The organism is Pseudomonas sp. R1-43-08 (genome assembly GCF_003852255.1).
GTDB lineage: Bacteria > Pseudomonadota > Gammaproteobacteria > Pseudomonadales > Pseudomonadaceae > Aquipseudomonas.
The window spans coordinates 4,235,164-4,346,642 of record NZ_CP027734.1 but is presented as its reverse complement, the minus strand read 5'-3'; the positions used below and the strand labels follow the sequence as shown (position 1 = coordinate 4,346,642).

At 60.3% G+C, this 111,479-nt stretch carries 110 protein-coding genes, 2 pseudogenes and 1 riboswitch (2 of these 113 only partly in view); of the genes and pseudogenes, 59 read left to right on the top strand and 53 right to left on the bottom strand.

What is annotated here, in order from left to right:
- The 5 genes from C4J87_RS19930 to rluB all read left to right on the top strand — a co-directional run.
- Positions 1-83: the 3' portion of an L-threonylcarbamoyladenylate synthase gene (locus C4J87_RS19930; RefSeq protein WP_124364147.1), read on the top strand. It extends 547 nt beyond the left edge of the window; the window shows 83 of its 630 coding nt (coding positions 548-630); its start codon lies beyond the left edge, outside the window; its stop codon occupies positions 81-83.
- 120 nt (positions 84-203) lie between these two features.
- Positions 204-902, top strand: coding sequence for a ScpA family protein (locus C4J87_RS19925; RefSeq protein WP_177412781.1), 699 nt, complete (start codon positions 204-206; stop codon positions 900-902).
- A 12-nt stretch (positions 903-914) separates the two neighbouring features.
- Positions 915-1,829, top strand: coding sequence for an SMC-Scp complex subunit ScpB (gene scpB, locus C4J87_RS19920; protein ID WP_124368137.1), 915 nt, complete (start codon positions 915-917; stop codon positions 1,827-1,829).
- Between the two features lie 119 nt (positions 1,830-1,948).
- The gene (locus C4J87_RS19915) at positions 1,949-2,140 is read left to right on the top strand and encodes a DUF1289 domain-containing protein (protein WP_124368136.1); all 192 of its coding nucleotides are present in this window, start codon (positions 1,949-1,951) and stop codon (positions 2,138-2,140) included.
- 144 nt (positions 2,141-2,284) lie between these two features.
- Positions 2,285-3,496: a 23S rRNA pseudouridine(2605) synthase RluB gene (gene rluB / locus C4J87_RS19910; RefSeq protein ID WP_124368135.1), complete on the top strand. Its 1,212-nt coding sequence runs from the start codon at positions 2,285-2,287 to the stop codon at positions 3,494-3,496.
- Between the two features lie 199 nt (positions 3,497-3,695).
- Here the strand turns inward: rluB and C4J87_RS19905 are convergent, their stop codons facing one another.
- Together C4J87_RS19905 and C4J87_RS26175 are read right to left on the bottom strand one after the other, a co-directional pair.
- The gene (locus C4J87_RS19905; protein ID WP_124368134.1) at positions 3,696-4,655 is read right to left on the bottom strand and encodes a leucyl aminopeptidase; all 960 of its coding nucleotides are present in this window, start codon (positions 4,653-4,655) and stop codon (positions 3,696-3,698) included.
- 73 nt (positions 4,656-4,728) lie between these two features.
- On the bottom strand, positions 4,729-4,866 hold the full coding sequence (locus tag C4J87_RS26175) for a hypothetical protein (protein WP_003237751.1): 138 nt from the start codon (positions 4,864-4,866) through the stop codon (positions 4,729-4,731).
- Between the two features lie 646 nt (positions 4,867-5,512).
- On the opposite strand from C4J87_RS26175, the gene C4J87_RS19900 reads away from it, so the two are divergent.
- Together C4J87_RS19900 and arfB are read left to right on the top strand one after the other, a co-directional pair.
- On the top strand, positions 5,513-6,934 hold the full coding sequence (locus C4J87_RS19900; protein ID WP_124368133.1) for an amino acid permease: 1,422 nt from the start codon (positions 5,513-5,515) through the stop codon (positions 6,932-6,934).
- Between the two features lie 102 nt (positions 6,935-7,036).
- Positions 7,037-7,450 (top strand): alternative ribosome rescue aminoacyl-tRNA hydrolase ArfB, encoded by a 414-nt coding sequence (gene arfB, locus C4J87_RS19895; protein WP_016975416.1) that lies wholly within the window; start codon positions 7,037-7,039, stop codon positions 7,448-7,450.
- Here arfB and C4J87_RS19890 read toward each other — a convergent pair.
- From C4J87_RS19890 to C4J87_RS19880, 3 genes are all read right to left on the bottom strand, one after another.
- Complete coding sequence (locus C4J87_RS19890) at positions 7,447-8,643, bottom strand: MFS transporter (RefSeq protein WP_124368132.1); 1,197 nt, start codon at positions 8,641-8,643, stop codon at positions 7,447-7,449. The two genes, arfB and C4J87_RS19890, sit on opposite strands and share 4 nt — an antisense overlap.
- A gap of 104 nt (positions 8,644-8,747) precedes the next feature.
- A complete protein-coding gene (locus C4J87_RS19885; RefSeq protein WP_124368131.1) occupies positions 8,748-8,930 on the bottom strand; it encodes a hypothetical protein in 183 nt (60 codons plus the stop codon).
- Positions 8,931-9,244: 314 nt separating this feature from the next.
- On the bottom strand, positions 9,245-9,556 hold the full coding sequence (locus C4J87_RS19880) for a DUF962 domain-containing protein (protein WP_124368130.1): 312 nt from the start codon (positions 9,554-9,556) through the stop codon (positions 9,245-9,247).
- A 162-nt stretch (positions 9,557-9,718) separates the two neighbouring features.
- Between C4J87_RS19880 and C4J87_RS19875 the strand changes: the two genes are divergently transcribed.
- Positions 9,719-10,777, top strand: coding sequence for an AraC family transcriptional regulator (locus C4J87_RS19875; protein ID WP_124368129.1), 1,059 nt, complete (start codon positions 9,719-9,721; stop codon positions 10,775-10,777).
- On the opposite strand, the gene C4J87_RS19870 is transcribed toward C4J87_RS19875, so the two are convergent.
- The 7 genes from C4J87_RS19870 to C4J87_RS19840 form a co-directional block, all read right to left on the bottom strand.
- Positions 10,734-12,188 (bottom strand): TrkH family potassium uptake protein, encoded by a 1,455-nt coding sequence (locus C4J87_RS19870; protein WP_124368128.1) that lies wholly within the window; start codon positions 12,186-12,188, stop codon positions 10,734-10,736. The two genes, C4J87_RS19875 and C4J87_RS19870, sit on opposite strands and share 44 nt — an antisense overlap.
- A 246-nt stretch (positions 12,189-12,434) precedes the next feature.
- On the bottom strand, positions 12,435-13,775 hold the full coding sequence (locus C4J87_RS19865; protein WP_124368127.1) for an imelysin family protein: 1,341 nt from the start codon (positions 13,773-13,775) through the stop codon (positions 12,435-12,437).
- Positions 13,776-13,902: 127 nt separating this feature from the next.
- Positions 13,903-15,954, bottom strand: coding sequence for a bifunctional diguanylate cyclase/phosphodiesterase (locus tag C4J87_RS19860; protein WP_124368126.1), 2,052 nt, complete (start codon positions 15,952-15,954; stop codon positions 13,903-13,905).
- A 210-nt stretch (positions 15,955-16,164) separates the two neighbouring features.
- Positions 16,165-16,344: a hypothetical protein gene (locus tag C4J87_RS19855; protein WP_104504514.1), complete on the bottom strand. Its 180-nt coding sequence runs from the start codon at positions 16,342-16,344 to the stop codon at positions 16,165-16,167.
- A 155-nt stretch (positions 16,345-16,499) separates the two neighbouring features.
- A complete protein-coding gene (locus tag C4J87_RS19850; RefSeq protein ID WP_065949384.1) occupies positions 16,500-17,096 on the bottom strand; it encodes a superoxide dismutase in 597 nt (198 codons plus the stop codon).
- A 177-nt stretch (positions 17,097-17,273) separates the two neighbouring features.
- Entirely contained in the window at positions 17,274-17,876 is a 603-nt protein-coding gene (locus C4J87_RS19845) for a LysE/ArgO family amino acid transporter (protein ID WP_124368125.1), read from the bottom strand.
- On the bottom strand, positions 17,858-18,274 hold the full coding sequence (locus C4J87_RS19840) for an ACT domain-containing protein (protein WP_124368124.1): 417 nt from the start codon (positions 18,272-18,274) through the stop codon (positions 17,858-17,860). The genes C4J87_RS19845 and C4J87_RS19840 overlap by 19 nt, the downstream gene beginning before the upstream one ends.
- A gap of 98 nt (positions 18,275-18,372) precedes the next feature.
- On the opposite strand from C4J87_RS19840, the gene C4J87_RS19835 reads away from it, so the two are divergent.
- From C4J87_RS19835 to C4J87_RS19790, 10 genes are all read left to right on the top strand, one after another.
- Positions 18,373-19,266, top strand: a complete 894-nt coding sequence (locus C4J87_RS19835) for a LysR family transcriptional regulator ArgP (RefSeq protein ID WP_124368123.1) — start codon at positions 18,373-18,375, stop codon at positions 19,264-19,266.
- Between the two features lie 52 nt (positions 19,267-19,318).
- Positions 19,319-20,317 (top strand): NAD(P)-dependent oxidoreductase, encoded by a 999-nt coding sequence (locus C4J87_RS19830; protein WP_124368122.1) that lies wholly within the window; start codon positions 19,319-19,321, stop codon positions 20,315-20,317.
- Between the two features lie 127 nt (positions 20,318-20,444).
- Positions 20,445-21,269 carry an ATPase gene (locus C4J87_RS19825; protein ID WP_124368121.1) on the top strand — a complete coding sequence of 275 codons (825 nt, stop codon included), beginning with the start codon at positions 20,445-20,447 and terminating at the stop codon, positions 21,267-21,269.
- 202 nt (positions 21,270-21,471) lie between these two features.
- Positions 21,472-22,731: an AGE family epimerase/isomerase gene (locus tag C4J87_RS19820; RefSeq protein WP_124368120.1), complete on the top strand. Its 1,260-nt coding sequence runs from the start codon at positions 21,472-21,474 to the stop codon at positions 22,729-22,731.
- Positions 22,732-22,835: 104 nt separating this feature from the next.
- Positions 22,836-24,122, top strand: coding sequence for an ABC transporter substrate-binding protein (locus C4J87_RS19815; RefSeq protein WP_124368119.1), 1,287 nt, complete (start codon positions 22,836-22,838; stop codon positions 24,120-24,122).
- Between the two features lie 174 nt (positions 24,123-24,296).
- Complete coding sequence (locus C4J87_RS19810) at positions 24,297-25,205, top strand: carbohydrate ABC transporter permease (protein WP_124364123.1); 909 nt, start codon at positions 24,297-24,299, stop codon at positions 25,203-25,205.
- The gene (locus C4J87_RS19805; RefSeq protein ID WP_034115702.1) at positions 25,198-26,043 is read left to right on the top strand and encodes a carbohydrate ABC transporter permease; all 846 of its coding nucleotides are present in this window, start codon (positions 25,198-25,200) and stop codon (positions 26,041-26,043) included. Before C4J87_RS19810 ends, C4J87_RS19805 begins: the two co-directional genes overlap by 8 nt.
- 2 nt (positions 26,044-26,045) lie before the next feature.
- On the top strand, positions 26,046-27,206 hold the full coding sequence (locus tag C4J87_RS19800) for an ABC transporter ATP-binding protein (protein WP_124368118.1): 1,161 nt from the start codon (positions 26,046-26,048) through the stop codon (positions 27,204-27,206).
- A gap of 85 nt (positions 27,207-27,291) precedes the next feature.
- On the top strand, positions 27,292-28,638 hold the full coding sequence (locus C4J87_RS19795; protein WP_124368117.1) for a carbohydrate porin: 1,347 nt from the start codon (positions 27,292-27,294) through the stop codon (positions 28,636-28,638).
- Between the two features lie 100 nt (positions 28,639-28,738).
- Positions 28,739-29,584, top strand: a complete 846-nt coding sequence (locus C4J87_RS19790) for a D-hexose-6-phosphate mutarotase (RefSeq protein WP_124368116.1) — start codon at positions 28,739-28,741, stop codon at positions 29,582-29,584.
- Between the two features lie 129 nt (positions 29,585-29,713).
- On the opposite strand, the gene C4J87_RS19785 is transcribed toward C4J87_RS19790, so the two are convergent.
- Positions 29,714-30,574 (bottom strand): MurR/RpiR family transcriptional regulator, encoded by an 861-nt coding sequence (locus C4J87_RS19785; RefSeq protein ID WP_170039859.1) that lies wholly within the window; start codon positions 30,572-30,574, stop codon positions 29,714-29,716.
- 220 nt (positions 30,575-30,794) lie between these two features.
- On the opposite strand from C4J87_RS19785, the gene zwf reads away from it, so the two are divergent.
- The 3 genes from zwf to C4J87_RS19770 are packed head-to-tail and all read left to right on the top strand — an operon-like array spanning position 30,795 to position 33,644.
- Positions 30,795-32,261, top strand: a complete 1,467-nt coding sequence (gene zwf, locus C4J87_RS19780) for a glucose-6-phosphate dehydrogenase (protein ID WP_124364119.1) — start codon at positions 30,795-30,797, stop codon at positions 32,259-32,261.
- Positions 32,248-32,961 carry a 6-phosphogluconolactonase gene (gene pgl / locus C4J87_RS19775; protein WP_124368115.1) on the top strand — a complete coding sequence of 238 codons (714 nt, stop codon included), beginning with the start codon at positions 32,248-32,250 and terminating at the stop codon, positions 32,959-32,961. Before zwf ends, pgl begins: the two co-directional genes overlap by 14 nt.
- 17 nt (positions 32,962-32,978) lie before the next feature.
- Complete coding sequence (locus tag C4J87_RS19770; RefSeq protein ID WP_069076884.1) at positions 32,979-33,644, top strand: bifunctional 4-hydroxy-2-oxoglutarate aldolase/2-dehydro-3-deoxy-phosphogluconate aldolase; 666 nt, start codon at positions 32,979-32,981, stop codon at positions 33,642-33,644.
- A 202-nt stretch (positions 33,645-33,846) separates the two neighbouring features.
- Here C4J87_RS19770 and C4J87_RS19765 read toward each other — a convergent pair whose 3' ends face one another.
- Complete coding sequence (locus tag C4J87_RS19765; RefSeq protein ID WP_124368114.1) at positions 33,847-35,022, bottom strand: aminotransferase class V-fold PLP-dependent enzyme; 1,176 nt, start codon at positions 35,020-35,022, stop codon at positions 33,847-33,849.
- Positions 35,023-35,036: 14 nt separating this feature from the next.
- Positions 35,037-35,273, bottom strand: a complete 237-nt coding sequence (locus C4J87_RS19760; RefSeq protein ID WP_104505342.1) for a DUF3820 family protein — start codon at positions 35,271-35,273, stop codon at positions 35,037-35,039.
- Between the two features lie 205 nt (positions 35,274-35,478).
- Here C4J87_RS19760 and C4J87_RS19755 point away from each other — a divergent pair, with 205 nt between their 5' ends.
- The gene (locus C4J87_RS19755) at positions 35,479-35,946 is read left to right on the top strand and encodes a PA2169 family four-helix-bundle protein (RefSeq protein ID WP_124368113.1); all 468 of its coding nucleotides are present in this window, start codon (positions 35,479-35,481) and stop codon (positions 35,944-35,946) included.
- Between the two features lie 134 nt (positions 35,947-36,080).
- Here C4J87_RS19755 and C4J87_RS19750 read toward each other — a convergent pair whose 3' ends face one another.
- Both C4J87_RS19750 and C4J87_RS19745 read right to left on the bottom strand, forming a co-directional pair.
- Positions 36,081-36,551 carry a MaoC family dehydratase gene (locus tag C4J87_RS19750; RefSeq protein WP_034115694.1) on the bottom strand — a complete coding sequence of 157 codons (471 nt, stop codon included), beginning with the start codon at positions 36,549-36,551 and terminating at the stop codon, positions 36,081-36,083.
- A 57-nt stretch (positions 36,552-36,608) separates the two neighbouring features.
- Positions 36,609-37,553, bottom strand: a complete 945-nt coding sequence (locus C4J87_RS19745; RefSeq protein ID WP_124368112.1) for an alpha/beta hydrolase — start codon at positions 37,551-37,553, stop codon at positions 36,609-36,611.
- A gap of 212 nt (positions 37,554-37,765) precedes the next feature.
- On the opposite strand from C4J87_RS19745, the gene fadD2 reads away from it, so the two are divergent.
- Positions 37,766-39,454, top strand: coding sequence for a long-chain-fatty-acid--CoA ligase FadD2 (gene fadD2, locus C4J87_RS19740; RefSeq protein WP_124368111.1), 1,689 nt, complete (start codon positions 37,766-37,768; stop codon positions 39,452-39,454).
- A 380-nt stretch (positions 39,455-39,834) separates the two neighbouring features.
- On the top strand, positions 39,835-41,526 hold the full coding sequence (fadD1, locus tag C4J87_RS19735) for a long-chain-fatty-acid--CoA ligase FadD1 (protein ID WP_124368110.1): 1,692 nt from the start codon (positions 39,835-39,837) through the stop codon (positions 41,524-41,526).
- 115 nt (positions 41,527-41,641) lie between these two features.
- Here fadD1 and C4J87_RS19730 read toward each other — a convergent pair whose 3' ends face one another.
- On the bottom strand, positions 41,642-42,019 hold the full coding sequence (locus C4J87_RS19730; RefSeq protein ID WP_124368109.1) for a hypothetical protein: 378 nt from the start codon (positions 42,017-42,019) through the stop codon (positions 41,642-41,644).
- A gap of 201 nt (positions 42,020-42,220) precedes the next feature.
- On the opposite strand from C4J87_RS19730, the gene C4J87_RS19725 reads away from it, so the two are divergent.
- The 3 genes from C4J87_RS19725 to def all read left to right on the top strand — a co-directional run bounded on the left by C4J87_RS19725 (position 42,221) and on the right by def (position 44,079).
- Complete coding sequence (locus C4J87_RS19725; RefSeq protein ID WP_124368108.1) at positions 42,221-42,406, top strand: CsbD family protein; 186 nt, start codon at positions 42,221-42,223, stop codon at positions 42,404-42,406.
- A gap of 180 nt (positions 42,407-42,586) precedes the next feature.
- Positions 42,587-43,543 (top strand): YihY/virulence factor BrkB family protein, encoded by a 957-nt coding sequence (locus C4J87_RS19720; RefSeq protein ID WP_124368107.1) that lies wholly within the window; start codon positions 42,587-42,589, stop codon positions 43,541-43,543.
- Entirely contained in the window at positions 43,540-44,079 is a 540-nt protein-coding gene (gene def / locus C4J87_RS19715) for a peptide deformylase (protein WP_124368106.1), read from the top strand. The genes C4J87_RS19720 and def overlap by 4 nt, the downstream gene beginning before the upstream one ends.
- Before the next feature lie 172 nt (positions 44,080-44,251).
- Here def and C4J87_RS19710 read toward each other — a convergent pair whose 3' ends face one another.
- Positions 44,252-44,650 (bottom strand): GNAT family N-acetyltransferase, encoded by a 399-nt coding sequence (locus C4J87_RS19710; RefSeq protein ID WP_124368105.1) that lies wholly within the window; start codon positions 44,648-44,650, stop codon positions 44,252-44,254.
- Positions 44,651-44,856: 206 nt separating this feature from the next.
- On the opposite strand from C4J87_RS19710, the gene C4J87_RS19705 reads away from it, so the two are divergent.
- Positions 44,857-45,783 (top strand): aliphatic sulfonate ABC transporter substrate-binding protein, encoded by a 927-nt coding sequence (locus tag C4J87_RS19705; RefSeq protein WP_124368104.1) that lies wholly within the window; start codon positions 44,857-44,859, stop codon positions 45,781-45,783.
- A gap of 51 nt (positions 45,784-45,834) precedes the next feature.
- Here the strand turns inward: C4J87_RS19705 and gstA are convergent, their stop codons facing one another.
- Positions 45,835-46,437 carry a glutathione transferase GstA gene (gstA, locus tag C4J87_RS19700; RefSeq protein WP_124368103.1) on the bottom strand — a complete coding sequence of 201 codons (603 nt, stop codon included), beginning with the start codon at positions 46,435-46,437 and terminating at the stop codon, positions 45,835-45,837.
- Positions 46,438-46,533: 96 nt separating this feature from the next.
- On the opposite strand from gstA, the gene C4J87_RS19695 reads away from it, so the two are divergent.
- Positions 46,534-47,397 carry a LysR family transcriptional regulator gene (locus tag C4J87_RS19695; RefSeq protein WP_124368102.1) on the top strand — a complete coding sequence of 288 codons (864 nt, stop codon included), beginning with the start codon at positions 46,534-46,536 and terminating at the stop codon, positions 47,395-47,397.
- Positions 47,398-47,542: 145 nt separating this feature from the next.
- On the opposite strand, the gene C4J87_RS19690 is transcribed toward C4J87_RS19695, so the two are convergent.
- From C4J87_RS19690 to C4J87_RS19660, 7 genes are all read right to left on the bottom strand, one after another.
- Positions 47,543-48,013, bottom strand: a complete 471-nt coding sequence (locus tag C4J87_RS19690; RefSeq protein ID WP_124368101.1) for a hypothetical protein — start codon at positions 48,011-48,013, stop codon at positions 47,543-47,545.
- Between the two features lie 133 nt (positions 48,014-48,146).
- The gene (locus C4J87_RS19685) at positions 48,147-49,556 is read right to left on the bottom strand and encodes an MFS transporter (RefSeq protein WP_124368100.1); all 1,410 of its coding nucleotides are present in this window, start codon (positions 49,554-49,556) and stop codon (positions 48,147-48,149) included.
- 12 nt (positions 49,557-49,568) lie between these two features.
- Positions 49,569-50,306 carry an NAD(P)-dependent oxidoreductase gene (locus C4J87_RS19680; RefSeq protein WP_124368099.1) on the bottom strand — a complete coding sequence of 246 codons (738 nt, stop codon included), beginning with the start codon at positions 50,304-50,306 and terminating at the stop codon, positions 49,569-49,571.
- 13 nt (positions 50,307-50,319) lie between these two features.
- The gene (locus C4J87_RS19675; RefSeq protein ID WP_124368098.1) at positions 50,320-50,955 is read right to left on the bottom strand and encodes a glutathione S-transferase family protein; all 636 of its coding nucleotides are present in this window, start codon (positions 50,953-50,955) and stop codon (positions 50,320-50,322) included.
- A 140-nt stretch (positions 50,956-51,095) separates the two neighbouring features.
- The gene (locus C4J87_RS19670) at positions 51,096-51,521 is read right to left on the bottom strand and encodes a DUF6252 family protein (RefSeq protein WP_124368097.1); all 426 of its coding nucleotides are present in this window, start codon (positions 51,519-51,521) and stop codon (positions 51,096-51,098) included.
- Between the two features lie 170 nt (positions 51,522-51,691).
- Positions 51,692-51,931, bottom strand: coding sequence for a DUF6124 family protein (locus tag C4J87_RS19665; RefSeq protein ID WP_124368096.1), 240 nt, complete (start codon positions 51,929-51,931; stop codon positions 51,692-51,694).
- 220 nt (positions 51,932-52,151) lie between these two features.
- The gene (locus tag C4J87_RS19660; RefSeq protein ID WP_124368095.1) at positions 52,152-53,069 is read right to left on the bottom strand and encodes a hypothetical protein; all 918 of its coding nucleotides are present in this window, start codon (positions 53,067-53,069) and stop codon (positions 52,152-52,154) included.
- A gap of 433 nt (positions 53,070-53,502) precedes the next feature.
- Here C4J87_RS19660 and C4J87_RS19655 point away from each other — a divergent pair, with 433 nt between their 5' ends.
- Complete coding sequence (locus tag C4J87_RS19655; RefSeq protein WP_124368094.1) at positions 53,503-54,648, top strand: hypothetical protein; 1,146 nt, start codon at positions 53,503-53,505, stop codon at positions 54,646-54,648.
- A 10-nt stretch (positions 54,649-54,658) separates the two neighbouring features.
- Here C4J87_RS19655 and C4J87_RS19650 read toward each other — a convergent pair whose 3' ends face one another.
- On the bottom strand, positions 54,659-55,690 hold the full coding sequence (locus tag C4J87_RS19650; RefSeq protein WP_164487690.1) for a LacI family DNA-binding transcriptional regulator: 1,032 nt from the start codon (positions 55,688-55,690) through the stop codon (positions 54,659-54,661).
- A gap of 212 nt (positions 55,691-55,902) precedes the next feature.
- Between C4J87_RS19650 and C4J87_RS19645 the strand changes: the two genes are divergently transcribed.
- Positions 55,903-56,436: a gluconokinase gene (locus C4J87_RS19645; protein ID WP_124368092.1), complete on the top strand. Its 534-nt coding sequence runs from the start codon at positions 55,903-55,905 to the stop codon at positions 56,434-56,436.
- A gap of 83 nt (positions 56,437-56,519) precedes the next feature.
- Positions 56,520-57,872, top strand: a complete 1,353-nt coding sequence (locus C4J87_RS19640; RefSeq protein WP_124368091.1) for a GntP family permease — start codon at positions 56,520-56,522, stop codon at positions 57,870-57,872.
- A gap of 138 nt (positions 57,873-58,010) precedes the next feature.
- Here C4J87_RS19640 and alaC read toward each other — a convergent pair whose 3' ends face one another.
- The gene (gene alaC, locus C4J87_RS19635) at positions 58,011-59,228 is read right to left on the bottom strand and encodes an alanine transaminase (protein ID WP_124364091.1); all 1,218 of its coding nucleotides are present in this window, start codon (positions 59,226-59,228) and stop codon (positions 58,011-58,013) included.
- A 194-nt stretch (positions 59,229-59,422) separates the two neighbouring features.
- On the opposite strand from alaC, the gene C4J87_RS19630 reads away from it, so the two are divergent.
- The gene (locus C4J87_RS19630) at positions 59,423-59,905 is read left to right on the top strand and encodes a GyrI-like domain-containing protein (RefSeq protein WP_124364090.1); all 483 of its coding nucleotides are present in this window, start codon (positions 59,423-59,425) and stop codon (positions 59,903-59,905) included.
- Between the two features lie 20 nt (positions 59,906-59,925).
- Here C4J87_RS19630 and C4J87_RS19625 read toward each other — a convergent pair whose 3' ends face one another.
- From C4J87_RS19625 to C4J87_RS19615, 3 genes are read right to left on the bottom strand one after another with little or no spacing between them, the layout of a single operon-like run.
- Positions 59,926-61,134, bottom strand: coding sequence for a type II toxin-antitoxin system HipA family toxin (locus tag C4J87_RS19625; protein ID WP_124368090.1), 1,209 nt, complete (start codon positions 61,132-61,134; stop codon positions 59,926-59,928).
- Entirely contained in the window at positions 61,127-61,381 is a 255-nt protein-coding gene (locus tag C4J87_RS19620) for a helix-turn-helix domain-containing protein (protein ID WP_124368089.1), read from the bottom strand. Before C4J87_RS19620 ends, C4J87_RS19625 begins: the two co-directional genes overlap by 8 nt.
- Before the next feature lie 42 nt (positions 61,382-61,423).
- Positions 61,424-61,942 (bottom strand): N-acetyltransferase, encoded by a 519-nt coding sequence (locus C4J87_RS19615; protein ID WP_124368088.1) that lies wholly within the window; start codon positions 61,940-61,942, stop codon positions 61,424-61,426.
- Between the two features lie 148 nt (positions 61,943-62,090).
- On the opposite strand from C4J87_RS19615, the gene C4J87_RS19610 reads away from it, so the two are divergent.
- Genes C4J87_RS19610 through C4J87_RS19600 form a run of 3 tightly spaced genes read left to right on the top strand, consistent with a single transcriptional unit; the run spans position 62,091 to position 64,129 of the window.
- On the top strand, positions 62,091-62,510 hold the full coding sequence (locus C4J87_RS19610) for a nuclear transport factor 2 family protein (protein ID WP_124368087.1): 420 nt from the start codon (positions 62,091-62,093) through the stop codon (positions 62,508-62,510).
- 42 nt (positions 62,511-62,552) lie between these two features.
- Positions 62,553-62,903, top strand: a complete 351-nt coding sequence (locus C4J87_RS19605; RefSeq protein WP_124368086.1) for a YciI family protein — start codon at positions 62,553-62,555, stop codon at positions 62,901-62,903.
- The gene (locus tag C4J87_RS19600) at positions 62,900-64,129 is read left to right on the top strand and encodes an RNA polymerase sigma factor (RefSeq protein WP_124368085.1); all 1,230 of its coding nucleotides are present in this window, start codon (positions 62,900-62,902) and stop codon (positions 64,127-64,129) included. The genes C4J87_RS19605 and C4J87_RS19600 overlap by 4 nt, the downstream gene beginning before the upstream one ends.
- Position 64,130: 1 nt before the next feature.
- Here C4J87_RS19600 and C4J87_RS19595 read toward each other — a convergent pair whose 3' ends face one another.
- The gene (locus tag C4J87_RS19595; RefSeq protein ID WP_124368084.1) at positions 64,131-64,985 is read right to left on the bottom strand and encodes a LysR family transcriptional regulator; all 855 of its coding nucleotides are present in this window, start codon (positions 64,983-64,985) and stop codon (positions 64,131-64,133) included.
- 88 nt (positions 64,986-65,073) lie between these two features.
- Between C4J87_RS19595 and C4J87_RS19590 the strand changes: the two genes are divergently transcribed.
- The gene (locus tag C4J87_RS19590; protein WP_124368083.1) at positions 65,074-65,511 is read left to right on the top strand and encodes a multidrug/biocide efflux PACE transporter; all 438 of its coding nucleotides are present in this window, start codon (positions 65,074-65,076) and stop codon (positions 65,509-65,511) included.
- Between the two features lie 11 nt (positions 65,512-65,522).
- On the opposite strand, the gene C4J87_RS19585 is transcribed toward C4J87_RS19590, so the two are convergent.
- Entirely contained in the window at positions 65,523-66,284 is a 762-nt protein-coding gene (locus C4J87_RS19585) for an SDR family NAD(P)-dependent oxidoreductase (protein WP_124368082.1), read from the bottom strand.
- Between the two features lie 105 nt (positions 66,285-66,389).
- Here C4J87_RS19585 and C4J87_RS19580 point away from each other — a divergent pair, with 105 nt between their 5' ends.
- Positions 66,390-67,286: a LysR family transcriptional regulator gene (locus C4J87_RS19580; RefSeq protein WP_124364083.1), complete on the top strand. Its 897-nt coding sequence runs from the start codon at positions 66,390-66,392 to the stop codon at positions 67,284-67,286.
- Between the two features lie 13 nt (positions 67,287-67,299).
- Here C4J87_RS19580 and C4J87_RS19575 read toward each other — a convergent pair whose 3' ends face one another.
- The 4 genes from C4J87_RS19575 to C4J87_RS19560 all read right to left on the bottom strand — a co-directional run bounded on the left by C4J87_RS19575 (position 67,300) and on the right by C4J87_RS19560 (position 71,836).
- A complete protein-coding gene (locus C4J87_RS19575) occupies positions 67,300-68,916 on the bottom strand; it encodes an inorganic phosphate transporter (protein WP_124368081.1) in 1,617 nt (538 codons plus the stop codon).
- A 198-nt stretch (positions 68,917-69,114) separates the two neighbouring features.
- Entirely contained in the window at positions 69,115-70,137 is a 1,023-nt protein-coding gene (locus C4J87_RS19570) for a transporter (protein WP_124364081.1), read from the bottom strand.
- 150 nt (positions 70,138-70,287) lie between these two features.
- Positions 70,288-70,593, bottom strand: coding sequence for a PepSY domain-containing protein (locus C4J87_RS19565; protein ID WP_124368080.1), 306 nt, complete (start codon positions 70,591-70,593; stop codon positions 70,288-70,290).
- A 91-nt stretch (positions 70,594-70,684) separates the two neighbouring features.
- On the bottom strand, positions 70,685-71,836 hold the full coding sequence (locus tag C4J87_RS19560; RefSeq protein WP_124368079.1) for a glycerophosphodiester phosphodiesterase family protein: 1,152 nt from the start codon (positions 71,834-71,836) through the stop codon (positions 70,685-70,687).
- A gap of 232 nt (positions 71,837-72,068) precedes the next feature.
- Between C4J87_RS19560 and C4J87_RS19555 the strand changes: the two genes are divergently transcribed.
- Entirely contained in the window at positions 72,069-72,392 is a 324-nt protein-coding gene (locus C4J87_RS19555) for a DUF2025 family protein (RefSeq protein WP_124368078.1), read from the top strand.
- Between the two features lie 569 nt (positions 72,393-72,961).
- On the opposite strand, the gene C4J87_RS19550 is transcribed toward C4J87_RS19555, so the two are convergent.
- Both C4J87_RS19550 and C4J87_RS19545 read right to left on the bottom strand, forming a co-directional pair.
- Positions 72,962-73,285: an antibiotic biosynthesis monooxygenase gene (locus C4J87_RS19550; RefSeq protein WP_124368077.1), complete on the bottom strand. Its 324-nt coding sequence runs from the start codon at positions 73,283-73,285 to the stop codon at positions 72,962-72,964.
- On the bottom strand, positions 73,282-73,989 hold the full coding sequence (locus C4J87_RS19545; protein WP_124368076.1) for a CTP synthase: 708 nt from the start codon (positions 73,987-73,989) through the stop codon (positions 73,282-73,284). The genes C4J87_RS19550 and C4J87_RS19545 overlap by 4 nt, the downstream gene beginning before the upstream one ends.
- A gap of 79 nt (positions 73,990-74,068) precedes the next feature.
- Here C4J87_RS19545 and C4J87_RS19540 point away from each other — a divergent pair, with 79 nt between their 5' ends.
- Positions 74,069-74,953, top strand: coding sequence for a LysR family transcriptional regulator (locus C4J87_RS19540; protein WP_124368075.1), 885 nt, complete (start codon positions 74,069-74,071; stop codon positions 74,951-74,953).
- On the opposite strand, the gene C4J87_RS19535 is transcribed toward C4J87_RS19540, so the two are convergent.
- The 3 genes from C4J87_RS19535 to C4J87_RS19525 form a co-directional block, all read right to left on the bottom strand.
- Positions 74,950-75,468, bottom strand: coding sequence for a DUF1003 domain-containing protein (locus C4J87_RS19535; RefSeq protein ID WP_124368074.1), 519 nt, complete (start codon positions 75,466-75,468; stop codon positions 74,950-74,952). The two genes, C4J87_RS19540 and C4J87_RS19535, sit on opposite strands and share 4 nt — an antisense overlap.
- A 73-nt stretch (positions 75,469-75,541) precedes the next feature.
- On the bottom strand, positions 75,542-76,861 hold the full coding sequence (locus C4J87_RS19530; RefSeq protein WP_124369014.1) for a PAS domain-containing methyl-accepting chemotaxis protein: 1,320 nt from the start codon (positions 76,859-76,861) through the stop codon (positions 75,542-75,544).
- Between the two features lie 211 nt (positions 76,862-77,072).
- Positions 77,073-77,693, bottom strand: coding sequence for a TetR/AcrR family transcriptional regulator (locus tag C4J87_RS19525; protein WP_124368073.1), 621 nt, complete (start codon positions 77,691-77,693; stop codon positions 77,073-77,075).
- Positions 77,694-77,814: 121 nt separating this feature from the next.
- Between C4J87_RS19525 and C4J87_RS19520 the strand changes: the two genes are divergently transcribed.
- From C4J87_RS19520 to C4J87_RS19510, 3 genes are all read left to right on the top strand, one after another.
- Complete coding sequence (locus C4J87_RS19520; RefSeq protein ID WP_124368072.1) at positions 77,815-78,873, top strand: MBL fold metallo-hydrolase; 1,059 nt, start codon at positions 77,815-77,817, stop codon at positions 78,871-78,873.
- A 107-nt stretch (positions 78,874-78,980) separates the two neighbouring features.
- Positions 78,981-79,718: a hypothetical protein gene (locus C4J87_RS19515; RefSeq protein WP_177412801.1), complete on the top strand. Its 738-nt coding sequence runs from the start codon at positions 78,981-78,983 to the stop codon at positions 79,716-79,718.
- A 198-nt stretch (positions 79,719-79,916) separates the two neighbouring features.
- Positions 79,917-81,368, top strand: a complete 1,452-nt coding sequence (locus tag C4J87_RS19510) for an amidase family protein (protein ID WP_124369012.1) — start codon at positions 79,917-79,919, stop codon at positions 81,366-81,368.
- Positions 81,369-81,443: 75 nt separating this feature from the next.
- On the opposite strand, the gene C4J87_RS19505 is transcribed toward C4J87_RS19510, so the two are convergent.
- The 7 genes and pseudogenes from C4J87_RS19505 to C4J87_RS19475 all read right to left on the bottom strand — a co-directional run bounded on the left by C4J87_RS19505 (position 81,444) and on the right by C4J87_RS19475 (position 86,111).
- Positions 81,444-81,824 carry a helix-turn-helix transcriptional regulator gene (locus tag C4J87_RS19505; protein ID WP_124368071.1) on the bottom strand — a complete coding sequence of 127 codons (381 nt, stop codon included), beginning with the start codon at positions 81,822-81,824 and terminating at the stop codon, positions 81,444-81,446.
- A gap of 109 nt (positions 81,825-81,933) precedes the next feature.
- Positions 81,934-82,881 carry a hypothetical protein gene (locus C4J87_RS19500; RefSeq protein WP_124368070.1) on the bottom strand — a complete coding sequence of 316 codons (948 nt, stop codon included), beginning with the start codon at positions 82,879-82,881 and terminating at the stop codon, positions 81,934-81,936.
- A gap of 54 nt (positions 82,882-82,935) precedes the next feature.
- A pseudogene (locus tag C4J87_RS26545) lies at positions 82,936-83,070 on the bottom strand (MFS transporter); the annotation flags it as partial.
- A gap of 82 nt (positions 83,071-83,152) precedes the next feature.
- Positions 83,153-83,800, bottom strand: coding sequence for an HAD-IB family hydrolase (locus C4J87_RS19490; protein ID WP_124365199.1), 648 nt, complete (start codon positions 83,798-83,800; stop codon positions 83,153-83,155).
- Between the two features lie 73 nt (positions 83,801-83,873).
- A pseudogene (locus C4J87_RS19485) lies at positions 83,874-84,044 on the bottom strand (HNH endonuclease); the annotation flags it as partial.
- A gap of 65 nt (positions 84,045-84,109) precedes the next feature.
- Positions 84,110-85,360 (bottom strand): ribonucleotide-diphosphate reductase subunit beta, encoded by a 1,251-nt coding sequence (locus C4J87_RS19480; protein WP_124364060.1) that lies wholly within the window; start codon positions 85,358-85,360, stop codon positions 84,110-84,112.
- 481 nt (positions 85,361-85,841) lie between these two features.
- Positions 85,842-86,111, bottom strand: a complete 270-nt coding sequence (locus tag C4J87_RS19475; RefSeq protein ID WP_124364059.1) for a DUF2790 domain-containing protein — start codon at positions 86,109-86,111, stop codon at positions 85,842-85,844.
- A gap of 398 nt (positions 86,112-86,509) precedes the next feature.
- Here C4J87_RS19475 and acs point away from each other — a divergent pair, with 398 nt between their 5' ends.
- Positions 86,510-88,465, top strand: coding sequence for an acetate--CoA ligase (gene acs / locus C4J87_RS19470; RefSeq protein WP_124368069.1), 1,956 nt, complete (start codon positions 86,510-86,512; stop codon positions 88,463-88,465).
- A gap of 324 nt (positions 88,466-88,789) precedes the next feature.
- Here acs and C4J87_RS19465 read toward each other — a convergent pair whose 3' ends face one another.
- Complete coding sequence (locus C4J87_RS19465) at positions 88,790-89,047, bottom strand: hypothetical protein (RefSeq protein ID WP_124368068.1); 258 nt, start codon at positions 89,045-89,047, stop codon at positions 88,790-88,792.
- A 42-nt stretch (positions 89,048-89,089) separates the two neighbouring features.
- On the opposite strand from C4J87_RS19465, the gene C4J87_RS19460 reads away from it, so the two are divergent.
- The 6 genes from C4J87_RS19460 (at position 89,090) to C4J87_RS19435 (ending at position 94,446) form a co-directional block, all read left to right on the top strand.
- The gene (locus C4J87_RS19460) at positions 89,090-89,875 is read left to right on the top strand and encodes an ABC transporter substrate-binding protein (RefSeq protein WP_124368067.1); all 786 of its coding nucleotides are present in this window, start codon (positions 89,090-89,092) and stop codon (positions 89,873-89,875) included.
- Between the two features lie 92 nt (positions 89,876-89,967).
- Positions 89,968-90,657, top strand: coding sequence for an ABC transporter permease (locus C4J87_RS19455; protein ID WP_078738713.1), 690 nt, complete (start codon positions 89,968-89,970; stop codon positions 90,655-90,657).
- Positions 90,654-91,352, top strand: a complete 699-nt coding sequence (locus C4J87_RS19450; RefSeq protein ID WP_124368066.1) for an ABC transporter permease — start codon at positions 90,654-90,656, stop codon at positions 91,350-91,352. Before C4J87_RS19455 ends, C4J87_RS19450 begins: the two co-directional genes overlap by 4 nt.
- A 1-nt stretch (position 91,353) precedes the next feature.
- Complete coding sequence (locus C4J87_RS19445; protein ID WP_124368065.1) at positions 91,354-92,466, top strand: succinylglutamate desuccinylase/aspartoacylase family protein; 1,113 nt, start codon at positions 91,354-91,356, stop codon at positions 92,464-92,466.
- Positions 92,467-92,493: 27 nt separating this feature from the next.
- Positions 92,494-93,258 carry an ABC transporter ATP-binding protein gene (locus C4J87_RS19440; protein ID WP_124368064.1) on the top strand — a complete coding sequence of 255 codons (765 nt, stop codon included), beginning with the start codon at positions 92,494-92,496 and terminating at the stop codon, positions 93,256-93,258.
- 207 nt (positions 93,259-93,465) lie between these two features.
- Positions 93,466-94,446 (top strand): GlxA family transcriptional regulator, encoded by a 981-nt coding sequence (locus C4J87_RS19435; RefSeq protein WP_124368063.1) that lies wholly within the window; start codon positions 93,466-93,468, stop codon positions 94,444-94,446.
- Positions 94,447-94,455: 9 nt separating this feature from the next.
- Here C4J87_RS19435 and C4J87_RS19430 read toward each other — a convergent pair whose 3' ends face one another.
- On the bottom strand, positions 94,456-100,368 hold the full coding sequence (locus tag C4J87_RS19430) for a dermonecrotic toxin domain-containing protein (protein ID WP_124368062.1): 5,913 nt from the start codon (positions 100,366-100,368) through the stop codon (positions 94,456-94,458).
- A 303-nt stretch (positions 100,369-100,671) separates the two neighbouring features.
- Between C4J87_RS19430 and C4J87_RS19425 the strand changes: the two genes are divergently transcribed.
- The 7 genes from C4J87_RS19425 (at position 100,672) to astE (ending at position 108,477) form a co-directional block, all read left to right on the top strand.
- Entirely contained in the window at positions 100,672-101,892 is a 1,221-nt protein-coding gene (locus C4J87_RS19425) for an aspartate aminotransferase family protein (protein ID WP_124364051.1), read from the top strand.
- Positions 101,893-102,081: 189 nt separating this feature from the next.
- Positions 102,082-103,101 (top strand): arginine/ornithine succinyltransferase subunit alpha, encoded by a 1,020-nt coding sequence (aruF, locus tag C4J87_RS19420; protein ID WP_124368061.1) that lies wholly within the window; start codon positions 102,082-102,084, stop codon positions 103,099-103,101.
- Between the two features lie 60 nt (positions 103,102-103,161).
- The gene (gene astA, locus C4J87_RS19415) at positions 103,162-104,187 is read left to right on the top strand and encodes an arginine N-succinyltransferase (RefSeq protein ID WP_124368060.1); all 1,026 of its coding nucleotides are present in this window, start codon (positions 103,162-103,164) and stop codon (positions 104,185-104,187) included.
- Positions 104,184-105,653, top strand: coding sequence for a succinylglutamate-semialdehyde dehydrogenase (gene astD, locus C4J87_RS19410; RefSeq protein ID WP_164487689.1), 1,470 nt, complete (start codon positions 104,184-104,186; stop codon positions 105,651-105,653). The genes astA and astD overlap by 4 nt, the downstream gene beginning before the upstream one ends.
- A 150-nt stretch (positions 105,654-105,803) precedes the next feature.
- On the top strand, positions 105,804-107,150 hold the full coding sequence (astB, locus tag C4J87_RS19405) for an N-succinylarginine dihydrolase (RefSeq protein WP_124368058.1): 1,347 nt from the start codon (positions 105,804-105,806) through the stop codon (positions 107,148-107,150).
- Between the two features lie 26 nt (positions 107,151-107,176).
- On the top strand, positions 107,177-107,461 hold the full coding sequence (locus C4J87_RS19400) for a topoisomerase II (protein ID WP_124364046.1): 285 nt from the start codon (positions 107,177-107,179) through the stop codon (positions 107,459-107,461).
- Positions 107,462-107,472: 11 nt separating this feature from the next.
- Positions 107,473-108,477 carry a succinylglutamate desuccinylase gene (gene astE / locus C4J87_RS19395; RefSeq protein ID WP_124368057.1) on the top strand — a complete coding sequence of 335 codons (1,005 nt, stop codon included), beginning with the start codon at positions 107,473-107,475 and terminating at the stop codon, positions 108,475-108,477.
- 132 nt (positions 108,478-108,609) lie between these two features.
- Here astE and C4J87_RS19390 read toward each other — a convergent pair whose 3' ends face one another.
- Positions 108,610-109,119, bottom strand: a complete 510-nt coding sequence (locus C4J87_RS19390) for a 6,7-dimethyl-8-ribityllumazine synthase (RefSeq protein WP_057723717.1) — start codon at positions 109,117-109,119, stop codon at positions 108,610-108,612.
- Between the two features lie 114 nt (positions 109,120-109,233).
- Positions 109,234-109,403, bottom strand: a riboswitch (FMN riboswitch).
- Positions 109,404-109,593: 190 nt separating this feature from the next.
- Here C4J87_RS19390 and ltaE point away from each other — a divergent pair.
- Both ltaE and alaS read left to right on the top strand, forming a co-directional pair.
- Positions 109,594-110,598: a low-specificity L-threonine aldolase gene (ltaE, locus tag C4J87_RS19385; protein ID WP_124368056.1), complete on the top strand. Its 1,005-nt coding sequence runs from the start codon at positions 109,594-109,596 to the stop codon at positions 110,596-110,598.
- 146 nt (positions 110,599-110,744) lie between these two features.
- Positions 110,745-111,479, top strand: partial view of an alanine--tRNA ligase gene (gene alaS, locus C4J87_RS19380; protein WP_124368055.1) — the beginning only. 1,884 nt of this gene lie beyond the right edge of the window; the window shows 735 of its 2,619 coding nt (coding positions 1-735); its start codon is at positions 110,745-110,747; its stop codon lies beyond the right edge, outside the window.

Genomic DNA, 111,479 nt, shown 5'->3' with positions numbered 1-111,479 from the left:
CCGTGATCAACCTGGCCGATGGCGAGCCGCAAGTGGTGCGTGTAGGGTGCGGCGACCCGACGCCGTTCATGGTCGAGGCCTGAATGTCGGTCGTGGAAACCGTCGATTCCCAGGCGGGGGCCCAGCAGGAACTGCCCTTCGCGATGGTCTATGGCCAGGCGGTCCTGGAAATGCCCCTGGACCTGTACATCCCGCCGGACGCCCTGGAAGTCTTCCTTGAAGCCTTCGAAGGCCCGCTGGACCTGCTGCTGTACCTGATCCGCAAACAGAACATCAACATCCTCGATATTCCCGTGGCGGAAATCACCCGGCAGTACATGGGCTATGTCGAATTGATGCAGTCGGTGCGCCTGGAGCTGGCCGCCGAGTATCTGGTGATGGCCGCCATGCTCGCCGAGATCAAGTCGCGCATGCTGCTGCCGCGCGCGGAGACGGTCGAGGCCGAAGAAGATGACCCGCGCGCCGAACTGATCCGGCGCCTGCAGGAATACGAGCGCTTCAAGGCGGCCGCCGAAGGGATCGACGGTTTGAGCCGCGTAGGGCGCGATGTGGTGGTGCCCAAGCTGGATGCCCCGGAAGCCCGCGCGCGCAAACTGTTGCCCGATGTGAGCCTGGAAGAATTGCTGATGTCCATGGCCGAGGTGCTGCGCCGTGGCGATATGTTCGAAAGCCACCAGGTCAGCCGCGAAGCCCTGTCCACCCGCGAGCGCATGAGTGATGTGCTGGAGCGTCTCAAGGGCGGCGGGTTTGTGCCGTTTGTCGAGCTGTTCACCGCAGAGGAAGGGCGCCTGGGCGTGGTGGTGACCTTCATGGCGATCCTGGAGCTGGTCAAGGAGTCCTTGGTCGAGCTGGTCCAGAATGAGCCGTTTGCGGCTATCCATGTGCGGGCGCGAGCCGAATAACGAGCTGAATCGATGAATCTGACTGAACCCCGCGAACTGGCACCCTTGCTGGAAGCCTTTCTCCTGGCCTCGGGCAAGCCGCAATCCTTGGAGCGCCTGTTCGAACTCTTTGAAGAGGCCGAACGTCCCGAACCGCCGGTGTTCAAGAAGGCGCTGGAAATCCTGCGCAAGTCCTGTGACGGTCGCGCCTTTGAATTGCGTGAAGTGGCGTCGGGTTATCGCCTGCAGATCCGCGAGAAATTTTCCCCTTGGGTGGGGCGCTTGTGGGAAGAACGCCCGCAGCGTTATTCACGGGCGATGCTGGAGACCATGGCGTTGATCGCCTATCGCCAGCCGATCACTCGGGGCGAGATCGAAGATGTGCGGGGCGTGGCGGTCAACAGCCATATCGTCAAGACGTTGCTGGAGCGCGAGTGGATCCGCATCGTTGGCTACCGTGACGTGCCGGGCAAACCGGCGATGTTCGCCACCACCAAGGTGTTCCTCGACCACTTCAACCTGAAGAACCTCGACGACCTGCCACCGCTGGCCGAACTGCGCGAGATGGAAGCCGAACCGGTGCTAGACTTCGACGACGCGCCGGTGCCGGCCAGCTTGCAGGAACTGGCCGACGCCAGCGCCGAGCCGGAAGAGCCGAAAGACGAAACCAGTTTCCATACGTTGCTGTTGGAACTGGACGACATGGAGCAGGGCATCAAGACCGATTTTGATGATGTGCTGCGCGATGGTGCCGTTGAGGCTGAGATTCAGGTGAACGTTGAACCGCAGCCTGACGTCGAAGCTGACATCCTTGGCGTTGCCGATGCCCGGGAAAAACTGCTGGCCGCCGTCGCCGCCCTCGAACAGCCGCCGTTGAGCGATGAGGAAGACGAAGCCCGGGCGCTGGCCGAAGCCATAGAAGCCGAACGCCGCCAATTCGAAGACTGACGCAATGATCGTTCCCGCGCTCCGCGTGGGAATGTCGCCTTGGACGCTCCGCGTCCGCTGTGACGCGGAGCGTCACGGGATGCATTACCACGCGAAGCGTGGGAACGAGAGCCCTAGCGATGACTTCCACCAAAAACCCCTGCATCAGCATCTGCAAGTTCAATGACGACATCTGCGTCGGCTGTGGCCGCAGCAAGCGCGAAATCCGTGCCTGGAAGAAACTCGACAAAGTCGACAAGCGCACGGTGCTGGCCGAAGCCGAGCTGCGCCTGCTGGCCCTGGGTGCCACCGGCCGGCGGAAAAGCAAATGATTGTGCCTGGATCGGCTAGTCTCTGATGCGCAACGCGCAGCATGCGCGTATGATTCGCGACCCTTTGCCGAGCTATTCGGCCAAAGCCCCGCTTTCAACACTCTTCAGGCCACGCCTGAATCGACCCACCGGGAGGTGCTTAAGATGAACGACAAAGACCAGAACGACAGCCAGGAAATCGGCCCAGCAGGCGAAAAACTGCAAAAGGTGCTGGCGCGTATCGGCGTGGGCTCGCGCCGCGACGTCGAAGCCTGGATCACCCAGAAGCGCATCAAGGTCAACGGCGTCGAGGCTACCCTTGGCCAGCGCGTCGACCTGCACGATGCAATCACCATCGATGGCAAGGTCATCAAGCGTGAAGAGGCGGCCGAATCGGTACGCCGCGTGATCATGTACAACAAGCCCGATGGCGAGATCTGCACCCGTGACGACCCGGAAGGCCGTCCGACCGTGTTCGACAAGATGCCCAAGCCCAAAGAGGGCCGCTGGATCAACATCGGTCGCCTCGACATCAACACCACGGGCCTGCTGATGTTCACCACCGACGGTGAGTTGGCCAACCGCCTGATGCACCCGTCCTACGAGATGGACCGTGAATACGCCGTGCGTGTACGCGGTGAAGTCGATGACGAGATGATCGAACGCCTCAAGGCCGGCGTGGTGCTGGAAGACGGCCCGGCCAAGTTCACCGACATCAAGCAGGCGCCAGGTGGCGAAGGGTTCAACCACTGGTACCACTGCGTGGTGATGGAAGGCCGTAACCGCGAAGTGCGTCGCCTGTGGGAATCCCAGGGCCTGGTGGTCAGCCGCCTGAAGCGCGTGCGTTTCGGCCCGGTGTTCCTGAACTCCGACCTGCCGATGGGCCGCTGGCGCGAAATGAGCCAGTACGAAGTCGACATCCTCAGTGCCGAAGTTGGCCTGACGCCGGTGGCCATGCCGCAGATGAACGCCAAGAGCAAAGACAAGCTTGAGCGTATGCAGCGTAAGTCGTCGCGCCCGGTGGCCCGTACCGAACGTGTTGCGCGCACCGTGCGCCCGGCGTTGAACGCTCCGGCCACTGGTGGTCGCATCTCGCGTGAGCCGCAGATCGAAGGTGAGCGTCGTCCAACCGCGCCATCGCGTCAGGAAGGTGACCGCGCGCCACGTACGCCGCGCCCAGCGCCGACGGGTGGCCGCAGCAACCGTGGTGAAGCGGAGCGCCCCGCTGACAACGCCAGCACCAAGCGTCCAGCCAAGCCTGCGGCTAACAAGCGCCCTGGCCCGAAACTGGTAGCGGACGAGCCGTCGGGCAAGCGCCGTGGCGCGCCGGCCGGTTCCGGTCAGCGTCCTGGGTTTGGTCGCAAGAAGCCGCAGTGATGTCTTAAGCGCTGCACAAAAAAACGCCAACCTTCGGGTTGGCGTTTTTTTTTGATTCAAATTTGAAATGCGCTCAATTGTGGGAGGGGGCTTGCTCCCGATAGCGGTGTATCAGCTTGCATAAGCATCGGCTGAACCACCGCAATCGGGAGCAAGCCCCCTCCCACATTTGGGTCTCCAGTGTTTTCGAGACCGGTGTTCAGAACGCAAACGTTCCATCAAACACCGGCTTGTCATCCAGCGCCAACACGCCGCTGGCAAAGATCAAGTCCAGGTGATGGCTGCCTTTCTGCCCGCCACCCAACCCCAGGTGCAAGCCGCAATGGCGCTCTTCAAAGCCTGCGTTGCGCGCATACAAATCCTTCACGCCTTCATTGGTGCCAATCCCCAATTCCTCCACACGGCGGTTGGACGGGTTGGCATTCAGGTACTTGTTGAAGTCATCCGCCAGCCCCGGCACGTCGCTGGCCACGCTGCAGATGGTGGAGTTCTCGATCCACAGTTCCAGGGGTGACTCCAGCACGCCGTATTTGCGCGCAAAAGGGATGGTGCTGAGAAAGGTGCCGACAAACCGCACTTGCCCGTTGATGGCTTCGCTGTGGGTGGCAATCTCGCCAGGGGCCAGGTCGTGGTTGCCGACGCCGTTGATATTGGTCCACTTCTTGATGCTGCTCATCGGTGCTTCAAGGCGTGAGCCGTGCTTGTCGGTGAAGCTCAGCACGCTGGCCTCGGACATGCGCCGGATCAACGTGGCGTTGAGGTCGGCGATGCGTTGCGGTTCGACGCTGAAGGTGTCGTAGAAATAGTCGCCGTAGTCCTTGAACAGCAGCGACTTTTTCCAATGTTCGGCCATGACGCCGTGCAACGCGCGGATGAAGTCCGGGCCTTCGGCACGCGGGTTGGGCAGGGTCGAGGAATCGTAGAGAAACAGGTACAGGTCGCAGGCTTCGATGGCCTGGGCCAGGGTTTCGCTGGCGCTCAGGTCCAGGCGCTGCACCTGGAAATTGAAACGGGCGGCGCTGCCCTGGGTGATTGCCTGGGCGATGGCGTCGTAGCGTTCGGTATGGCCCAGCAGCACGGTAGGGCGGTTCACGCCCTGAAGGGCCGGGTGGTGAGCGAGATAGTAGAGAAAATGTTCGACAGCGCGGGCCTTGTCCATGACGAGTGTCCTTCTGTGCCTTGGGTAAGGGGGCAGGTGCCGTGCACGACACCTGCCGGATGCCTGCCGGGTGTTAGAAAGGCCACATCGCGGTGCCAAATGGCACAACGGCATCAGCTTGCATCATTTCAACGGCGGCCTCATGGGTCGGCGCTTCAAACCAATCGTCAAGTTGCAGTTCAGTTTCCAGGTCTTTTTCCAGTGCTTGCATGGTGTATCTCCTAGAGGACGTTGTTTGAGAACGGCTTGCCAGCGGCTCGCAGGCAAGTGAAGAGAACCTAGGAGAGAGTGTTTCAAAATGCAAAATATTTATTGACACGGTTTCATTTGGATTTTTTCTTCCGTTTTTTTGACGCTATTTTTTATCCAGGTAAAACAGCGGATTGGCTGAACCGATTCTTCAGACGAGTCTGACTGACAATTTTCCGTAAACCGTCATTTGAGCCTGACCGTAAAGCCAGTTTTCCGCTGCGTAACGTTAAGTTTACGTTATCGTCCTGCCCGCTTTGGGTGCAAATCCCCTGTAAGGAATACCTGACAGATTGTCGGGTGCACGTTCGTGGTGCGTGCCGAAGCTGTCGAGCGGTGTACAATGCGCCGCGTTTTACTGTGACCCCCTGTTGCGTACCCACGCAAAGGCCAAGACCCAGGGTGTATCCGCCCTGATCACTCCGTCCGGCCACGAGCCAGACGGGTTCGATTTCGTCACAGATAAAAACAAACAGGTGACGCATGACCGCTAGAAAGACGCTGTACTCCTGGTGCCTGCGCTGGGGTTTGAGCGGCGCTGCTTGAGTCGGTAATTCAAGGCAGCAACCTGCATTCAACCTCTTCAAACCTTGCGTGAGACCTTTTTCATGAGTGGACCCCATTCCTCTTCAGGCGAGCTGAAACGCGGCCTGAAAAATCGGCATATCCAGTTGATCGCCCTCGGTGGCGCCATCGGCACCGGCCTGTTCCTCGGCTCGGCCGGGGTACTCAAGTCCGCCGGCCCATCGATGATCCTGGGCTATGCCATCTGCGGCTTTATCGCCTTCATGATCATGCGCCAGCTCGGCGAAATGATTGTCGAAGAGCCGGTTGCCGGTTCCTTCAGCCATTTTGCCCACAAGTATTGGGGCGGTTTCGCCGGTTTCCTGTCGGGCTGGAACTGCTGGATTTTGTACATCCTGGTGGGGATGTCGGAGCTGACCGCAGTCGGCAAATACGTGCACTACTGGTGGCCGGAGATTCCGACCTGGGTCTCGGCGGCGGCGTTCTTCGTGCTGATCAACCTGATCAACCTGGCCAACGTCAAAGTCTTCGGTGAAGCCGAGTTCTGGTTCGCGATCATCAAGGTAGTGGCCATCGTCGGCATGATTGCCCTGGGCAGCTACCTGCTGGTCAGTGGCAGCGGTGGTCCGCAAGCTTCGGTGAGCAACCTGTGGGACCACGGCGGCTTCTTTCCCCATGGCGTGGGCGGATTGGTGATGGCCATGGCGATCATCATGTTTTCCTTCGGTGGCCTGGAAATGCTCGGGTTTACCGCCGCCGAAGCGGACCAGCCACGCACCGTGATCCCCAAGGCGATCAATCAGGTGATCTACCGCATCCTGATTTTCTACATCGGCGCGTTGGTGGTGCTGTTGTCGCTGACGCCGTGGGACAGCCTGCTGGCCACCCTTAATGCGTCGGGCGATGCCTACAGCGGCAGCCCTTTCGTGCAAGTGTTCTCGATGCTGGGCAGCAACACCGCCGCGCATATTCTCAACTTTGTGGTATTGACGGCGGCGCTGTCGGTTTACAACAGCGGCACCTACTGCAACAGCCGCATGCTGTTGGGCATGGCCGAGCAGGGTAACGCGCCGAAAGCGCTGGCCAAGATCGACAAGCGTGGGGTGCCGGTGCGTTCGATCCTGGCGTCGGCGGCGGTTACGCTGGTAGCGGTGTTGATGAACTACTTCATCCCGCAGCATGCGCTGGAGTTGCTGATGTCGCTGGTAGTGGCCACGTTGGTGATCAACTGGGCGATGATCAGCTTCTCCCACTTCAAATTCCGTCAGCACATGGACCGCACCGGCCAGGTGCCGCTATTCAAGGCGCTGTGGTACCCCTATGGCAACTGCGTCTGTCTGGCGTTCGTGGTGTTTATCCTGGTGATCATGCTGATGATTCCGGGTATCCAGGTGTCGGTGTATGCGATCCCGGTGTGGGTGGCGTTTATGGCTCTGTGCTATTGGTTGAAAAACAAGCGTAAGGCACAAACCGCCCTGGTCACGCCACAGACGGTGCTTGAGTAACCTCGTTTACCCTGAATAAAGAACCCGGCGTATCGCCGGGTTTTTTTGGACTGGCGGGACGCGTGGCGTATGCTGGTCAGCCTGAATCACGGACCCGTTCCAATGCTGGTAATTTCCAACAACGTGCACCTGCCCGACGCCGAAATCGAGCTGACCGCCATTCGCGCCCAGGGCGCCGGGGGGCAGAACGTCAACAAGGTGTCGAGTGCGGTGCACCTGCGTTTTGATATTCCGGCCTCGTCGCTGCCAGAGTTTTACAAGGAGCGGCTGTTGGCATTACGCGACAGCCGCATCACCAGTGAAGGCGTGCTGGTGCTCAAGGCCCAGCAATATCGCACCCAGGAACAGAATCGCGCCGATGCGCTGGAGCGCCTGGTGGAGTTGATCCTCAGCGCCACCAAGGTCGAGAAGAAACGCCGCCCGACCAAGCCGACCCTGGGCTCGAAAAAGCGTCGCCTCGAATCCAAGACCAAGCGCGGCAGCATCAAGGCCGGGCGCGGCAAGGTCGACTTCTAGGCTTCGCGTGCTTCGCGGGCCTTGGGCGCCTGGCGGTACAGGTACACACTCAGCAGCAAGCCACCCAGGGCGGCGAGGGCGGCGAACAGGAAGATCGACGCAAAGCCGAAGCCTGCCGCCACAGCCCCGGCCAATGGCCCGGTGATACCCAGCGATAAGTCGATGAACAACGAATAAGCCCCCACCGCCGAACCGCGACTTGAGGCGGGCACCAGGTTGACCGCTTCCACCCCCAGCGCCGGAAATACCAGGGAAAAGCCAAACCCGCTCAACGCCGCGCCCGCCAGGGCCAGGTTGGCGTCCGGCGCCAGCCACAGCAACAACAGCCCAAGGATCTCCACCGACAGGCAGGCAATCGCCACGCGAAACCCGCCGATACGGTTGATCAGGTTGCCGAACAGCAGGCGCGCACCGATAAAGCTGGCGCCAAACAAGCTCAAGGCCCACACCGCGTTATCCCAATGCTGGGTGGTGTAATACAAGGTGATAAAGGTCGCGATGGTGCCAAAGCCGATGGAGCCCAACGCCAGCGCGCAGCCGTGCGGTAACACCCGCCCTAGCACGTTCATGAACGGCAGACGCACGCCGGTTACGATGGGCGCGGCGACCTTGTTCCAGGCCAGCAACAGGCCGACTGCCGCCAGCAGGAGGATGCTCACGCCCATGCTCCACAGTCCGAAATTTCTTACCAGTAATACGCCCAACGGCGCACCGACCGCCAAGGCGCCATAACTGGCGATGCCATTCCAGGAGATGACCTTGGCGGTGTTCGCCGCACCGACCCGGCCGATGCCCCACCCGATGGCGCCCGAGCCCACCAGGCTTTCAGCACTGCCCAACACCAGGCGGCCGATCAGCAGGCTGGCGAGGCTCAAGGCCGGCAGGCTTGAAAACCACGCCGCGAGCAGCATGAACACTCCGCTCACGCCACACCCCGCCAGGCCGATCAACACCGCGCGCTTGCTGCCCAGATTGTCGATGATTTTGCCCGCATACGGGCGGCTCAGCAGGGTGGCCAGGTACTGCACGCTGATCACCAGGCCGGCAATCACCGCGCCATAGCCCAGTTCGCTATGCACATAGCCCGGCAAAACGGCCAGGGGGATGCCGATGTTCAGGTAACCGATAAAGGTGAACAGCACGATGGAAACGACTTGCAGCGTGACCGCCATGGGGCGCTGGGTATCTGGCATGGGAGAGGTCCACTGTCGCAGCAGGTAAAGATAGGCTGCTAATGATACCGGTGGTTTGGCTCGCGTAGGGCGCTAAAGCGCAAAAACCTCAGACCGGCAAGACCTCAGGGTTGCGCAGGGGCCAGCAATTGGGTAGTGACCAGGGCGGCCAAGGCGTTTTCCTGGGTACCGAAGCGCTTGAGCAACGTGGCTTGTTTGTCCGCGCTGAGGCGGTTCCACACCTCGATCATTTGCAAGGCTGCGTCGAGGACGGCGGTGTCCGGGGAATCGGGAAGGGTGTCGGTCATGGCGGGTATCCCAGGGTTCAGGCAGTGTGGAAAACGCTTGAAGTGGCGCTTTCCACACGGTCTGGTACGGCGTCAGTCCTGGCGTTTGCTGTCGACTGGTTTGGCTTGTTTGGCTTCAGGCTGCTTTGGGCTGGCCTGCTGCGGTGTTGGCTGCTCTGTTGGGTGCAGGCTTGGGAAGGGGAGATTAGGTATCTCGTGCATCGTCGTCGCTCCTCGCAAGGTCTGTTTTAAATCGCGGGTGATTGCGCGCTCTCAAAAAGCCTTGGCAGGATACAGCACCGTAAATGACAAATAGACTTTTATATCCACGAAAACTAGAACGGCACCTTGCCCAGGATCATGTCGCGGTACATCACAAAATCACCCAGCAGGCTGTAAAACGGGTGCTGAAAGGTCGCCGGGCGGTTTTTTTCAAAGAAGAAGTGGCCGATCCAGGCAAAGCTGTAGCCGGCAATCGGCACGGCCAGCAGCAGGCCCAGCGAGCCTCGACCCACGGCATACGCCAGAATGCCGATCACGAGGGTGGTGCCGATAAAGTGCAGGCGCCGGCAGGTGCTGTTGCCATGCTCTGCCAGGTAATACGGGTAAAACTCGGCGAAGCTATTGAATCGCTTGAGGTTTTCCACTGTGGCCGGCCCTTTGATTGTTATGCCGCCCAACAGATGTTCGGCGGGGAGCTTATTGGAGTCTAGAGTGATCGATGGTTACAGCCAGTGACAATAGATGCCACTTTAGTATCCTTGCCTTCCTGGCCTGCCATTCAGGCCCGCTTTATTCAAGAAGACGCAATGAGCGAACGAACAACTTCTGCAAGCTGGGCGATGGGGATAGTCAAGGCCTTGGAAATGGACGGCCTGGATTGCCGGGCCCTGTTCCAACAACTGGGGCTGGACTACGCCGCCCTCAGTGATCCCGACGCGCGGTTTGCGCAAGACGCCATGACCCGTTTGTGGCAGCGCGCGGTGCAGGTGTCGGGCAACCCGGCAATTGGCCTGAACATGGGGAAAGTGGTGCGCCCGGCATCGTTTCATGTGGCCGGTTATGCCTTGATGTCCAGCAACACCCTGGCCGAAGGCTTTGGGCGCCTGGTGCGTTACCAGCGCATCATCGCCGAAAGCGCCGACTTGAGCTTCCGCTTGTTACCCGAGGGTTATGCGCTGATTCTGACAGTGCACGGTGACCATCTGCCGCCCACCCGGCAAAGCGCCGAAGCCTCGCTGGCCAGCGCGTTGGCGCTGTGCGGCTGGCTCACCGGGCGAACCCTGCAACCGCGTAAAGTACTGTTGCAAGGCGCTCAGCCGGTCGACCTGGCGCCCTATAAACAGGTGTTCCATGCGCCGCTGGAATTCAATGCACCCTATGACGCGCTGATTTTCGAACAGGCTGACATGGATGCCCCGCTGCCCACGGCCAACGAGGCCATGGCGCTGCTGCATGATCGGTTTGCCGGTGAATACCTGGCGCGCTTTTCCGAAAGCCGCGTGACCCACAAGGCACGGCAAGTGCTGTGCCGCCTGCTACCCCAGGGCGAACCCAAGCGCGAAGTGGTGGCGCAGACGTTGCACCTGTCCCAGCGTACCTTGCAGCGGCGTTTGCAGGAGGAGGGCACCAGCTTCCAGACCCTGCTCGATGACACCCGCCGCGAGCTGGCCGAGCAATACCTGGCGCAGCCGAGCATGACCTTGCTGGAAATCGCCTACCTGTTGGGGTTCGCCGACCCGAGCAACTTCTTTCGCGCGTTTCGCCGCTGGTTTGACGCCACGCCCGGCGAATACCGGGCGCGGTTGCTGCAAGCGTCGAGCGTCAGTGACGCCAGAACGCCGGAATACAAAGCACAAACACCGTAATAATTTCCAGCCGCCCCAGCAGCATGCCCAGCGACAGAATCCACTTGGCCGCATCCGGCAGGCTGGCGAAGTTGCCGGCCGGGCCGATGGTTTCACCCAGGCCGGGGCCGACGCCGGATACGGTGCTGGCCGCGCCGGTCAACGCGGTCATCCAGTCCAGCCCCAGCAGTGACAGGGCCAGCGCGATGGCGCAGATGGTGACGGCGAAGAAAAACGAAAAGGTCAGGATCGAGCGTACGATTTCTTCATCGAGACGATGGCCGTTGTACTTCTGTTTGATCACCGCACGTGGGTGAATCAGCTGGTTAAGGTTGGCCTTGAGCAGGATATAGGCAACCTGGAAGCGGAAGATCTTGATCCCGCCGGCGGTCGAGCCCGAACAGCCGCCGATAAAGCCCAGGTAGAAGAACAGCATCAGTGAGAAATTGCCCCAGAGGCTGTAGTCCCCCAGCGCGAAACCGGTGGTGGTCACCACCGAGGTGACGTTCAACGCCACATGGCGCAGGGCGTCCAGCCAGTGCAGGTTGGTGGTCCACCAATACCAGGTGCCAAGCACCAGCCAGGTCACCAGCAGCAGGCCGAGCAAACCCTGCACCTGCTGGTCCTTGATCAGCGCCTGGCGGTTGCCGCGCAATGTCGCCACATACAGGGTGAACGGCAAGCTGCCGAGGATCATCACCACGACCGCCACCCAGTGCACCGCCGGTTGCTTCCAGTGCGCCAGGGATTCATCGGAGGTGGAAAACCCGCCGGTGGAAATCGCCGACATGGCGTGGTTGATCGCATCGAACAACCCCATGCCGGCCCACCAGAACGCCAGGCTGCCGAGTATGGTGATGCCCACATACGCCGCAACGATCAGCCGCGCCACCATATGGGAGCGCGGCATGACCTTTTCCGAACGGTCCGAAGATTCGGTCTGGAACAGGCGCATGCCGCCGATGCGCAGCAGTGGCAGGATCGCCACCGCCATGCCGATAAAGCCGATGCCGCCGAGCCAGTGCAACAGCGAGCGCCACATCAGGATGCCCGGCGACATGCTGTCCAGCCCACTCAACACCGTGGATCCGGTGGCCGTGATGCCGGACATGCTTTCAAAAAACGAGTCGGTGTAGCTGATGTGCTGGGTCAGCAAAAACGGCAGCGCCGCGAACACGCACACCACCACCCAGCTTGTCACCGTCAGCAGGTACATGTCCCGTGGGCGCAGGTGCACATGCTCGGGGCGACCGGGAATGACCAGGGCCAGGCCGGCGATAAAGGTGATCATGCTGGCCCACAGGAAAGACGGCAGATCGCCGGTGCGTTCGAAGATCACCAGGGTGGCCATGGGCACGACCATGGCGATCGCAAGCGTGATCAGGAAGATGCCGATGATGAAACCGATGATGCGCAGGGTCGGCAACGCCATGAAGTTCGCTCTGAAGATTGGGCAGAGGCGCCATTCTACCTGCGGTGCAGGTCTTGTAAACCGAGGGTTTGGACGCGACATAGCGCAAATTGTGGGAGGGGGCTTGCTCCCGATGGCGCCGGGTCAGCAAATACATTTGTCACTGACACACCGCTATCGGGAGCAAGCCCCCTCCCACATAGGTTTTGTGGTGAAGATGGCGCAAAAAAGGCGACCCAAAGGTCGCCTCATTCAACTGCGCCTTGATCAGAACTCGTGATCAGCGCTGTCCGGGTTCAGGTCGCTGATGCCCAGTTTGCCCGCAGCGGCTTCGATTGAACCGGTCTGCTTGACCAGCGCGGCGATTGCGTCACGTACGATCTGGTTACCCGCATCGTTACCGGCTGCGATCAACTGGTCGTAGTGCTCGCCCTTGGCGGCGTGGTCAACCATCACCTGGATCTTCGCTTCGGTCGCCGCCAGGTCAGCCTTGAGGGCTGTATCGGCCGCCGGGTCGGCTTTGGCGACCAGGGACGACAGGCTCGGGCCGGTCAGCTTGTTGCCGTCGACGCGGGTGTACTCGCCCAGGTAGACGTTGCGGATGCCCTTGGCGTCATAGAAGTGCGAGTTATGCGTGTTGTCGCTGAAGCAGTCCTGCTCGTCTTCCGGCGAGTTGGCCTCCAGGGACACCTTCATGCGTTCGCCGGCCAGCTCGCCGAGGGACAGGCTGCCCATGCCGAACAACATTTTGCGCAGGCCGTCGGTAGCCGGTTCCGACTCCAGGGTGGCGCGGTAGTTGTCTTCGACGTTGGGCTTCCAGTTGCCGACCATTTCCTGCAGGTCGCTGACCAGCAGTTGGGTCACGGCGCGCAGGTAGGTACGACGACGCTCGTTGTGGCCGCCGGTGGCACCGTCACCGGTCATGTAATCTGATGCCGGGCGGTTACCCGCGCCCGGACCGGTACCGTTGAGGTCCTGGCCCCAGAGCAGGAATTCGATGGCGTGATAGCCGGTGGCGACGTTGGCTTCGGAACCGCCCAGCTCATTGAGGCTGGCGAGTTTTTCCGGGGTAATCTCCTTGACGTCGACCTTGTCTTCGCCGACCTGGACCTCGGTATTGGCGATGATGTTGGCGTTGGCGCCTGGGTTGCCCAGTGCGTGTTCGTAGGATTTGTCGACATAGTCGATCAGCCCCTCGTCCAGCGGCCAGGCGTTCACCTGGCCTTCCCAGTCGTCGATGATGGTGTTGCCGAAGCGGAACACTTCACTCTGCAGGTAAGGTACGCGCGCAGCGATCCAGGCGGTACGGGCCGCTTTGAGCGTGTCGTCGTTCGGGTTGGCCAGGAAGGTGTCGATGGCGGTCTGCAGGGTTTTCGCGGTGGACTCGGCGTCGCTGTACACCGCAAACACCATGTCTGCGTAATGCGCGACCACGGCCTTGGCGGCAGCCTCGTCGACCTGGCCCGCAGGCGCGGCGGGCGCTGGGGCGGTAGTGCTGGCAGCGGCAGGCGCCTGAGGCGCGGCGGCCTTGTCTTTACCTTCGCCGCAACCGGCGAGAGAAATGGCGATAGCCAGCAGACTGGCGGTGGCCAGGGGCATACGAATCATGGCGAACATCCTGCTTCGGTTGTTGATAGGGCGCGCGCGCGGGCGCAAAAGCTGCGACATAATGCGAAAGATTTGCATTTTGTGTAAAGGCTTATACGCGTGAAATATTTGGAATCGTTCGGCCCGCTCAAAGAATCGCCGCGTTATTGCGTTCCGATTGCTTCAAGTAAGCCGCCAACTCCCGGGCCGGCAGCGGTTTGCTGTAGTAGTAACCCTGGCCTTCATGGCAGCCCTCGGAAATGATGTAGGCCTCCTGTTCGGCGGTCTCCACGCCTTCGGCAATCACCTGCATGCCCAAGCTTTTGCCCAGCTGGATAATCGCCCGCACGATGGTCGCATCGTCGTCTACGTCCAGCAGGTCCTGGACGAAGCTCTTGTCGATCTTGATCTTGTCCAGCGGCAGGCTTTTGAGGTAACTGAGGGATGAATAACCGGTGCCGAAGTCATCGATGGCGATCAACGCCCCCGAACGACGCAGGCTCAACAGGTGTTGGGCGGCGGTGCTGATGTCTTCCATCAGGCCCGTTTCGGTGACTTCCAGCTCCAGGCTGCGCGGCGGCAGGCGATAAATCTGCATCAGGTTGTTGACCACCCGCGGCAATTCGGTGTGGTGCAACTGCACGGTGGACAGGTTGACCGCCATGCGCAGCTCGGTGAAGCCCTGGTCATGCCACTCGCGCAGTTGGCGGCACGCCTGGTCAAGCACCCATTCGCCGATGGGAATGATGGTGCCATTCTGTTCCGCCAGCGGGATGAACAGGTCCGGCGGAACCAGGCCGTGTTCCGGGTGCTGCCAGCGAATCAACGCCTCTACACCGACCACGCGCAGGTCGCGATAGCTGATCTGCGGTTGGTACACCAAGTGGAACTGGTCGCGGCTCAAGGCATCGCGCAGGTCTTTTTCCAGCTCGCGGCGCCGACGCATTTCGCTGTCGACGCTGGCGATATAGAACTGATAACGGTTGCGCGAGCGGCTTTTGGCCAGGGTCATGGTCTGTTCGGCTTTCTGCAGCAATTTCTCCGTGCTGTCGCCGTCTTCCGGGAACAAGGTGATGCCGATGGTGGCGCGCAAACGAATCTGGTCCTGGTCGAGGGCGAATTCCGCTTCCAGGTCATCCAGAATGCTTTGCGCCAGTTCGGCGGCTTCGTAGGGCTGGTCGATATCGGCTTGCACCAGGGCGAACTGGTCGCCCCCCAGGCGTGCGAGCGCGCCGAGGCGACCGCTATGGGCGCGCAAACGATCGGCCAGTGCCAGCAGCAGTTTGTCGCCGTTCTGGTAGGTGAATTGTTCGTTGACGCTCTTGAAGTCATCCAACCCCACGCACAACACCGCCACCCGGCGCTGACGACGGCCGGCGTCGGTCAGGATCCTGTCCAGTTGCTCCTGCAACTTCTGGCGGTTCGGCAGGCCGGTGAGAAAGTCATACTGGGCCATGCGCAACAGGCTGGACTCGGCCGCGTGGCGCAGGTGGGTGTTGCGTTCGATGGATTCGAGCAACTGGTTGGCGGTGTTTATCCACAGGCCCAGCTCATTACGTTCATGCCCCTTGAGCTGCGGGATCTTGTGCTCGCTGGGCCGGTCCGGGTTGATCGACGTCAGGTGCTCGATAATCCGCGACAGCGGTTTGGTCAGCAGCCAGTGGTACACCAGGTACAGCACCAGGCCCATGGCCAGGGCGCGCAGCACGCCGGAAATAAAGATGATTACTGAGCTGACAATAAAGCCTTCGCCGTAGGTGGCGGTGTCAAGGGTAATGCTCAGGTCGCCGTAGTACTCGCTGTAGGGGCCCTTGCCGACCAGGGCGGTGGTGAAGGTGCGTTCCTGTCCCAGAATCAGGTCGGTCAACCAGCGGCTGGAAGATTGCTGCAAGGCGCGGCTTTTTTCCGCGAGCATGGTTTCGTTGGGATGACCGATGGACGCGACGCGCACGGCGTCATCCTGAAACAGCCCTTCGATCACCTGCATGCCCATTTCGCGGTCCAGGCTATACACGGCCTGGGTCGAGGGGTCGCGAAACATGTCGAGAATACGTTGGGCATCACCGGCCACGGCCTGGCGCGTCTTGTAGGCATCGAACACGATCTGCGCCACGCTCAGCGCTACGCCCACGATCAATGCCGAGAGCAAGACAACCCGTAGCAACTTCACCGACAAGCTGTTTTTGAGTTCCAGCTTCAAAGGGGCATTCCTTGTCTCATGCGGGTGGCCTTCAATATGCCATGAGTATTGGCAATCGGGCGATGGCAGTCAAAGGAACATTGGCGCGCAAGGCGACTTCACACCTGACAGAAAGGAAAAAACCAGAAAAACGGCGGATTCGTTCCGCCGTCTGACTGTTTGACTAACGCGCTGCATGCCAACGGTAGCTTGGCATTTCAAACGCATTGATTAACTGACTGAAAAATCAATCTTCGGCGGTGGCGGTGGCATGTTGTCCTCACCGGGGCGCTCTGGTGCTTTCGCGCCACCTTCATCGCCGCCGCCACCTGCACCACCGGCAAGACCTTTCATCAGGCCGCTGATGAGTTGCATCGCCATCTGCCCGCCTGCTTTTCCGATTTCTTCCATCTTTTTTCTCCAGAAGAGCGCGAGAGGGTTATTCCTCTCACTCTGTGCGTGGCAAATTCCCTTCGGCGAGTTCCAGGATTCCAATCAACTCGCTACTTTCCAGCGCCCATGAAAAAGCCCGGCAATCGCCGGGCTCTTTCTACTGCAAGCGTTGCTTAGGCAGTGAAGGTCTTGCCTTCGAACTGCTCGGCCACGAACTTCCAGTTGACCAGGTTCCAGAACGCTTCTACATACTTCGGACGCACGTTGCGGTAGTCGATGTAGTAGGCGTGTTCCCAGACATCGCAGGTCAGCAGCGGGGTGTCGCCGTTGGTCAGCGGGTTGCCTGCGCCGATGGTGCTGGCCAGGGCCAGGGAACCGTCAGCCTTCTTCACCAGCCAGCCCCAACCGGAACCGAAGGTGCCGATGGACGTCTTGCTGAACTCTTCCTTGAACTTGTCGAACGAACCGAACGCAGCGTTGATGGCTTCAGCCAGTGCGCCGGTAGGTTGGCCGCCGGCGTTTGGCGCCAGGCAGTTCCAGTAGAACGTGTGGTTCCAGACCTGAGCGGCGTTGTTGAAGATACCGCCCGAGGAAGACTTGACGATTTCTTCCAGGGTCTTGCCTTCGAACTCGGTGCCTGGCACCAGGTTGTTCAGGTTCACGACATAGGTGTTGTGGTGCTTGTCGTGGTGATACTCCAGGGTTTCCTTGGAGATGTGCGGCTGCAGGGCATCGTGTGCGTAGGGCAGCGGCGGCAATTCGAAAGCCATGATGATTCTCCTAATCAGGTCAGTTGCGGTGAGCGCAAGGCCGATCACGGGCGGCCAAACAAGCGCCGGCGAGTCTGTACTCTTTGCGGCGCAAGTTCGGGATCATAGCACCGGGGGTGCGGCAAAACCACGCAACAACTGTGTGGGATAGAGGTTCCAGAGCCTTTTGGAATAAGTTCATGGCGCACTGATTAATTGGTAGGCCACGCTGAACATCATCACGGCCACCAGCAGGTCCAGCAGGCGCCAGGTGGCCGGGCGTGCCAGCCAGGGCGCCAACCACGCCGCGCCGAGGGCCAGCGTTGCGAACCACAGCAACGAAGCGCTGGCGGCGCCTGCTACATACGCGCCCGGTTCGGTTTGCTGCGCGCCCAGTGAGCCGATCAACAGCACGGTGTCCAGGTACACGTGGGGGTTGAGCAGGGTTACCGCCAGGGCGCTGAGCAACACCGCGCGCAATGAGCGCACCTCGAGGTGTGCGCCTTGCTCCAGGCTCTGTTTCGAAAACGCTCGACGCAACGCCAGGGTGCCGTACCACAGCAGGAACGCCGCGCCGCCCCAACGGGCAATGCCCAGCAGCAGCGGGCTTTGCGCCAGTACCGTCGCCAGGCCGAATACACCGGCTGCCACCAGCAATGCATCGCACACCACGCACAACGCGGCCACCGGCAGGTGATGTTCACGGCGCAGGCTTTGCGCCAAGACAAAGGCGTTTTGGCTGCCGATCGCCATGATCAGGCCGAGGGACACCAACAGCCCATTCAGATAGCTTTGCCACATTGCGCGTCCGCCGCCAACTGGTGCAACACATGCATGGCGCGCTCGGCATCCGTGCGACCGACAAACAGGTGGTCGTGGTAATAACCGGCGATCACGTTGCAACTGATACCGGCCTGACCCAGCGCGCTGGCGAACGCGGCGGTCAGGCCCACCGCTTCGAGGGCTGAATGCACATTCAAGGTGATCCATGCCGCCACATAGTCGAATGCCAGGCCAGCCTTCTCGGCGTGCCGGCGCTCCAGGATCAGCGTCAGGCCTTCCTGCTCGCGAAAGCTGCCGATCACCTCGCAACCGGCCGGGATACGGTGATCGGGCAGGGTGCAGAATACGTAGTCACCGTCATTGAGCTGAGGGCTCATGCTGCGCAACAGGGTTGCCAGGGAAGTTTCGCCAACCATGGAAGGTTCCTTATAAAGAGAGAAGCGATGCTGGCTATTCTCTGGGTACAGGCTGTATAAGAAAAATCAATATTGCTGATCGCTCATTAGAGAAACTGATGTTCGACTATAAATTGCTTTCCGCGTTGGCGGCCGTAGTGGAACAGGCGGGCTTCGAGCGCGGCGCGCAGGTGCTGGGGCTGTCGCAGTCGGCCGTGTCCCAGCGCATCAAGCTGCTGGAAGCGCGCGTCGGCCAACCGGTACTGGTACGGGCAACGCCGCCGACCCCCACCGATATCGGTCGGCGCTTGCTCAACCATGTGCAACAGGTGCGGCTGCTGGAGCGCGACCTGCAAAGCCAGGTGCCCGCGTTGGACGAAGAAGGCATGCCCGAGCGCTTGCGCATCGCGCTGAACGCCGACAGCCTCGCCACCTGGTGGGCGCTGGCGGTGAGTGATTTCTGCGGCGAACAGCACTTGCTGCTGGACCTGGTGGTAGAGGACCAGACTGTCGGCCTCAAACGCATGCGCGCCGGTGAAGTGGCGGCCTGCATCTGCGCCAGCGAGCGCCCGGTGGCCGGCGCCCGCAGCCTGGCGCTTGGCGCCATGCGTTATCGCGCATTGGCCAGCCCCGCGTTTATCGCGCGGCACTTCCCCGCTGGCGTGCAGGCCGACCAGTTGGCCAGTACCCCGGCCCTGGTGTTCGGGCCGGATGATTTCCTGCAACACCGTTACCTGGCTTCGCTCGGGGTGAACGGTGGTTTCGAGCACCATTTATGCCCGTCGTCCGAAGGCTTTATTCGCCTGACGGAAGCTGGGCTGGGCTGGGGCCTGGTACCCGAACTGCAGGTACGCGACCAGCTGCAGAACGGCCTGTTGGTCGAATTGCTGCCAGATAAGCCCATCGACGTGCCGCTGTACTGGCATCATTGGCGCAGCGGCGGGCAACTGTTGGGCCTGTTGACCGAGCATCTGGCACAGGTCTGTGGACAATGGTTGGTGCCGTTGAAGTGATGGCGGGCGTCAAGGCAACAGCGATGAAAAACGAAAGAACATGGGGTAATGCATGAAGATTCTGGTCACCGGCGCAAGCGGCTTCATCGGCGGGCGCTTCGCGCGTTTCGCCCTGGAGCAGGGCTTGGACGTGCGGGTCAACGGGCGACGTGCCGAGGGTGTGGAACATCTGGTGCGGCGCGGGGCCGAGTTTATCCAGGGTGATCTGAACGATGCCGACCTGGTGCGCGCGCTGTGCCGTGACGTCGAGGCCGTGGTGCATTGCGCCGGTGCGGTCGGGCTGTGGGGCAAGTATCAGGATTTCCATCAGGGCAATGTGCTGGTCACCGAGAACGTCGTCGAAGCGTGCCTCAAGCAGCGGGTCGGGCGGTTGGTGCATCTGTCCTCGCCCTCCATCTATTTCGATGGGCGCGACCACTTGGGGCTGACCGAAGAGCAAGTGCCCAAGCGCTTCAAGCATCCTTATGCGGCGACCAAATACCTGGCGGAGCAGAAGGTCTTCGGGGCCCAGGAATTCGGTCTGGAAGTGCTGGCCCTGCGCCCGCGTTTCGTCACCGGTGCCGGTGACATGAGCCTGTTCCCGCGCCTGTTGAAGATGCAGCGCAAGAACCGCCTGGCCATCGTCGGTGACGGCCTCAACAAGGTCGATTTCACCAGCGTGCACAACCTTAACGAGGCGCTGCTCAGCAGTTTGCTGGCGCCTGGTTCGGCATTGGGCAAGGCCTACAACATCAGCAATGGCACGCCGGTGCCGGTGTGGGACGTGGTCAACTACGTGATGCGACAAATGGACCTGCCGCAGGTCACCCGCTATCGCTCCTATGGTTTGTCCTACAGCATGGCGGCTTTGAATGAGGCGTTCTGCGCAATGTGGCCGGGGCGGCCGGAGCCGTCGTTGTCGCGCCTGGGCATGCAGGTCATGAACAAAGATTTCACCCTCGACATCAGCCGGGCGCGGCATTATCTCGACTATGAGCCCAAGGTCAGCCTGTGGAGCGCCCTCGACGAGTTCTGTACCTGGTGGAAGGCCCAGGCCCCGGGCCACGCTTAAGCTCACAACCAGCAACACATCGGGAACCGTATCGCCGGTTGCGTGTCGACCCATGCGCCGGGCGCAGGGTTTATACTCGCGCCGCTCGGCTTTCCAGCCGGCCATCTCATTGATTCAGGGTAGATTCATGCGTAACGATGCTAAAGACGACTTCGACAACGTTCCCAGCCTGCGGGCTGATCCCGGGGACGATGATGATTTCGTGCCGACTGCCGCCACCTCGGTGCGCTCGCGGACGACGCCTGTGGTCAAGGTTAAACGGGCCAACACCGGCCCGTTGTGGGCGCTGGTCGGCGCATTGCTGATCGCCTTTGCCGGTCTTGCCTGGTGGAGCTTCCAGCAGATTTCCCTGATGGGCCAGCAACTGGTCGCCACCCAGGAAAGCTTTGCGCGTATCAGCGAAGAAGCGGCGGGGCGCCTGCAGGATATTTCCGGCAAGGTCGTGGCCAGCGAAGCCAATGTGAACAACGGCAGCGAAGCCCTGAAATTGCAGATCAAACAGCTGGAAGCCCAGTTGCTCGAGCAGGGCAAGCAACAAGTGGGCGTGGCCGGCCAAGCCACCGCGCTCGACCAGCGCCTGGCACAGATGAGCGCCAGCACCACTGAGCTTGCGAATGCGAATGCCAAATTGCAGGGCCAGGTGCAGGCCCTGACCGATGCGGTCGCCAGCCTCAAGGCGGCACAGGTTGAGACCAAGGACCTGGCCAGCGACGTGGCGGCCTTGAAGAAGCAAGGCAATCCGACGGCGGCCATCGCCCGTCTTGAGCAGGACGTGCTGGTACTCAAGAGCGCGCAGGAAAACCAGCCCGCCACCACGGATGCACCGACCAATAAAGAGTTCGACGTGTTCCGCATCCAGACCACGCGCAATATCACGACCTTGCAAAGCCAGGTGCAGAACCTGAATCAACGTCTCAATGCGCCGGCGGTGGCGACGCCACTGGGTCAATAACTTGGTCTGTGAGCTGTGAATGAAATCAAAATGTGGGAGGGGGCTTGCCCCCTCCCACATTTGAATCTGTATTAGTTAAGTAAATCTCTGTCGTGCTCAAGTTTGTCACCATCCGGTGACATTTATCTTCGCCTTCGTTACTTGCCGCTTTCATGCCCTTGTTTAGACTCCGGTCACCCATAAAAAATAACAAGGGCTACCCATGACCATGCAACCACTGCCTGCCAGCAGTTGGCTGAACGCACCTGCCCATCACGCCTGGCTCGCGGCAGAAGGCCAGCGTTTGCTGTCATTTGCCAAGGCTTCGCGCCTGCCGCACGGCTTTGGCAACCTCGACGATAGAGGCCAGTTGCCGGCCGATGCCCATGCCGAAACCATGAACACTGCCCGTATGACCCACAGCTTCGCCATGGCCCACGCCATGGGGCTGCCCGGTTACGCCGAGCTGGTAGCCCACGGCGTCGCGGCCCTCAGTGGCCCGTTGCACGATAGCGAACACGGTGGCTGGTTCGCCGCGCCCGACGCCATCGATGGCAATACCGGCAAGGCCGCTTACCTGCATGCCTTCGTCGCCCTGGCCGCCAGCTCTGCGGTGCTGGCCGGTGCCCCCGGCGCGCAAACCCTGTTGAACGATGCGGTCCATATCATCGACCAGTTTTTCTGGAGCGAGGAGGAGGGCGTGATGCTCGAATCCTTCGCCCGCGATTGGAGCGGCGTCGAAGCCTATCGCGGCGCCAACAGCAACATGCACGCCACCGAAGCGTTCCTCGCCCTGGCCGATGTCACCGGTGACACGCGCTGGCTGGACCGCGCGTTGCGTATCGTCGAGCGCGTTATCCACACCCACGCCGCCGGTAGCCACTTTATGGTGATCGAGCACTTCGACGCCCAGTGGAAGCCTTTGCCCGCTTACAATGAAGACAACCCCGCCGACGGTTTCCGTCCCTACGGCATCACCCCCGGCCATGGCTTCGAATGGGCGCGGCTGGTACTGCATCTGGAAGCCGCGCGCCTGCAAGCCGGGCTGTTCACGCCGGACTGGTTGGTGAGCGATGCCCAAGGGCTGTTTGCCAGCGCCTGCGACTATGCCTGGGCCGTGGATGGTGCGCCGGGCATTGTCTACACCCTGGATTGGAACAACCGCCCGGTCGTTCGCGAACGCCTGCACTGGACCCATGCCGAAGCCAGCGCTGCGGCCCAGGCGCTGCTCAAGCGTACCGGTGAGTTGCATTATGAAATCTGGTACCGGCGGTTCTGGGAGTTTTGCGAAACCCATTTCATCGACCGGCTCCATGGCAGCTGGCACCACGAACTCAGCCCGCACAACCAGCCCAGCAGCAAAATCTGGGCGGGCAAACCGGACCTGTACCATGCCTGGCAAGCCGTGTTGCTGCCTGCATTACCCTTGGCACCCAGCCTGGCCAGTGCATTGGGCAGCGGACGCTATGTCACCAAGTGGTGACATTTGTACGTCCCTTTGTTACCTGCGCCCGGAAAATCCCTGTTTAAACTCCGTGCAGCGCAAGCTCTAGACTTGCATGCATAACAACAAGAAAAGGTATTCAGATGAACGCGATTAATCGCCTCGCCGTAGCTATTTCCGTTGCCTCGTTGTTTCCCCTCAGTGCATTTGCCGCCGACTCGAAAGGGACGGTTGAAGTGGTGCATTGGTGGACCTCGGGCGGTGAAAAAGCGGCTGTCGATGTCTTGAAGGCCCAAGTCGAGAAAGACGGCTTCACCTGGAAAGACGGCGCTGTTGCAGGTGGCGGCGGTGCCACTGCAATGACCGTGCTGAAAAGCCGTGCGGTCGCCGGCAACCCACCTGGCGTCGCCCAGATCAAAGGCCCGGACATCCAGGAATGGGCGTCCACCGGCCTGCTCGACACCGACGTGCTCAAAGACGTCGCCAAAGAAGAAAAATGGGACTCCCTGCTCGACAAGAAAGTCTCCGACACCGTGAAGTACGACGGTGACTACGTCGCCGTACCGGTCAACATCCACCGTGTGAACTGGCTGTGGATCAACCCGGAGGTCTTCAAGAAAGCCGGCATCACCAAGAACCCCACCACCCTCGAAGAATTCTATGCCGCCGGCGACAAGCTGAAAGCGGCGGGCTTCATTGCGCTCGCTCACGGCGGCCAGCCTTGGCAGGACAGCACCGTGTTCGAGGCGGTGGTGCTCTCGGTGATGGGTGCCGATGGCTACAAGAAAGCCCTGGTCGACCTGGATAACGGCGCACTGACCGGCCCGGAAATGGTCAAGTCGCTGACCGAGCTGAAGAAAGTCGCGACCTATATGGACGTTGACGGCAAAGGCCAGGACTGGAACCTCGAAGCCGGTAAAGTCATCAACGGCAAGGCCGGCATGCAGATCATGGGTGACTGGGCCAAGTCCGAATGGACCGCCGCCAAGAAAGTCGCCGGCAAGGACTACGAGTGCGTAGCGTTCCCGGGCACCGACAAAGCCTTCACTTACAACATCGACTCCCTGGCGGTGTTCAAGCAGAAAGACAAAGGCACTGCCGCTGGCCAGCAGGACATCGCCAAAGTCGTCCTGGGTGAAAACTTCCAGAAAGTGTTCAGCATCAACAAGGGTTCGATCCCTGTGCGCAACGACATGCTGAACAAAATGGATTCGTACGGTTTCGACTCCTGCGCCCAGACGGCGGCCAAGGACTTCCTGACCGATGCCAAGACCGGTGGCCTGCAGCCAAGCATGGCGCACAACATGGCCACCACCCTGGCGGTACAAGGTGCGTTCTTTGACGTGGTCACCAACTACATCAACGATCCGAAAGCCGACCCGGCCGACACCGCCAAGAAATTGGGCGCTGCGATCAAGTCAGCCAAGTAACGCGCTCTAAAAGCGCTTTTCTGTAGGAGCGAGATTGCTCGCGAAAAACTCAAGGTCACCGCGTTCATCCCTGATGCCCGCGTCATCGTTGAAGACTTTCGCGAGCAAGCTTGCTCCTACAGGGGAGCGCCATGGTTTTACCTGTCAGTCCTTTTCCTTGTATTGGATTTCCCCATGAGTTCTGTTGCTGTGTTCAGCAAGGCCTCGCCGTTCGATGCACTGCAGCGCTGGCTCCCTAAACTGGTGCTGGCGCCGAGCATGTTCATCGTGCTGGTGGGCTTTTATGGCTACATCCTGTGGACGTTCGTGCTGTCGTTCACCACCTCCACCTTCCTGCCCAGCTACAAGTGGGCTGGCCTGGCGCAATACGAGCGGTTGTTCGACAACGATCGTTGGTGGGTAGCGAGCAAAAACCTCGCCGTGTTCGGCGGGATGTTCATCGGTATCACCCTGGTGATCGGCGTGCTGCTGGCGATTTTCCTCGACCAGAAAATCCGTCGCGAAGGTTTCATTCGCACCATTTACCTGTACCCGATGGCGCTCTCGATGATCGTCACCGGTACCGCCTGGAAATGGCTGCTCAACCCGGGCATGGGCCTGGACAAATTATTGCGCGATTGGGGCTGGGAAGGCTTCCGTCTCGACTGGCTGATCGATCCTGACCGCGTGGTCTACTGCCTGGTGATCGCCGCCGTGTGGCAAGCCTCGGGCTTTATCATGGCGATGTTCCTGGCGGGCCTGCGGGGCGTCGATCAGTCGATCATCCGCGCCGCGCAGATCGACGGCGCGAGCCTGCCACGCATCTACTGGAGCGTGGTGCTGCCAAGCCTGCGTCCGGTGTTCTTCAGTGCGGTGATGATCCTGGCGCACATTGCGATCAAGAGCTTCGACCTGGTCGCGGCGATGACCGCTGGCGGCCCGGGCTATTCCTCCGACCTGCCGGCCATGTTCATGTACTCGTTCACCTTCAGTCGCGGCCAGATGGGCATGGGCTCGGCCAGTGCAATCCTGATGCTCGGTGCGATCCTCGCGATCATCGTGCCGTACCTGTATTCCGAGCTGAGGACCAAGCGTAATGACTAGTCTCGCCGCTAAACCTGCCATCAGCCTGAGTCGCATCGCGATCTACGCGGTGCTGATCCTTGCGGTGCTGCTGTACCTGGTGCCGCTGGTGGTGATGCTGCTCACCAGTTTCAAGACGCCTGAAGACATCAGCACCGGCAACCTGCTGAGCTGGCCAACCGTGGTCAGCGGCATTGGCTGGGTCAAGGCCTGGGCCACCGTGGACGGTTACTTCTGGAACTCGATCAAGATCACCGTGCCCGCTGTGCTGATCTCCACAGCGATCGGTGCGTTGAACGGCTACGTGCTGTCGTTCTGGCGCTTTCGCGGTTCGCAGCTGTTCTTCGGCCTGTTGCTGTTCGGCTGCTTCCTGCCGTTCCAGACCGTGCTGCTGCCGGCGTCGTTCACCCTCGGCAAGATGGGCCTGGCCAGCACCACCACCGGCCTGGTGTTCGTGCATGTGGTCTACGGCCTGGCGTTCACCACGCTGTTCTTCCGTAACTACTACGTGAGCATCCCGGATGCGCTGATCAAGGCGGCCCGCCTGGACGGTGCCGGTTTCTTCACCATCTTCCGTCAGATCATTCTGCCGATGTCGACGCCGATCATCATGGTCTGCCTGATCTGGCAGTTCACCCAGATCTGGAACGACTTCCTGTTCGGTGTAGTGTTCTCCAGCGGCGACTCGCAGCCCATCACGGTAGCGCTGAACAACCTGGTCAACACCAGCACCGGGGCCAAGGAATATAACGTGGATATGGCGGCGGCGATGATCGCCGGGCTGCCGACCCTGCTGGTCTATGTGATCGCAGGCAAGTATTTCGTGCGCGGCCTGACGGCCGGCGCGGTCAAGGGGTAATCATGGCTACGCTTGAACTTCGCAATGTAAACAAGACCTATGGCGCCGGCCTGCCCGACACCTTGAAGAACATCGAACTGTCGATCAAGGAAGGTGAGTTCCTGATCCTGGTCGGTCCGTCGGGGTGCGGTAAGTCCACGTTGATGAACTGCATCGCCGGCCTTGAGACCATCTCCGGCGGCGCGATCATGATCGGTGATCAGGACGTGAGCGGCATGAGCCCCAAGGACCGTGACATCGCCATGGTGTTCCAGTCCTACGCGCTGTACCCGACCATGAGCGTGCGCGAAAACATCGAATTCGGCCTGAAAATCCGCAAGATGCCCCAGGCCGACATTGACGCCGAGGTCGCACGCGTGGCCAAGCTGCTGCAGATCGAACACCTGCTCAACCGCAAGCCGGGTCAGCTGTCTGGCGGCCAGCAACAGCGCGTGGCGATGGGCCGGGCCTTGGCGCGTCGACCGAAGATCTACCTGTTCGACGAACCGTTGTCGAACCTTGACGCCAAGCTGCGCGTCGAGATGCGCACCGAAATGAAGCTGATGCACCAGCGCCTGAAGACCACCACCGTCTACGTGACCCACGACCAGATCGAAGCAATGACCCTGGGCGACAAAGTGGCGGTGATGAAGGACGGCATCATCCAACAATTTGGTACGCCGAAAGAAATTTACAACGACCCGGCCAACTTGTTTGTGGCAAGCTTTATCGGTTCACCTCCCATGAACTTCGTGCCTTTGCGTCTGCAACGCAAGGACGGTCGCCTGGTGGCGCTGCTCGACAGCGGCCAGGCCCGTTGCGAGCTGCCGCTGAGTATGAATGACGCTGGGTTGGAAGACCGCGATGTGATCCTGGGCCTGCGCCCGGAGCAGATCGTGCTGGCGGCGGGCGAGGGCAATGGTGCTTCGAGCATTCGTGCCGAAGTCCAGGTAACCGAGCCTACCGGCCCGGACACCCTGGTGTTCGTGCAGCTCAATGACACCAAGGTCTGCTGCCGTCTGGCGCCGGACGTGGCGCCGCAGGTCGGCGAGACCCTGACCCTGCAGTTCGACCCGGCCAAGGTATTGCTGTTTGATGCCGCGACCGGTGAGCGATTGGGTACCGTTGCTGCATTGCCGGCACAGGGGCATGCCGACAATGTGACCCAGTTCAAAGGTCGTTAGGCGAGATAAGTAGTTGTTTTGATTAAAAAATGTAACCCGCGTTAGATAAAAACAGTTTAATAACAATAAAGACGAGGATGTAGGGATGAAAAAGCAACACAACAACACTCGGCTGTTCTGCCAACTGTCAGCGGCAGCAGCCCTTGTATTGTCCGCCAATGCGATGGCGGCCGATGCGTTCAGCGCCGATTCCAAGTGGATGACCGGCGATTGGGGCGGCGAGCGTACCAAGCTGATCGAGCAAGGTATCGACATCAAGGCCGACTACGTAGGGGAGATGGGCTACAACGCCCACGGTGGCTACAACGACGACAAGACCGGTCGTTACTCCGACCAGTTCGGTCTGGGCGTGGCACTGGACCTGCAAAAACTGTGGGGCTGGGATAACACCCAGGCCAAGATCCAGTTCACCAACCGTAATGGCCAGAACATTTCCAATGACCGTATTGGCGATCCGCGCGCCGGCACCTTGAGTTCGTCTCAGGAAGTGTATGGCCGTGGCCACATGGTGCGTCTGACCCAGTTCTGGGTTCAGCACCAGATGTTCGACAACAAGCTGGACGTGAAGCTCGGCTACTTCGGTGAAGGCGAAGACTTCAACACCTTCCCGTGCGACTTCCAGAACCTGTCGTTCTGCGGCTCTCAGGTCGGTAACTACGTAAACACCTGGTACAACTGGCCGGTCGCCCAGGCCGCTATCCGCGTGAAGTACAACATCACGCCTGAGCTGTATGCGCAGATTGGTGCCTACAACCAGAACCCGTCGCAACTGGAGCACGGCAACGGCTTCAAACTCAGCGGCAGCGGTACCAAAGGCACCGTGATTCCGGTGGAGTTGGTCTGGTCGCCGAAGGTCAACAACCTGCCGGGCGAATACCGTGTGGGTTACTACAAAAGCGCTGCCGATGCGTCTGACGTACGCGAAGACGTCAACGGCAACGATGCCGCCACTACTGGCGCCGCCTACCGTACCCACAGCAGCAAGAAAGGCTACTGGTTCGTTGCGCAACAGCAACTCACCACGCATAACGGCGACGCTACTCGTGGCCTGAACATCGCCGCCAACGCGACCTTCCACGACAAGGAAACCAACCTGGTCGACAACTACCAGTCGTTGATGCTGGTGTACAAAGGCCCCTTCGACGCGCGTCCAAAAGATGACGTCGGCATTGGCGTCGCTCGCCTGCATGTCAACGATGACGTGAAGAAGAACTCTGAACTGCTCAACGCCGCCAATGGTGTGAGCGACTATGACAATCCGTTCTACACGCCCATTCGTGAGACTGAGTACAACGTCGAACTCAACTACGGTTTCCACGTCACCAACTGGCTGACCGTGCGTCCGAACCTGCAATACGTTGTCCAGCCTGGTGGCGTGGACAAAGTCGACAACGCGTTGGTAGCGGGCCTGAAAATCCAGTCTACGTTCTAACGCTGTTGCGATAAGCTCCTTCTCTCTGTGCGCATTTTGCGGGTAGCCATGGCTATCCGCTTTTTTTTGGGTTGCACTGTGATATTCAGGACCTGTGCACATGCATGAGCAACCGCTGCAACGCTTTTTCAAATCCTTGCGCGAGCGTCCGGTGTTCGCCTGGGAGCGCTTCCAGATGCGTGACGTATTGGTGATCGACCATCCGCTGTGCCAGGCGGTGTTCAGTCGCCAGGGCGCGCAATTGCTGCACTTTCAGCCCACCGGCCAGAAACCCTGGCTGTGGTGCGCCGCCAAGTGGCCGCAAGTCGGTGCCATCCGGGGTGGCGTGCCGGTGTGCTGGCCGTGGTATGGCCGCCACCCCAGCGAAAACGCGTGGCCTTCCCACGGTTGGGCGCGCTTGATCGATTGGAAACTGCTCGACAGCAGCACCGAAGACGATGGCGTGCGCCTGCACTGGCAGCTGCAGCTGTGCGACTGGCAGGTGGACCTGCACGCGCATTTGGGTGAAACCCTGGAACTGCGCCTGAGCACCGAGCACCAGGATGAGCTGCCGTGCCAGTTGAGCCATGCTTTACACGCCTACTGGCGTATCGGTCACGTTGACGAGGTAGCGCTGTCTGGGCTCGACGGGGCGCAAGGTTACGACCAGCTCAACCGCCAGGCTTGCCAGCAGGAAGGCGAGCTGCGGGTGGATGGCGGCTGCCAGCGGGTGTTCCAGCATGAGGGTGAGTTGCACCTCAAGGACCATGCGTGGCAGCGGGAACTGTGTATCGACACCGGCGACAGCGCCGATACCGTGGTGTGGCATCCCGGCAGCCGGCCGTTGCTGGGTGTGAGCTTCAACGAGGCGTCGGGGTTTGTGTGCGTGGAGTCGGCGATGGCCGGGGCGAGCCTGGCGCCGGGGGAGAGGGCGCATCTGAGTTTGCAGGCTCGGGCTGGGATTTAGTGGTACTGCTGTGATCGTTCCCACGCTGCGCGTGGGAAAGCAGCCCTTGACGCTCCGCGTCTGCTCTTGATGCCGTGACGCGGAGCGTCACAAGAGGCATTCCCACGCGGAGCGTGGGAACGATCAGGCTCAGTTGAACTCATCCCCCACCGGATACCGGCTGTCATTCAAGCTCTCTTTGATCTTGCGCAAATGCGGCTGGAAATCCACTCCGCGGCGCAACGTCATCCCGGTCGCCAGCACATCCAGCACCGTCAGTTGAATGATCCGCGAGGTCATCGGCATGTAGATATCGGTGTCTTCCGGCAGCGGAATGTTCAGGCTCACCGTGCTGGCCTTGGCCAACGGTGAGTTCTCGGCCGTTACGCCCAGCACCGACGCGCCGTTTTCCCGCGCGATACGCGCCACTTCCACCAGCTCACGGGTACGCCCGGTGTAGGAAATGATCACGAACAACTCACCGGTATGCGCCACTGAGGCGATCATGCGTTGCATCAGCACATCGGCGTGGGCGGTCACCGCCAGGTTGAAACGGAAGAACTTGTGCAACGCGTCCATGGCCACCGGGGCCGAGGCGCCCAGGCCGAAGAAGTGGATCTGCCGCGCCTGGATCAACAGATCCACGGCCTTGCTGATCAGGGCCGGGTCGAGGGCCTGGCAGGCACTGTCCAGGGACGCGATGGCGCTGCCGAAGATCTTCTGGGTGTAGGCCTCCGGGTTATCATCGGCTTCCACGGCGCGGCTGACATACGCCGCGCCACTGGCCAGGCTTTGCGCCAATTGCAATTTAAGTTCAGGGTAACCACTGACGCCGAACGAACGGCAGAAGCGGTTGACCGTCGGTTCACTGACCGAAGCGGCTTGGGCGAGGGCAGCGATCGAGAAGCGGGTGGCCTGCTGCGGGTTGAGCAGGATGACCTCGGCGACTTTTTTCTCGGCCTTGTTCAATTCTTCGAGGCGGTTCCGGATCTGTTCCAGAAGATTTCGCACGCGGTCCATTCAGTCTTTCCTTCGGGCGACGATGCAAATAAAGAGGCGGTAACCAATCGATGAGTGGTTTTTCGCGGTGGCCTATCCTACTGAGGGTAGCCGAACACCACCACTCGCAATGCGTATTTGCGGAAAATGTTGTGGTTATTACTACATTTTTCCTTGAGTGATGCCTTGAAAAAAGGTATTTGTAGCTTAACTTGATAAAAGAACAAACATCATGCCTTTGATAACCGTAGAACCCTGCACCTTTGCCCTGTTTGGCGCCTTGGGTGATCTGGCGCTGCGCAAGTTATTTCCTGCCCTCTATCAACTCGATGGCGCCGGCTTGCTGCACGATGACACGCGCATCCTGGCCCTGGCCCGCGAAGCCGGTTCCGAGCAGCAGCACCTGGCCCATATCGAAACAGAACTGCGCAAATACGTCGGCAAGGAGCTGGACGAAGCCGTGGCCCAGCGTTTCCTGGCGCGCCTGGCGTATGTGCATGTCGACTTCATGAAGGCCGACGACTACGTCGCCCTTGCCGAAAAGGTCGGTAGCGAACAGCGCCTGATCGCCTACTTCGCCACCCCGGCCGCCGTGTATGGCGCGATCTGCGAAAACCTGTCCAAGGTCGGCCTGGCGGAAAACACCCGCGTCGTGCTGGAAAAGCCGATTGGTTCGGACCTGGAATCCTCGCGCAAGGTCAACGACGCCGTCGCGCAGTTTTTCCCGGAAAACCGCACCTACCGTATCGACCACTACCTGGGCAAAGAGACCGTCCAGAACCTGATCGCCTTGCGTTTCGCCAACAGCCTGTTCGAAACCCAATGGAACCAGAACTACATTTCCCACGTGGAAATCACCGTGGCCGAGCAGGTTGGCATCGAGGGCCGTTGGGGCTACTTCGACAAGGCTGGCCAACTGCGCGACATGATTCAGAACCACCTGCTGCAGTTGCTGTGCCTGATCGCCATGGACCCGCCGGCCGATCTGTCTGCCGACAGCATTCGCGATGAGAAGGTCAAGGTGCTCAAGGCCCTGGCGCCGATCAGCCCGGAAGGCCTGACCACCCAAGTGGTGCGCGGCCAGTACATTGCCGGCTACAGCGCCGGTAAAGCCGTGCCGGGGTACCTGGAAGAAGAGAATTCCAACACCCAGAGCGACACCGAGACCTTCGTCGCCCTGCGCGCCGATATTCGCAACTGGCGTTGGGCCGGGGTGCCATTCTACCTGCGTACCGGCAAGCGCATGCCGCAAAAGCTGTCGCAGATCGTCATCCACTTCAAGGAACCGTCCCACTATATCTTCGCCCCCGAGCAGCGCTTGCAGATCAGCAACAAGTTGATCATCCGCCTGCAGCCGGACGAAGGTATTTCCTTGCGCGTGATGACCAAGGAGCAGGGCCTGGACAAGGGCATGCAACTGCGCAGCGGGCCGCTGCAACTGAATTTTTCCGACACCTATCGCAGCGCACGGATTCCCGATGCCTACGAGCGGTTGTTGCTGGAAGTGATGCGCGGCAATCAGAACCTGTTTGTTCGCAAAGATGAAATTGAAGCCGCGTGGAAGTGGTGTGACCAGTTGATCGCCGGGTGGAAAAAATCCGGTGATGCGCCCAAGCCGTACGCGGCGGGATCCTGGGGGCCGATGAGCTCGATTGCACTGATCACGCGGGATGGGAGGTCGTGGTATGGCGATATCTGAATTGAAACTGCCTCAGGGCGTTACTGCCCATGAGTACCGCACGCCCGTGCTGTTGGCGGACGGCCTGGCCAATGACGTGGCCGAACAATTGCGCGTGGCCATCAGCGCCCGTGGCGCGGCCACCCTGGTGGTGTCCGGTGGCCGCAGCCCGGTGGCGTTCTTCCAGAACCTGGCCAGGCAGGCCCTGGACTGGTCCAAGGTCACGGTCACCCTGGCCGACGAGCGTTGGGTGCCGGTGGAGCACGCCGACAGCAATGCCGGCTTGTTAAAGCAGCACCTGCTGCAGGGCCCGGCGGCCAAGGCGAAATTCTTGAGCCTGTACAGCGCTGCCGCCAACCTTGAAGAGGCGGCCGAGCAGGCTGATCGCCTGCTGGCCGAACTGCCGGCGATCGATGTGCTGGTGCTGGGCATGGGCGATGACGGCCACACCGCATCGCTGTTTCCCAACAGCCCGAACCTCGCCCAGGCGTTGCAGGCCGACGGCACCCGCCGTTGCTGGCCAATGCTGGCGCCGACCGTGCCGCACCAGCGCCTGACCATGAGTCGTGCATTGCTGGCCACGGCCCACTACACCGTGCTGTCGATTTCCGGCAGTTCGAAGTTGACTACCTTGAGCGCCGCGCTGGCCGGTGACGATGTCGCCGCCATGCCGATTCGCGCGTTTTTGCAACCTACTTTAGAGATTTACTGGTGCCCATGAGCCAAGGATCAGCCGCTATGAAAAGCCCTCAACCGACCGTGTCCATGGCGGATAAAGTTGCCCTGATCGACAGCCTCTGCGCCAAGGCGCGGATCCTGCCGGTGATCACCATCGCCCGCGAACAGGACATCCTGCCCCTGGCCGATGCCCTGGCTGCCGGTGGCCTGACCGCCCTGGAAGTGACCCTGCGTTCCGAGTTCGGCCTCAAGGCCATCCAGGTATTGCGCGAGCAGCGCCCTGAACTGTGCACCGGTGCCGGCACTGTGCTGGACCGTCATATGCTCGAAGCGGCAGAAGTTGCCGGCTCGCAGTTCATTGTCACCCCCGGCATCACCCGCGACCTGCTGGAAGCCTCGGTGCACAGCCCGATCCCGCTGCTGCCTGGCATCAGCAATGCCTCCGGCATTATGGAAGGCTATGGCCTGGGCTATCGCCGCTTCAAGCTGTTCCCGGCCGAAGTCAGCGGCGGCGTGGCGGCGATCAAGGCCCTCGGTGGCCCGTTCGGCGAAGTGAAATTCTGCCCGACCGGTGGCGTCGGCCCGGCCAACATCAAAAGCTACATGGCGTTGAAAAACGTGATGTGCGTGGGCGGTAGCTGGATGCTTGATCCTGAGTGGGTCAAGAATGGCGACTGGGCGCGTATCCAGGAAGTCACCGCCGAGGCGCTGGCGCTGCTGGATTGATCTGATTTATCGAATCGTTGTTGCTGTGCTTAACGGCATTTTTGCGGTGCACTTGGTCGGTGTACCGCTTTTTTTTGCCTGTAGAAAACCTGAAGAACGCCACAAAACCAATGTGGGAGGGGGCTTGCTCCCGATAGCAGTGGTTCAGTCAATACATGTAGTGACTGATTCACCGCTATCGGGAGCAAGCCCCCTCCCACATTTAATCTTCGCTCAGCTCGGTAATGGCGTTGACCAGCGTGCCGATGTCTTGTGCTGACGTCACCAATCCCGGTGTCACCCGAATACACGTGCCAAACGCCGAACCCGTGCGGGTCGTGGTGAACAGCCCGTAATCGTTGAGCAACCGTTCCACCATCACCTGCTGATCGCGCCCAATGAACTTGAACGCCGTAATCCCGCAATACAGTCGCGGATCATCCGGGGCCAGCACCTCTATTCCCGGCAACGCCCGCACCTGTCTCACCCACATGTCCCGCAGATAGTTGACCCGTGCACCTTTGGCCGTCGCGCCACCTAGTTCCCGGTGTTCTTCAAACACCAACGGCAGGCTCATCAGTGCCGGAAAGTTCGGCGTGCTGTAGGACGTACGCGCGCGTACATCCGTGGCGGGGTAGTGGAATTCACCCATGTCCGGGTCGATATCCGCCAGGCGCTCGGGGGCGATGTAGAGAAAGCCCAGGGTCAGCGGGGCGCCGATCCATTTGTGCAAGTTGAAGCCGGCGAACTGAATGCCCAACTCGGCCAGGTTGAAATCGATCTGGCCCAGAGCGTGGGCGCCGTCGAGAATTACATCAATATCCTGTTCACGCGCAGCCTTGGCGATCGCCGCCACTGGCATCACCAGGCCGGTGCGGTGCGTGACATGGGTCAGCGCCATCAGCTTCAAGCGCGGGTACTGAATGAAGGTATCGCGATAGATCTGCACGAGGCTGTCGAAACTGGCCGGGTGAGCGTGGGAAATCTCGATCACTTCGACACCGCGCACGCCGGCCAGCCAGCGCATCGCGCCTTTGACCGTGTCGTACTCCAGGTCACTGATCAGCACTTGGTCGCCGGGTTGCAGGCGGTTGTAGTTGCGGATCAGCGACTGCAAGGCTTCAGTGGCGTTGCGGGTGAAGGCCACCGAGTCCGGGTCTGCATCGATCAAAGCGGCCAGTTGGCGACGAATCTCGAGATTTTCCCCTTGCTCGAAGCGCTGACGCACGTACACCGAGTTGCTGCGATTGATGAAGGCAACGTGTTCCAGGTACTGGGCCTGGACTGCACGGCTCATGCGCCCGAAGTAGCCGTTTTCCAGATTGATCGGGCCCGGCTCCAGCTCATAGCGCTGGGCGATGGCCTGCCAGTGACTTTCGTTGTTTGCATTCCTTGGCATGGCGAGGCTCTTAATTAATGGCGAGGGGCGGGTTTACCGTGTTTAACGCGCAGCGGTTCAAGCAATTCGGCCAAACCGTTGTGGTCGATTTCCTGCATCAGTGCCAGCAAGCCACCCAGTTCCCCGTGGGGAAAACCTTCACGGGCGAACCAGTTCAGGTAGGGGCCGGGCAAGTCGGCGATGATCCGCCCTTTGTATTTGCCGAAGGGCATTTCGCGGGTGATCAGCAATTCGAGTTTTTCGGGGTTCATGGGCTTCAGCGTTTGATTCGATAGCGGGGAAAATACAGGCATTCTGCATGAAGGCCAAATGGCAGATCATGCAAATAACGTCGATACAGATGGTTCAATAATTCGTAAGTCATTGAAATAAAACAAATAAGTAATTTTTCAAAACCTGGCACGGGCGCTGCAATCATTAACACAACCTTTCTCAACCCACATAAGGAATTGAAAAATGACTGACATCAATAAAGAATCCATCTCCGTACTGAACGACCTGATCGAAACCAGCATCGACGGCCAAAAGGGTTTCAAGGAGTGCGCTGAAGACATCAAGCACCCTGAGCTCAAAGCCCTGTTCGTCAAGCGCTCCGCCGATTGCGCCACTGCTGCCACCGAGCTGAAAACTGCCGTGCGTGCCCTGGGTGGCGAGCCGAAAGAATCCGGCAGCGTGGCCGGTGCTATGCATCGCGGTTGGGTTGACGTGAAATCGATGGTGACCGGTAAGGACGAAGAGTCCGTGCTGAACGAAGCCGAGCGCGGTGAAGACCACGCACTGAAGGCTTACAAGGAAGCGATCGAGAAGATCAACAAGCACAACCTGCTGGGTATCCGTGATCTGGTTGAACGTCAGTACCACGGCGTGCAGCGCAACCACGACCAGGTTAAAGCTCTGCGTAACCAGGCTCGCGCTCAGTCGTAAGCCCTGGGTTGTACATGCTGTAAAAAGTGTGGGAGGGGGCTTGCTCCCGATAGCGGTGGATCAGTCGATAGGTTTATTGACTGAATCACCGCCATCGGGGGCAAGCCCCCTCCCACATTTGTATTGCGTCATTTTCAGCCAATGCTGATTGGCGGCAATTCGGTCAACGTCACTACCTGCTGTTTGCGCGGGGCAAGAATCTCCGCTTCGCCATCCACTACCAACTCATCGCGCTGGTTGAACACTCGCGTGGCAATGCGTACACGGAACTTGGGCAGCTTCTCCAGGATTTCCAGGCGCACGGTGAGGGTGTCGCCGATCTTGACCGGCTTTTGAAAGCTCATCTGCTGGCCGATATAAATCGTGCCCGGGCCGGGCAGTTCACAGGCTACCGCCGCGCTGATCAACGCACCGCTGAACATGCCATGGGCGATGCGTTCTTTGAACATGGTCGCCTTGGCATACTCGGCATCCAGGTGCACCGGGTTGTGATCGCCAGACATGGCGGCGAACAACTGGATATCGCGCTCTTCGACGGTCTTGCTGAAGCTGGCGGTCTGGCCGACTTCAAGGGCCTCGTAGGGGGTGTTGGTTACCTGGGTCATCTAAAGGTGCATCCTGTGGCTAATCGATAATTTAATTGGCTGATTTTAAACGAAAAATTATTCGCAGCGGGTAGGCCTGCGCACTGTCAGGGCGTGATCGAGCCATGTCAGCACATCCGCGGTGACGTCGTCGCGGTTGGTTTCATTAAACACTTCATGACGTGCCTGCGGGTAGAGCGTCAATTGCAGGTGCTGGCAGCCCGCGTCGCGCAGGGCATGGGCCAGGCTTTTGAGACGCTTGCCTTCACTCACCGGATCACATTCGCCGCCGATTATCAGAATTGGCAGGCCCGGATCGATCTGCGCGAGATTGGACGCTTTGCTGATTTGCTGCAAGCCGCCGAGCAGGTCGACCCACAGCTGGTTGGTGCAGCGGAAACCGCAAAGCGGGTCATGGATGTATTGGTCGACTTCAACCGGGTCGCGGCTGAGCCAGTCGAAGGCGGTGCGATTGGGTTTGAACGCTTTGTTGAAGGAGCCGAACGACAGAAAGTCAATCAATGCACTACGCCCGCGCAAACCCTGGCGCGCGCGCTCGATACGGGCAATCGCCCGTGCCGCGCGATACAACGCCACCGGCTGGAAATTCGAACCGCTGAGTATCGCCCCATGCAGGCTGGCGCTGTGATGCAGCAGATAGGCCTGGGCGATATAGCTGCCCATGCTGTGGCCAAGCAAAATAATCGGCAGCCCCGGTTGCTGCTGGCCGATGTGCTGGTTAAGGCTGGCCAGGTCGCCCACCACTTTGTTCCAGCCATCCTCTTCGGCGTACAGCCCCAAGGTGCCTTCGCCGGCGGTACGGCCATGGCCACGTTGGTCCAGCGCATACACACCATAGCCGGCGGCGCACAACGCCTGCGCCAGGCGCCCATAGCGGCCGCTGTGCTCGGCCATGCCATGGGACAGCATCACCAGGGCCCTGGGAGGCTCGGCGGGCATCCATTGATTGACGTACAGGCGGCTGTGGTCGTTCGCGGTCAGCCAGAAAGTGCTGTGGTTCATGGCGGTTCCTTTGCGCAGGGTCGTTGCAGTGTATAGCTCATCGGGTGGGGGGCGGGGTATCTGCCTGCGCCTCAGCGACAAGATTCATACAATCAATGACACAGTTGAGTGTATTGCCTGTTTGGCCATTACTGCTAACGTCCTCAAAGCTCCGCTCTTTGTAGCTGCATAGAAAAGCGGCCGGACACACTCAGGTAAAGAGGACAAGAATAATGCAACCTGATTTTTGGAATGACAAACGCGCGGCGGGTGTGCCCAACACCATCGACCTCACTGCCTATCAATCAGTGATCGAAGTCTTCGAGCGTTCCTGCAAGACCTTTGCCGACCGTCCGGCGTTCAGCAACATGGGCATTACCCTGACCTACGCCGAGCTTGAGCGCCAGAGTGCGGCGTTCGCCGGTTACCTGCAGCAGCACACCGACCTCAAGCCCGGCGAGCGCATCGCGGTGCAGATGCCCAACGTGTTGCATTACCCGATTGCGGTTTTTGGCGCACTGCGCGCCGGGCTGATTGTGGTCAATACCAACCCGTTGTACACCCCGCGTGAAATGCGCCACCAGTTCAAGGACGCCGGCGTGCGTGCGCTGGTCTACCTCAACCTGTTCGGTTCGCGGGTACAGGAGGTGTGTACCGACACCGAGATCGACTACCTGATCGAAGCCAAAATGGGCGATTTCATGCCCGCCGCCAAAGGCTGGCTGGTCAACACCCTGGTCGACAAAGTCAAGAAGATGGTCCCGGCCTACCACCTGCCGCGTGCGGTGTCGTTCAAGCGCGCCTTGCACATGGGCGCGGGCCTGGGCGTGACGCGACATCCGGTGAGCCTCGAGGACATCGCCGTGCTGCAATACACCGGTGGCACCACCGGCCAGGCCAAGGGCGCGATGCTCACCCACGGCAATCTGGTGGCGAATATGCAGCAGGCGCGGGCGTGCATGTCGCAACTGGGGGACGACGGCCATCCGCTGATCAAGGAAGGGCAGGAGGTGATGATTGCGCCGCTGCCGCTGTACCACATCTATGCGTTCACCGCGAACTGCATGTGCATGATGGTGTCCGGCAACCACAACGTGCTGATCACCAACCCGCGCGACATCGGCGGGTTTATCAAGGAACTGAAGAAGTGGCGCTTCACCGGGCTGCTGGGGCTCAACACGTTGTTTGTGGCGCTGATGGAGCATCCGGACTTCAAGAGCCTGGACTTTTCCCATCTCAAGTTGACCAATTCCGGCGGCACGGCGCTGATCAAGGCCACCGCCGAGCGTTGGCAGCAGATCACCGGGTGTGCAATCGGCGAGGGCTACGGCCTGACCGAAACTTCACCAGTAGCCAGCACCAACCCCTATGGCAATCAATCGCGGCTGGGCACAGTAGGCATTCCGGTGCCGGCCACGGCCATGAAGGTGGTCGATGATGAGGGCGCTGAGTTGCCGTTGGGCGAACGCGGCGAACTGTGCATCAAGGGCCCGCAGGTGATGAAGGGCTATTGGCAGCAGCCGGCGGCCACGGCCGAGGCGCTGGATGCCGAGGGATGGCTCAAGACCGGCGATATTGCCGTGATCGATACCGACGGCTTTATACGCATCGTCGACCGCAAGAAAGACCTGATCATCGTCTCGGGTTTTAACGTTTATCCCAATGAGATCGAAGACGTGGTGATGGCCCACCCGGCCGTGGCCAACTGCGCGGTGATCGGCGTGCCGGATGAGCGCACGGGGGAAGCGGTGAAGCTGTTTGTGGTCGCGCGTGCCGAGGGTGTGAGCCTTGAGGAGTTGAAGGCGTACTGCAAGACCAACTTCACGGGGTACAAAGTGCCCAAGCATATTGTGCTCAGGGATTCGTTGCCGATGACGCCGGTGGGGAAAATCCTGCGGCGGGAGCTGCGCGACATCGCCTGAACCGAATAGCTACAAAATGTGGGAGGGGGCTTGCACCCGATTGCGGTGTTTCAGGCACAGATGCAGTGACTGACACTCCGCCATCGGGAGCAAGCCCCCTCCCACATTGTTTTGTATTGCCCGCAAAGCCCTATTCCAGAGCCTTTCAGTGGGTTATTTTGCCTGAGTTAAAAGTGTGACCAATTATTGTAGGACAGTCGTGTTAGTGACCGTAGGGCCCTCTTTTGGCTCTAGTCGGCCCTTGGCAAAGCTGCTACTCTCGGCGCGCTTTGTGACGTCTAGGCCTGCTTGAAGCGCCAGATTCACCTTAAAAAAACATACACCAATAATAATCGCATCAAATGCGATGATGAATTCGCGTCGCTGAGGAGTGGGCTTCCATGAACGAAGACTTTTGGAAGGATAAGTACCCCGCCGGGATTGCTGCACAAATCAATCCAGACGAGTATCCGAATATTCAGGCGGTACTGAAGCAGTCCTGCCAGCGCTTCGCCAACAAACCGGCTTTCAGCAACCTGGGCAAGACCATCACCTACGGTGAACTGTACGAATTGTCCGGCGCATTCGCCGCCTACCTGCAACAGCACACCGACTTGAAGCCTGGCGACCGAATCGCCGTGCAACTGCCCAATGTCCTGCAATACCCGGTCGCCGTATTCGGCGCTATCCGTGCCGGGCTGATCGTGGTCAACACCAACCCGCTGTACACCGCGCGGGAAATGGAACACCAATTCAATGACTCCGGGGCCAAGGCCCTGGTTTGCCTGGCCAACATGGCGCACCTGGCTGAAAAAGTCGTGCCCAAGACCGCCATCAAACACGTGATCGTGACCGAAGTCGCCGACCTGCTGTCGCCGTTCAAGCGCCTGTTGATCAACAGCGTGATCAAGTACGTGAAGAAAATGGTCCCGGCCTATCATTTGCCGCAAGCGATCAAGTTCAATGACGTGCTGGCCAAGGGGCAGGGCCGGGCGGTCAGCGATGCCAACCCGGCCAGCGGCGATGTGGCGGTGCTGCAATACACCGGCGGCACCACCGGCGTGGCCAAGGGCGCGATGCTCACCCATCGCAACCTGGTCGCCAACATGCTGCAATGCAAGGCGCTGATGGGCTCCAACCTCAACGAAGGGTGCGAGATCCTGATCACGCCGCTGCCGCTGTACCACATCTATGCGTTTACCTTTCATTGCATGGCGATGATGCTGATCGGCAACCACAACATCCTGATCAGCAACCCGCGCGACCTGCCGGCGATGGTCAAGGAGCTCTCGAAGTGGAAGTTCAGCGGCTTTGTCGGCCTCAATACCCTGTTTGTCGCGCTGTGCAACAACGAAGGCTTCCGCAAGCTGGATTTCTCCGCGCTGAAGGTTACCCTTTCAGGCGGCATGGCGCTGCAGCTGGCGGCCGCCGAGCGTTGGAAGGCGGTGACCGGTTGTGGCATCTGCGAAGGGTACGGCATGACCGAGACCAGCCCGGTGGCCACGGTCAACCCGATCCAGCATATCCAGATCGGCACCATTGGCATCCCGGTGCCCTCCACCGTGTGTAAAGTGATCGCCGACGACGGCACCGAGCTGCCGCTGGGCGAAACCGGCGAGCTGTGCGTGAAGGGCCCCCAGGTCATGAAGGGCTACTGGCAGCGCCAGGACGCAACCGACGAAATGCTCGACAGCGAAGGCTGGCTGAAGACCGGCGACATCGCGATCATCCAGCCCGACGGCTACATGCGTATTGTCGACCGCAAGAAAGACATGATCCTGGTCTCGGGCTTCAACGTGTATCCCAACGAACTGGAAGACGTGCTGGCGGGCCTGCCGGGCGTGTTGCAGTGTGCGGCCATCGGCGTGCCGGATGAAAAGTCCGGGGAGCACATCAAGCTGTTCATCGTGGTAAAGCCTGGCGCCACCCTGACCAAGGAACAGGTGATGGAACACATGCGCGCCAACGTCACCGGCTACAAGGTGCCCAAGGCCGTCGAATTTCGCGATGCGCTGCCGACCACCAATGTGGGCAAGATTCTGCGGCGTGAATTGCGCGATGAAGAACTGAAGAAGCTCGGTTTCAAAAAGTAACGCACTTCAAATGTGGGAGGGGGCTTGCTCCCGATAGCGGTGGGCCAGTCGCAGATAACGTGACTGACACTTAGCTATCGGGAGCAAGCCCCCTCCCACATTTATGACTGCGTTATTACAGGGCGAACTGCGCAAAGCTGATTCCCGCACCGGCAGGGCGCACGTCCTTGAGGAACGAGTCCTTGTCGGCGCTCAGTTCCAGGGTGATTTCCGGCTTGCGCTTGCCGGCATTGCGCACCACCAACCCTTCGAGGTTCTCACGCAGGAACGCCGTTGGCACTTTCAGGTGCAGCAGTTGGTCAGTCTCGGCGTTGTGCATCAACAAGTGGATCCACTCGTACTGGCCCACGCCAATCCGCGCCACTGGCAAGTCGAACCACCAGATATTGCGTTTGGGGTCCAGGTCGGTGAAATGGCAGTTGTTGACGCCGAGTACGGCGCCGCCCAGTTCCTGGTTTCTGCGGGCGATGGCCTGTGCTTTATTGAGTTTCATAACCTTCCTACGGGATCTGTTATTCAGCGTTCGAGCCTGAATCTGCCGGGCATTCTCGTGGGTTGGCCGCAAAACATAAAGGCAAACCTGCCCCTTTCGATCAAATGCACACTTAAAAATAATTGAAACTCTGGCGCTTGGCTTCCAGTCAACCGCTACGTAGTGACCTAAAACCATTTGATTGTTATCAGGAGTAATACCATGAGCAGCACTTCCGATAAGGTAAAAGGCGTAGCTAATGAAGCCGCCGGTAACATCAAGCAAGGTGTCGGCAAGGTGACGGACAACGACAAACTGCGTGCTGAAGGCGTGATCCAGGAAAAGAAAGGCGAAGCTCAGCAGGCAGTGGGCAAGACCAAGGACGCAGTGAAAAAAGCGACCGAGTAAGACGGTCCGGCTGGCTCATCCCAGCAGCCCGACGGCCATCTACGGATGGCCGTTTTTGTATCCAAGGCTGCAACTAAAGTTTAGAAATTGTTTCAAAGTCGCCAAATGGGCTACTTTGATGTAGAAAACGGCCCCTGAGTCGCCCGCGACCTCACCCTCTTTGCGGCGAAAGGAGACGCTATGATTTTTCCGGTACTCGATGGTCTCAAGCTGCACAAGGTGCTGGTGCGCACCGTAACGGAATTCGTCGATGACGAGATGCCCACCTACGCCTCGGCTCTGGCCTACCAGATGCTGTTCTCGTTGTTTCCCTTCCTGTTGTTCCTGATTGCCCTGATCGGTTTCCTGCATCTGCCGGATTTCTTCACTTGGCTGCGCCTGCAGTCGGAGCTGGTATTGCCGCCCCAGGCACTGGAGCAGGTCAACCCGGTGATCGACCAGTTGCAGCAATCCAAGGGCGGGCTGCTCTCGGTGGGTATCGTGATCGCCCTGTGGACCGCCTCCGCTGGCGTACGCCTGATGATGAGCGCGATGAATGCGGCCTATGACGTGGTGGAGGGGCGGCCGATCTGGAAGCGTTTCCCGCTATCGATTTTCTACACCATCGGCATCGCCGGCATGCTGCTCGCCGCCGCCGCGCTGATGGTGCTCGGCCCGCAGGTGATGGAATGGCTGGCGGGGCAGATCGGTATGCAGGAATTCGTTGTCACGCTGTGGACCATCCTGCGCTGGCCGCTGATCGTGATCCTGCTGATGTTTGCCGTGGCCCTCATGTACTACGTGATGCCGGACGTCGAACAGGAGTTTCGCTTTATCACCCCCGGTTCCGTATTGGCGGTGGTGGTGTGGATCGTCGCTTCCCTCGGCTTTGGCTACTACGTTAAAACCTTCGCCGACTACAACGCCATGTACGGCAGTATCGGCGCGATCATCGTGTTGCTCTTGTACTTCTATATTTCCGCCGCCGTGCTGTTGCTTGGCGCGGAGATGAACGCCGTGATCGAACACATGTCCGCCGAAGGCAAGGACCCCGGCGAAAAAGAAATCGACGAACCGGGCCATACCGGTGAAAAACAACATGTCTCAGGCCTGGGCCGGGACCATTCCAAGCCTCTTACCGTTGAGCCTGATCAATGATCCGTGAAATCCTGAAAATGGGCGATGAACGTCTGCTGCGCATCGCCCCGCCAGTGCCGCCGGAAATGTTCGACAGCCCCGAGCTGTGGCAACTGATCGATGACATGTTCCAGACCATGGAGCACGTGGGCGGCGTCGGCCTGGCTGCGCCGCAGATCGGTGTGGACCTGCAATTGGTGATCTTTGGTTTCGAGGCCAGCGAACGCTACCCGCAGGCACCACCGGTACCGCAGACCATCCTGATCAACCCGTTGATCACACCGCTCAGCCCGGTGCTGGAAGAGGGATATGAGGGCTGCCTGTCCGTCCCCGGCCTGCGCGGCGCTGTGGACCGCTATCAGCAGATCCGCTACGAAGGTTTCGACCCCAAGGGCGAGCCGATCGTACGCTTTGCCGACGGCTTCCATGCACGGGTGGTGCAGCATGAGTGCGATCACCTGATCGGGCGGTTGTACCCGTCGCGGATTACCGACTTCAGCAAGTTCGGGTTTATCGAAGTGATGTTCCCGGAAATGGACCCAACCGCCGACGAATGACCAGCAGACTGCAACAGGTCCAAATGTGGGAGGGGGCTTGCTCCCTGTAGGAGCGAGCTTGCTCGCGAAAGATGTCAACGATAACGCGTGCTTGCTGAATGAACGCGGTGCCTGTGAGTTTTTCGCGAGCAAGCTCGCTTCTACCCACTTCTATCGGGCGCAAGCCATCAGGTTATCGAAGCCCCATCGCGATCATCGGCTTGTTGCGCTTGTAGCGCACCAGCCGTTCACTGAGCGACTGCGGCAACACGGTGTGCTGGGAAAACCCCATGTGCTGGTACAGCGTTTCAAGGTCCGGATGGCACAACAGCCAGACCTTGCCGTCCACACCCGCCACCGCCTGTTGAATCAACCGCGCCGCCAGCCCCTGGCCGCGATAAGCCGGGTCAACGAACACGCCGGTCAGCCATTGCCCACCGACCACGGGGGTCAGGCATAACCCGGCAACGATCTGCGTGTCCCTCGCCACCCACAACTGCCCGTCCTTGAGCGCCTTCATGGACGAGTTGTGGCTGCGGTAAAACTTGTTCAGCAGCGGCCATAGCGGCGCTGCCAAGCGTTCGATGTGCATGTTCAAACCAATGAAAGGGCGAGGCGGGCATTGTAGCCGTTGCCGGCAGGGCGCAAACATCGGCCTGCGAGTCCGCATATAGAGTTATAAATAGATGACTTTTTAATATTATTAATGAATAAGAGGGCTTGCTAGGATCGCTGCTTCGAAGCACCCGACATACCGTGCCCAACCGCACCCGCCGTCAAGGTCAAGGAAGCGCTCTTATGCTGAAAATAATTGCTGTCGCCGTTCTTTCGCTGGTCGCCGCAAACGCCCTGGCCGCCGATCCAGCCACGCTGCGCATTGGCTATCAGAAAAGCTCGGTGAGCATGGTGCTCGCCCGTGAACACAAGCTGTTCGAAGCCGCGCTGCCCGGCACTCAGGTGCAGTGGACCGAGTTCCTCGGTGGCCCGCCGCTGATCGAGGCGCTGAACGCCGGCAGCCTGGACATCGGCAATATCGGCGACATCCCACCCATTTTCGCCCAGGCCGCCGGTATCGAGTTGCAGTACATCGCCGTCGAGCCCAATGAGGGCAAAACCGAAGCCGTGCTGGTGCCTCAAGCCAGCCCCATTCAGAGCGTGGCCGAACTCAAGGGCAAGCGCGTGGCGCTGCTCAAGGGTTCCAGTGCGCACAACCTGTTCCTCAAGAGCCTGCTGCGCGCCGGCTTGCAGTGGAAAGATGTGAACGTGGTGTACCTGTCGCCCTCCGACGGGCGCGCCGCGTTCGAGCAAGGCAAGGTGGACGCCTGGGTGGTGTGGGACCCTTACTACTCGGCCGCCGTGGTCGACGGTGCCGCCCGCGTGTTGGGCACCGGCGAGGGCCTCAATCCGGCCGGCAGCTTCTTCGTGACCAGCAGCGCGTTTGCCCGGCAAAATCCACAGGCCATTGCCACCATCCTGCAAACCCTCGGCAAGGCGCAGCGTCTGTCCCTGGACCAACCCGAAGACAGCATCGCGCTGATGGCCAAGACCCTGGGCCTGCAACCGGCGGTGGTCAAACGCTACTTCGAGCACCGCTCGCCCGAGCCGATCCGGCCGCTGCAGGCGGTCGACATCGCCAATCAGCAACGCACCGCCGATTTGTTTTTCGCCAATGGCTTGATCCCGAAAAAGGTTGATGTGCAGCAGGTTGTGTTCAAAGGTCCATAAGCCCTGGGGCGAGGGAGCGGCTCCCTCGCCACTACTTGATTACCTGACCGCTCATGGATTTTCCGCTGCCAGGGCCGCAACCACAGTGGGCCGCTTGCCCACCCGTTGTTGAAATGCCACCAACGCCGGCCATTCATTCAGCTCAATCCCATGAACCGCAGCCCAACGCAGCACCACAAACAGATACGCATCCGCTACCGAATACTGCGCGCCCAGCAAATAATCCTGTTGCTCCAACGTTTGCACCAGCACCGCAAAACGTTTGAATAATGTGGCCTGGAACAGGGCCCGCACCTCGCCCTGGATTGCCCTGTTGAAAAAGACCGCCAGCCCGCCATGCACTTCGGTGGCGATGAAATTCAACCACTCTTGCAAGCGCACGCGCTCCCAGCTGCCGTTGGCCGGGGCCAGATGGGCATCGGGCTTCAGGTCGGCGAGGTATTGCAGGATCGCGCTGGCTTCGGTCAACACCTGGCCGTTGTCCAGTTGCAGTGCTGCGACGTAACCCTTGGGGTTGATCTGCATGAAGTCCTTGCCGTCGGCCGTGGTCTTGGCCTGGTTATCCACGCGCACCAGGTCGAAGGGCAAGGCCAATTCCTGCAGCACGATATGGGGGGCGAGCGAGCAGGCATTCGGGGAGAAATACAGTTTCATGGAGGGTTTCTGTGTGGGATTTGCACCAGTCTCGCGGGCATGGCACCGTGGGTAAAATTAAAGCTTCATACCCCACCCATAAGGACAGCTACTGCCATGATGAACTTGATGCATTGGCGCCTGCTGGTGGCGGTGGCCGATCACGGCAGCATCACCGCCGCTGCCGAACGGGTGGGCATGACCCAGTCCGCCGCCAGCCAGGCCATGGCATCCATGGAGATCGCGTTGGGGGTGCAACTGTTCACCCGCGAGCCGCGCAAGACCTTGCCCACTGCCTTGGGGGTGAGTGTGATCGAACAGGCGCGGGTGATGCTCGGTGCCTTGCAGGCGATACGCTGCCGCGTGGAGGAAGCCCGACCCATGCTGCGTGGGAACCTGCGCATCGCGTGTTTCCCTCAGGTACTGGCGAAGTTTCTGAGCCCCAGGTTGCAGCGTTTTGCGCAGTTGTATCCGGGCATTGAGGTCACCACCCTTGAGGTCACCGACGACGAAGTGCATGCCTTGCTCGACGCCGACCTGGTCGACCTGGGCGTGGTGCTCAACCCAGAACCCGAGCGCAACCCCACGCTATTGGGGCGGGACATTTGGCTGGCGGTGGTGCCAGCCCGGCACGCGCTGGCGCAGCAGGTCACGGTGACCCTTGCGCAGTTGCTGGAGCAGCCCTTCGTGCTTGCCACCGGCGGCTGCAGCGTAAACGCCCGCAGCCTGAGTGCCGACGCCGGACTGACGCTGCGCGATGTGCGTGCCGAAGTGCGTGAATGGAGCAGCGCTTTCAGCCTGGTACGCGAGGATGTCGGCGTGACCCTGGTGCCGGAAACGACCCTGCCGGCCCAGTGCCAGGGCCTGCGCGTGCTGCCCCTGAGCGTGCCGATACACCGCGAGTTCGCCCTGGTCGGCTCGCCAAACCGCTCATCTTCTGCGGCCGCCGATGCGTTGCTGGCAATGCTGGCTGATAACTGAAAACGCCGCTGACCTGATGTGAAAGAAATTCAAAATGTGGGAGGGGGCTTGCTCCCGATGGCGGTGGATCAGTCAATGAATCGGTGGCTGATACGCTGCTATCGGGGGCAAGCCCCCTCCCACATTTTTTGTTCAACGGTGTGGCTTAGATTGCTGCCAGGGTGTCTTTCACTGCCTGGGCCTGTGGAGCAGCCGCCTTCGCCGCTACCTGCTGCTGTTGCTGCTCCTTTAAACGCTCAGCCACTTGTCTGGCAATCGCGTCTTGTTTTTCCTGCGGCAGGGCCTGCACTTGCTCTTCTGTCATCCCCTGCTCCTTGAGCAACTGCTCGCGGATGCGCTCGGCCGGGGATTTGCTCATGTATTCGCTGAGTTCAGCCCGCGCCCCGGAGGTCGTCGCTGTGGCTTGCAACTGCACGCGGGTCTTGGCGAAGGCCTCGTCGATGCGATCGCTCGCCTTGTCCAGGTCCTTCTGGGCGGCCGGCACCGTCACGCTTTGCTGCGCCGTTTGCAGGGCGCCGCTGTACAGCGCGCTGGCAGCGGCGTTGGCCGGGTCCATGTCGGAGCGCTTGAGCTGTTGGACGGTCGACGCGGCTTGGATGTCGTTGTTAACCAGCATGATCGGTCACCTGGGGGAATGTTCGGTGTGACAGCTGGAGCAATTAGCATGCCGGGCACGACGTGCCCGCTTTTATTGGGGGGCAAGCCGCCGTCGCGGCAAACACTGTCCTGTCGACGGCCAACCCTTGCCATCAGTGGGCGATATTCTCCAGTGCCAGGTTGCGCGTTCGCGGCCCGAACCAACTGATGGTGATCATCACAATCAACATGCTGCTCGCGATAAACGCCAGCACGCCCGGTGTGCCCAGGTGTTCGAGGATAAAACCGATCAGCAGGCTGCTGAACACCGTGGACAAGCGGCTGAACGAGTAGCAGAACCCTACCGCCCGCGCACGGATATTGGTGGGGAACAATTCGCTCTGATACGAGTGATAGCTGAAGCTCAGCCAGGCGTTGCAGAAGGTGATCATCACCCCACAGAAGATCAGCCCCACCGCCGTGGTTTGCACAGCGAACAGGCTGCCGAAGATCACCGCACCCAAGGCCGAGCCGACAATCTGCCACTTGTTCTCAAAACGGTTGGCGACCTTCACGAACAGCAGCGGGCCCAGCGGATAGGCGAGCGTGATGATAAAGGCGTAGAGCAGACTATGGGTTACGCTGACGCCCTGGCCCGACAGCAAGGCGGGCAACCAGTTGCCAAAACCGAAGAAACCGATGGCCTGGAACACGTGGAACACGATCAGCATCAAGGCGCGACGGCGGTAGGGCGGTTGCCAGATATCGGCGAAACGGCCGCTGCCCTGCACGCTGACAGCCTCGGGTTCCGGCGCATCCAGAGGCTTGCCGTGATCCTTCAGGCAGCGCGCTTCAAGGGTGTCCATGATCGTGCCGGCTTCCTCGAAACGACCTTTCTGCGCCAGCCAGCGCGGTGATTCCGGCAGGCGCTTGCGCAGTTGCCAGATAAACAACGCAAAGACTGCACTGCTGAGCACCACCCAGCGCCAACCGGAAATCCCGAACGGCGCCTGGGGCACCAGCCACCATGACATCAGCGCCACCGCAGGCACCGACAGGAACTGGATGAAAAACGCAAAGGCAAACGCCGAACTGCGCATGCGCTTGGGCACCAGTTCCGACAGATAGGCGTCGATCGTAACCAGTTCAATACCCAGTCCGATGCCCACCAGAAAGCGCATGCAGATAATGCCCAGGGCGGACGTCTGGATGCCCATCAGCACCGTGGCGACGGTGTACCAGATCAGCGCAAAGGTGAAGATTGCCCGGCGCCCGAACCGATCGGCGATGGGGCTCAGCAGGCTGGCGCCAAGGAACAGGCCGAGGAAGGTGGCCGAGGCGAACGCGGCCTGGTCGGAAAAGCCAAACACGCCCTCGCTGCCCGTGTGGAAAATCCCGTCGCTGATCAGGCCTGGGCTGATATAGGCCGTCTGGAACAGGTCATACAGCTCGAAAAAACCGCCGACCGACAGCAATGCCACCAGGCGCCAGATGCTGGCGACGGCGGGCAAGCGGTCGATACGTGCGCTGATGTGGGCGGCGCGGGTCGGGTCGATGCCGTCAGTGGTAGAGCGTGCAGGCATGGGTCAGAACACTCAGTAAGTGATGGGGATTTCAAAGACCTGGAACGCATCATCCACCGGTTGGTAACCCAACACTCGTGTGGTTTCGCTCAGGTCCAGGCGCTTGAAGCGATTATTGGAAATGCCATGGGCGACCAGGTGTTTCACATCGCGGGTGTCCACCGCGCACTGCAGCAGTTGCACCGCATCGCGCGGGCTGAGCCACGCGCTGAGATCGCGGGCGTTGTTCAGGTCTGCGTGCTGGGGAAACTCAAACGCGCCAATGCGCACGGCGATGGTCGAGAGCGGGGTTTTGGCCGCGTAATAGCCACACAGCGCCTCACCGTAGCATTTGGTCACGCCATACAGGTTGGCCGGCATCACATGCATGTCGGGGGTGATCTCACGGTCTACCGGATAACCTTCGACAGCTTGCGCGCTGCTGGCATATACCAGGCGCTGCACGCCAGCGGCCACGGCGGCCTCGAACAGGTAGGTGGTGGCGAGGATATTATTGGGCAGCAGCTCCTCGAACGACGCATCGGGGTCCGGGATACCCGCGAGGTGTACAACCACCTCGATGTTTTCGAGCAGGCTGGCGAGGACGGATTTGTCGCTCAGGTCAGCGTGCACGAAGCGGTGTTCGCCGAGCGCGAAGTCCGGCTCGACACGGTCGGTCAAGGTGAAGCGGTAGCGGTCTTTCGACGCCTCGAAAAAGGTCTTGCCGATTTTGCCGCAGGCGCCGGTCAGCAGTACGTTGAGTCCGTTCATGGTGTGTCCTTGTTCAATTGTGGCCGTCGAGCGCGAAGGTCTTGAAGCCTGCATGCTGCCCGCCGAGTCGTTGATAATACGCCGCGATGGCGGGGTAGGGCGGACGCTCCATGGGCGTCACCTGCCAGCGGTGCACCGAGAGGCCGATCAGGATATCGGCGAGGGTGAATTCATCGCCCGCTACGTAAGCGCCGGTCTTGGCCAACTGTTGTTCCAGAATGCCCATCACGCTGTTCCAGCGTTGCACGGCGGCAGCAATCTGTGTTGCGTCCAGGCCGTCGGGATTGTTACGCACCAGCGCGGTGAACGCATCGCCCCAGGCACGGTTGAGTTCGACCGCTTGCCAGTCGATCCATAGTTCGACGCGCGCCCGTGGCGCGGGCTCGACGGGCAGCAGGTCAGTACGTTGATAGAGGCCGACCAGGTAGCGGCAGATGGTATTGGATTCCCACAGCACGCCATGGTCGTCGATCAGCACCGGCACCTGGGCATTGGGGTTCAAGGCGAGAAATTCGGGGGATTGGGTGGGCTTGAAGCCGATGCCCCAGTCTTCACGCACGTAGTCGATACCCAGTTCCTGGCAGGTCCACAGTACTTTTCGTACGTTAATGGAGGAGGCGCGGCCCAAGATTTTCAGTGAATGTCCCATGGTGCTTCCTTGGCGATGACAAGGGGTTTAATTTAGCAGAGGCATGGGGTGGGGGGGCGAGGTTCTTGTCAGGCGTTGGCGTTAAGAGCTCTCTGGCAAGCGAAGGGCCCTTAGCGCGTCAAATGAATAAAAATACTTCTTCAACGTGAAGGGCCAGTCAGGTTAACAACACCGTTCGTTATCTTCATTTCCGGTTCACCGTCCATGCCTGGCGCGTTGAAGCTAAACGTCCCCTCCAATAGCGAGTTGGCGAAATCAACACTGGATAGCGTGAAGGTTCCACTCTCCGCATAGTAGTTCCATCCAAATTCCGTGTAACTATGATAATAATAGGCAAACACTTTCTCGCCTTGCCCAATGTTGAAAGTACCACAGGAGATATCTTTATCCAGGTAGATGAATACAACTCGACCCCTTGATCTGTCGTGGCCAACGACTACAAATCGGGTAGCGCTCGCGTCTTGAAGAGTCACTGACTCTGAGGTGAATGGGAGGGGGGTAATCGATATATTGCAGCCGATCACACCTTTGGCGAACAGCGTTTTCTTGGAGGTGAGCGAGTACATGGCAAGATCCTTTTCAGTGAAAATCAAGTGTCAGGAGATATCCTTGACGATGTACTTATAAGGCGCCCACCGGCGCTTGCCTACTGTCAAAGTTGACAGGTAAGGGGAGGAAAAACAGCCATGTTTAGCATGGGGGGCAGCCCCCTCCCACATTTTGACCGAGTAGGGACTTAAGCGCGTGGTGTGTGTTGGTCCATGGCCTTGCCCACCAGCAAGACGCTCAGCTCGCTCAATTGGTGGATGGCCAGGGCTACGTCGCGTTGCTTGCCAGTGAGGTCATCGGACAGGTCGAGCAGCAAGGTGCTGACGGAGCACACGGTTTCGTAGCTGTTGATCAGTAGGGTTTCGGTAGAAATATCGGGGAAGACGGTGAAGAGGGTGTTTGGCGGCGTGTCGATTTCTTTGAACATTGCAATGCTCCTGGTTTAGGAGGTCCAAAAATGGGCTACTAAACCCGATCACCGAGAAATTCAGCGACCGGCAAACCTTAAAGACCGCCACCCCGTCACACAAGCCGGCGGATTCTGACGTAACCGTAGGTAATGGAGCAAGGCACTTGGCGTGATGTCAGCCGCTTCCTACAGCCTTCCTACGTGCCCGTGATCGTTCCTACGCCCTGCTTGGTACAGATCATGTGAGCGCCTTACGAACAACGACATCTGGGCATAGAAAATCAATGTGATAGCCATTAGTACCATCGCCAACAGCCACATGAACGCCACTGACGCCCTCGTTCATCTGAGAGTTAATGCTGAAATCTATAATGGGCGCAATCGCCTGATTTACGCCTATGGCGAATTCGGTGAGGTGCGCTCCTCTTTTTCCCGCCGCGCGTTTAATCAGGTCGGCATAATCTCGGTTGTCTACCGTGAATGACGTGACCTTATTTCCTTCGACCTTCAGGCTGGCCTGTTTTGAAGCAACTTCACCGATCAGTGTAGTGAGTGAGTTTGTGATGTCAGGAGGCGCGCTTTGTGCTTTTCTCAGAACGGTCAGAATTCCACTCACTCGGAACTCTCCATTGACCGTGAAGGGGCAAGCCGTTTGGGGCTTCATATGAGCAAGGTGGACTTCGAAAAACTCGGCGGCTGAGTGAACGAAGTTATCCTGTAAATCTCCGTCGAGCATTGCATAGGACACCGCGCTGGATAAAACGTTTACAGTCGATTGGGTTGAAGGTCCTGTCAGGGTAAGGGGGGACTTACAGTTAATCAGTTCTAAGGCTTTTCGCTGCTCCATGAGCGCTTGTGTAATGTCGCTTTTTAGAAAGCACTCTAAGCTATATAGTGCATTGTTGATTGTGTTTTCAAAAACATGTATAGGGAAAAATACACAGCGCTTTTTAGCGGTGAGCCTAGCTAGGTAAAATGTCTTTTTTGCAGCGCAGTCACTAAACGAAAACACCAGGCTATTTTGGTCCAGTGACTGAGCTTGCATAATATTTTTTGTCGTAAAGTGCTGAAGACTACAGTACTCAAGAAACTGTGGTGAGTCGGAAGTGATCACAAGGTTTCCTTTGTCCAGCAATATGGTTTTGGGCGCTATCATGGGGTGGGCTCCTACATGCGAAGGCGCCAAAGCCTAAGCCTTGGCGCTTCAGTGCTTCAATTAAGGCCACGACAGCGGTGGCCAGGTAAACGCTTCTGAATCAGGCGTTTTGCGATTGAGCTGTTGTTCGTTCAATTGATCTAAGGTTTTCATTTTGCCTCCTACCTTATTGATCCGGTTCTGTTTGTAAGCACCCCGTTGGGCGGGGTGAAGACATTAGCTCTCCAAAGGGGGCAGATTGAAAGTATTGAATGATGGTTTTTATATGTATTTATTTTAAGTCAGAGGTTTTTATGATTTTTTACGAAGTCTGTAAGTAACGTCTGTACGTAGCATCTGAAAATATAGTTTCTCATTGTCTGGCTGTTGCGCTCGTAAAGTTTCAAGGCGTAGTTTTTGTACTTCTGGCTTTTACGGTGCAGGAGATGCAGATATGTATCCAAGCAGAAAAGTTATAAGTGCCGCCGAACTGAAACGAGCCCTGACATTAGAGGATCTCACCGACCCCAGCCCCGAGCCGCACGCAGTGCGACTATTACTTGATCAAATTCTCCAAGGCCTGACCTCGCGTCATTGGCCTGACCCTCAGTGGCTGCAAGGGCCGCGTGTGGTTTCGGCCCACGATAACTACGGCCTGCTCGGCTACGACACCCGCGAAATTACCCTGGGCAGTGCCCACACCCGGTGGGTTGATGACACCAGCCTGCTGCGTACTCAAACCACCAGTTTGATTCCGGCAGCATTACAGCGGGCCAGTGAAAACCGCCAGCCTGGGCAGATGAGGCTGTTGGCGGCGCCCGGCATGACATTTCGACGTGATAGCCGTGATCGCTGGCATTGTGCGGAACCGCATCAGATGGACCTGTGGGTACTGGGCGAGCCGCAGCTTGCTGAACGGGATCAGCTATTGCGCCTGGTGGCAGACATCCTGGACATTGCAGTGCCCGCCATGGAATGGGTGTTCTCGGACAGCCCGCACCATTACACCGAAGGTGGTATCGAGGTGAACTTGATTCTAGATGGAGAACCAATCGAGGTGTTGGAGTGCGGCTGCATCGCCCGGTCGTTACTTGAACGCTTGAATATCGATCCGCACCACCACGGTGGCTTGGCTTTGGGGATGGGCCTGGATCGTTTGACCATGCTGCGCAAGGGCATTCCGGATATTCGACTCCTGCGTGATACCCATCCCCGCGTCAGGGCGCAAATGTTTGACTTGAAACCGTGGCAGCCGATTTCTCGATTGCCTTCGATTACCCGAGACATTTCTCTTGCGGTGACGCCGGGGCAAAGCGAAGAAGTAATCACTGAGAAGATGCTGCTCGCCGCAGGTGAGGACGCAGCGTGGGTGGAGGAAATGCAGATCAAGGGGCGCTGGTCTCGAGATGAGTTGCCAGCGCAAGCAATCGCTCGCCTGGGGTTGTTGCCTGGGCAAGAGAACATCCTGCTTCGTATCGTGTTACGCGATTGCTCGCGATCCATCGGTTCGCGGGAGGCCAACGCGCTATACGAGCGTATCCAGGCGGCGTTGCACGAAGGCGCGGAGGGCGGCGGCTACAGGCTTCCTCCGTCCGACTAAGCGCGAGCCTTCACGTACTCTCCCGCACCTGCAACTCAAACCCCATATCCACCACCGGCTTGGCGATCCTGTTACCCGCCATGATCGTCAGCAAGTGCTCCGCCGCACGCCGGCCGATGGCTTCGCGGGGCGTGCTGATGCTGCTCAGGCGCGGCACCATGAAGGAGGATGCGGGCAAGTCGTTAAAGCCCAACACCGCTACGCGCTCCGGGATATTGATGCCGTGGCGCATGGCTTCGAGCAGGGCGCCCTGGGCCAGGTCGTCGTTGCCAAAGAAAACGGCGTCTACATCCGGATGGGCGGCGAGCAGTTGCAAAAACAGTTCGCCACCCAGGCCCACGGAGGAGGGGCGCGGTGTCAGCAGCTCCAGCGCCGGGTCGTAGAGGCCGGCCTGTTGCAGGGCGCGGCGGAACCCCTCACCCCGCAGCAGGGTGCGCTGGTCCAGCTGCGCGCCGATATAGGCCAGGCGCTTGCGCCCACGGGAGAGCAGATGCGCTGCAGCCGTTTCCCCGGCCGCCAACTGCGAGAAGCCTACGCAGTTCACGCCAGCGTTGGGGTCCAGGTCCATCATGTACACGCAGGGCACGTTGCTGGCCTCGACCATCCGTCGCGCGCTTTCGGTGCGGTCGAACCCGGTCAGCAGCAAACCTCGAGGCTGGTAGGCCATATAGTTGCGCAGCAGGTTTTCTTCTTCGTCGCGCGAATAATGGGAATTGCCGATCAGCACTTCAAAGCCCTTGGGGCGCAGCACCTGATGAATGGCTTCCAATGTTTCAATAAACAGCAGGTTGGACAAGGACGGCACCAGCACCACCACCGAATGGCTCTGGGCCGACGCCAGCGCACGGGCAGCGGGGTTGACCACGTAGTTGAGTTCGGCGGCGGCTTGCTGGACTTTTTCCACCAGTTCGGCGGCGACGGTGCTGATACCGCGCAGGGCGCGGGAGGCGGTGATCGGGCTGACGCCGGCCAGACGGGCAACTTCATTCAATGTGGGGCGACCGGTGGTACGGGTATTTTTATCGTTCTTAGAGGTCATCAGGCGGCTTGCCAAACAAAAATCGAGGCACTAAGGTAGCGCTGTCTCCAAACGGCTGCAAATGCTTGAACGTTGGGTTGCCTGATCCCGTTCAAATGATTGGAGCGGATGCACGCGTCACTCCATAAAAAAAGACAAGACGGCGCGGGAAAAGCCTGTTTTTGCACTAGCCTTACGCTGTGCAAAGGTAGCGCTATCTGCGTCCTGAGGTGTTTATGAGTCAACCTGTTACTGCCCTGGTCATCATGGGTGTTGCCGGCTGTGGCAAAACCAGCGTCAGCGAGGCCCTGTGCCGTCTGAACGGCGCCACCGCCATTGAAGGCGACAGCTTTCACCCCGCCGCGAACATCGAAAAGATGAGCGCCGGCCACCCCCTCAACGACGACGACCGCGCCGGCTGGCTCGACATCCTCTGCGATGAACTGCGCCGTTCGCTCAAGGCCGGGGAGCATCCGGTGCTCACCTGTTCGGCCCTGAAAAGGAAATACCGCGATCACCTGCGCGAAGCCGCGCCGGGCCTGGGCTTTGTATTCCTGGAGCTGACCCGTGAAGTGGCCGCCGACCGCGTGTCCCATCGCCCCGGCCATTTCATGCCGGCCAGCCTGATCGACAGCCAGTTCGCCACTCTTGAATCGCCCAAGGGCGAGCCGCTGACCCTGGCTCTCAACGCCAGCGAAGACAGCGTCGAGGAGCTGGCCGAGCAGACCAACACCTGGTGGCTCGAGCACGGCTTTGAACCTAATCAGTAATTTTTTGCCGGAAAGATAGCGCTATCCCCGGCAGGAAGTTCAACACCCGCTTTAATAACAACAACAAACAGGAGAGACCCCCCATGTTTGGCATGTCCCACGAGTCATACCTGCTGCTAGACGCAGTAGTCACTATCATCGGGTTGATCGTTCTGATCACCAAGTTCAAGGTGCACCCGTTCATTGCACTGATCATCGCGGCCGGTTTCCTCGGCCTGACCTCGGGCATGCCCGTGGACAAGATCATCAAGGCGTTCCAGGACGGGTTCGGCGGTGTGCTCGGCTTTGTCGGCATCATCCTCGCGCTGGGTACCATGCTCGGCAAGATGATGGCCGAGTCCGGCGGCGCCGATCAGATCGCCCAGACGTTGATCCGCGCCTTTGGCAAGGACAAGGTCCAGTGGGCCATGATGTTCGCCGCGTTCCTGGTGGGCATCCCGCTGTTCTTCGAGATTGGCTTTGTGCTGCTGATCCCGCTGGTGTTTATCGTTGCACGTCGCACCGGTGTATCGCTGATCAAGATCGGCATTCCGCTGCTCGCCGGCCTGTCGGCGGTGCACGGCCTGGTGCCGCCGCACCCGGGCCCGCTGCTGGCCATCGGCGTGTTTGGCGCGGACATCGGCAAGACCATCCTGTATGGCCTGATCGTCGCACTGCCAACCGCCATTATTGCCGGCCCGATCTTCGGCACGTTCATCGCCAAGTACATTCCGGGCAACCCGTCCCAGGAACTGGTGGATCAACTGGCCCGCGAGACCGATAACAAATCGCTGCCAAGCTTCGGCATCACCCTGGTCACCGTGCTGCTGCCGGTGTTTTTGATGCTGCTCAAAACCTTCGCCGACATTGCGTTCGCCGAAGGCAACGTGGTGCGCAACTGGATGGACATGATCGGTCACCCGATCACTGCCCTGTTGCTGGCGTTGCTGCTGTCGCTGTACACCTTCGGCCATCGCCAGGGCATCCATTCCAAGCAGATCCTCAAACTGCTCGACGCCAGCCTTGCGCCGACCGCCGCGATCATCCTGATCATCGGCGCCGGTGGCGGCTTCAAGCAGATGCTGGTGACCAGCGGCGTGGGCGACGTGATCGGCCACATGGCGGTGAACGCACAGATCAACCCGATCCTGCTGGCGTGGCTGGTGGCGGCGGTGATTCGCGTGGCCACAGGCTCCGCAACCGTGGCAACCATTACCGGCGCGGGCATCGTGGTGCCGGTGGTGGGCATGATCCCAGGGGTTAACCGCGAGCTGCTGGTGCTGGCGACGGGGGCGGGTTCGTTGATCCTGTCGCACGTTAACGACGCGGGGTTCTGGTTGGTGAAGCAGTACTTCAACATGACCGTGGCCGAGACATTCAAGACCTGGACGGCGATGGAGACCATCCTGTCGGTGGTGGCGCTGATCTTCATCATGTTGCTGTCGTTGGTGGTGTAAGCCACACCACCACAGCAGATATGGGAACCCAATCCAATGTGGGAGGGGGCTTGCCCCCGATAGCAGGGTGTCAGCCACTGCATGTGGTGGCTGATTCACCGCGATCGGGAGCAAGCCCCCTCCCACTTTTTGACCGAGTCAGACGCCGGGTTTTGCTACCAGCCCGTCCGCCCGGAACATCCCGCGAATTCCCCGCACCGCCTGGCGAATCCGGTCCTGGTTCTCGATCAGCGCAAAGCGCACGTGATCGTCACCATACTCACCAAAGCCAATCCCCGGCGATACACACACCTTCGCCTCAAGCAGCAGTTTCTTGGCAAACTCCAGCGAGCCCATGGCGGCATACTGCTCGGGAATCTTGGCCCAGACATACATCGACGCCTTCGGATTTTCCACCATCCAGCCCAGCTCATGCAGACCCTTTACCAGCACGTTACGGCGCTGACGATACTGCTCGGCAATGTCTTTCACACACTGCTGGTCACCTTCCAGCGCCGCAATCGCCGCGACTTGCAGCGGGGTGAAGGTGCCGTAGTCGTGGTAACTCTTGATCCGCGCCAGGGCGTTGACCAGTTCCGGGTTGCCCACCATGAAGCCGATACGCCAGCCGGCCATGTTGTAGCTCTTGGACAGGGTGAAAAACTCCACCGCAATGTCCTTGGCGCCGGGCACTTGCATGATCGACGGGGCTTTCCAGCCGTCGTAGACGATGTCGGCGTAGGCCAGGTCATGCACCACCAGCACGTCGTACTGCTTGGCCAGGGCGATCACGCGCTCGAAGAAATCCAGCTCCACGCACTGCGCGGTGGGGTTGGACGGGAAGCCGAGGATCATCATTTTCGGCTTGGGGATCGAGCCGCGAATCGCCCGCTCAAGCTCGGCGAAGAAATCCACGCCGGGCACCAGCGGCACCGAGCGCACCTGGGCGCCGGCAATCACCGCACCGTAAATGTGAATCGGGTAGCTGGGGTTGGGCACCAGCACGGTATCGCCCTGGTCCAGGGTGGCCAGCATCAAGTGCGCCAGGCCTTCTTTGGAACCGATGGTGACGATGGCTTCCGACTCGGGGTCGATGTCCACCTCATAACGATCTTTGTACCAACGCGAAATCGCCCGGCGCAGGCGCGGAATGCCTTTGGACGTGGAGTAGCCGTGGGTGTCTTCACGCTGGGCGACGGTGACCATTTTCTCCACGATGTGCGGGGGCGTGGCGCCGTCGGGGTTACCCATGCTCAAGTCGATGATGTCTTCGCCGCGCCGACGCGCAGCCATCTTCAGCTCGGCAGTGATATTGAACACGTAGGGGGGGAGTCGATCTATGCGCGCAAAGCGGCGCGGCGAACCTTGGTCTGCCATTGTTGCCTCGAGGTACGTAAGCGCCCGGAACCGTCCGAGCGACGTCGGCCACTGCGGTGGCCTGCGGGCAGACAATACGGTCGATGATGGCCAGTTGTCCAGATGCGTAGGAAAAATTTCCACATGGAGCGCGACGCGGATATGCCCCTATACTCGATGCGGGTTTGTTCCCTCATAAGAAGGAGACTGTTCGTATGGATCAGCAGACAAAACAACCGTTGGAGCCACGCATGGAAGCCGGCAAGGCCATGGTGATCGCCGGCGTTCAGGGGCGCTATTCGAAGGCTACCGTGGGCGATATCCCCAATCTGTGGGAGTTGTTCGACACGTGCATCAAGGACATCAAAAAGCGCGTCGGCGGCGTGACGTATGGTGTTTGCCATAACCCCAAGCACGGCGAATTCGACTACATGGCCGGTGTTGAAGTCCCGACCAAGGGCGATGTGCCGAGCAATTTCCAGTTCATCGAAATTGCGCCGCTCAATTACGCCGTGTTCACGCATTACGGGCCTGTGCGGGCGCTGGAACAGACGTACGAGCGCATCATGTTCGAATGGCTGCCGCATTCGGGCTACAAGGTGATGGGCGCGGATTTCGAGCGCTACAGTGCGGACTTTGACGGGAAAAAGGGCACCGGGACGGTGGAAATCTGGCTGCCGGTTGGACAGAAAGCCTGAGAGCCAGAACCGGGGGCGACTCAGCCCCCGAAGCTATTTTGATAACCTTGAGCGGATTGACGTATGGCGCTCGCCACCTCAGGTGCCAACCGGCAGTAGTCATCTTCGCGTTTGAGCACTATTTCAAGGGTCTGCAACAGCGCCTGGATACGCTCCTCGGGATGTTCGACTTCGCAGGTTCTGGCAAATTCGAGGATGCCCAGGCGCGAGGCGAATAACGATTTATTTCCGCCCAGGTCCAATGCCAGTGAGTCTTCCGGGATGTAAGCGGTGGTGTTTACGATGTCGTAGGCCGGTGCCAACCGCGTATCTGATTTCACCGGATTGCTATAGAGCACGCCGAAATTCTTCAGATGGGCATCGCCATTACCCACGATGCAACTCAGCGCTACGCTATCGAACAATTGGTCCAGCGAACTGCGTTGATGCGCCGGGGCGCAGAACACGCGTACAGCCTTGGCTATGGCGGCGTAACTCTTGGTGTACTTTTGCTCGGCGGACAGGCCCATCAGCGCGGTCATGTCTTCGAAGCCCAGTGGGTTGAGCTGTGCGTCCCGATCGAAGCGCCGCATGATGAACAGCTTATGGTTGCGGGACAGATAAAACGGCGGTACGGGCAGGCCCGCGTCTCGGGCAATGGACATGCACAGGTATTCATTGATGGCCAACCCCGGAAACTCGTCGCGCCCGCTTTTAATGATCAGATCGTCGGTTTTCGAGGTGAATTTCTGTTCGGGCGTTTGTGGTTTTTCCGGCACCAATACTTTGGGTTGCACACCGGATATACCTGCTCGCAGGATGTAGCGATCCACCAGCTCGACGAACAGATCTTCCGCGCCGTCCCACGCAAGAATTTCGTCGAGATTTTCTCCGGTTGTGTGGGGGCTGTTGCGATGGATCAGCTCGTTCACCTGTTCAGAAGATACGAAAACCCGACCGATTGGCGCGCTGCTTCCCGAGAGCGCCAACAGCAACATCGGGTCGACCTTCACCGTTTTGGCGAGGCGATTGCGCAGTTGCTCCAGCACGTAGCCTTCGGGCAAATTCATCTGAAAGATAGGGTGCAGGTCCCGGCGACGGTATTCTTCCGTGCGGACGGGCATCGACAGGCTGATTGCGCTGTCGGCTTTTGCGTTATCGCTATACCGGAACAAATAGTCTTGAGCACCGACCAGCACGCTGCCGCTGTCCCCTTGAGGCGTATGAACGCGTAGCGTGGGGCTATTCATTGAACAAGTCCTCCAGTTCCTCCAGGGTCGGCAAGGTCACAGGCACCAATTTGAATTCGTTGCCCAAGGCGGCGACCACCCGAGCATAGGCATTCATCGAGACCGAGAGGCTGCCTTTTTCGATTTCGATCAGCTTTTGCCGGGTAATTCCCGCCAACTTCGCCAGATCCACCTGCTTATATCCGCGATTCAAGCGCATGGTGCGCAGCTGGACGCCGAGTCGTTGAGTAATTACAGAAGTGTCCATGTCGCGTATACATTACTTTGCTGTTGTTAAGTTATGTATACGTTACATTTTGACGGTGTCAACACCGGGCTGACTAAACACCCATCTCAACCTGCGCTCATACCCAATCCTTCCCCTGTAAGCCTCACCGCTATCCACCCAACCGGCTGCCAGATACAACCCCATCGCCGCTTCATTGTCCGCATCCACCGACAATTCCAGTGCCTTGATCTGCGGCCACGCCTGTAGCGCCACCTCCGGCAGCGCCTGCAAACAGGCTTTGCCAAACCCACGACCCTGCTGATGCCGATCAACCTGCAACGCATGCAGCGTCGCACTGTGTTCGTCGGCCCAATGGGGCAGGCAAGGTGGGCGTTTGAGTAGCAGAAAGGCTACCGGCCGCTCGTCGGCGAGCAGGGCGAAGCCTTTGATAGCGTCGGGGTTGGGGTTGACCAGCAGGCTGTTCAGCGCGCAATAGATATCACCCGAATACGCCAGTTGTTCTGGATTGACTTCCAGTCCGTCGAGCTGCTGTTTTTGTACAACGTTCAGCGCGTGATAGGGGACGAGGCGGGTTTCCATGTGCGGCATATCCGAAATCCTACGAAGAGGGGCGGATTCTAGCGTTTTTGCCGGAGGCGACATTATTTTTGTGCGGACTGTCGATTTGCCTGCAGCGCGTTCGACTAAGGGTGTCTTCCGTATTTTCCAACCCCAAGGAGTCATCGCCATGAGCACTGCCATCAACAGCCTGATCGAGCAATGGAAGCACGCCGTCGTCAGCCGTGATGTCGATAAGATTGTCAGCTTTTACGCCGACGATATCGTCTCGTTCGACGCCGTGACCGCACTGCAATTCAAGGGCAAGACGGCCTATCGCGCGCACTGGGAAGCGTGCATGGAGCATTGCCCCGGCCCGGGTATTTTCGAGTTTCATGAGTTGCACATCGTGGAGGCGCAAGAGAGCGCGTTTGCCCATTGGCTCGCCCACTGCGGCGGCGCCGGGCCGGATGGCGAGGTGAAGGCATGCTGGATGCGCGTCACTGCCGGCTATCAGCGTATCGACGGTCAGTGGAAGGTGGTGCATGAACACTGGTCGGCACCTTTCGATATGCAAAGCGGCGCTGCGCTGTTCGACCTCAAGCCTTGAGCGTTGCGGACTATAGTCAGTCATCCGAACACGGAGAACGCCATGAAATACCTGTGCCTGATCTACAGCACCGAACAGGTGTTGCACACCTCGCCCGACAGCCCGGCTGACACCGAGTGTTTCGCTTACGCCGAGGCGATACAAAAAAGCGGCCGGATGCTCGCCGCCGAGCCGCTGGAGTCGGTCAGCACCGCCACCACCGTGCGCATGCGCAATGGCAAGCTTTCGATCACCGACGGACCCTTCGCCGAAACCAAGGAACAGCTCGCCGGGTTCTACCTGATCGAGGCCAAGGATTTGAATGAAGCCATCCAGGTGGCGGGTGGCATTCCGGCAGCGCGGGTCGGCAGTGTGGAAGTGCGTCCCGTGCGCGAGTTGAACCTGGCGCGATGACGCATAACCTGCAGGTCGAGCGTATTTACCGCAGCGAATCACGCCGCGTACTCGCGACGCTGATTCGCCTGCTCGGTGATTTCGACCTGGCCGAGGAGGCCTTGCACGAGGCATTTTTCGTCGCCGTGCAACGCTGGCCCCACGACGGCATACCGGATAATCCACGGGCCTGGCTGGTGTCGACCGGGCGCTTCAAGGCCATTGACCGCTTGCGTCGCCAGGCGCGGTTTACCCCGTTGTTGCAGGAGCAGGCGGATGCGCTGGAGGCGGCTGACTGGAGTGCTGAAGACGTGGAAGACGACCGCCTGCGCCTGATCTTCACCTGTTGCCACCCGGCCCTGGCGGCCGACGCCCAGGCGGCGCTGACCTTGCGCGAAATCTGCGACCTGAGCACCGAAGAAATCGCCCGCGCGTTTCTCGCCACGCCGGTCACCATCGCGCAACGCATCGTGCGGGCCAAGCACAAGATCCGTGACGCGAAAATTCCCTATCAAATGCCGTCCCTGGCCGAGTTGCCCGAGCGCCTCGACAGCGTGCTGCGCGTGATTTACCTGGTGTTCAACGAGGGCTATTCGGCCTCCACCGGCGCCGACCTCACGCGCGAAGACTTGACCCGCGAAGCCATTCGCCTCGGCCGTTTGCTGATGGAGCTGTTGCCGGAGCCCGAAGTCATGGGCCTGCTGGCGTTGATGCTGCTGCATGAATCGCGTCGGCCGGCGCGCACTTCGGCGAGCGGTGAACTGGTGTTGCTGAATGAACAGGACCGCTCGCTGTGGGACGCGTCCTTGATTGCTGAAGGTTGCGCATTGGTGGAACAGGCGCTGACGACACCGCGCTTCGGGCCGTATTGCCTGCAGGCGGCGATTGCCGCCGTACATGCTGAGGCGCCGAATGCAAAGGCAACCGACTGGCCACAGATAGTCGGGCTCTACGATGTCTTGCTTCGGGCCGTGCCGTCGCCGGTGATCGAGCTGAACCGGGCAGTGGCAGTGGCGATGGGGCAGGGGCCGTTAGCGGGCCTGGCGCTGGTAGACGGCATTCTGCAGCGCGGTGAGTTACAGGATTACCACTTGGCGCATTCGGCGCGGGGTGAATTCTGCCGACAGTTGGGGCGGGTTGATGAAGCGCGCGCCGCCTATGCGCGGGCGCTGACGTTGACCCGGCAAACCCCTGAGCAGCGCTTCCTCGAACAGCGGCTGGCCGAACTCCAAGCCCATCAACAGTGACTCACTCAAGCATCTTGCCCAGCAACCAACTGCCCGCCGGCCCCGGTAGGTTCTGTCGCGACCACACCGCATCCACCGCCACCGAGCGGGGCCAGCTGCGCACCTTGAGTTCGACCAATTGCCCACCGCCAAAACGCTCCACCAGCCAGCGCGGAATCGGGGCCCAGCCGAAGCCCAGTTGCGCCATTTCCATCAACATCAGGTAACTGGGGGCCGACCATACGCGCTGGGTGCCGCGGTTTTCATTGGGATTGATGATGCTCGCCAAGCGCAACTCCCGGTGCAGTTGCAGCGTCTGCGGGTGAACCTTAGCCAGGCTTGCCAACGGGTGTTTACGCGCAACGAACAGCGCGATTTCGGTACGTTCTTCAACGGGGGCAAACGTCAGGTCCGGCGGGTAAACCTCCTGCTGTTCGATAAACGCGATGTGTGTGCGGCCACTTTGCACCAAGGCGATCAAGTCTTCGCATTCAGCGATCAGGCATTCCAACTCAAGGTCCGGGTAGCGTTGTTCAAAGGCGCTGAGGGCAACCTCGAAGTGGTCGGACTGGTAGGTATCGGACATGGCGATACTCAGCTTCGGCTCCAGCCCCTGGGCCAGTTGGCTCGCCGCCAGCTCCAGCCGGCTGCTGGCCTCCAGCACCTGCTCCGCGCGCTGCAACAACACCTGGCCGGCCGGGGTCAGCGTCGGTTTGCGGCTGCTGCGATCGAACAGCACCACGTCCAGATCAATCTCCAGGCTGGCCACCGCCGCGCTGATGGTGGACTGGCTCTTGCCCAGCTTGCGTGCCGCCGCAGAAAACGAGCCTTGGGTCGCCGCCTGGACAAACGCTTGGAGCACTTCATGGGACGCCATGAGTATCGCCTTGATCGATGGTTATTCGTTATGAAGTATCGGCTCAAGGGGTAATCATGGCAACCATCGTCCTTCACGGAGCCGGGTCATGAACCCCACCAAATCGATGACTGAACGCGTTCTGCAAGCCCTGGGTTTTGAAGGTTTGGCTTTGTTGATCTGTACGCCCTTGCTGGTCTGGGTGACCGGCCGACCGGCCCTGGAAATGGGCGCGGTGACCCTGGGCATCAGCTTGCTGGCGCTGAGCTGGAACGTCATTTTCAACAGCGTCTTCGACCGCCTTAAAGTGCGCCTGCAACTGCCCGGCGGCGGCTGGACGCGGGTGCTGCACGCGCTGCTGTTCGAAGGTGGCCTGATCCTGCTGGCGGTGCCCTTGATTGCCGCCTTGATGAAGATCAGCCTGTTGGACGCCTTCCTGCTCGACATCGGGGTGCTGCTGTTTTTCCTGCCGTACACCTATGTCTATCACTGGGGCTATGACGTGATACGCGACAGGATTGCCAGCAAGACCCCGATTTCCCTGTAAGCGCCAGGCGCCTACAGGAACATGCCGCCTGAAGCCTCAATGCGCTGGCCGGTGATCCATTGACTGCCATCGGCCAGCAGCAGCGCGATGGCGCCGCCAATGTCGTCGGGTAAACCGGCGCGGCCCAGGGCGGTGTTGTTGGCGACCATGGCATTGATGTCTGCGTTGTCGCGCACCGCACCACCGCCGAAGTCGGTCTCAATCGCGCCAGGGGCGAGGATATTGACGCTGATGCCACGTGCGCCCAGTTCCTTGGCCTGGTAGCGGGTCAGCACTTCCATCGCGCCTTTCATGGCCGCGTAGGCGGCGTAGCCCGGCAGGCTGAAACGCGCCAGACCGCTGGACACATTGAGAATGCGCCCACCGTCGCGAATCGACGGCAACAGCTTCTGTGTCAGAAAAAACGGTCCCTTGAAATGAATCGCCACCAGTTGGTCGAACTGGGCTTCGGTGGTTTCGGCAAAGCTTGCATGCAGGCCGATACCGGCATTGTTGATCAGAAAATCAAAGCGGTCCTGTGCGAAAACATCCTTGAGCGCGCCGGTAACTTCAGTGACGAACCCTGCGAACGTCGCGCTCTGGCTCACGTCCAGTTGCAACATGGCGGCGCGGCCGCCCAGTTGTTCGATCTGCGCCACTAACGCCCGGGCCTCATCAGCCTTGCTGTGGTAGGTGCCGATGATATCGACGCCCTGGGCAGCCAGGTGCAGTGCAGCGCTTTTGCCCAAGCCGCGGCTGGCGCCGGTGATCAGTGCGATTTTACGTGTGGTCATGCTGCAGTCCTCTGAGGTGATAGTGGGACTGAGTGTATTTGTACGTCCGTAACGTGATAAACAGGGCTATATCGGAATCACTGGTCGGGCAAGGCGAACAATCCCATGAATAAACTGGAGCTGCTGCGCACGTTCGTGCGCGTCACCGAACTGTCGAGTTTCACCCAGGCTGGCGAGAGCCTTGGCCTGCCGCGCTCCACCGTGTCCGAGCAGGTGCGGGCCCTGGAGGAACTGCTCGGTGCGCGCCTGTTGCAACGCACCACGCGCAGGGTGCAGGCCACCCAGGACGGCCGGGTGTTGTATGAGCGCAGCAAGGATTTACTGGCGCATATGGAGGAACTGGAAGGGCTGTTCCGACAGGACGAAACCCAATTGGCCGGCAGCATCCGGGTGGACATGCCCAACGCGATGGCGCGCACCTTGATCGTGCCCAACTTGCCCCCGTTCATGGAGCGGCATCCGCTGATCGACATGCAGATCAGCAGCTCGGACCGCCAGGTGGACCTGATCGCCGAAGGCTTCGACTGTGTCGTGCGCGTGGGCGCCCAGCCCGATCAAAGCGTGGTGGCGCGGCGGGTGTGCAGCCTGCCCATGGTCAACTGTGTGAGCGCGGCGTATGTGCAGCGCTACGGCAGGCCCGAAACCCTGGCTGACCTTGAGCACCATCAACTGGTGCATTACGTACGCCCGCTGGGCGCACGCTCGGCGGGGTTCGAATACGTGCAAGGCGGCAAGGTGCAGCGGCTGCCGATGGCCGGGCGCGTGACCGTCAACAGCACCGATGCGTACCAGGCGGCGTGCCTGGGGGGCTTTGGCATCATTCAAGTGCCACGCCTGGGCATCTGCGAATTGTTGGGCAGCGGCGAGCTGGTGGCGGTGCTGCCGGATTACCCGGCGCCGCCGCTGGACGTGTCGTTGCTCTACGCCGGCCAGCGGCATTTGCCCTTGCGCGTGCGGGTGTTCATGGAGTGGCTGGCGGCCACACTGCACGCGCATCTCTAGAGGCGAACGTGGTTCAGAACAGTTGCGTGAACAGCCAGTAAAGGCTGCCCGACAACACAATCGCCGCCGGCAACGTCAGCACCCAGGCCATCAGCAAATTGCGGATGGTGCGCATCTGCAAGCCGCCGCCGTTGGCCACCATGGTTCCCGCCACACCCGATGACAATACGTGGGTGGTCGACACCGGCAGACCGAACATGTCGGCCGCGCCGATGGTCAGCATCGCCACGGTTTCGGCCGAGGCGCCTTGGGCGTAGGTCAGATGGGTCTTGCCAATCTTCTCGCCCACCGTCACCACGATGCGCTTCCAGCCAACCATGGTGCCAAGCCCCAGGGCGATGGCCACTGCGATCTTGACCCACAGCGGGATAAAGCGCGTGGCGCTGTCGATCTGTTGCTTGAACAGCTGCAGCTTGTCTTGGGTATCGGCGTCGAAACCGCCGACCTTGCCCTTGTCCATCAAGCGAATGGTTTCGCTGGTCAGGTACATGTCGTTACGCACGTTGCCCACCGCTTCAGCCGGTACCGCGGCCAGGGAGCCATAGCCTTTGACCTCGGCACCGATATGGCCGGTGATTGCGGCGAGGGCGGGCACCAGTTCCGGTGTGGCTTCCTTGGTACGTACATAGGTCGACAAGGTTGCGCGGGAGTCGGCGGGTGCTGGCTGCGGTACCGCCTTCACCAATGCGGCCTGGGTTACCTCGGCGACCGCCGCGAATTGCAGCGACTGATCGGCGGGCATGGTGCGGTTCAGCGCGTAGGCCATCGGCAGGGTACCCACCAGGATCAGCATGATCAGGCCCATGCCTTTTTGCCCATCGTTGGAGCCGTGGGCGAACGACACACCGGTGCAGGTCACGATCAGCATGCCGCGAATCCACCATGGCGGCGGCGTATCGCCTTGGGGCGCTTTATACAGCGAGCGGTTTTTCACGAAGGCGCGCAGGGCCAGCAACAGCAAGGCGGCAAATGCGAAGCCGATCAGCGGCGACAACAGCAAGGCGTAGCCGATTTTGGTGGCCTGGCTCCAGTCGACACCGCTGGTGCCGTCGCGGCCATGCATCAAGGCATTCGCCACGCCCACGCCGATGATCGAACCGATCAGGGTGTGGGACGACGACGCCGGTAAACCCAGCCACCAGGTGCCGAGGTTCCACAGGATCGCGGCGATCAGCAGGGCAAAGATCATGGCGAAGCCGGCCGATGAACCCACCTGCAGGATCAGCTCGACCGGCAGCAGGGCGATGATGCCGAACGCCACCGCACCGCTGGAAAGCAGCACGCCGAGAAAGTTGAAAAAGCCCGACCACACCACCGCGAAATGCGGCGGCAGCGAGTTGGTGTAGATCACCGTCGCCACCGCGTTGGCGGTGTCGTGGAAGCCGTTGACGAATTCGAAGCCCAGGGCGATCAACAGCGCCACGCCGAGCAGCAGGAACGGCGTCCAGGTGGTAACCACCGTGCCCAGTTCGTGCATGTCATGCATCAGGCTATAGGCGGTGAACAACAGGCCCATGGCGAGTACGGCGAAGAACATGATCACCGTCACCAGGCCGGGCTTGGTGTCCAGGCGGGGTGTGGAGGCGGTGGGTGAGGCGTGGGGGGAGGCAGTCAGGGAAGGGGTGGCCATGCCGGAGCATCCAGTGTGATGAGGATGTCGCCTATGATCATTGCAGAATGTTACAAAGATGCTGCGGCAGGTCAGTGTTTAAGGGATAGGCGGGTGCCGCTGGTCTGTTAGGCACCGCCAAAACCGCGCACGGGGACGCAGAGCGTCACGGGCTGAATTCCCACGCGGGAGCGTGGGAACGATCGTCACGATCGTCATTCAGTAATCCTTGCGCTTCCTGAATGCCCAGCGCCCGGCAATCAAGGTGAAGGTCGCCACCAGCGCTACCAGGATCCAGAAGCCCTCCGGGTCGGTGGACAGCGGTACGCCACCCACATTCATGCCAAAAAAACCGGCGATGATATTGATCGGCAGCGCCAGCACCGTCACCACCGTGAGGGTGAACAGGGTGCGGTTGCTCTGTTCGTTGAGGTTGGCGGCGATCTCTTCCTGCAACAATTTGATGCGCTCGCCCAGGGCCGTCAGGTCGTTGATGATCAGCGCGAACTCTTCGGTGGATTTGCGCAACTCCTTCACGTCTTCCTTTTGCAGCCATTGCGGCGGCCGGTTGAGCAGGCGCAACAGCGAGCCCGGTTCCAGCGCCAGCAGGCGTTGCAAACGCACCAGCACGCGGCGTGCGGCACCGAGTTCGGCGCGGTTGGTGGACAGGCGCGAGGACAGCAACTGGTCTTCGATCTGGTCGACGCTGAGGCTGGTCTTGCGCACGATTTGCGTCAGTACTTCGCCTTGGTCGCGCAGCAGGTGCACCAGCAACTCCAGCGGCGAGCGGAAGCGTTCACCGGCCTTCACCGACGAGCGCAATTTATCCACCGAATGCAGCGGTTGCAGGCGCGCACTGATCAGCAGGCGACTGCGCGCGCACACCCATAACGTGGAAATATCCGACGACACCATGCTGCTGAAGTTGAATACCACGTCGTTGACCACCGCCAACAGGGCGGAATCGACGTGCTCGATGCGCGTGGAGCGCGAGCCTTCGTGCAATGCTTCGAAGAACTCTTCGGGCAATTCCAGGTGGGCCTGCATCCAGCGCTCACAGGCGGCGTGGGCCAGGTTCAGGTGCAGCCAGAGAAATGCTTGCGGATCGCCGGGTTGTTGCAAGTACGCAAGCGCGGTGGCCGAGTCAATCTGCTCGCCCTTTTCGCCGGGCAGAAAGCGGAAACCGTAAAGCAGGCCAAACAGATCGGGATCCTGATGGGCGTGATCGATGCTGTGGTTCATGGAGGCTCGCAGACAAAGCGCCTGTAGGACGTTTCACAGGTTCGCATGCGCGAATCATTGCAAGGTGCGATGACGGTTATGTGACGGTTTGGCGAGCGCCCATAAAAAAACGCGCCACCCGCAGGTGACGCGTTTTTTTGGGGATCGAACTCAGGTGTCTTGCTTGTCTTCCAGTACGGCGCCTGTTTTGGCGTCGAGCTTCACGTCCCACTTCTTGCCGGTGGTGTCGGTCAGGTCCACTTCGTAGACCAGCTTGCCGGCTTCGTGATCCAGTTCGGTGTCGTTGATGGTGGCGCCGGCATGCTTGGCGACGGCGGCAGCGTTGAGTTTTTCAAACGCCATCACGTCACCGGATTTGAGCAGGCCTGGAATCTGGTCCGGACGAACATCAGCCTGTGCCAAACCCGCAGTCAGAGTCAGGGCAGTGGCGGCGAACAAAGTGGTCAAGGTTCTCATGGTGTGTGTCCTTCTGGTTGAACTGTTTAAGTGGCGCCAGATTAACCGGCGCAACTTAACTCATGCTTAATGGCTGACTGCCACAAACACCTCAGTACTTATGGTCGTTCAGCAGGTCCTGCACGCTGGACGACGGCCAGCGCTTGTAAAACTTCAGCAGTTCGGCAGCGCGGTTGGTAAAGATGCCATCGACGCCGGCCTTCATCACCTTGTCGAAATCAACCGGTTCATCCACGGTGTACACATGCACCAGCAGGCCCTTGTCGTGGGTCAGCTGGTTCATTTCAGGCTTGACCAGGTCGGTGTAGCTTTGGTCGCCGTGGTCGGTCAGCTCCGCCGAAGGGCCAGTGCCGATGGCGCCCAGGCTCTTGGCCTGGTCGACCCATTTTTCGAACTCGGCCGCATCCTTTGGTTCCTGCTTGGCGTAATAGGCGGCTTTGGTCGGCTCGCCGGACTCGGCAAAGGGCACTTTGGACTTCGGTTCGATGCTGCCTTCACCGACCCACAACAGCAGGATCTTCGGCGTGTTGGGCATTTCTTTCTGCAGTTCTTTCAGGCTGGCCACCTCGAAGGTTTGCAGCACCACGCGGCCTTTGCCTTGGCCGACACCGGTGTTGCTCTTGCCCAGCTTGGAGCCGGCGGAACTCAACCAGCCCTTGTCCAGCAGCTTGTTTTTCAGGTCGGCCTCGATGCCCGGAAATTGCTTGGGCTCCTTGGTCTCGATGTACAGGCCGGGTTTGTGTTGCGGATTGCCTTCGGCGATTTTGATGATGTCATCCAGGCTCTGGATTTTCAGGCCGACGAAACCAGGGCGTGCGCGGTCCGGGTAGGCGGCGTTGAACCAGCTGCCGGCGTCGAGGGTTTGCAGCTCTTTCCAGGTGAATTCGTTGGCCGGCGCGTCTTTGCGCTCGGGGAACTTGGTCGCCACGTCGGTGGTGCGTTGCAGGTTGTTGTCGTGCAGGGCGAACAATACGCCGTCCTTGCTGCGCTGCAGGTCCAGTTCCAGGTAGTCGGCGCCCAGGTCGCGCGCGACCTTGTAAGCGGCGGCGGTGGACTCGGGGGCGTCATAGGAAGCGCCACGGTGGGCGATCACGGCAGGGTAGGGAATGCCTTCGTTTGTCGCCAATTCAGCCGGGCTGATGGGGTCGGCAGCCTGTGCAGGGCCAAGGCCGAGCATCAGCGCCAGCAGCAAGGCACTCCCTAGCGTGGCGTGCACCGGGCCGTTGGTTAACGTGACAGGCATAAGCGAAGTCCTTTCGTGGAGGTAACTTTGAGAAGGTGTCCTTTTTAACAATTGATTGCGAAAGGCGCTATCACCAAACCGACATTAACGTGTGCACGGGCCAATTTTGTCGGTTTTTTTGTGATGCATTGCAGTACCCTTAACCGAAGCTCTCCCGTTAGAGGACGGTATTTTCTGCCACGCGTGTAAACCATCTTTCCAGTCCCAGTAGGACTTTTCAGTGAGGTTTACCATGCGCATCACTTCCGAACTTATCTGCCAGGCCGCCGACCAACTCCACGGTTTTGTCGGTCTGAACCGCAAGACGGGCCAGTACATCGTGCGTTTCAGCGAAGATGCCTTCGGCATGGACGTGGCCGATGACGGCATCATCCCCACAGCCGAGTTCGTCTGGGAACCGGCTGCCGACCACAGCATGATCCTGTCCCGCGCGCGCATTCAGTTGCTGCTCGCACAAAACATTGACGATCGCATCAACATCAGCGAACCGCTGCGGGTGTATATGCGCCGGATTGAGATCCCGCAGATCAGTGCGTTGCGTAGTTTGGTCAGTTAAGCGCAGGCCATTTGCAGCGTAGGTATCTACACAACTTTGACGTAGTCCTGAACCTGTGGCGAGGGAGCTTGCTCCCGTGGCGACCTGGCGGCCTATAGCTATCTGACTGATGCCGCGCGATCCAAATGTGGGAGGGGCGGTGCGACGATTCGACTTGCTCCCGATGGCGGCCTGACAGCCGACCAGGATGCTGGATCAGGGCGAGTACATATCCGTTGCTGCGGTAACGGCGGCTTAGGGTTCCGCCCTTACGGCGTCTCACTTTTGAAAAGCGCAAAAGTAAGCAAAACGCTCTTGCCCCACCACTCGGCACCTCGCCTAGGCTCGGTGTGCCCGTAATCCGACATTGATTTGGGGGGCCGCCGCCACGCGCCATCCATGGCGCGGGGCGGCTAAACCGGCATCCCTGTCGGTTTACCCCCCAAATCACTGTCGAATTCCGGCCAGCGTGGTTTAACGGGGCGCTTAAGATCAAGAGCAAGAGCAAGAGCGGCTCGCTTCGCATCGTGGTTAGCGTAGGCCGCTGCTACAAAGTTGTGTAGATACCTATGCATTTTGCAGACGCGCGATCATTCAGTGTGGAAGCTATAGGCCCGCTCCACCTTGCACACGCGGGTATGAAACGCTGTGTACCAGAGGGAGCGCCCTTGCTCGCGCACCTGCTGATGCTCGGCCTGCTGTTTCCAGGCCAGGATCGCCGCTTCGCTGCTCCAATAAGACACGGTGATCCCCAGGCCTTCTTCCCGCGCCGATTCCACGCCCAGAAATCCCGGCTGTTCATGCGCCAGTTCCAGCATACGCGCGGCGGCCTGACCGTAGCCCTGGTCGCCAGCGGTGCGCAGTGAGCTGAAAATTACCGCGTAGTAGGGCGGCGTCGGTGTCTTGGCGATCATGCCGAGGCCTCCTGGCACGCCGTGAGCAGGGCAATTGCCAGCGGCGGCGTGATGCCTTTGAGGGCGGTGCGTTCGGGTTGGAACAGGGTGGCGACGAAAAACGGGTGGTTCAGCAGCTCCACCGCTCGAAGGTCGCCTGCAGCGTCGTGACCGCTGGCAATCATTTCTCCTTCGAGCAGTGCATGAGCGAACTCGGGGTTGATGCCGTAGCGGCACCGATAACCTTCGTGGATATCCAGGCTGCCATAGGCTTGCGCGATGCGGGTGTAGGGCTCCAGGCGTACGGTGTCGTCGGCCTCCACCAGCGCACAACTCAACGGCGTGATGACGGCACGTTTAGCGTCCGGTACCAACTCGCCGTGTTCGGCATCCGCCCAGCCCAGCACGTTGCGGGCATATTCCAGCACCGCGTGTTGAAAACCACCGCAAGTGCCGAGGAAAGGTCGCCGCTGTTCGCGGGCGAACCGGATGGCTCGCAGTGCGCCTTCGGTGTCGCGGTACGGGCTGGCGGGCACGCACCAGAAACCGTCGAACCCGTGCAGCGAGGCCGTGGAGGTGATGGCGTCGGTGTCGAGCCATTGCACCTTGACGCTCAGCTTCAAGGCTTGGGCTGCTTGTTGCAGCGCCACGGGAATGGCCTGGTGCGCAATCACGTCAGGGTTGTAATCGCCGATCAGAGCGAGGTGCAGCGGGGCGTCTTTCATCGTGTGATCCCATGGCTTGTGGTGTCCTCAGGGGCACTATAGATTGGCGCTCACGCAATCAATATTGGCATTTGCCCACATGCTCAATGCAGCCGTGCACTATCAAGTCGACTATAACGATCTGTCGCTGGTCCTCGCCCTGGTTCGCGGCGGCACCCTGGCGCGGGCTGCCGGGCTGCTGCGGGTGGATGTGTCCACCGTGTTCCGGGCGGTGCGGCGCCTGGAAGCTGCTCTTGGCCAGACGTTGTTTGAAAAAAACCGTGCTGGTTATCTGCCCACCGAGTTGGCCACCCACTTGGCGCAACAGGCCGAGCGCGCAGAACTTGCCCTGGAGGCCGCGCGCATCGGTGTGGAGCAGGGCGGGGAAGTGATCAGCGGCACGGTGCGCCTGACCTGCACCGACGCTGTGCTGCAAGGTCTGCTGCTGCCGGCCCTGGCCAGGTTTATGGCGAATTATCCGGCGTTGATCCTGGAGCTGAGCACCTCCAATGATTTCGCCAACCTCAGCCGCCGCGATGCCGATATCGCGCTGCGTCTGACCAGCAAGCCGCCGGAGCATCTTGTCGGACGTTGCCTGGGGACGGTGACGTATCAGGTGTGCGCCAGCGCCGACTATGCGCGTCGGCATGCAGGCCAGGAGCTGGCTGACCTGGCCTGGATCGCGCCGGACGACTTTTTACCCGACCATCCCACAGTGGCCTGGCGCCGTGAGCATCTGCCGGGCGTGCGTCCCGGTTATCGTTGCAACAGCATGCAGTCGGTGACCGAGTTGGTGCGCGCCGGGCTGGGGGTGGCGGCGCTGCCGGATTTTCTGATAGGCGATGGCCTGCAACCACTGGGCTGCGCATTGGCAGGGCATGACACGGCGCTGTGGCTGTTGACGCGCCCCGACTGCCGGGCATTGCGTTCAGTGGTGACCCTGTTCGATGAGCTGGGGCGACATGTAAGCGGGTTGCGCAATTAGGTTTTGCGCACAAATTGCTCATGTATTTCGCACGTCAGGGTTTCGATCCGTTCGGTCAGCTGTTTAGTCATTTCCGTCAGCCGCGTGTTCTGTTCCAGTAGTTCCAGCAACTGTTTGGTGGTTTGTGCGGCCTGGGCCTGGCGTGCGGTGTTGGCGGTGGCCAAGGCTTCGCGGTGTTGTGCGTCGGCGTCGGACTGGGCTTTGTCGCGCGCAGCCTGGCGCGTCTGGGCCAGTAGGATCAACGGCGCGGCGTAAGCGGATTGCAGGCTGAATGCCAGGTTGAGCAGGATGAATGGGTATACATCGAAGTGGGTGATGCCGGTCGCGTTCAGCACCACCCACAGCACCACAATGGCGGTTTGCGCGCCGAGGAAGGTCGGTGTGCCAAAGAACCGCGCAAAGGCTTCGGCCTTGAGAGCAAAGGTATCGTTGCCAAAGGTCGGCGCCAGGTGGGCGTGATGTCGGTGGAAGCGCAAGGGGTCGACAGGGGTTGGGTCGGCTTTTTCTGAGGTCATGGCGGGCTCGAGTCGGTGGCGTGAGGCATCACGCACTATAGACCCAGCCCTCGGCCCGCACATGAAGAAGCCGTCAGCGGTTGCCCCGCTCGTTGGCAAATGCACTCACCGCCTGTACCGCCTCGCTGGTGCCTTCACGGATCTGCAGAATTACCGTACCGGCCTGGTTGGCCAGTTCCACGCCCTGGGCCGCACGGTCGCGGGTGGCGTCCATGCTGTCGATGGCCTGGCGGGTTTCGTCCTGGATCATGGCGATCATGCCGGAAATTTCCGCCGTGGAGCCGCTGGTACGCGCCGCCAATTGGCGTACTTCATCGGCCACCACGGCAAAGCCGCGGCCTTGCTCGCCCGCGCGGGCCGCTTCGATGGCGGCGTTGAGGGCCAGCAGGTTGGTCTGGTCGGCGATACCGCGAATGGTGTTGACGATGGTGGTGATCTGTTGCGACCGCTCGCCCAGCTTGGCGATCAGTTGCGAAGAGGCGTCGATATCAACGGCGATGTCGCGCATGCCGGTGGCGGTTTTCTGAATCACCTCGGCGCCTTTTTCGGCCATGTCCTGGGTGTTCAGCGACAGGTGATAGGCCTGCGCAGCGCTTTGCGCGTCGGCCGCATGCTGTTGCACACGGGCCGTGACGTCCGAGGCGAACTTCACCACTTTGCACAGGCGCCCGCTGGCGTCGTACACCGGGTTGTAGTTGGCCTCCAGCCACAGGGTATTACCGTGCTTGTCCACCCGTTCGAACTGGCCGCTGAACAGTTCACCCTGGTTCAGGCGCTTCCAGAACTCGCTATAGGCTGGACTGCTGGCCAGCGCCGGGGTGCAGAACAGGCGGTGATGCTTGCCCTGGATCTGCGCCAGGCTGTAACCCATGCGCTGCAGGAAGTTGGCATTGGCGGTGATGATGGTGCCATCGAGGTTGAATTCGATCATCGCCATGGCGCGGTCGATGGCTTGCAGCTTGGCATTGGCTTCACTTTCGGCTTGCAGGCGGGGGGTGACGTCCATGGCGTACTTCACCACTTTGACCACGCGACCGGCTTCATCGCGTACCGGGTTGTAGCTGGCTTCCAGCCACACCGATGCGCCGTTGGCGCCTACCCGTTCAAAGGTGCCGGACTGGAATTGGCCGTTGCGCAGATGTGTCCACAGCTGGTTGTAGTCGGCGCTGCGCGCGAACGACGGTGTGCAGAACATCCGGTGGGGCTGGCCCAGGATCTGGTCGGCGCGGTAGCCCAGGGTCTTGAAGAAATTGTCATTGGCGCGCAGCACCGTGCCCTGCACATCGAATTCGATAACCGCCATCGAGCGCTCGATCGCGTCCAGCAGGCTGGCCTGTTGCGCAGTGGTGTGTTGCAAGGCGGTGATGGTTTTTTTGTAAGCGTTGAATAGCATGATCGGAAGCTCGAGCAGGCATGCGTATGAGGGATCCATGTAAATGCGCCTGACCCCGTGGGGCATCTGGGCCTCACGGTTGACTTGCTCATTGCCAGCTCCTTGTGCTGACAGAGGGGGGTGGAACAACGGGTTCAGAGTGATCGGCCTGCCAGGAAGTTCGCCTTCGGGTGGAGACATTTCTAGCGAGGCGACCAATGGCGGCATTGTGCTACTGCGGCGGACTGACCTCATAGCCTGCAAGGAACAGATCGATCGCCGACTCGATCACATCGGCCTGGGACGTTGCGTCAAGGGTAGGCTGGCCAAGGGTGATCTGCGGCCAGAACGCAAAGGCTTTGAGCAGGCTTTGTATCTGGTGAGCTGCGAACGCCGGGTCTTTGCAACTCAGGCGGCCGTCTTCCTGGGCGGCACGAACCCATTGGGTAAAGCCTTCTTCGCGCTCGCTCAAGCGGTTGACCATGTCTTGGGCGCGTTCCGGCGAATGAATGGTGGCCGCGATGGCCACGCGTGCCAGGTCGAGGAAGTTGGCATCCGCCATCATCTTCATTTTCGCTTCCAGCAACCCACGCAGTTGATTGCGCAGTGGTTGGTCGCTGCTGTACGCCACATCCAGTTGCGCGGCGCTGCTGGCCCACAATTGATGCAGTATTTCGGCGAACAGCTCTTCTTTACTGGGGAAGTGGTTGTAGACCGTGCGCTTGGAAACCCCTGCCGTGGCGGCGATCCTGTCCATGCTGGTGACCTCGAAGCCATTCTCGCGAAATTCGGCGATGGCCGCCGCCACGATGGCTTCGCGTTTACGGTCGGTGAGGCGTTGGGAGGCAGTCATGGAAGGCGTTCGGCTCAAAAATGAAATTACACTCGGCAGTTTACTTGCTTCGGGTTTTGTTGCAATGTAGAAACTACACTGTGCAGTGTAATTTATGAGCGGACGCAGGAGTCACTCTGTAATGGCTACGATTTCAACACGTGTTGGCCCGACATCCACTGCGCCCAGGCCTGCCGAGCGCGACCAGGGGCATTTCACCAACGACGCGCCGGTGCCCCACGGTGGCTTTGGCAAGACCTTGCGTATTTTTTGGAACATGTTGTTTAACAAGCCGCGCACCACAAGGCCTGTGGGCAACATCCCGGTACAACCCCTGACCCGCGAGCACCTGGTGGCAGCCCCTGATCACAGTGTGTTCCGCCTGGGCCATTCAACCGTGTTGTTGAAAATGCGCGGTAAATTCTGGATCACCGACCCCGTGTTCGCCGAACGCGCCTCACCGTTCAGTTGGGCCGGCCCCAAGCGCTTTCACCAACCCCCGATCAGCCTGGAGGAGTTGCCGCCGTTGGAAGCGGTGATCCTTTCCCACAATCACTACGACCACCTCGACCGCACGGCTGTGATCCAATTGGCCGCCAAGACGCGGTACTTTCTTGCGCCCTTAGGCGTGGGAGACACCCTGGTCAAATGGGGGGTGGACGCCGCCAAGGTGCGGCAACTGGATTGGTGGCAGGGCACCGAGGTCGATGGCATTCGTTTTGTAGCCACGCCGGCGCAGCATTTTTCCGGGCGTGGACTGTTTGACGGCAACCAGACCCTGTGGTGTTCCTGGGTGATGATCGATGACGCGCGGCGGATCTTTTTCAGCGGCGACACGGGTTATTTCGACGGCTTCAAGCGGATCGGCGAGCAATACGGACCGTTTGACCTGACCCTGATGGAAACCGGCGCCTATAACGTCGATTGGCCTCATGTGCATATGCAGCCGGAGCAAACATTGCAGGCGCATATCGACCTCAGGGGCCGCTGGTTGCTACCGATTCACAACGGCACCTTCGACTTGGCGTTTCACGCCTGGCACGAGCCGTTCGATCGCATCATGGCGCTGGCCTGGGAGCGCAACGTGTCGATTACTACGCCGGCGATGGGGCAAGCGTTCCGGCTCAACCAGCCCGAACGAGGGCATGCGTGGTGGTTGGAGGTAGAGACTCAGGATGTAAAAGAACAGGCTGCGGGTTAGCTGAAGAGCCTGTGAAAAAGGTGTTTTTCAGGGTGTTTCGACTCTGCGACAAACGTCAGAAGAGAGTGCGATGATCCGTCGGAAAGTTAATTTCGAGGGGCGTTGCAATGAACGAGGACTGCAAGAAACTCTGGCGACTGGGCATGCCGTGCCTCTCAGCATCGTCGCTCGCCGTATCAGGCGAGCATGCCGATCCTGGTTCTTCAACCGTCACCCAGGCGCGAACCGATAACGCCAGCACCGGTGCTATCGTTTTCGGTGCCGGACGCGCTGAGGGGACGGTACTCATACCCGGCTATAACGCCTTGCCTCCAATGATCAAGCCCACACGAGACCCCGCGTTATCACTGGTTGCCCTCAGTGGTGTCGACCCCACTGGGCCGGTGATGGTTGAAGTGCCCCTGGTGCAAAACAACAGCGCTTTTACTGCCTCCCCTGTGCTGGCGGGGTGGCGCATCGGCTATGCCATCCGCTACGTACGCGGTGGGCATGTTGAACCCACGGACCAGCGTGCAACCTTGCACCGTGCCTTCGTTATCCTTGGCCAAGCGGGTGTGCAATTAGTCGCAGTGGACGCGCAGCGTACGGACGACCCTCTCGAATCCGGTACGGCCATCGATGCGCTCGTGGCCAGCCATCGTTTGGATGCCCTGGTGTCAGACGCTCAGAGTGCGGCGTTTCATGCGGCGCGCAGAAGTGGATACCCCAGCGCCTGTCAGGCACTGGAGGATGGCACCCAACTCTGGTTTTACGGAGCCCGTTGGGCGGCTGATCGCGTGCAGGTCCTGCTGCAAACTTACCGCCAGCTTCTATCAACTGTCGCGCCCACACCGGGTACGGAATGATCATACCGGGCAGCAGGATTAGCCTGCATAGCGACGCCGGAACAGCCTCTTAGACTCGTGTTGGGTTATCGGCCGATAGCTCTCTTTCAGTCATTTAGGGGTATTTCCATGATCGGACCAGTTTCGGCAGGTGGGTGGGCGACAGGCCTGTTGCAAGCGCTTTCAAATCTGCCGCAGGGCTTCAAGGGCGCATGTCAAATGTCGGTGGAGATGGCCAGCTGCGGCGGGGTCACCTCAGAATCGCTGGTGAAAGACACGTTCCGACAAATTGCCAATATTGATCATGGGCTGCAGGGCGGTAACGCGTTCATAGAAACCAATCCGGATGCGCTCCAGCAAGCCAGGGCGCTGGACCTTGAACGTGAAAAAGGCCAGGTGCGCGGGTATTTGCATGGCGTTCCGATCGCGCTGAAGGATGTATTCGAAACCAGGGACCGGATGCAGACAAGCGCCGGTTCCAAGGCTCTGGTGGGCAAGGCCGCCACTCAAAATGCCAAGGTCGTGGACAACTTGCTGAAAGCCGGCGTGGTGGTTGTAGGTAAAACCAACATGAGCGAGCTGTCGAACTTCCGCTCTGAATTACCGGTGGATGGCTGGAGTTCCCGAGGTGGCCAGACGCTGAACCCGCATCGCCTGGGCGGGACGGTAGCGGGTTCGAGCTCAGGTTCTGCCGTAGCGGTTGCCCAAGGGCATGTGCCGCTGGCGTTAGGGGTGGAAACCAACGGATCGATCACTACTCCCGCGGCCTACAACGGCGTTTTTGGCTTGAAAACCTCCGTGGGCTTGCTGAGTACCGAGGGTGTCATGACCAGTTCACGCATGGATACGATTGGCACGTTCACGCGCAATGTCTGCGATGCGGCAGAAGCGCTCAACGCCATGACCGAGACCACGCTTTACACCGAGGGACTGCGCTCCGATGCCTTGAAAGGCAAGCGAATTGGCTACACGCCTGTGCCTGAATTGTCCGTAGAGGAGGCCAAAGACCCCGCGAAGCGGGCGGACCGTAAGCATTTCGCGGATGCGCTTGAGGTGTTGAAGTCTCAAGGTGCGATCCTGGTGCCCGTGGGAACGCTGGAGGATGGCGTCGCTGAGCAAACCTACGCCGATTACAACGAAGCATTATTTTCAGACGTCAAGCACCAACTGGAAGAGTATCTCGCCGGGCGCGAGGGTTTGCCTGTCAAATCGCTTTCGGAGCTGATTGCTTTCAATAAGCGTCACCAGCAGCCCGGTGAGCCCGACCAGAAAGTGTTGGAGCTTATCAATGGCCTGGTGAGCACTCAGGACCAGCGCGATAAGCTGTGGGCGGCCGTCATTCCGGTTTTCCAGAAAACCATCGATGATCCGATGAAAAAGCACAGGCTCGATGCGATGGTGTCGAACTTCCTCTCAAACAACTATTTTTTCAGCGCTGCGGCAGGTTACCCGGGAATGTCCATTCCTTCCGGCCTTGACGATGAGGGGATGCCAACGGCGCTTTACCTTTACGGGTCGGCTAACAACGATGCCACAGTGCTGTCGGCGGCCTATGTTTATGAGCAAGCCACACGGGCGATTAAACAGCCGGCATTCCGCCCTGGCGCTCCCTTTACGCCAGCACCCGTAATGGCAGATAACGCGGTTGAGAGGCCTGCAGGCAACGTCTGAATGTGATTCAGCCTCTGCTCAAAAGCGGCATGAAAGCTGGTTAATCCATTGGGTTGCCGGTGATCAGGCTGGACTCTACGCACCATTCGGTTGGGGAGCGGGTGACTCATTTGATGCAGCGGGTGAGCCCAGCAACCGAGAGAGAAGGCCTGGCGCCGCCGGTTCGGCCGATACGCTGTCGAATCGGCGTTTGCTCATCCCCCACCCCGGTGCGAACCCCGGGAAAAACACCAGCCCTTGCGCTTCCAGGCAAAATGCCAGGGCCAATCGAGTGTCATCATCCACGTCGCCGTGGCTTTCCAATTGTTGAATGGCTTGCACCGCCACGCCAGCCTCGCGGGCCAGCTCTTCGCGGCTCCAGCCCAACATGATGCGCGCCTGGGCGCAGTGTTTGGCGGTGAATTGATGAAGGACGATCTGCTGTTCTACGTAAGAGCTCATTGCCAGAGAGGACATGGGGATTTCTCCAGGTTCGACAGGGGAGGCACAACTATACTGTGTTTTTATACAGTTGTTTGTACCGCTCATCAACTCAGGGCAATGGGTGGTGTTTTTCAGTGTGCGTTTACTCCATCCCCGGCGCCTCCCGGATGATCAGATGATCCAGGTTTTCAATATTCGCGCTGAATACCCCGAACGTCTGTTCGGGGTTCTTCTGGCTCGGTACCTGCTTGAGCTGCGGCGTCACGCCATAGAAAAAGCAATACAACGGTCGTTCGCTGCCCGCCGCAGCCTTGATCTGCGCCAGGAATGCTGTGCGCTTGCGGTAGCTATCGAGCAGTTTCTTGCTCAGGTAGACATTGACGGAGTAGGGCTTCTTGTCGAGCCATACCTTCTTTTCAAAATCGATGCGAACACTGTTGGTGTAGTCCTTGATGGCTTTGATCTTGCCCCAATAGATCAGGCCCTGGTTGTCTTGCAGGTATTCGATTTTCTTGAAAAACGTCCAGTACGTCGCCGTGTGCTCGCCGATTTTCAACGGCATTGATTTGAGCTTGTCCTTGTCGTCGATATTCGACACGTAGCATTCCACCGGGTGAGCGAATACGCTGGTTTTATCCGGGGTGGTGTCGTTGTTGGCGTGGGGTGTGGAGACACGATTCGCGGGGGCTTTCACCGGGTCTTGCAGGGCGACGTTCTCTGCGCCTGTCAGAAGACTCCTACGTGTGTATTGACGTCGTGTGAGCACAAACTCTGATGGGAAATTTTCCTCGCGCTCGTCATCGCTTTCACCGGTTGCGCTCTTATGGGTGCTGGCGTAGCGGCAACCGTCGATATGCCGGGTGCTGGTCTTGTTCTTGAAATGCGGCGTGCGCTGGTAGGTGACGTTTTTTGCGTTGAAGGTGCTCAGCGTATTGCCCGTATCAAACGCCGCACGGCACACATCGTTGGGGCAGAGAAAGCGCTCCTTGTCGGAATCGAAATCGGCGGTTTCGTCGAAATTCAGGTCTCGTACGTCATAGATTGACAGTTTGTCATCGAGACTCAGGCTGTAGGCCGTGTCGAATTTCATGGGGCTCGGGTCCGTGAGAGGTTTGGCTATTAATAGCGAGAACCTGCGCAAATATCAGCAAGAACTTGCAACCCGCCGTCCACTCAGGAAGCACAGTGTGCCCCCGGCTGCGGTCAATGCCGCCAAGGCATAAAACATGCTGGCCGGCGCCGCGTTGATCAGTAGGTACACGCAAATCAACGGACCGATGACAATCAAATGTGGGAGGTGTCGAGCTTTAGCGAGGCTCCGATGGGATCACCTCAGCCTCCCAGCCACCCCTGTGCCCGCATCACCGCTGCAACCGGGCCCGCCTTTTCTTCTTCGCATGAAAATGCCGAAAATGCGCATCCTGAGCCGCCGCCAGCAACTCCCGATCCCCGCGCGTATCGCCCCAGGCCCGCAGCCGATACTCGCCCAGATCCCCATACACCGCCTCAAGCCGCAGCACCTTATTCTCACAGCGGCAATTATTCCCGGTGAGCTTACCGGTCAACACCCCGTCGACCACCTCAAGCTCAGTCCCAATCAAGCGGATCCCCAGCCGATCGGCAAATGGCTGCAACACCAACGCCGGCGACGCCGAACACAGCGTCACCACCGCGCCCGAGCCCAACTCCTGCTCCACCGACAACACGCCCGCCGGGCGCATCAACCGCGCCCAATTGCGCTGGCAATACTCCTCGGCCTTGCGCTGCACCCACGCCTTCTCCACCCCGGTCATAAAGGTGCGGATCAACTGCGCCTTCAATTCATCCCGGCTGATCTGCCGCACCAAAAAGCGCAGCCCCGGCACCGCCAGCTTGACCATCCGGCCATAAAACGCGCCAGTGCCAAAGGCAAACTTGAGGAAGGGCACGAAACTGTCGTGGTGGGTGAGGGTGCCGTCGAAGTCAAAGACGGAAAGTACTTTGGCGTCAACGGGGCCGGCTTCGAGCATGTCTGGGTTCACGGGTTGGCCTCGGTCCTATCTAGTATTTTTTTGAATGTGCATCAGGTGTGACAGCAGGAGTCTACTCCCGTGCCAATCTTCCGATTTTGGCGTAAAGCCCTTCGGTGAACGCCTCCCGGTCACTCGACCGGTGACAACGCTGATGGCAATTGGGGCACAAGGCTACAGCATTGGTGATGCGATCCGAACCCTTTTGGGCGAGGCGGGAAATGCGATGTACTTCAAGAAATGGCCGTTCACCGCGCATAAAAAAGCCCTGAACAAGTCAGGGCTTAATGAGGTTGCTTGGCTCAGGAATCAATCCCAGCTCAACGCGCCGCCGGTCTGATACTCGATCACCCGAGTCTCAAAGAAATTCTTCTCTTTCTTCAAGTCCATAATCTCGCTCATCCACGGGAACGGGTTGGTCGTGCCTGGGTACTCTTCCTTCAAGCCAATCTGCGACAGGCGACGGTTAGCGATGAACTTCAGATAGTCCTCCATCATCGCGGCATTCATCCCCAGCACCCCACGCGGCATGGTATCCCGCGCATATTCGATCTCCAGTTGGGTTCCTTGCAGGATCATCTGGGTCGCTTCTTCCTTCATCTCGGCATCCCACAGGTGTGGGTTTTCGATTTTGATCTGGTTGATCACATCGATACCGAAGTTCAGGTGCATCGACTCATCGCGCAGGATGTACTGGAACTGCTCGGCCACGCCGGTCATTTTGTTGCGGCGGCCCATGGAGAGGATCTGGGTGAAGCCGCAATAAAAGAAGATGCCTTCCAGCACGCAGTAGTAGGCGACCAGGTTGCGCAGCAGTTCTTTGTCGGTGTCGACGGTGCCGGTTTCGAACTTCGGATCGGAGATCGAACGGGTGTATTTCAGGCCCCAGGCGGCCTTTTTGGCCACCGATGGAATCTCGTGGTACATGTTGAAGATCTCGCCTTCATCCATGGCGAGCGATTCGATGCAGTACTGGTAGGCGTGGGTGTGGATCGCTTCTTCGAAGGCCTGGCGCAGGATGTACTGGCGGCACTCCGGGTTGGTGATCAGGCGGTACACGGCCAGCACCAGGTTGTTGGCGACCAACGAATCCGCAGTAGAGAAGAAGCCGAGGTTGCGCATGACGATGCGGCGTTCGTCGTCGGTCAGGCCTTCGGGGTCTTTCCACAGGGCGATGTCGGCGGTCATGTTGACCTCTTGCGGCATCCAGTGGTTGGCGCAGCCGTCGAGGTACTTCTGCCAGGCCCAGTCGTACTTGAAGGGCACGAGTTGGTTGAGGTCGGCGCGGCAGTTGATCATGCGTTTTTCGTCAACGGCGACGCGGGCGGAGGCGCCTTCGAGTTCGGCGAGGCCTTCGGCGACGTCGAGTTTGTCCAGGGCTGCCTTGGCGCGCACGATGGCGGCGGAGTCATTGGCGGTGACGGCGCGGGCTTCGATGGCGGCGGCAGCGCCGGCACCGTCGAGGCGGTCCATGTTGGCTTCGGTGGCGTGGCCGGCGTTGGCGCCTTTGGTGGCTACTTCGCCTTCTTCTTCTTTGTCGAATTCGTCCCAGCTCAGCATGACGTGTCGTCTCCTGCGTGAGGGCTCAAAGGTGCCCGTGTGAAACCGGATGGTTGGGTGTTCACACGGCCCCAGGGCCGCGGTGGATCTTAAGGAATCGTTTGTTGCAGCAGCTAGCGCAGGCATTAAACGCAATTGGGTTACGGGTTCTGCATGAGGCTTGAGGTGCGGAGCGGCGGGGCTTGCTCCAGCGGAGGCCTCAGGTCTGGCTCTTCGTCCCTGTGTAAAGGGATATTGCAGGCCCGATTTACCCGCGCATTATAGGGAAAAATTCGGGTTTGTGTTGTGGCGGATTGTCCCGGTGAGCGGACAAAAAGGCTGCTATTTGGGCCAGGGCGAGGGTTTGCAGGGGGTTGGCGGGGGAGGAATTTTTTGACGGGCGGTGGGATGTTTTTTGTGGAGGGGAGGGCGGTGGATTAAGGACCGGCTCTTTGCCGCAAGAACGATTTCTTGCGGCGAACAAGAATCCACTAACCAATAATCAGCCGTTAGAGCAACCATTACCCATGACATGATAATTAAGAATATGACGTTGACCCTGCGAATCCTCATATTCCATCTTCGCCGGTACAACTTCGCATACTTCCGGGATGTTGCTCATGGAGACTACTTTAGCGACGTCCAAGTGGGTGCTGTAGGTATAGTCCTCAACAATCGGGGCGTTCTGGCCAGCCAGCTCGGTCGGGGCCTCGTCGGCCAGGGCGGCGGTGGCGCACAGGCTGCTGAGGGCTAAAACTAATAACGCTTTCATTTCTCTGTTTACCTTCTTCAGGGCGAAAGGGGTCACGGGGCCCTTGTGAGGCCGCGTGTGTAACTTGAGAGTTGGGAAGTTCGGATTAACGTTGCCTTCGTGGGGGCTGTTGCGGTGTTAATCTCGGTGTCGTGTTGACGGGGTTGATTCTAGGCCTGCGGCTTATATTCATATACCCGTGGTTTTGATAAACACTTTTGGCAGTTTTTGTAACAATCCCTCCATGAAGGTTTTTTCAGAAACCTGCGAAGCGCCACGGGGCGCGGGCCAGAGCGGCAGCTGGGCATAGCTGGGTAATTTGTAGGGTCTTGTTACTACCATCGTCGAATGGTTCTATAGGCCCACCCCGGCTACAACAGGGGCCATACAACAACAACTATGTCACCGAGGTAAGAAAGATGAGTGCGGCTTCCCTGTACCCCGTTCGCCCCGAAGTAGCAGCCAACACGCTGACCGACGAGGCGACCTACAAGGCGATGTACCAGCAATCGGTGGTCAATCCCGATGGTTTCTGGCGCGAGCAAGCCAAGCGTCTTGACTGGATCAAGCCTTTCACCACGGTGAAGCAGACGTCGTTCGACGATCACCATGTCGACATCAAGTGGTTCGCCGATGGCACCCTGAACGTTTCCTACAACTGCCTGGACCGTCACCTCGCCGAGCGCGGCGACCAGATCGCGATCATCTGGGAGGGCGATGACCCTGCCGAGAGCCGCAACATCACGTACCGCGAGCTGCATGAACAAGTCTGCAAGTTCGCCAACGCCCTGCGCGGCCAGGATGTGCATCGCGGCGACGTGGTGACTATCTATATGCCGATGATCCCCGAAGCTGTGGTCGCCATGCTCGCCTGCACCCGCATCGGTGCGATTCATTCCGTGGTGTTCGGCGGTTTCTCGCCGGAAGCCCTGGCCGGTCGCATCATCGACTGTAAGTCGAAGGTGGTGATCACTGCCGACGAAGGCATTCGCGCCGGTAAGAAGATTCCGCTGAAGGCCAACGTCGATGACGCACTGACCAACCCGGAAACCAGCAGCATCCAGAAGGTCATTGTGTGCAAGCGCACCAATGGCACGATCAAGTGGAACCAGCATCGTGACATCTGGTACGAAGACCTGATGAAAGTGGCGGGCACCGTGTGTGCGCCCAAAGAGATGGGCGCCGAAGAAGCGCTGTTCATCCTCTACACCTCCGGTTCCACCGGCAAGCCCAAGGGCGTGCAACACACCACCGGCGGCTACCTGCTGTATGCGGCCCTGACCCATGAGCGCGTGTTTGACTACCGCCCTGGCGAAATCTACTGGTGCACTGCCGACGTGGGCTGGGTCACCGGCCACACCTATATTGTCTACGGCCCGCTGGCGAATGGCGCGACCACCTTGCTGTTCGAAGGTGTGCCGAACTATCCGGACATCACCCGGGTGGCGAAGATCGTCGACAAGCACAAGGTCAATATTCTCTACACCGCACCCACCGCGATCCGCGCGATGATGGCATCGGGCACCGCCGCCGTTGAAGGCGCCGATGGCAGCAGCCTGCGCCTGTTGGGCTCGGTAGGCGAGCCGATCAACCCGGAAGCCTGGGACTGGTACTACAAGAATGTCGGCCAATCCCGTTGCCCGATTGTCGACACCTGGTGGCAGACCGAAACCGGCGGCAACATGATGAGCCCGCTGCCGGGCGCCCATGCGCTCAAGCCGGGTTCGGCGGCGCGGCCGTTCTTTGGCGTGGTGCCGGCGTTGGTGGACAACCTCGGCAACCTGATCGAAGGCGCGGCCGAGGGCAACCTGGTGATCCTCGATTCGTGGCCGGGCCAGGCGCGTACGCTGTTTGGCGATCATGACCGTTTCGTCGATACCTACTTCAAGACCTTCCGTGGCATGTATTTCACCGGCGACGGTGCGCGGCGCGACGAGGACGGCTACTACTGGATCACCGGGCGTGTGGACGACGTGTTGAACGTGTCGGGCCACCGCATGGGCACGGCCGAGATCGAAAGCGCGATGGTGGCACACCCGAAAGTCGCGGAAGCGGCGGTGGTCGGCGTGCCGCATGACATCAAGGGGCAGGGCATTTATGTCTATGTCACTTTGATCGGTGGCGAAGAGCCGACCGAACAATTGCGCCTGGAGCTGAAAAACTGGGTGCGCAAGGAAATCGGCCCGATTGCCTCACCGGACGTGATCCAGTGGGCGCCAGGCTTGCCGAAGACGCGTTCGGGGAAAATCATGCGGCGGATTCTGCGCAAGATTGCCACGGCTGAGTATGACGGGTTGGGGGATATCTCCACCCTGGCCGACCCGGGGGTGGTGGCGCATTTGATCGAGACGCACAAGACCATGAACGTCGCGTAAGGCGGAGTGGATGGGAAAGAGCCCCATTCGGCGTAGGCCGGGTGGGGCTTTTTCATGGTCTCTCGAAATCACTACAAATCCAATGTGGGAGGGGGCTTGCCCCCTCCCACATTTGGATTGCATTTCAAGGCCTGTACAGCTGCTGCCTGCATTGCCAGCTGGCAAATAAATATCGGTTTGCGCAGTAGGACGTTTCTGAATGTTACCGGTTGACGCAAATGTGTAACCCCGCGCCCAGGCATGAGGCAAACGGCTACGCTCGCGCCCAGGAAAACCGCGTTTCAGACACCCTTTGAAATAAGATTAAACGCCACACTTGCCGTGCTAGAAGGGTTTGCGAATAATAGGCCCGCAATTTGCAGCATCAGCTGGTTTAATATCTTTTGCCTCTGCATAAAATTCAGAGGCTGTCAATGAGTTGGAACCGCTTTCTCGGTGCTTCTGTAAATTGTTGTCGCATTGAGGAAATATCGGCTTCCAGCCTGTCGTTAGAATGCCGATCACTCGCTCGTCGTCGCTGGCACGCACTGGCGCAGGACGCTGCACCGCTTTCGGTTTCACCTTCGCCGCATCGTGGGCCATGGCTCATACTGCTGTTTTGCCCTATACCGATGGAGTCCCAAGATGAAGAAACTCGTGCTGTTGGGCGCCCTGGCGCTGTCCGTGCTGTCCATGCAGGCTTTCGCTGAAGGCAAACCGCTGAAAATTGGTATCGAAGCCGCTTACCCTCCGTTTGCCTCGAAGGCGCCGGATGGCAGCATCGTCGGTTTTGACTACGACATCGGCAACGCCCTGTGCAAGCAGATGGACGTGAAGTGCACGTGGGTCGAGCAGGAATTCGACGGCCTGATCCCGGCGCTGAAAGTGCGCAAGATCGACGCGATCCTGTCATCCATGTCCATTACTGAAGACCGCAAGAAATCCGTGGACTTCACCACCCGCTACTACCTGACCCCAGCTCGTCTGGTGATGAAGGAAGGCACTGCCGTCAGCGACAGCCTGGATGAATTGAAAGGCAAGAAGATCGGCGTGCAGCGTGGTTCGATCCATGACCGTTTCGCCAAGGAAGTCCTGGCACCGAAGGGCGCCACCATCGTTCCCTACGGCACCCAGAACGAAATCTACCTGGACGTGCAAGCCGGTCGCCTCGACGGCACCGTGGCCGACGCCACCCTGCTGCAGGACGGTTTCCTGAAAACCGACGCCGGCAAAGGCTACGCGTTCACAGGTCCCGCGTTCACCGACGTCAAATACTTCGGCGACGGCGTAGGCATCGCGGTTCGCAAAGGCGACAAGGAAAACCTGGAGCGCATCAACGCCGCTATCGCCGCGATCCGTGCCAATGGCGAATACAAGAAGATCCAGGACAAGTACTTCGACTTCGATATTTACGGCGCTGATGCCCAGTAAATAGTCGCAGCTGTCTGTCCGAAATGGCGCAAGCAACAGAACACTCTGAAGTTTGCGCCATTTTTTCATCCCCCTTTTCGAGGACCTGAATCATGTTGAAAGGCTACGGGGCCGTCATCCTCGATGGCGCATGGTTGACGCTTCAGCTCGCCTTGTCGTCCATGGCCCTGGCCATTGTTCTGGGTCTGATCGGGGTCGCGCTGCGCCTGTCGCCGGTGCGCTGGCTGGCGTGGCTGGGCGACCTGTACTCCACGGTGATCCGCGGGATCCCCGACCTGGTGCTGATCCTGCTGATTTTCTACGGTGGCCAGGACTTGCTTAACCGCGTCGCGCCGATGCTCGGCTTTGACGACTATATTGACCTGAACCCCCTGGCCGCCGGTATCGGCACCCTGGGTTTCATCTTTGGCGCCTACCTCTCGGAAACCTTCCGCGGCGCCTTCATGGCCATTCCCAAGGGCCAGGCTGAGGCCGGCCTGGCGTATGGCATGAGCAGCTTCCAGGTGTTTTTCCGGGTGATGGTGCCGCAGATGATTCGGCTGGCAATCCCCGGGTTTACCAACAACTGGCTGGTACTCACCAAGGCCACCGCGCTGATTTCGGTGGTGGGCCTGCAAGACATGATGTTCAAGGCCAAGCAGGCGGCGGACGCCACCCGCGAGCCTTTTACCTTCTTCCTCGCAGTGGCGGCGATGTACCTGGTGATCACCAGCGTGTCGTTGCTGGCCCTGCGCTATCTTGAGAAGCGCTACTCGGTAGGCGTAAGGGCGGCTGATCTATGATCTTCGACTACAACGTCATCTGGGAGGCCATGCCGCTGTACCTTGGCGGCTTGCTGACCACCCTGAAACTGCTCGCCATTTCGCTGTTCTTCGGCTTGCTCGCCGCCTTGCCCCTGGGTTTGATGCGCGTGTCCAAGCAGCCGATCGTCAACGGCGTGGCATGGCTCTACACCTATGTGATCCGCGGCACACCGATGCTGGTGCAGCTGTTTTTGATCTACTACGGCCTGGCCCAGTTCGAGTCCGTACGGGAAAGCTTCCTGTGGCCGTTGCTGTCCAGCGCCACCTTCTGCGCGTGCCTGGCGTTCGCGATCAACACCAGCGCCTACACCGCCGAGATCATCGCCGGCAGCCTCAAGGCCACGCCCAATGGCGAGATTGAAGCGGCCAAGGCCATGGGCATGTCGCGCTACAAGCTGTACCGTCGCATCCTGCTGCCCTCGGCCCTGCGCCGCGCGCTGCCGCAGTACAGCAACGAAGTGATCATGATGCTGCAGACCACCAGCCTGGCCTCCATTGTCACTTTGATCGACATCACCGGTGCCGCGCGCACGGTGAATGCCCAGTACTACCTGCCGTTTGAAGCCTATATCACTGCCGGCGCGTTCTACCTGTGCCTGACGTTCATCCTGGTGCGCCTGTTCAAGGTGGCCGAGCGCCGCTGGCTGAGCTACCTGGCTCCACGGAAGCATTGATATGGAACGTATCGATCACCTGTTGCCCTGGGGCCACCTGGGTTGTGAGCGCCAGCTGAGTGTGTTCCGTTTCGGCAGTGGCGAGCGCAAGGCCTACATCCAGGCCAGCCTGCACGCCGATGAGTTGCCCGGCATGCGCGCCGCCTGGGAGTTGAAAAAACGCCTTACCGACCTGGAACGCCAAGGGGCGCTCAATGGCGTGATCGAGTTGGTGCCCGTTGCCAACCCGATGGGCCTGGGCCAATTGCTGCAGGGCAGCCACCAGGGGCGTTTCGAGATTGGTAGCGGCAAGAATTTCAACCGCGATTTTGTTGAGTTGAGCGCGCCCGTCGCCGAGCGTCTGCACGGCAAACTGGGCGATGACCCCCACGCCAATGTGCGCCTGATCCGCCAGGCCATGAGCGACGTGCTCAGCGCCTTGGCGCCGCCGAGCAGTCAGTTGCAAGGCATGCAACGCATTCTGCTGAGCCATGCCTGCACCGCCGACATCGTCCTCGACCTGCACTGCGACGCCGAAGCCGCGCTGCACATGTACGCGCTGCCTCAGCACTGGCCACAGTGGCGTTCGCTGTCGGCGCATTTGAATGTAAAAGTCGGCCTGCTGGCGGAAGATTCCGGTGGCAGTTCGTTTGACGAGGCGTGTTCGCTGCCGTGGCTGCGCTTGTCCCGGGCGTTCCCCGAGGCGCAGATCCCGCTGGCCTGTCTGGCGACAACCCTGGAGTTGGGCGGCCAGGCCGACACCGGCCGCGACGAGGCGATCTTCCATGCCGAGGGCATCCTGGCGTTCCTCGCCGAACAAGGCTTGATCAAGGGCGAGTGGCCCGCGCCGCAGCACGAGGCGTGTGAAGGCATGCCCTTCGAGGGCACCGAGTTGCTGTTCGCACCCCACGCCGGCGTGATCAGTTACCTGCGTGAAGCCGGTGACTGGGTTGAAACCGGCGAACCGATTTTTGAAGTGATTGATCCTCTGACCGACCGCGTCAGCATCGTCTGCGCGGGCACGTCCGGGGTGTTGTTCGCCGTTGAACGGCTGCGTTACGCCCAAGCGGGTTTCTGGCTGGCCAAGGTGGCGGGGCGCGAAGCGCTGCGTCACGGGCGCTTGCTCAACGACTGACCACCTGTTTTTGTGAGAACCGACCGCATGTACAAACTTGAAGTCCAAGACCTGCATAAACGCTATGGCAGTCATGAAGTGCTCAAAGGCGTGTCCCTGGCCGCCGCTGCCGGTGATGTGATCAGCATCATCGGCTCCAGCGGTTCGGGCAAAAGTACCTTTTTGCGCTGTATCAACCTGCTCGAGCAACCTCACGCCGGCAAGATTCTGCTCAATAACGAAGAGCTGAAACTGGTCGCGAACAAAGATGGCGCCATGAAGGCCGCCGACCCTAAACAACTGCAACGCATGCGTTCGCGCCTGTCCATGGTGTTCCAGCATTTCAACTTGTGGTCGCATATGACCGCGCTGGAAAACGTGATGGAAGCGCCGGTGCATGTGCTTGGCATGTCGAAAAAAGACGCCCGTGAAAAGGCCGAGCATTACCTGGCCAAGGTCGGCGTGGGCCATCGCAAGGATGCCTTCCCCGGCCACATGTCCGGCGGCGAGCAGCAGCGCGTGGCGATCGCCCGTGCCCTGGCGATGGAGCCGGAGGTGATGCTGTTCGACGAACCCACCTCGGCCCTCGACCCGGAGCTGGTCGGCGAAGTGCTCAAGGTGATGCAGGACCTGGCTCTGGAAGGCCGCACCATGGTGGTGGTGACCCACGAAATGGGCTTTGCCCGTGAGGTGTCGAACCAGCTGGTGTTTTTGCACAAAGGCATCGTCGAAGAACGCGGCAACCCGCGCGAAGTGCTGGTGAATCCGCAGTCGGAGCGGTTGCAGCAGTTTCTCTCCGGCAGCTTGAAATAGCCCACTTCACTGGAGACGCTGCACCCTGTGGGAGGGGGCTTGCTCCCGATAGCGGTACATCAGATACACATTTGCTGACTGATCCGCCGCTATCGGGAGCAAGCCCCCTCCCACATTGGGATCTTCATCGTTTTGAGATTTCTATTCACTTACGGGCTAGCATTGGCCTTTGTCTTCATTACCGTTACTCGCTTCGGATAGCCTTCCATGACCGCCCATAAAATTGGTTTCCTGATTTGGCCCAGCACAAAAGCCCTCACGCTTGCGCTGGCTGAGGAGGCCTTGCGCGTTGCTCAGCGGGTGCATCCGGACGTGGTTTATGAACTGTCGTTCCTGCACGCCGAGCCACCAATGGACGGCGCCTGGCAACTGCCTGGCGAACCGTGGGCCGGCAAGCTGGAAGGCTTCCAGAAACTGTTCCTGCTGGCCGACGAGCCGCCCACCGTTATCGCTTCGCAACTGAGCTCCGCCCTCAAGCAACTGGTGCGCGCCGGTTGTGTGATCGGCGGTTTGTCGGCCGGTGTGTACCCGTTGGCCCAGCTCGGCCTGCTCGACGGCTACCGCGCCGCCGTGCACTGGCGTTGGCAGGATGATTTTGCCGAGCGTTTCCCCAAGGTCATCGCCACTAGCCATCTGTTCGACTGGGACCGTGATCGCCTGACCGCCTGCGGTGGCATGTCGGTGCTCGACCTGCTGCTGGCGGTATTGGCCCGTGATCACGGCGCCGAACTGGCCGGTGCGGTGTCTGAAGAACTGGTGGTGGAGCGCATCCGCGAAGGCGGCGAGCGCCAGCGCATCCCGCTGCAAAACCGCCTGGGCTCCAGCCATCCGAAGCTGACCCAGGCGGTGTTGCTGATGGAAGCCAATATCGAGGAGCCGCTGACCACCGATGAAATCGCCCAGCACGTGTGCGTGTCGCGACGACAACTGGAGCGCATCTTCAAGCAGTACCTCAATCGCGTCCCCAGCCAGTACTACCTGGAACTGCGCCTGAACAAGGCGCGCCAGATGCTCATGCAGACCAGCAAGTCGATCATCCAGATCGGCCTGTCGTGCGGCTTCTCCTCGGGGCCGCATTTTTCCAGTGCCTACCGCAACTTCTTCGGCGCCACCCCGCGTGAAGACCGCAACCAGCGGCGCAGCAGCAGCCCGTTCGAACTGTCGTCGGTGCCGTCCGAGCGCGGTTGAGTCGCGCCGTTATTCCTCCATCGGCTGGGGCGTGCCGGGCGCCGACAGGGGAACGCCGGCGCCGTCGAACATCGCGTCTTCCACGCCTAATTCGTAGCCCGTCTGGCGGTAGTAACTGCGCAGCAGTTCCAGGCTTTGCGCAGATAACGGATTGCCGCTCAAATCAGAGTCGTCATCCAGCGGCATGGGCATTTCCAGCAGGTCGCTGGGCAGCTCCATGATCTGGTTGTCGCTCAGGTCCACGACCCGCAGGCGGCGCAGGCTGAAGATCCCTTCCGGTACGTTTGTCAACTCACAGCTGTGCAGGTAAACCGATACCAACCGCCCGAAATGACGCAGGTCAGGCGTCAGGGTCAGGGGGTTGTTGCTCAGGTCCAGGTATTCCAGCTGGACCAGGCCCGACAGCAGCTCATTGCTGGCGGGCGTCAAGCGGATGTGGTTTTGCGCCAGCTTCAGGTAGCGCAGGCGTGCCAGGTGCAACAACGAGGCGGGCAGGTCGCCCAGCGTGTGGTTCTCGATGGTCAGGTTGATCAGGTTGGGAAAACACCTCAGCAACCCGTCGACCTGTTGATTGGTGCTGTCGCCGATGATTTCCAGCAGGGTGACGTGGTCGAAGCGCGCGGTCAGCGTCGGCATGTCCCCCAACAGTTGCCCGTCGAACACCAGCTTGAAGCTGCGTCGGATAAACACGCTGGAGTCGTCCAGTTCGCCCTCCCGGCGCCAGCAACGTTCGAGCAGGCTTTTGAAGGCCAGTCGGCGCAGTTGTTCACGTGCGCGGGTGTCTTCGTCCAGCACCGTGTCGAGCAGCGGATCCCGTTGCGGGATGTCGGCGGCCCAGTCCCGCAACTGGCGTTCCATCTGTCGGTATTCGACGCCCAGGCGCGTGATTTCAGGCGCGGCGGCGTCCAGGTCGCCGGGCAACTGAAAATACAGGCGATTGATTTCGCGGGCGCCCAGGCTTGGGTACAGTGCCTGGAGCTGCTGCATGTGCACCGGGGGCGCCTCGACGTTCCAGTGTTCGCCGCTGGCCTGGCAGTAGGTCTTGATACGCGCCAATGTTTGCCGCGACAACGGGTTGCCCGCCAGGTCGAACGACGCGCCGAAGACGGCGGGCAATGCAAACCCCTGATCGGAAATGTCCTCGATGACGTTGTGGCTCAGGTCGACCCGTGTTCGATAAACACTGCCGGAGAGCAGCGCCGGCGGAATTTCGCGCAGGCCTGTGTTACTGAGCGACAGGCTGGCGAGGTTGCTCAGGCGGTTGAAGTCCGGCAGCCAGCTCAGGCGGTTGTTCGCCAGGTCCAGGTGCTTGAGGTGAACCATGCCGGACAGTACCTGGGTGCTGACGGGGTTGAGGGTGAGGCCGCAGTCGTCCAGGCGCAGGTGGGTCAATCGCAGCAAGTGCGGCAAGGTCTTGGGAAAGTGACTGAGGGCATAGTGCTCAACGGACAGCCGTTCCAGGTTGGGAAAACTGCGCAGGAACGCCCCCAGCAGCAGGTCGGAACCATCGCCGCTCAGCAGCAGGGATGAGACCTGCTTGAGTGGCCGGCTCAGGGCGGGAAGCTCGCCGCTGACGGGGTGCGTCAGCCTGACTGTGAAGCATGGCTGATCGCCCTGGGCCTGTTCATCCTGCTCGGCTTCCCGGCGCCAGACAGCCTCGAGGGTGTCCACCAACCGTGCGCGGGCGGCGCGCGCCTGGACCGAGGCCAGCGGGTCTTCGGCCCAGGGACTCAGGTCCTGGCGAATGCTGCGGTAGTCGGCGCCAAGCTGCTCCAGCGCGGCCTGGGTGGCGTCGAGGTCACCTGGAAAATCAAAAATGAGCTGATTGATGTCATCGTCGCTCAGGGTCGGGAACAGGCGTTTGGCCTGCTCGATGTCCGCACTGGGCGCATCGATATCCCAGCGGCCTGTGGTCCTTTGGTAGTAAGCCTTGACGCGCTGCAGGGTCGCCCGCGAAAGCGGGTTGGCGCTGAGGTCGAACTTGCGGCTGGTGGCCACCGGCAAATCGAAGAGCGCTGCCGGCAGCTCGCTGATCTGGTTGTTCGACAGCACCGCCAGTTCCAGCTGCGGGCGGTCGAGCATGCCAGGCGGCAGCTCGCGAATGCCGGTATAGCTCAAATCCAGGTGCTGCAGCCGGGGCATATTGGCGACGCTGGGGGTCAGGCCCAGCGGGTTGTTGTACAGGTCCAGGGTCACCAGGCGGGTCATGCCGGCTAGGACTGCACGGCTTTCTTCGCTCAAGATAATGTTGCAGTCGCTCAGGATCAGGGTGTTGAGGGCGGGCAGTCGGGTGATGCTCGGCGCAAGGCGAGCGAGGGAAAATTTGCTGATGGTCAAGTGACGCAGGCGTTGAAACATTTGCACAAACCTGTCCACCTCCAGCGGGGTGTGGGCGCCGCTCAACTCCAGCAGGGTGATGTGCTCGAAACGCGCGGTGAGCACGGGCAGTTCGCCGTAGATGGGCATCGTCAGTTGCAGCTTCTGGCCGCTGAGAGCCGGCTGTTCGTGGACCTCATCAATCTCGGTTTCCTGCCGCCAGCTACGCCTGATTTCCTCGGCCCACAGCCTGCGATCGCGGCGCGCATATTGATACTCCTGGGCCGTCAGCGGTGCCTCGGTAATGGGGTGGAACGGCGGCGTCGCGTGCTCCCACACGGCAAGGTCGGTGTCCATTTTGTCGTACTCGGCCTGCAGCGTGATCAGGCTGGGCAGGGCGCCGCCCGGTCGCTCTTCCAGGGTTTGCACCAGTTCGCTGATCTGCTCGCGGTTGAGCCGAGGCAGCAGGTGGTGGGCGCGCTGCTCGAGGGAGAGCTGCGCCTGTGACGGTCCGGCGGCCTGGTAGCCTTCCATGCCGCCACGCAGGCGCATCACTTCGGGATCATAGGTGGGTTCGCGATAGGTGTCCTTGCCGAGCAGGGCGCGCGATTGCTCGCGGTCCAGCACATGTTCGGCAACCGCCTGGCGCAGGCGTTCGCCCTGGCCGATATGGATGTCCAGGGCGTCGCGCTGGCTGTCCGGGATAGCCTGGAGGATGGCGGTGTAGAAATCGGTGTCGGCGAACACCGGCCCCGTTTCATCGACCGGGGTGTACTGGCCCGTTTCGGTGCGTACCAGGGTCCTCTTGAGTGTGGCGCCTTCGGCGCCGATGGCTTGCAGCAGTGGGCCGTTGGCGTGGTACTCGCGCAGTTCCAGGCGCAGCTCGGTCGACCATCCGGGCAAGCGCTCCAGGGACCGCAGGACCAGCAGATAGGTGTCCGGGTTGTCGACGGCGTCCAGGTACAACCCTTCGTAGGCACGGGTGGTGCGTACCTCCAGCTGGGCCGAGGCGGCCTGCTCGACGATACGGGCGGGCACCTTGCCGAGGTCAATGGCCCGCCACTCCGCGCCGCTGGCACTGGCCAGCAGTTCCTCGGCCACGCTGGTGGGCAGCCCGCGTTCCGGGGCGGCATCAATGATTTTTTGCAGCGAGGCAGTGGGGCTGCGTTCTTCGCTGCGGTAGCGGGAGTCGAACAGGTTGAAGCGTTTGTCATGGGCAAGCCGGGCGATTTTTTTGCGCAGGGCGCCGGCGCGCAGGTGAGTGTGCGGGGCGGGCAGGTCGGCGGGTTCCTCCAGCAGCAGCTTGCGCTCGGGTTCATCCAGGCTGTCGATCAGGATGCGCAGCAATTCACCGTTTTTCAGCTGGCTTTCGCGCACCTGCACCACGTGCGCACCGGATTGCCCGGCGAACTCCCACTGGGTATTGCCGCTGGAGTCGACAAGACGCAGTGTCCTGGATACCGGCCATAGGCCGTTGCTGGTCAGTACCTGCAACTGAGTCTGGATATCGGCCTGCCGGTAAATTCCGGGGTCATCGCTGTTCATTTGCGTGATGAAGTCTTGCAGCGCCTGGTCAATCTTGAAGCGCTTGAGGGTGTCGGCCAGCAGCGGGGGCGGCGTTTGCTGGCGCATGTGCATCTTGCGCAAGGTATTGTCGTGGGTGCCGCTGACGCTATGTGCCTGGCGCAGGCGGGCGTCGCTGAGCCCGTCCGCCCGGTAGCCGAGGCGACGCATCAGGGTGGCATTGTCCCAGTGCAGCGGGCGCTCCATTTCGGTGATCCAGGCGCCCTGGCCGTTGTTCAGTAACCGTGGAGCGTAGGCGGCTGGGCGGCTGGGATGGCGTAGGGAATAGCGCAGGCTGGCGGGGTCTTGTTGCAGGCTGTAGTAATCGCCATCCAAGGACAGCAGGATGTTGCCATTATAGCGGTACAGGCCTTGTGGGTCGGGACGTACTGTCTTGGGCGGTGTGAACTTGACACGATAGGGCGCAAGGTCGGGTTTCCACAGGCGCTGACCGCCCTCGGGTGTGGTCACGGGTGTCAGGCCGTTGAGAAAACCCAGGCACTCGCCGGGCAGTACCTTGCGCAACAGGCCTTGGGCGATAGGGATTCCGGTGGCAAACAAGCCCAGTTGCACCAGTTGCTCGACAAACCCCATGGTGTGCCCGAACGCTTCCCGCGTCAGGCCTTCAGCCCAGTCGATAACGCCCTCGAAGGCCTCGTCCAGCAGTTGGTAAGCGGTGTAGCCCAGCATCAGCAGCCCAAGCGGTGGAACAAAAGGGCTGGCAATCAGGGCTGCCACTTGCAGCAGCGCCGAGCCGATTTTCTGCACCAGATCCCAGCGCTCCCAACGGGCCTTGCGGTTGACGGCGGCGGTGGACACCGCCTGGCTGCTCGCGTCATCGCGCAACTTGCTCAACTTCATCTGGTGCAGGTGCTGGAACAGGGGTTGCTTGATGGGCAGGCCACGAAACTCCAGCTTCGGCCGGTCCACCTCGGTCTCGCGCCAGCTCGGCAGCGGGTCGCCCGGCGTATGGGGGTGCCAGGTCACTTCGCTCAGGCGGCGGTTGAGGTCGGCGAAGAAGCTGCCGATATCGGCATGGCTGACAAAACGGCTGAAAAAGTGTTGAAAGTCCGTCGAACGCAGCCGTGCCGCGAGCGCCTGCATAAACGCCTGCGCGCTGGGGTATTGCTTGATCGGGTGCTTCGGGTCGTCGGGGATATAGGCGATGACCGGCGCCACCGCGCGGCTTGAGTCCAGGTGCGGCGAAAACACCACAATCCCGACCAGGCGACTGGACATGATGACCAGCTCATGGGCGATCAATGCCGGGCGCTGGCTGGCGTGGCTGATCAGGCTGTGCACAGCGTCATACCCGGCCTGCGGGATGTCGCCCTTGAGCAGCGCCATGTACAGCGACAGTTTGAGCGCGCTGGTCTGGCTTTGCTCGACGCGGGCCTGAAGCACCGCTTCGGCCACGGGGTTGCCCAGCCCCAGGTAATCCTCGAGATAACGCTGGTAGCGCCCGCCTATATCGAGTTCGCGGCACAGGGTGGCGAATTGCGCGACGCTGATGCGCGCTGCAATCGCCGGCAGGCTCTGGAAGTGCCCGGCGGCATTGGGCTGGGTGCTAAAGCCGGAGTTCTGCTCGTAGGCATCGGGCTCGGCTTCAGCCGGCTCGAAGTTGTGCAGGGCGGCCTTCAGCAGCGATACGCTCCAGGTGCGCGAAGCCCCGGCTCTGACGTGAACCCCGGCGAGGGTCAAGGGCACGTAGAGTTGCAGCCAGGTGCTGCGCACATCCAGGTCCAGCGCATATTGGCGCTTGAGCGCCGCTTGCAGCAACTCGGCGCCAAACGTCTCCGGGCTCTTGAGCTCGGCCAGGGCCTTGTCCACTTGGTTCTGCCGGGTCCAGGCTTCGCCGTTCAGGCGCTTGAGTTCTGCGTGTTGGGCGTCGCAGGCGTGCTTGTACCAGTCGGGAATACTCGGCGCGTGTTCGCCAAGGGCCGAACGCCTGGCGGGCGCGGCATCCCCCAGCCAGTGGGGGATGGCCTGCGTGAGGATTGCGTGGTGGATGTCGGGTGCGACGGGGACGGGGCGTTGGCGCATTGGATCGGTCCTTGAGGGTACAGGTGTTTATCCAGCAGACCAGTCCACGCCCGATCGACGGCGGTAAATACGTGGGGCGCCACGCCCGCGCCGATTTGCGAAGATCCCCTGCGCACGGAGCGGGCGCACGGTTTAAACTGCGCCATTGCGACGCTATTTGTCGCATTGGCGTAAACCCGCGTAAAACGCGGGTTGGCGCTATAAGAAGTTGTCGCTTGGCGGCAAGGCCGCACTGAAAACTGTCCTTACAATCCCTGCATCGCCCGCCAGTTCCAGGCAGGCGTTCCTCTTCAGGAGACTCCGATGTCCGTTGAGCAAGCCCCGGTGCAACGTGCCGATTTCGACCAGGTCATGGTGCCCAACTACGCACCTGCCGCGTTCATTCCCGTGCGTGGCGCAGGTTCGCGCGTGTGGGACCAGGCGGGTCGCGAGCTGATCGACTTTGCCGGCGGCATCGCGGTCAACGTATTGGGCCACGCCCACCCGGCGCTGGTCGGCGCACTGACCGAGCAGGCCAACAAGCTGTGGCATGTCTCCAACGTGTTCACCAATGAGCCGGCGCTGCGCCTGGCCCATAAGCTGATCGACGCCACGTTTGCCGAGCGTGTGTTCTTCTGCAACTCCGGCGCCGAAGCCAACGAGGCCGCCTTCAAGCTGGCCCGTCGCGTGGCGTTCGACCGTTTCGGCAGCGAGAAGTACGAGATCATCGCCGCGCTGAACAGCTTCCACGGCCGTACCCTGTTCACCGTCAACGTCGGTGGTCAGTCCAAGTACTCCGATGGTTTCGGGCCTAAAATCACCGGCATCACCCACGTTCCTTATAACGACCTGGAGGCTTTGAAAGCCGCCGTGTCGGACAAGACCTGCGCCGTGGTGCTGGAGCCGATTCAGGGCGAAGGCGGCGTACTGCCGGCCGAGCTGGCTTACCTGCAAGGCGCCCGCGAACTGTGCGACGCGAACAACGCGTTGCTGGTGTTCGACGAAGTGCAAACCGGCATGGGCCGCAGCGGCCACCTGTTTGCTTACCAACACTACGGCGTGGTGCCGGACATCCTCACCAGCGCCAAGAGCCTGGGTGGCGGTTTCCCGATTGCCGCGATGCTCACCCGCGAAGACCTGGCCAAGCACCTGGTGGTCGGCACCCACGGCACCACCTACGGCGGTAACCCGCTGGCGTGCGCAGTGGCTGAAGCGGTGATCGACGTGATCAACACTCCCGAGGTGCTGGCCGGCGTGAATGCCAAGCACGACCTGTTCAAGGCGCGCCTGGAGCAGATCGGCGAGCAGTACGGCATCTTCACCCAAGTGCGTGGCATGGGCCTGCTGATCGGTTGCGTGTTGAGCGATGCGTTCAAGGGCAAGGCCAAGGACGTGTTCAATGCGGCCGAGAAAGAAAACCTGATGATCCTGCAAGCCGGCCCGGACGTGGTGCGTTTCGCGCCGAGCCTGGTGGTGGAAGAGGCGGACATCAACGAAGGCCTGGATCGCTTCGAACGTGCCGTAAAAACGCTGACCCAAGCCTGATACACATCTTTCTGCCGGACCGGATCAAATGTGGGAGGGGGCTTGCTCCCGATGGCGGACGGTCAGTTGATGCAACTGGTACTGAACCACCGCCATCGGGAGCAAGCCCCCTCCCACATTGGATATGGGTTGTGCCTGACGTGTCCGGTATTTTTTCCCTATGATTTTTTCGAGTTAAGGAGTGACACCATGCTGGTGATGCGCCCCGCGCAAATGGCTGATCTGGGCGAGGTACAGCGTCTGGCTGCGGACAGCCCGATTGGTGTCACCTCCTTGCCGGATGATGTGGAACGCCTGAGCGACAAGATCGCGGCCAGCGAAGCGTCCTTCGCGGCCGAGGTGAGTTTCAACGGTGAAGAAAGCTATTTCTTCGTGCTCGAAGACACCGAGACGGGCAAGCTCGTCGGCTGCTCGGCCATCGTCGCGTCGGCCGGCTACTCGGAACCCTTCTACAGTTTTCGTAACGAAACCTTCGTGCACGCCTCCCGCGAGCTGAAGATCCACAACAAGATCCACGTACTGTCCCAGTGCCACGACCTCACCGGCAACAGCCTGCTCACCAGTTTCTACGTGGTGCCTGAGCTGGTCGGTTCGCCGTGGTCGGAGCTCAACTCCCGTGGCCGCCTGTTGTTCGTCGCCAGCCACCCCGAGCGCTTTGCCGATTCAGTGGTGACCGAGATCGTCGGCTACAGCGACGAGAACGGTGATTCGCCGTTCTGGGACGCCATCGGTCGCAACTTCTTCGACCTCAATTACGCTGCCGCCGAGCGCCTGTGCGGGCTGAAAAGCCGTACGTTCCTTGCCGAGCTGATGCCGCATTACCCGATCTACGTGCCGCTGCTGCCGGACGAAGCCCAGGAAGCCATGGGCCAGGTGCACCCGCGTGCGCAGATTACCTTCGATATCCTCATGCGCGAGGGCTTCGAAACCGACCATTACATCGACATCTTCGACGGCGGCCCGACGCTGCACGCACGGGTTTCGGGCATCCGCTCGATCGCCCAGAGCCGCGTGGTGCCGGTGAAAGTCGGCGAGATGCTCAAGGGTGTCGGCCGCCAGTACCTGGTCAGCAACGCGCAGTTGCAGGATTACCGTGCGGTGATGCTGGAGCTGGACTACGCGCCTGGCAAACCGGTGACCCTGGACCTCGCCGCCGCCGAAGCCCTGGGCGTTGGCGAAGGCGCGAGCGTGCGTCTTGTTGCAGTGTGAGAGCCGGTATAAAACAGAGTTTCGCGGGTGGCTGCAAAGCGGCCCGTTCGAGGAGATAGCATGATCGTTCGTCCCGTACGCAGCAGCGATTTACCGGCCCTGATTGATCTGGCGCGCAGCACCGGCACCGGCCTCACCACCTTGCCGGCCAACGAAGAGCGCCTGACCCACCGCGTGGGCTGGGCCGAGAAAACCTTTCGCGGCGAAGCCGGGCGCGGCGATGCCGACTACCTGTTCGTGCTGGAGAACGACGAAGGCCGCGTGGTGGGCATTTCGGCCATCGCCGGCGCCGTCGGCCTGCGCGAGCCGTGGTACAACTTCCGGGTCGGCCTGACGGTCAGCGCCTCCCAGGAATTGAACATCTACCGCGAAATTCCGACGCTGTTCCTGGCCAACGACCTTACCGGCAATTCCGAGCTGTGTTCGTTGTTCCTGCACGCCGATTACCGCAACGGCCTCAACGGCCGCATGCTGGCCAAGGCGCGCATGCTGTTCATTGCCGAATTCCCGCAACTGTTCGGCAACAAGATCATCGCCGAGATGCGCGGCGTGTCCAACGAAGCGGGGCGCTCGCCGTTCTGGGAAAGCCTGGGCCGGCACTTCTTCAAAATGGAATTCAGCCAGGCCGACTACCTCACCGGTGTCGGCAACAAAGCGTTTATCGCTGAGCTGATGCCCAAGTTTCCGCTGTACAGCTGCTTTCTTTCCGAAGACGCGCGCAACGTGATCGGCAAGGTCCATCCGGATACCGAACCGGCGCTGAGCATGCTCAAGAGCGAAGGCTTCAGCTACCAGGGCTATGTGGATATCTTCGACGCCGGCCCGGCGGTGGAGTGTGAAACCAGCAAGATCCGTGCGGTGCGCGACAGCCAGGCGCTGGTGCTGGCCATCGGTACGCCGGGGGACGACGCCACGCCGTTCCTGATCCATAACCGCAAACGCGAAGACTGCCGCATCACTGCCGCCCCGGCTCGCTTGGCGGCGGGCACGTTGGTGGTCGATCCGCTGACCGCCAAGCGTCTGCAGCTTGTGGTCGGTGATCAAGTGCGTGCCGTACCGTTGTCCGCAGCCCGGGAGTCGAAATAATGAATTCGTTGTACATCGCAGGTAGCTGGCTGGCCGGCCAGGGTGAACTGTTTGAATCGCGTAACCCGGTGACCCAGCAGGTGCTGTGGAGCGGCAACGGTGCGACGGCCGAGCAGGTCGAGTCCGCCGTGCAGGCCGCACGCCAGGCATTTCCAGGCTGGGCCCGGCGTTCGTTGGAAGAGCGCATCAGTGTGCTCGAAACCTTCGCCAGTACCCTGAAAAGCCGCGCCGATGAAATCGCCCGCTGCATCGGTGAGGAAACCGGTAAGCCGCTGTGGGAATCGGCCACCGAAGTCACCAGCATGGCCAACAAGATCGCGATCTCGGTGCAAAGTTATCGCGAGCGTACCGGCGAGAAGAGCGGGCCCCTGGGCGACGCCACCGCTGTGCTGCGCCACAAGCCCCACGGCGTGGTGGCGGTGTTCGGCCCTTACAACTTTCCTGGCCACTTGCCGAACGGGCATATCGTCCCGGCGCTGCTGGCGGGCAATACCGTACTGTTCAAGCCTAGCGAGCTCACGCCCAAAGTGGCCGAGTTGACCGTGCAGTGCTGGGTCGAAGCGGGTTTGCCGGCGGGCGTGTTGAACCTGCTGCAAGGTGCGCGGGAAACCGGCATAGCGTTGGCGGCCAACCCAGGCATCGACGGGTTGTTCTTCACCGGTTCCAGCCGCACCGGCAACCATCTGCACCAGCAGTTTTCCGGGCGTCCGGACAAGATCCTGGCCCTGGAGATGGGCGGCAACAACCCGCTGTTAGTGGACGAAGTGGCCGACATGGATGCGGCGGTGTACACCATCATCCAGTCGGCGTTTATCTCCGCCGGCCAACGCTGCACCTGCGCCCGTCGCTTGCTGGTGCCGCAAGGCGCCTGGGGTGATGCGTTGCTGGCGCGTCTGGTGGCGGTCAGCGCGGCCATTGAAGTGGGCGCGTTCGACCAGCAACCGGCGCCGTTCATGGGCTCGGTGATTTCCCTGGCGGCCGCCAAAGCCTTGATGGACGCCCAGGAACTGATGTTGGCCAATGGCGCCGTGGCACTGCTGGAAATGACCCAACCGCGAGATCAGGCCGCCTTGTTGACCCCAGGCATCATCGACGTGACGGCGGTGGCCGAGCGCGAAGACGAAGAACTGTTCGGCCCGCTGTTGCAGGTGATTCGCTACGCGGATTTTGCCGCTGCCATCACTGAGGCCAATAACACCCAGTACGGCTTGGCTGCTGGTTTGCTCTCGGATTCCGAAGAGCGTTACCAGCAGTTCTGGCTGGAAAGCCGCGCCGGCATCGTCAACTGGAACAAACAGCTGACCGGCGCCGCCAGCACCGCACCGTTCGGCGGGGTAGGGGCTTCGGGCAACCACCGCGCCAGTGCGTATTACGCGGCGGATTATTGCGCGTATCCGGTGGCGTCGCTGGAAACCCCGAGCCTAGTGGTTCCAGCCACTCTGACCCCGGGCATAACACTGGTCTAAATGTGGGAGGGGGCTTGCCCCCGATAGCGGTGGACCAGTCACCTGATTTATCAACAGACAGACTGCTATCGGGAGCAAGCCCCCTCCCACACTGAATCTGTGATGTGTTGAAGATTGCTTATAAAAACAGATGTTCGTGGAGCCTCGCCGATGAAATCCTATGAAGTCAATTTTGACGGTCTAGTGGGGCCGACCCATAACTACGGCGGTTTGTCCTTCGGCAACGTCGCGTCCCAGAGCAACAGCCAGCAACACTCCAACCCCAAGGAAGCGGCGTTGCAGGGGCTGCAGAAAATGAAAGCGCTGATGGACATGGGCTTTGTGCAAGGCGTGCTTGCACCCCAGGAACGTCCGAACGTGGTCGCCTTGCGCAGCCTCGGTTTCAGCGGCACCGACGCGCAGGTCATTCAGCAGGCGGCCAAGCAAGCCATGCCGTTGCTGGTGGCAAGCTGCTCGGCGTCGAGCATGTGGGTGGCCAACGCGGCCACGGTCAGCCCCAGCGCCGATACGGCGGACGGCCGCGTGCACTTCACCGCTGCCAACCTCAACTGCAAATACCACCGCAGCATCGAACACCCGACCACCAGCCGCGTGCTGGGGGCGATGTTTGCCGATCAGCAGCACTTTGCGCACCACGCCGCGTTACCGGCGGTGGCGCAGTTCGGTGATGAAGGTGCGGCGAACCACACGCGTTTTTGCCGTGACTATGGCGAGGCGGGCGTAGAGTTCTTCGTATTCGGCCGCAGTGCGTTCGACGCCCGTTACCCGGCGCCGCAGAAATACCCGGCGCGCCAGACGCTCGAGGCGTCCCAGGCGGTTGCGCGTTTGCACGGCCTGAAGGATGAGGGCGTGGTCTACGCCCAGCAGAACCCGGCGGTGATCGATGCCGGTGTGTTCCACAACGACGTGATTGCGGTAGGTAACGGCGAAGTGCTGTTCTACCACGAGGACGCGTTCCTCCATACCGAACAGATGCTCGCTGAGTTGCAGGGCAAACTGGGCAAGTTGGGCGGCAATTTCCAGTCGGTCTGCGTGCCGCGTGCCCAGGTCAGTGTGGAGGACGCGGTGCGCTCCTACCTGTTCAACAGCCAGTTGCTGACCCGTCCTGACGGCTCGATGCTGCTGATCGTGCCGGAAGAATGCCGCGCCAACGAGCGCGTCTGGCAGTACCTGCAACAGCTCACGGCCTCCGGCGGGTTGATCCGCGAAGTGAAAGTCTTCGACCTCAAGCAAAGTATGCAAAATGGCGGCGGCCCGGCGTGCCTGCGTCTGCGTGTGGCGTTGAACGAAACCGAACTGGCGGCGGTGAATCCAGGCGTTATCATGACCGCGCCGCTGTACGACACCCTGACCCAGTGGGTCAACAAGCACTACCGCGACAGCCTGCGCGAAACCGACCTGGCTGACCCGCAACTGCTGCTTGAGTGCCGGACGGCACTGGATGAACTGACGCAAATCCTTAAACTGGGCTCGGTTTATCCTTTCCAGACCCATTAACGCCCTACGGCTGAGATATTTTATTTATGACCGACACCCTTAAGCTGATCCTTGAAGACACCGACGGCACCCAGCTGGAAACTTCCTGCACCCGCGTTGCCGTGGTCTGGCAGGGCAAGGAGATCTGGATCCAGCACGACGGCCGTGGCCAACTGCTGATCGGCGTGGATGTGGAGGAGGGTGACGCCGAGTACGCCAACCTATTGATGCGCCCATTGGCGACCAACCTGATGAGCCTGCAACTGGAAATGGAACCGGCCGAGGTTGAAGGCGACGACGATCACGTCCATGGTCCTGGCTGCAACCACTAAGGAAGCTGCTTATGCTCGCCCTCGGCAAACTGCTTGAACTGACCCTCGCCGGTCGCGAACCGGCGCAAAAAATTCAACTGACTGTCGACGGCGTGCAGATGCGCTGGCTCAGTGAGGGCGCGCTTGAAGTGCGTCCTCCTGAAGCACGGGACAACGGCAGCGACCTGCTGTTGTCGTCCGGCATCCATGGCAACGAAACCGCGCCGATCGAGTTGCTCGACCGTCTGTTGCATGGCATCGCCCGTGGGGAAATCAAACCCCGCACCCGTATTCTGTTCCTGTTCGGCAACCCCGAGGCCATGCGTCGCGGCGAGCGTTACCTCGAACTGGACGTCAACCGGCTGTTCAACGGCCGGCATGAAAGCAACATCGGCCCCGAAGCCATGCGCGCCGCCGAACTGGAACAGCTGGCCCGCAGCTTTTTCAGCCAGCCTGGCCGTTCGCGCCTGCATTACGACCTGCACACCGCGATTCGTGGCTCGAAGATCGAGCAGTTTGCGCTGTACCCGTGGAAGGAAGGGCGCCAGCATTCACGCCGTGAGCTTGAGCGCCTGCACGCAGCCGGCATGCAAGCGGTGCTGTTGCAGAACAAGACCTCGATCACCTTCACCGCCTTTACCTACGAACAGCTGGACGCCGAGGCCTTCACCCTGGAGTTGGGCAAGGCGCGGCCGTTCGGGCATAACGAGGGCGTGGATGTTTCCCGCCTGGAGCTGCGCCTCAGGCAGATCATCGAAGGCACCGAACCTGCCACGGACAGCCTCGACGGTATGCAGCTGTTCGCCGTTGCGCGTGAAGTGATCAAGCACAGTGACGCCTTCCTGCTGCACCTGCCGGCGGATGTGGAAAACTTTTCGGAGTTGGAAAAAGGCTACCTGCTGGCCGAAGACGTAGCCAAGACCCGCTGGGTAATCGAGGAAGAGGGCGCACGCATCATCTTCCCCAATCCGAAGGTGAAGAATGGTTTGCGCGCGGGGATATTGATCGTGCCAACCACGGATGCCGACCTAGTGTAGTTTTCAAGGCCTGACCCTATGCAAATGTGGGAGGGGGCTTGCTCCCGATGGCGGTGTATCAGTTACAGATGAGCTGACTGACACACTGTTATCGGGAGCAAGCCCCCTCCCACATTGTTTTTGCGGTGTTGCTTATACCGCTACAGCCCGCGGCTCGCTACGACGGATCGCCCGTACTTTGTGCAGGGTATCGGCGCAAGTACGTGCCGCTTCCTGGCCCTTGTGCACGAAGTGCTCGTAGAAGAACGTGGTGTGTTCGCTGCCGCCGTGGAAGTGATGTGGGGTCAGCGACACCGAAAATACCGGCACTTCGGTTTCGAGCTGCACCTGCATCAGGCCGCTGACCACCGATTGCGCGACGAATTCGTGACGGTAGATGCCGCCATCCACCACCAGCGCGGCGGCGACGATACCGGCGTAACGGCCGGTCTTGGCCAGCAGTTTGGCGTGCAGAGGCATTTCAAAGGCGCCGCCGACTTCGAAAAAATCGATATCCGATTCCTGGTAGCCCTGGGCGATCATTTCGGCGAGGAAACCTTTGCGCGACTGGTCGACAATATCCTTGTGCCAGCAGGCCTGGATAAATGCGACGCGCTCGCCGTGGTGGTTTTTGCTTTTGCTGTCGATTGCAGTGGGTTGCATGTTCTGACTCCTGTTTAAGAAAAAAACAGGGCGTTATGAATCGAATGGGATTTAAGGGTATGCACCGCTGTTTTCATGCAGGCATGAATTCAACGCGCGGCCCTTAGGTGCCAATCCCGTTCTCTCTTCATCCGGACTATGACCGTCGGCCCCGGGATCACACCGGGTCTGCTGACCTTGTCGCCGTCCTGCCTGAGCAGTTCGAGGCGCCAAGCGCTCGCGGGCTATGCACATTGCGCGCAATTACCGCCGGTGGGGAATTGCACCCCGCCCTGAGAACGTTGCCACCAGAACCCTGGCGGCGGAGAGTTTTTAACATGCTTTTTCAAAAACTGCACGGTTGCCGTATCGATAAGCTATATCGGTTTGTTTGGTGGGTATTCGATTGAATGCAGCGGGGACTTGATATTGCGTGGCTTTGCCCGCAGTAATCACTCACAAAAGGACTTATCCATTCCGTTAGAGGCCCCCTTCATGACCGTGATCGACCTGCGCAGCGACACCGTGACCCAACCCACCCCCGGTATGCTCGATGCGATGGCCAGCGCCGTCAGCGGTGATGACGTCTACGGCGAAGACCCCAGCGTCAACCGACTGGAGGCTGAGTTGGCCAGGCGCCTGGGCTTTCCGGCCGCGCTGTTCGTGCCCACCGGCACCATGAGCAACCTGCTGGCGTTGATGGCCCACTGTGAGCGCGGTGAGGAATACATCGTCGGGCAACAGGCCCATACCTACAAATACGAAGGGGGCGGGGCGGCCGTGCTGGGTTCGATCCAGCCGCAGCCGCTGGAGGTGCAGCCAGACGGTTCCCTGGACCTCGACCAGGTGCTGGCGGCGATCAAACCCGATGATTTCCATTTCGCCCGCACGCGCTTGCTGGCGCTGGAAAACACCATGCAAGGCAAGGTGCTGCCATTGGCATACCTGGCCAGGGCGCGGGCGTTTACCCGCGAACACGGCCTGGCGTTGCATCTGGACGGCGCGCGGCTCTACAACGCAGCGGTCAAGCTGGGCGTGGACGCGCGTGAAATTGCCGGGCATTTCGATTCGGTGTCGGTGTGCCTGTCCAAGGGGCTCGGTGCGCCGGTCGGCTCGGTGCTGTGCGGTTCCACGGCATTGATCGCCAAGGCGCGGCGTCTGCGCAAGATGGTCGGCGGTGGCATGCGCCAGGCTGGTTCACTGGCTGCGGCAGGCCTGTATGCGCTGGATCACCAGGTGCAGCGTTTGGCCGATGACCACGCCAATGCGCAGTGGCTGGGGGATGAGTTGCGCCAGGCGGGTTATACGGTGGAGCCGGTACAGACCAACATGGTCTATGTGCAGATCGGTGACCGGGCCCAGGCGTTGAAAGCGTTTGCCGCCGAGCGCGGGATCAAGTTGAGCGCCGCTCCGCGCCTGCGCATGGTGACGCACCTGGACGTCAGCCGGGCGCAGATTGAGCAAGTCGTGCAGACATTCGTCGCATTTTCGCAGAAATGACAGTGCAGGCCGTCTAATTGACTGCTTCTATCACATAAACACGCTGTACCACCGGCAAAGGGCCGATATAATGCGGCCCTTTGCCGTCGCTTCGTCTGATGATGTTGCGCACTGGCCTTTGGCCGCAGCCTCCGTGGAAGAACCTAATGAAAAGCGCAGAAATCCGTGAAGCCTTCCTTCGCTTCTTCGAAGAGCAAGGCCACACCCGTGTAGCCTCAAGCTCCTTGATCCCAGGCAATGACCCCACCCTGCTGTTCACTAACGCGGGGATGAACCAGTTCAAGGACTGTTTCCTGGGCCAGGAAAAACGCGCCTACACCCGCGCCACCAGCAGTCAGAAGTGCGTACGCGCCGGCGGCAAGAACAGTGACCTGGAAAACGTGGGTTACACCGCGCGCCACCACACCTTCTTCGAAATGCTGGGTAATTTCAGTTTCGGCGATTATTTCAAGAAAGACGCGATCACCTTCGCCTGGACCTTCCTGACCGGCGTGCTGAAACTGCCCAAGGAAAAGCTCTGGGTAACCGTCTATGCCACGGATGACGAAGCGTATGACATCTGGACCCAGCAAATCGGCGTGCCCGCCGAGCGCATGATCCGCATCGGCGACAACAAAGGCGCGCCGTACGCCTCCGATAACTTCTGGACCATGGGCGACACCGGCCCTTGCGGCCCCTGCACCGAGATTTTCTACGATCACGGCGCCGACATTTGGGGTGGCCCGCCGGGTTCGCCGGATGAAGACGGCGACCGCTACATCGAAATCTGGAACAACGTGTTCATGCAGTTCAACCGCACCGCTGATGGCGTGTTGCATCCGTTGCCTGCACCGTCGGTGGACACCGGCATGGGGCTGGAACGGATCAGTGCGGTCATGCAG

Coding starts and splice junctions, on each gene's coding strand:
- C4J87_RS19720 (WP_124368107.1), top strand. CDS start 42,587: ATGATTTTTCCGGTACTCGATGGTCTCAAGCTGCACAAGGTGCTGGTG.
- C4J87_RS19835 (WP_124368123.1), top strand. CDS start 18,373: ATGTTCGACTATAAATTGCTTTCCGCGTTGGCGGCCGTAGTGGAACAG.
- astB (WP_124368058.1), top strand. CDS start 105,804: ATGAAATCCTATGAAGTCAATTTTGACGGTCTAGTGGGGCCGACCCAT.
- C4J87_RS19505 (WP_124368071.1), bottom strand. CDS start 81,824: ATGTCCTCTCTGGCAATGAGCTCTTACGTAGAACAGCAGATCGTCCTT.
- C4J87_RS19670 (WP_124368097.1), bottom strand. CDS start 51,521: ATGTACTCGCTCACCTCCAAGAAAACGCTGTTCGCCAAAGGTGTGATC.
- acs (WP_124368069.1), top strand. CDS start 86,510: ATGAGTGCGGCTTCCCTGTACCCCGTTCGCCCCGAAGTAGCAGCCAAC.
- C4J87_RS19430 (WP_124368062.1), bottom strand. CDS start 100,368: ATGCGCCAACGCCCCGTCCCCGTCGCACCCGACATCCACCACGCAATC.
- C4J87_RS19490 (WP_124365199.1), bottom strand. CDS start 83,800: ATGCTCGAAGCCGGCCCCGTTGACGCCAAAGTACTTTCCGTCTTTGAC.
- C4J87_RS19890 (WP_124368132.1), bottom strand. CDS start 8,643: ATGCCAGATACCCAGCGCCCCATGGCGGTCACGCTGCAAGTCGTTTCC.
- C4J87_RS19630 (WP_124364090.1), top strand. CDS start 59,423: ATGGATCAGCAGACAAAACAACCGTTGGAGCCACGCATGGAAGCCGGC.
- aruF (WP_124368061.1), top strand. CDS start 102,082: ATGCTGGTGATGCGCCCCGCGCAAATGGCTGATCTGGGCGAGGTACAG.
- C4J87_RS19805 (WP_034115702.1), top strand. CDS start 25,198: ATGACTAGTCTCGCCGCTAAACCTGCCATCAGCCTGAGTCGCATCGCG.
- C4J87_RS19665 (WP_124368096.1), bottom strand. CDS start 51,931: ATGTTCAAAGAAATCGACACGCCGCCAAACACCCTCTTCACCGTCTTC.
- C4J87_RS19695 (WP_124368102.1), top strand. CDS start 46,534: ATGATGAACTTGATGCATTGGCGCCTGCTGGTGGCGGTGGCCGATCAC.
- C4J87_RS19540 (WP_124368075.1), top strand. CDS start 74,069: ATGCTCAATGCAGCCGTGCACTATCAAGTCGACTATAACGATCTGTCG.
- C4J87_RS19440 (WP_124368064.1), top strand. CDS start 92,494: ATGTACAAACTTGAAGTCCAAGACCTGCATAAACGCTATGGCAGTCAT.
- C4J87_RS19500 (WP_124368070.1), bottom strand. CDS start 82,881: ATGAAATTCGACACGGCCTACAGCCTGAGTCTCGATGACAAACTGTCA.
- C4J87_RS19605 (WP_124368086.1), top strand. CDS start 62,553: ATGAAATACCTGTGCCTGATCTACAGCACCGAACAGGTGTTGCACACC.
- fadD1 (WP_124368110.1), top strand. CDS start 39,835: ATGAACGAAGACTTTTGGAAGGATAAGTACCCCGCCGGGATTGCTGCA.
- def (WP_124368106.1), top strand. CDS start 43,540: ATGATCCGTGAAATCCTGAAAATGGGCGATGAACGTCTGCTGCGCATC.
- C4J87_RS19435 (WP_124368063.1), top strand. CDS start 93,466: ATGACCGCCCATAAAATTGGTTTCCTGATTTGGCCCAGCACAAAAGCC.
- C4J87_RS19755 (WP_124368113.1), top strand. CDS start 35,479: ATGACTGACATCAATAAAGAATCCATCTCCGTACTGAACGACCTGATC.
- C4J87_RS19770 (WP_069076884.1), top strand. CDS start 32,979: ATGAAAAGCCCTCAACCGACCGTGTCCATGGCGGATAAAGTTGCCCTG.
- C4J87_RS19710 (WP_124368105.1), bottom strand. CDS start 44,650: ATGCACATCGAACGCTTGGCAGCGCCGCTATGGCCGCTGCTGAACAAG.
- C4J87_RS19480 (WP_124364060.1), bottom strand. CDS start 85,360: ATGCTGAGCTGGGACGAATTCGACAAAGAAGAAGAAGGCGAAGTAGCC.
- ltaE (WP_124368056.1), top strand. CDS start 109,594: ATGACCGTGATCGACCTGCGCAGCGACACCGTGACCCAACCCACCCCC.
- C4J87_RS19685 (WP_124368100.1), bottom strand. CDS start 49,556: ATGCCTGCACGCTCTACCACTGACGGCATCGACCCGACCCGCGCCGCC.
- C4J87_RS19760 (WP_104505342.1), bottom strand. CDS start 35,273: ATGAACCCCGAAAAACTCGAATTGCTGATCACCCGCGAAATGCCCTTC.
- C4J87_RS19850 (WP_065949384.1), bottom strand. CDS start 17,096: ATGGCTTTCGAATTGCCGCCGCTGCCCTACGCACACGATGCCCTGCAG.
- C4J87_RS19810 (WP_124364123.1), top strand. CDS start 24,297: ATGAGTTCTGTTGCTGTGTTCAGCAAGGCCTCGCCGTTCGATGCACTG.
- C4J87_RS19870 (WP_124368128.1), bottom strand. CDS start 12,188: ATGGCGTTGCCGACCCTGCGCATCATCGGTTTCATCATCGGCATCTTC.
- C4J87_RS19585 (WP_124368082.1), bottom strand. CDS start 66,284: ATGACCACACGTAAAATCGCACTGATCACCGGCGCCAGCCGCGGCTTG.
- C4J87_RS19690 (WP_124368101.1), bottom strand. CDS start 48,013: ATGCTGGTTAACAACGACATCCAAGCCGCGTCGACCGTCCAACAGCTC.
- astA (WP_124368060.1), top strand. CDS start 103,162: ATGATCGTTCGTCCCGTACGCAGCAGCGATTTACCGGCCCTGATTGAT.
- C4J87_RS19830 (WP_124368122.1), top strand. CDS start 19,319: ATGAAGATTCTGGTCACCGGCGCAAGCGGCTTCATCGGCGGGCGCTTC.
- C4J87_RS19465 (WP_124368068.1), bottom strand. CDS start 89,047: ATGGCCCACGATGCGGCGAAGGTGAAACCGAAAGCGGTGCAGCGTCCT.
- C4J87_RS19530 (WP_124369014.1), bottom strand. CDS start 76,861: ATGCTATTCAACGCTTACAAAAAAACCATCACCGCCTTGCAACACACC.
- C4J87_RS19675 (WP_124368098.1), bottom strand. CDS start 50,955: ATGGGACATTCACTGAAAATCTTGGGCCGCGCCTCCTCCATTAACGTA.
- C4J87_RS19790 (WP_124368116.1), top strand. CDS start 28,739: ATGCATGAGCAACCGCTGCAACGCTTTTTCAAATCCTTGCGCGAGCGT.
- C4J87_RS19595 (WP_124368084.1), bottom strand. CDS start 64,985: ATGGCGTCCCATGAAGTGCTCCAAGCGTTTGTCCAGGCGGCGACCCAA.
- C4J87_RS19855 (WP_104504514.1), bottom strand. CDS start 16,344: ATGGAAGAAATCGGAAAAGCAGGCGGGCAGATGGCGATGCAACTCATC.
- C4J87_RS19825 (WP_124368121.1), top strand. CDS start 20,445: ATGCGTAACGATGCTAAAGACGACTTCGACAACGTTCCCAGCCTGCGG.
- C4J87_RS19765 (WP_124368114.1), bottom strand. CDS start 35,022: ATGCCAAGGAATGCAAACAACGAAAGTCACTGGCAGGCCATCGCCCAG.
- C4J87_RS19610 (WP_124368087.1), top strand. CDS start 62,091: ATGAGCACTGCCATCAACAGCCTGATCGAGCAATGGAAGCACGCCGTC.
- C4J87_RS19915 (WP_124368136.1), top strand. CDS start 1,949: ATGACTTCCACCAAAAACCCCTGCATCAGCATCTGCAAGTTCAATGAC.
- C4J87_RS19545 (WP_124368076.1), bottom strand. CDS start 73,989: ATGAAAGACGCCCCGCTGCACCTCGCTCTGATCGGCGATTACAACCCT.
- C4J87_RS19580 (WP_124364083.1), top strand. CDS start 66,390: ATGAATAAACTGGAGCTGCTGCGCACGTTCGTGCGCGTCACCGAACTG.
- C4J87_RS19525 (WP_124368073.1), bottom strand. CDS start 77,693: ATGACTGCCTCCCAACGCCTCACCGACCGTAAACGCGAAGCCATCGTG.
- C4J87_RS19840 (WP_124368124.1), bottom strand. CDS start 18,274: ATGGTTGGCGAAACTTCCCTGGCAACCCTGTTGCGCAGCATGAGCCCT.
- C4J87_RS19905 (WP_124368134.1), bottom strand. CDS start 4,655: ATGGACAAGGCCCGCGCTGTCGAACATTTTCTCTACTATCTCGCTCAC.
- C4J87_RS19815 (WP_124368119.1), top strand. CDS start 22,836: ATGAACGCGATTAATCGCCTCGCCGTAGCTATTTCCGTTGCCTCGTTG.
- astE (WP_124368057.1), top strand. CDS start 107,473: ATGCTCGCCCTCGGCAAACTGCTTGAACTGACCCTCGCCGGTCGCGAA.
- fadD2 (WP_124368111.1), top strand. CDS start 37,766: ATGCAACCTGATTTTTGGAATGACAAACGCGCGGCGGGTGTGCCCAAC.
- pgl (WP_124368115.1), top strand. CDS start 32,248: ATGGCGATATCTGAATTGAAACTGCCTCAGGGCGTTACTGCCCATGAG.
- C4J87_RS19445 (WP_124368065.1), top strand. CDS start 91,354: ATGGAACGTATCGATCACCTGTTGCCCTGGGGCCACCTGGGTTGTGAG.
- C4J87_RS19725 (WP_124368108.1), top strand. CDS start 42,221: ATGAGCAGCACTTCCGATAAGGTAAAAGGCGTAGCTAATGAAGCCGCC.
- rluB (WP_124368135.1), top strand. CDS start 2,285: ATGAACGACAAAGACCAGAACGACAGCCAGGAAATCGGCCCAGCAGGC.
- C4J87_RS19625 (WP_124368090.1), bottom strand. CDS start 61,134: ATGAATAGCCCCACGCTACGCGTTCATACGCCTCAAGGGGACAGCGGC.
- C4J87_RS19455 (WP_078738713.1), top strand. CDS start 89,968: ATGTTGAAAGGCTACGGGGCCGTCATCCTCGATGGCGCATGGTTGACG.
- C4J87_RS19845 (WP_124368125.1), bottom strand. CDS start 17,876: ATGTGGCAAAGCTATCTGAATGGGCTGTTGGTGTCCCTCGGCCTGATC.
- C4J87_RS19660 (WP_124368095.1), bottom strand. CDS start 53,069: ATGATAGCGCCCAAAACCATATTGCTGGACAAAGGAAACCTTGTGATC.
- C4J87_RS19680 (WP_124368099.1), bottom strand. CDS start 50,306: ATGAACGGACTCAACGTACTGCTGACCGGCGCCTGCGGCAAAATCGGC.
- C4J87_RS19640 (WP_124368091.1), top strand. CDS start 56,520: ATGTTTGGCATGTCCCACGAGTCATACCTGCTGCTAGACGCAGTAGTC.
- C4J87_RS26175 (WP_003237751.1), bottom strand. CDS start 4,866: ATGCAAGCACTGGAAAAAGACCTGGAAACTGAACTGCAACTTGACGAT.
- C4J87_RS19615 (WP_124368088.1), bottom strand. CDS start 61,942: ATGGAAACCCGCCTCGTCCCCTATCACGCGCTGAACGTTGTACAAAAA.
- zwf (WP_124364119.1), top strand. CDS start 30,795: ATGCCTTTGATAACCGTAGAACCCTGCACCTTTGCCCTGTTTGGCGCC.
- C4J87_RS19550 (WP_124368077.1), bottom strand. CDS start 73,285: ATGATCGCCAAGACACCGACGCCGCCCTACTACGCGGTAATTTTCAGC.
- C4J87_RS19800 (WP_124368118.1), top strand. CDS start 26,046: ATGGCTACGCTTGAACTTCGCAATGTAAACAAGACCTATGGCGCCGGC.
- C4J87_RS19705 (WP_124368104.1), top strand. CDS start 44,857: ATGCTGAAAATAATTGCTGTCGCCGTTCTTTCGCTGGTCGCCGCAAAC.
- C4J87_RS19900 (WP_124368133.1), top strand. CDS start 5,513: ATGAGTGGACCCCATTCCTCTTCAGGCGAGCTGAAACGCGGCCTGAAA.
- C4J87_RS19575 (WP_124368081.1), bottom strand. CDS start 68,916: ATGGCCACCCCTTCCCTGACTGCCTCCCCCCACGCCTCACCCACCGCC.
- C4J87_RS19570 (WP_124364081.1), bottom strand. CDS start 70,137: ATGAACCACAGCATCGATCACGCCCATCAGGATCCCGATCTGTTTGGC.
- C4J87_RS19885 (WP_124368131.1), bottom strand. CDS start 8,930: ATGACCGACACCCTTCCCGATTCCCCGGACACCGCCGTCCTCGACGCA.
- C4J87_RS19620 (WP_124368089.1), bottom strand. CDS start 61,381: ATGGACACTTCTGTAATTACTCAACGACTCGGCGTCCAGCTGCGCACC.
- C4J87_RS19535 (WP_124368074.1), bottom strand. CDS start 75,468: ATGACCTCAGAAAAAGCCGACCCAACCCCTGTCGACCCCTTGCGCTTC.
- C4J87_RS19600 (WP_124368085.1), top strand. CDS start 62,900: ATGACGCATAACCTGCAGGTCGAGCGTATTTACCGCAGCGAATCACGC.
- C4J87_RS19875 (WP_124368129.1), top strand. CDS start 9,719: ATGAGCGAACGAACAACTTCTGCAAGCTGGGCGATGGGGATAGTCAAG.
- C4J87_RS19730 (WP_124368109.1), bottom strand. CDS start 42,019: ATGAAACTCAATAAAGCACAGGCCATCGCCCGCAGAAACCAGGAACTG.
- C4J87_RS19750 (WP_034115694.1), bottom strand. CDS start 36,551: ATGACCCAGGTAACCAACACCCCCTACGAGGCCCTTGAAGTCGGCCAG.
- arfB (WP_016975416.1), top strand. CDS start 7,037: ATGCTGGTAATTTCCAACAACGTGCACCTGCCCGACGCCGAAATCGAG.
- gstA (WP_124368103.1), bottom strand. CDS start 46,437: ATGAAACTGTATTTCTCCCCGAATGCCTGCTCGCTCGCCCCCCATATC.
- C4J87_RS19450 (WP_124368066.1), top strand. CDS start 90,654: ATGATCTTCGACTACAACGTCATCTGGGAGGCCATGCCGCTGTACCTT.
- C4J87_RS19515 (WP_177412801.1), top strand. CDS start 78,981: ATGAACGAGGACTGCAAGAAACTCTGGCGACTGGGCATGCCGTGCCTC.
- C4J87_RS19820 (WP_124368120.1), top strand. CDS start 21,472: ATGACCATGCAACCACTGCCTGCCAGCAGTTGGCTGAACGCACCTGCC.
- C4J87_RS19745 (WP_124368112.1), bottom strand. CDS start 37,553: ATGAACCACAGCACTTTCTGGCTGACCGCGAACGACCACAGCCGCCTG.
- C4J87_RS19590 (WP_124368083.1), top strand. CDS start 65,074: ATGAACCCCACCAAATCGATGACTGAACGCGTTCTGCAAGCCCTGGGT.
- C4J87_RS19865 (WP_124368127.1), bottom strand. CDS start 13,775: ATGATTCGTATGCCCCTGGCCACCGCCAGTCTGCTGGCTATCGCCATT.
- C4J87_RS19425 (WP_124364051.1), top strand. CDS start 100,672: ATGTCCGTTGAGCAAGCCCCGGTGCAACGTGCCGATTTCGACCAGGTC.
- alaC (WP_124364091.1), bottom strand. CDS start 59,228: ATGGCAGACCAAGGTTCGCCGCGCCGCTTTGCGCGCATAGATCGACTC.
- C4J87_RS19520 (WP_124368072.1), top strand. CDS start 77,815: ATGGCTACGATTTCAACACGTGTTGGCCCGACATCCACTGCGCCCAGG.
- C4J87_RS19400 (WP_124364046.1), top strand. CDS start 107,177: ATGACCGACACCCTTAAGCTGATCCTTGAAGACACCGACGGCACCCAG.
- scpB (WP_124368137.1), top strand. CDS start 915: ATGAATCTGACTGAACCCCGCGAACTGGCACCCTTGCTGGAAGCCTTT.
- C4J87_RS19795 (WP_124368117.1), top strand. CDS start 27,292: ATGAAAAAGCAACACAACAACACTCGGCTGTTCTGCCAACTGTCAGCG.
- C4J87_RS19475 (WP_124364059.1), bottom strand. CDS start 86,111: ATGAAAGCGTTATTAGTTTTAGCCCTCAGCAGCCTGTGCGCCACCGCC.
- C4J87_RS19555 (WP_124368078.1), top strand. CDS start 72,069: ATGCGCATCACTTCCGAACTTATCTGCCAGGCCGCCGACCAACTCCAC.
- C4J87_RS19460 (WP_124368067.1), top strand. CDS start 89,090: ATGAAGAAACTCGTGCTGTTGGGCGCCCTGGCGCTGTCCGTGCTGTCC.
- C4J87_RS19565 (WP_124368080.1), bottom strand. CDS start 70,593: ATGAGAACCTTGACCACTTTGTTCGCCGCCACTGCCCTGACTCTGACT.
- C4J87_RS19655 (WP_124368094.1), top strand. CDS start 53,503: ATGTATCCAAGCAGAAAAGTTATAAGTGCCGCCGAACTGAAACGAGCC.
- C4J87_RS19390 (WP_057723717.1), bottom strand. CDS start 109,119: ATGCAACCCACTGCAATCGACAGCAAAAGCAAAAACCACCACGGCGAG.
- C4J87_RS19645 (WP_124368092.1), top strand. CDS start 55,903: ATGAGTCAACCTGTTACTGCCCTGGTCATCATGGGTGTTGCCGGCTGT.
- C4J87_RS19510 (WP_124369012.1), top strand. CDS start 79,917: ATGTCGGTGGAGATGGCCAGCTGCGGCGGGGTCACCTCAGAATCGCTG.
- C4J87_RS19560 (WP_124368079.1), bottom strand. CDS start 71,836: ATGCCTGTCACGTTAACCAACGGCCCGGTGCACGCCACGCTAGGGAGT.